Origin of the sequence: Blastomonas sp. AAP25 (assembly GCF_001295965.1) — a bacterium.
GTDB lineage: Bacteria > Pseudomonadota > Alphaproteobacteria > Sphingomonadales > Sphingomonadaceae > Blastomonas > Blastomonas fulva.
Map to the genome: position 1 here is coordinate 1 of NZ_LJHP01000001.1, position 112,967 is coordinate 112,967.

The window sequence follows — 112,967 nt, forward strand, 5'->3', positions numbered from 1 at the left end:
AAAATGGCCCGCCGGTCTGGGGGGACCGGCGGGCCTGTGATGTGCCTGGGGCTAAGGGGTTAACCCGGCATCACCACGGTGTCGATCACATGCACCACACCGTTGCTCTGCATGACATCGGTCTGGGTCACGATCGACTTACCGCCCTTGGCGTCGGTCAGGACGACATTCTTGCCCTGCAGCGAGGCGGTGAGCGTTCCGCCCTGCACGGTCTTGATCATGGCCTTGCCACCGCCCTGCTTGATGAGCGCGACGACATCTGCCGCGGTCACCTTGCCGGCGACGACATGATAGGTGAGGATCGTGGTCAGCAGACCCTTGTTCTCGGGCTTCACCAGCGTTTCCACGGTGCCGGCGGGCAGCTTGGCGAACGCATCATCAGTCGGGGCGAAGACGGTGAACGGGCCGGGCGAGGCCAGCGTGTCGACCAGGCCTGCCGCCTTGACGGCAGCGACCAGAGTGGTGAGGTTGGGGGCTGCACTGGCGTTCTCGACGATCGTCTTGGCCGGGTACATGGCCGCGCCACCAACCATCGCGTGATCGGCGCCCTTGTGGTGATTGGCGAGGGCGGGTCCGGCAAACGCAAGGGTCGCAGCAGCGGTTGCGGCAAGAAGGCTGGGGGCAAGAATTTTCAGCATAGGGGAAGTCTCCGTGGGTTGTCCGTATCCGCCGGGGAAGCGGGATACGGGGGCAGCTACGCAGCGAAGCGAAGGCCGGATGCGCACGGATTAACAATTGTGAAATGGGGCGGGTTTGCAGGACCCAAGGTGTCGCAAATCGCCCTGTCGCGGGCGTTATATCCCGGTCATTCCCGCGAAGGCGGGGATCCCGCTATGCGACGGTGGCGCAAAAGCGGGACCCCCGCGTGCGCGTGGATGACGATATGGCAGCCATTTTGCGGCGATATGAGGGCTGGATCAAATCCGCTGCAACCGGCCCTGGGCGACCGTGGGCGCGCTGGGCTTGTCGGGATCGGGAAGCACCTTGGGCTCCATCGTGAGAATCAGTTCGCTCACCGGGTCGATGAACTTGCGATGCCCTTCGGGGATAGCGATGCGGGTGACCCCTCCCCGCAGCAGACGGCCCAGACGGCGCGGCTGGCCATCGGCGGGGACGATCCACAATTCGGGCTCGGTCTCGGTGACCGGCATGCCTTCCACCCGCACCAGCATTTCGGACGTGCTGCTGTCATAGCGCGCGGTCAGCAGCAAGCCGTCGATCGGCCCGGTGAGCTGGGCAACGGCGACATCGGCCTTGTCCTGCGGCGCCGGACCCGGGGATTGCGGGCTGGGCCACACCAATGCCAGCGCAAGCATGGCTGCCACCGCCGATGCGGCGAAGGTCGCGATCTTCCACCCGCCCTGCGCACGGGGTGCGGGCATCAGGGTCGTCACCTGATCTGCGGCCGCTTCGGCATCGATCGCCTGATCGATCCGCGCCATCAGCCCGCTGGGTGGAGCGACATCGGCAAAGCCGTCATACAGCGGCGCCAGCCGCGCGCGCCAGCCATCGACCTCGGCAGCAAAGCCGGGGTCGGACAGCACCAGCCGAAGCGCGGAGGCGCGATCTGCGCCGTCCAACAGGCCCAGAGCCAATTCAGCCGCCAAGGCGGACCGTTCGGGCATGGCATCACTGCTCACGCGACAGGCACTCCTTCAACTGCATCAGACCGCGGCGGATCCAGCTTTTCACCGTACCCACCGGCTTGTCCATGGCCTCGGCGATCTCGGGATAGCTGAGGCCCTGATAGAAGCCCGCCTTGATCGCAGTGGCGCGCACCGGTTCCAGCTCTTCAAGACAGGAGAAGATTTGCGCGCGCTCGCCCGCCTGGGCGAGATCCGCCGCAGGGTCTGCGGTCTCGTCGACAAGGGTTTCGCCCAGATCGGCAGGCAGCGGGTCTTCATAACGCTGGCTTCTACGCCAATCGATCGCCGCGTTGCGTGCAATGGCGCACAGCCAGGCGATAGCACTCGCCTTGGCCGGATCGAACGATCCGGCACGCTGCCACACCTTGAGATACACGTTCTGCAATACGTCCTCCGCCGCGCCCCTGTCGGTGCAGATACGCAAGCAAACGCCGTGCAGTTTCGCGGACGTCATCGCATAGACAGTCCGCAGTGCTTCGCGGTCCTGCTGGGCGACGCGGATCAGTGCCGATTGCAGGTCTGCCCTGCGGCTTTCGCTGGCTGGTGTCACCGGTCGCTCACGAGGCAAGCGCCTTGGAAAACAGCGCCGGATCGACATTTCCGCCCGACAGAATGATCAACGTGCGATCATCGACCTCGACCTTGCCTTCGAGCACGGCGGCGAGTGCGGCTGCCCCGCCCGGCTCCAGCACCAGCCGCAACCGCTCATGCGCATGCCGCATCGCGCGGAACACCTGCGCATCCGAAACGCTGACAGCGTCGGCCTTGCGCTCCTTGAGGATTTCGAACGTCAGCGGCGAGACGCGCGGGGTCAGCAGCGCGTCGCACACCGTATCGGGCGCGTCGGGCGCCACCGGCACGATCTTCTTGGCGCGCAGCGAATTGCCCATGTCGTCCCAGCCATCGGGTTCGACAACGGTGATCCGGGCGCCGGGCATGGCAAGCGCAATGCCTGCGGCAAGCCCGCCCCCGCCGCAGCAGGTCACCACCCGGTGCGGATGGATCCCGGCCTGCGCGATGATCTGCACCATCGCCTCGAGCCCGGTGCTGCCCTGCCCTTCGATGATCCAGGGATCATCAAAGCTGGGCACCACAACCGCGCCGGTTTCCGCCGCGATCCTGCTGGCGATGGCAATGCGATCTTCGCTGCGACGATCGTACAGGATAATTTCCGCGCCATAGCCGCGGGTCGATTCGATTTTGCGCTTCGGCGCATCGGCGGGCATAACGATGGTCGCCTTGATCCCCAGCCTTTTCGCCGCCCAGGCGACGCCCTGTGCATGGTTGCCGCTTGAAAAGGCGACGACACCGCGCGCGCGCTCTTCCTCGGTCAGGTCGGACAATCGGTGCCATGCTCCGCGGATCTTGAACGCGCCGATCGGCTGCAGGCACTCTGCCTTGCACCACAGGGTCATGCCGTCATGCTTCAACGGCATCAGCGGCGTCGGGGGAAGAATCGCCGAGATTTTCTTCGCGGCGCGCTCGATGCCCTCACGGCTGGGTTTGCGGTCTGCGCGAAGGGGATCACTTGGTTCTGTCATGCAGAGCCTCTATATGCACCCGCTGACAGCAATTCCAGCAATAAGGAAGAGACGGCTTTGGGCAAGATTCTGGTGATCGGTGCAGGCGGCGTGGGTTCGGTCGCGGTGCACAAGATGGCAATGAACGCGAACATATTCACCGAGATCACGCTGGCAAGCCGCCGCGTGGCCAAGTGCGACGCGATCGCCGAATCGGTTCTGGCGCGTACCGGAGTGAAGATTGCCACCGCCCAGGTCGATGCCGACGATGTCGATGCAACCTCGGCGCTGATCGAGCGGGTGAAGCCCGACCTCGTGTGCAACCTGGCGCTGCCCTATCAGGATCTCAACATCATGGACGCGTGCCTGCGCACCGACGTGCATTACATGGATACCGCGAACTACGAGCCGCGCGATGAGGCCAAGTTCGAATATGGCTGGCAGTGGGACTATCACGACCGCTTTAGGGAAGCAGGCCTGATGGCGCTGCTCGGCTCGGGCTTCGACCCCGGCGTCACCAGCGTTTTTGCAAGCTATATCAAGAAGCACCTGCTCGACCGGATCGACACGCTCGATATCCTCGATTGCAACGGCGGCGACCACGGCCAGCATTTCGCCACCAATTTCAATCCTGAGATCAACATCCGCGAAGTGACCGCCCCCTCGCGGCACTGGCAGGATGGCGAGTGGGTCGAAGGCCCTGCGCTCAGCCACAAGCAGGTGTTCGACTTCGAGGCCGTCGGCGAGAAAAACATGTACCTCATGTACCATGAGGAGCTCGAATCGCTCGCCAAGCATTATCCCGAGATCAAGCGCATCCGCTTCTGGATGACCTTCGGAGATGCCTACCTCAAGCATCTGGAAGTCCTGCAGAATGTTGGCATGACCCGGATCGATCCGGTGATGTATGAAGGCCGCGAGATCATCCCGCTGCAGTTCCTCAAGGCCGTGCTGCCCGAGCCTGCCTCGCTGGGCGAGACCACCAAGGGGAAGACCAACATCGGCGACATCGCCACCGGTGTGAAGGATGGCCAGGACAAGACGGTCTATGTCTACAACATCTGCGATCACGAGGACGCCTATGCCGAGACCGGCAACCAGGCGGTGAGCTACACCACCGGCGTTCCGGCAATGATCGGCGCGGCAATGATCCTCACCGGCAAATGGACGGGTGCGGGGGTGTTCAACATGGAGCAGTTCGATCCCGATCCGTTCATGGACATGCTCAACCAGCACGGCCTGCCCTGGCAGGTGAAGGAACTCGACGCGCCGCTGGCGTTTTGAGTTAACTCGGTCCCCTGCGAAGGCAGGGGCCCATCTCCTTCTGGTGCATCTAGGCTCAAGCTTAGGTGATGGGTTCCCGCCTTCGCGGGAAACCGACTTAAAAGAGGTCAAGCTACCCGATGGAAACCAAGGCTGGCGATCCCGGCGCGTTCCGGCATTTCGATCTCAACCGCGTCCCCTCGCCCGCATTCGTGGTCGATGAGGCAGCGGTACGGCGCAATCTGGCGATCCTTGCCGATGTCCGCGACCGGGCGGGGATCAAAATGCTCGCTGCGCTCAAGGCGTTCTCGTTCTGGCAATTGGGCGATGTGGTGGGCGAGTACCTCGACGGCACCTGCTCGTCGGGCCTGTGGGAAGCGCGGCTGGCGACCGAACATTATACAGGCGAGGTCGCAACCTATTGCGCGGGCTACAAGGCCGAGGATCTGCGCGAAATCCTGACGCTGTCCGATCACGTCATCTTCAACAGCCCCGGCCAGATCGCGCGATTCGCACCGCTGGTGGCCGAGGCACGCGCCAAGGGTGAGCAGTTCGACATCGGGCTGCGGATCAACCCTGCGCTGCCATTGGGCGAGACCCCGAAGTACGATCCGTCGCAGCCGCACAGCCGCTTGGGTCACCCGATCGACCAGCTTCGCCCCGAGCATCTCGAGGGCGTGTCGGGCATCCACTTCCATTCGCTGTGCGAGCAGGACCTGCTGCCATTGCAGGAAATCTGGGCCAAGCTCGAACCCTTGCTCGAACCTTATTTCAACCAATTGAAATGGCTGAATTTTGGTGGCGGCCACCATATTACTCGGGCGGACTATCAGCGCGATGACCTGGTCGATTTCCTTATCGCGGTGAAGGCGCGCACCGGCTGCGAGATCTATCTCGAGCCCGGCGAGGCCGTGGCGCTCGACGCGGGCATTCTGGTCGGCGAACTGCTCGATGTGTTCGACAACGGCATGAAGGTGGGAATCACCGACATCTCGGCCACCTGCCATATGCCCGATGTCATCGAGGCACCCTATCGCCCCGCCATGCTCGGGGAGCGGCCCGACGCACAGGTGATACGGCTCGGCGGGCCCTCATGTCTGGCAGGCGATATCATCGGCGACTATGGCCTGCCCGGGCCGATGGAGCCAGGGCAACGCTTCGCGTTTCTCGACCAGGCGCACTACTCGATGGTAAAAACCAATACTTTCAATGGCGTACCACTGCCTGCTATCTGGCTGTGGAACAGCGGGGACGACAGCCTGAAGGAAATTCGGTCGTTCGGATACGAGGCGTTTCGCGACCGTCTGGGGTGATAAACTCCGCGCAATTTTCCACTTTACATGCAAACAGTCGCGCCCTATTTACGCGGTCCGCTGCCCCAGGGGGACTTCCAATAACCGCAAGGCAGCCTTGTTGTTTGTTCTGTTTTTTTGGGGGTCCCTTGAGTTGCACAATTTCCTTGATGCGCTGGAGCTGATTCAGGCTCTGACACCGGCACAGCCGGTTACGCTGGACCGACCGCAGGCGGCAACGCGCGCGGCCAGGTTCTTCGTTGATCGTTTCCCCGGCAAATCGCTTTATGCGGTCAAGGCGAATCCTTCGCCCGACCTGTTGCGCGTGCTGTGGAATGCGGGAATCACACATTTCGACGTCGCCTCGATCGCCGAGGTCCGTCTGGTGGCCGAAACGCTTCCGGAAGCGACCCTGTGCTTCATGCACCCGGTCAAGACCCCCGAAGCGATCGCCGAGGCCTATCATACGCACGGCGTGCGCGTGTTCTCGCTCGATTGCCGCGAAGAGCTCGACAAGATCGTGGCCGCTACCGGCGCGCCCGAGGATCTGACGCTGTGCGTCCGGCTGCGGGTTTCGTCCGAGCATTCCGAGCTTAGCCTTGCGTCCAAGTTCGGCACCGAGCTCACCGAAGCGCGTGACCTGCTGATGGCAACCCGTCAGGCCGCAGACAGCCTTGGCATCTGCTTCCACGTCGGCAGCCAGGCGATGAGCCCGCACGCCTATGTTCAGGCGCTTGACCGCGTCCGCGCGGCAATCGTCGATGCATCGGTCACCGTCGACGTCATCGATGTCGGTGGCGGCTTCCCGTCGGCCTATCCCGGCATGCAGCCCCCGCCTCTCGAGGATTATTTCGCGATCATCGAACGCACCTTCGAAAGCCTGCCGATCAGCTATTCGGCCGAACTGTGGTGCGAACCGGGCCGCGCGCTGTGCGCCGAGTACAACTCGATCATCGTTCGCGTCGACCGGCGCCGCGGCGAGGAACTGTATATCAACGACGGAGCTTATGGCGCTCTGTTCGATGCCGCGCATATCGGCTGGCGCTTTCCCGTCCGCTATCTGGGCGACACGCGCAGCAGCACGATGGCCGACTTCGCGTTCTTTGGCCCGACCTGTGACGATATCGATTACATGGCCGGCCCCTTCCCGCTGCCTGCGGACATCAAGGCTGGCGATTATATCGAGATCGGCATGATCGGTGCCTATGGCGCGGCGATGCGCACTGCGTTCAACGGCTTCGGCACCAGCGACCATTATACCGTCGGCGACGAGCCGATGCAGTCGATGTACACCGGCGAGGCCCGCCCGCACTGGCGCGCCGACAATGTGGTCAGCATCACCCGCTGAATCGCAATTAAGTTGCGATTGACAATCTATTAAGGCTGACGCAGTTTCCTTCCCTGTATCGCAGGGGAGGGAACTGCCGATGTCCGCCAACATACTCACGCCAGCCGCGGTGCTGGTGCTCTGGTCGCTTGTCATGCTGTTCTGGATGGCCGGAACGCGGCTACCGGCAGCCAGGAAAATGGGTGTCGACATTTCGCAGGCCACTGGTGGCCGGGGAAGCGATCTCGACCCCGCACTGCCCCCGCAGGTGGCCTGGAAATCCCACAACTACGCGCACCTCATGGAACAGCCGACGATCTTCTATGCGACCATTGCGATCATCGCGATCGCCGGTGCCGGCACCGATGGCCTGAACGTCGCTCTCGCCTGGGGCTATGCGCTGATCCGGATCGTGCACAGTATCTGGCAGGCCACGGTGAACAAGGTCCAGACCCGCTTCCTGCTGTTCCTCGCCTCGACACTGTGCCTCATCGTGCTGGCCGTTCGCGCCCTGCTCGCCACGCTCTGAAGGAAACGCACCCATGACCAGCGCCATTCTCCAACCCGTCGTCATCCTTCTCGCCTGGACCATGGTCATGTGGCTGTGGATGTACGTCACCCGCATACCGGCGATGCAGCGCGCCAAGATCGATGTCGCCAATCTCAAGGGTGGCACCGGAAAGGACCTCGATGCCGTGCTGCCTCCAGAGGTCCAGTGGAAAGCGCACAACTACAACCACCTGCTGGCTGAACCTACGGTGTTTTATGCGGTGTGTATCGTGCTTGCCATCATCGGCCATGGAGAAGGCATGAACCTTGCGGTCGCGTGGCTGTATGTTGCGCTGCGAGTGGCGCACAGCCTGCTGCAGGCGACCGTCAACCGCGTCGCGATCCGCTTCCTGCTGTTCGCCTCATCCAGCCTGTGCCTGATCGTGCTGGTCTTTCATGCGGCCATTCCGATCTTCGACCTGCATCTGCACGGCTGAAATCAGCCGGCGCGGACGAATTCGCTGGCCAATTCGACATGGGTTGACCAGCGGAACTGCCCGACCGGCCACACCGTCTTGAGCTCGAACCCGGCATCGCACAGGGTCCGCGCATCGCGGGCGAAGGTCGCCGGGTTGCAGCTCACATAGCACAACCGCTTGAGGCTGGACGCGGCGATGGCGGCGATCTGCGCCTCGGCCCCGGCGCGCGGCGGATCGAGCACCAGCCCGTCGAAGCGGCTAAGCATGTAGGCCTGCAGCGGATTGCGGAACAGATCGCGATGCTCGGCAAACACCGGCAACTGGCGCGCATTGGCCGCCTGGGTCAGCGCCAGCACCGGATCGCGCGCGGCCTCTGCGGCATAAAGCTTGCGCCCCGGCTCGCTCAGGTGGAAGGCAAAGCTGCCAAGGCCCGCAAACAGGTCCGCGACCATCCGTGCACCCGCCAGCGCCTCGCGCGCGGCTACCGCCAGGGCGGCTTCGCCATCGGTGGTGGCCTGCAGGAAGCTCGCATGCGGGAAGCGCACCGCGACATCGCCAAAGCTCACCGTCACCGGCACCGGTTCATATTGGGTCTCGGGGCCATAGCCCTGATCGATCGACAGCCGGGCAAGGCCCTGCGTCTCGGCAAAGGCAGACAGCATCTCATGCTCGGCGACGCTGCTTGGCGCCAGCCCGGTGATCAGCACGTCGATGCCCTGGTCGATCTCGGCAAGCTCGACCTGGCCTGACAGCTTGGGCTTGGGCCATTTCGCGACCAGCCCCCGCACCGCCGTCATGACGTCAAACAGTCTTGGCGCCACGATCTCGCAGCTGCGGATATTGACCAGATCGTGGCTGCCCTGCCCGGCAAAACCCAGGGTTGCCGCCGATTTCATGCGGGTATAGCGCAGGCTTGCGCGCCTGCGGCTGCGCGGGGGCGAGAGGTGGACAGGGCGCACTTCGCCTATGGTTATGCCTTTGGCGATCAACGGACCGGTGACGCGCTCGCGCACGAAATCAGCCAGCGCCTCATCATCGAGGTGCTGCAGGCTGCACCCGCCGCATGAGCCGAAATGCGGGCATGGCGGCGTCGCGTGATGCGGGCCGGGGATGACGGCGCCATCGGGTGCGATCGTGTCCCCCGGGGCAGCGCCCGCAACATGACGACCCGAAGCAGTGACACCATCTCCCCGCGCGGCGACCCGCACGATCAGCTCATCGTTCAAGACAGAACTCCACCGCCAGCGGCAGCGCTTCAGCGAGTTGCCAGGCCGTAAAGGCTGGTCCTGCGTTGCGCGCCGCGCGGTCGTGCAACCAGACCGCCTCGGCCAGCGCATGCATTGTCTCACCATGATTGGCAAGCCGTGCGGCAATGCATCCGGCAAGGACATCGCCGGTGCCCGCCACCGACAGCCAGGTGCAGCGGCGGTCGGCGATGATGGTGCCGCCATCAGGCGCTGCGATCACGCTGTCCGCGCCCTTGTAGAGCACACAGGCGCCAAGCGCCGCAGCCAGGCTTACGGCGCGAGCGGCCTTGTTGAGGGCCCCATCCTCCTCGCCTGCCAGCGCGATAAACTCGCCATCGTGCGGGGTGAGCGAGAGCGGCGCCTCGCGGTCCCGCACCGCGTCCCGCCGGCTGCCCAGCAGATGCAGCGCATCGGCATCGAGAACCAGCGGGTACGGACAGGCCAGAGCGGCATCGAGCAGCGCCTCTGCTGCACAATCGCGTCCCAGGCCAGGTCCCGCCAGCACCGCGCCAATGCGCGGATCGCAGAGTGCTTCGGCCACGGCAGCCGCGTCATCCGCACGTTGCCAGACGATATCGGCGGGGAGCATTGCAGGCGGCTCCCCTGCCCCCAGAATCTTGACATAGCCTGCCCCGGTGCCCTGTGCGGCGCGGGCCGCGAGCAACGCTGCCCCGGGCATCGCGCCTGCCAGCACCATAACCAGGCCGCGCCGGTATTTGTGGGAACGGGCATCCGGCGGCGCGATCAGCGGCCTGGTGATCCGGGTTGCGGCGTTGTCAGGTGATGTCACACCGATTTTGATGAGGCTGAGCGTGGCGCAGTCGCTGGCGACCGGCTCCAGCACATGCGCATATTTCAACGCACCCAGCGCCAGGACATGGTCGAATGGCAAGGGATCGTTGAGCCATACCGCGCGATCGGCATCGGCGCCGCTGGGCAGATCGACCGCAAAGCTGCGGCGCGCCCTCAGGACCAGTGCCTTGAACCGATCCCAGACCGGAGCATCGAGGGGCCGCGTCAGCCCGCTGCCGAACAGGCAATCCACGATCTGCGGCGCCGGTACAGCATCGGCCAGCGCGATGACCTCGCCGGCGAACCGCGCCCGCGCCTTGCGCGCGGCCTCGGTACGAGGTTCGGCCAGCGCTGCGACTGTTATCGGCACCCCCTTGTCGCGCAAAGACTGTGCGATAACATAGCCATCGCCGCCATTATTGCCGGGACCGCACAAGACGAGCGTCGGGACACAACCGCCGATCCGCCAGATCATTTCGCCGGCGGCGGTTCCCGCACGCAGCATCAGCGCATCGACCGACACGCCGGTATCGAACACCGCTTGTTCAGCCGCGACCATCTGCGCGACCGTCAGAACGGCTGTGCCGGTATCAGCCACCGCCCGCGCCAGGCTTGATCGTCGCGGGAATGCGATAACGGTCCTCGCCCACCGTCAGCTGGATCCGGCCATCGGCGAGCGGCGTGACCACCGCTTCCTCGGCGCCATCGGCCGCGACCAGTCCGCGGCCATCGCTGACGATCTCGAACCGGCGGAAACCACCATCCGGGTGACGCATTACCAGTTCGCGCCGATCGCCGTTCTGCACGCGCTCGGCGTCGCATTGCTCGGTGAACTCGGTCTCGTTGCCCAGCGCGCAGGCGATGCGGCTGTCATCGCCGCCGCTCGGCAATTCGGCGTCGGACTCCGTGTCGGCCGAGCACGCCGCTGCTGCGCCCGAGAGCAACAGCAGGACGAGCGCGTCAGATGTCCGCATAAACATGCTTTTCCGCCTTGGCGCCGGGATGTGTGAGCGCGCCCTTGCTCGCAGGGCCGACATTCTGCGCATAGCGCCAAAGGGCACCTGCCTGATAGTCATTCTCGCGCGGTTGCCATGCGGCACGACGCTCGGCCAGCATCGCGTCATCGACGAGCAGGTCGATCGTTCCGGCTTCGGCATCGATCACGATGAGATCGCCGTCCTCGACCAGTGCGATCGGACCGCAATCGGCAGCCTCCGGCCCAACATGGCCGATGCAGAAGCCGCGCGTCGCGCCCGAGAAGCGGCCATCAGTAATCAAAGCGACGCTCTCGCCCATGCCCTGGCCGTAAAGCGCGGCGGTGGTCGACAGCATCTCGCGCATGCCCGGACCGCCCTTGGGACCTTCGTAGCGGATCACGATGACCGAGCCTTCCGCGATCTGGCGCGCCTCGACTGCGGCAAAGCAATCCTCTTCGCAATCGAACACCTGTGCCGGGCCGGTGAACTGCAGCCGCGCCATCCCCGCCACCTTGACAATCGCGCCATCGGGCGCCAGCGAACCCTTGAGGCCGACGACACCGCCGGTAGGGCTGAGCGGCGTCTTGACGTCATAGATCACTTTCTGGTCAGGGTTCCAGGTGACCTCGTCGATGTTCTCTCCCAGCGTCTTGCCGCTCACCGTCATGCAGTTGCCGTGGAGCAGTCCATTGGCCAGCATCGTCTTCATCAGCATGTAGACGCCGCCAGCCTCGTACATGTCCTTTGCAACATAGCGCCCACCGGGTTTGAGATCGGCGATATAGGGTGTCGACTTGAACATCTCGGCGACGTCGAACAGATCGAAATCGATCCCGGCCTCGCTCGCCATGGCAGGCAGATGCAGCCCGGCGTTGGTCGATCCGCCAGTAGCCGCGACCACGCGTGCAGCATTTTCAAAGGCTTCGCGCGTACAGATATCACGCGGCCTCAGGTTTAGTGCCAGCAGCTCCATCACCTGCTTGCCAGCGGCAATCGCAATATCGGCGCGGCTTTCATAAGGTGCAGGCATCATGTTGCTGTTCGGCAGCGAGAGGCCGATCGCCTCTCCCACGCATGCCATGGTATTCGCGGTGAACTGACCCCCGCACGCGCCATGCCCGGGGCAGGCGACCTTTTCCAGCGCGGTCAGGTCCTTGAGCGGGCAGTTGCCCGCGGCATGCTGGCCCACGGCCTCGAACACGTCCACCACGGTCACATCCTTGCCGCCGAAATGGCCGGGCAAGATCGACCCGCCATAGACGAAGATCGACGGTACGTTGAGCCGCAGCATCGCCATCATCATGCCGGGCAGCGACTTGTCGCACCCTGCAAAGCCGACCAGCGCATCATAGCAATGCCCGCGCACTGACAGTTCGACCGAATCGGCGATCACCTCGCGGCTGACCAGCGAGCTCTTCATGCCCTGATGGCCCATGGCGATGCCATCGGTGACGGTGATGGTGTTGAACCGGCGCGGCATTCCGCCGCCTGCGTTCACGCCATCGCGGCACAGATCGGCCTGCGCATTAAGCGTGGTGTTGCACGGCGCGCTGTCGTTGCCCGCGCTGGCGATGCCGACAAAAGGCCGCCCGATCTCCTCCTCGGTCAGCCCCATGGCGTAATAATAGCTGCGATGCGGCGCGCGCTCGGGTCCGACCGAGACGTGGCGGCTGGGCAGTTTCGACTTATCGAACGAATGTGTCATGATGAGGCCTTTCTTTGGTGGCGCTCTTTCCAAAAAGCACGGCTTTACGCAAGTCTGTTGCTGCAGGTCAGCAAAACAGGCGCGAGCGCTTCTGCCATCCGCCGGACGCCCGTATCCGAGCCGACATGGTCCTGGCGCATCTCGACGCCCAGATAGGGACGGCCTTGATCCTCGGCATGCAGGTTCATCGTCGCGTTGAGCGCGGTGCCGGCATAGGGCAGTTGGTCACCGACATGCAGCCCCGCCTGTTCGAGCAGGGGAATGGCAATGCGCGCAGCGCGGTCGTCGCGGTTGTAGAGAATGCCGATGTCCCAGGGGCGAACCTCTTTGGGCCTGATGGCAAGGCTTGGTGTAAAACTGTGCAGCGACAGGATGAAGGGTCGCTCAATACTCTCGAGCGCGGCGGCGACCGCGGCATGATAGGGGCGATAGAAGGCCGCCAGCCGGGCCTCGACATCGGCCCCGGCGTTCCCCGGTATCGCGATACCGTCGCTGACTGCAGGGATCAGGCCGGGCGCGTCTTCTTCGCGGTTGAAATCGATCACCAGACGCGACACGCCCGCCAGCACCGCGCCGCAGCCCAGAACCTGGCAGAGCTTTCGCGATACGCCGGCCACGCCGATGTCGATCGCGACATGGCGCTGCAGCACGTCGTCGGCCACGCCCAGATCAATCCCTGCGGGGACATGGTTGCTGGCATGATCGGCCACTATCAGAATGTTGGCACCCGGCGCACCAGGGACGGGCGCAATCAGGTCATAGGGCTGGAAGCTGCTCATCGCAGAGTACCTCGCATGGCCCACCAGTCAGGATACGCGCGGCGGATCGCCTGATGCGCGGCATCTGTATCGGCACCGCTGCGAAACAATGCAAAGCAGGTCGCTCCGCTTCCCGACATCCGGCACAGCAGGACCCCGGGCTGCGCATCCAGCGTATCGAGCACAGCACCGATCTCTGGCACCAGCGCGCGCGCCGGCGCTTCCAGGTCGTTGCGTCCGGAATCGATGATCGCAGCAAGGCTGGAACTGTCGAGCGTGCCCCGATCGTGCTGGTCCCAGCCTTTGAACACCGGCGCAGTGCCCAGCGGAATGCCTGGATTGATCAGCAGGATCGGCGTGCCCGCAAGCCCGGGCAGATCAAGCGGCGCAAGCGCCTCGCCGCGCCCATCCACCCGCAATGTGTGGCTGATCACGCAGGCGGGAATATCCGACCCCAGCGTCTCTCCGATCGCGCATAGCGCCGCATCGTCAAGGCCGCACCGCCAAAGCCGGTTGAGCAGGCGCAGCGCCGCGGCCGCGTCCGCCGACCCGCCACCGATGCCCGAGGCGACCGGCAGGTTCTTGGTGAGGTAGAGGTTGGCGCCGAATTGTGCGCCCCCATCCGTGTTCGCGAGCGCAGGCGTGGGCCAAGCGGAGAGCTTGAGGCTGTTTGCGGCGCGGAGCACCAGATTTTCCGGCCCATCGTCCAGCCCGGCCGCAAACGGTCCATCAATGCTGAGCGCAAGCACGCCATCATCGCGCAGTTCAGCGCGCAGGACATCGCCGCTGTCGACAAAGACAAACAGGCTCTCGATGTCATGATAGCCATCGCCCCGCCGACGCCGCACGTGCAGGGCGAGGTTGACCTTGGCAAAGGCGGTTTCGATCAGCACCACGGCTCCCGCGGGTCGAACCCTTCCCAACATGGGAAGGGTTCAAGGACATCACATGTTCGGATAGTTCGGGCCGCCGCCGCCTTCGGGGACCACCCAGTTGATGTTCTGGCTCATTTCCTTGATGTCGCAGGTCTTGCAGTGGACGCAGTTCTGCGCGTTGATCTGGAAGCGCGGGTTGCCTTCTTCCTCGCCGACGATCTCGTACACCCCGGCCGGGCAGTAACGCTGCGCCGGCTCGTCGTACAAAGGCAGGTTGTAGGTTACCGGCAACGCCGGATCCTTGAGCTGGAGGTGGACCGGCTGGTCCTCCTCGTGGTTGGTGTTCGACAGGAACACCGAGGACAGCCGGTCGAAGGTGATCACGCCGTCGGGCTTTGGATAATCAGGCTTCCGGTACATGTCGGCCCGGCCCATGTGCTTGTAGTCGGGGTCGTGCTTCATCGTGATCGGCAAACCGATTTTCAACTGGCGCATCCACATGTCGATCCCTGCCAGCACCGTGCCCATGGTGCCGCCGAACTTGTCGACCAGCGGCTCGACATTCTGCACCTTCTTGAGCTCTTCGGCGATCCAGCTGGCGTTGAGCGTATCCTGATAATCCGCCAGTTCATCCGAGCTGCGATCCGCTTGGATCGCGCGGAAGGCGCTCTCGGCGGCGAGCATGCCCGATTTCATCGCGGTATGGCTGCCCTTGATGCGCGGCACGTTGACGAAGCCCGCGCTGCATCCGATCAGCGCGCCGCCCGGGAAGGCAAGCTTGGGCACCGACTGCCAGCCGCCCTCGTTGATTGCACGCGCTCCGTACGAAACGCGCTTCCCACCTTCCAGGATTGCGCGGATTTCGGGGTGCAGCTTCCAGCGCTGGAACTCCTGGAACGGCGACAGATGCGGGTTCTGGTACGACAGCGCCACCACGAAGCCCAGCGCGACCTGGCCATTGGCCTGGTGATACAGGAAGCCCCCGCCCCAGGCATCGTCGAGCGGCCAGCCCTGGGTGTGGATCACACGGCCCGGGACGTGCTTCTTGGGGTCGATGTCCCACAGCTCCTTGAGGCCGATGCCATAGGTCTGCGGCTCGCAATTGGCTTCCAGATCGAACTGGCGCTTGAGGATCTTGGTAAGATGGCCGCGCGCGCCTTCGGCAAAGAAGGTGTAGCGTGCGTGCAGCTCGAGACCGGGCGTGTAGTCGGCCTTGTGCTCGCCGTCCCGACCGATCCCCATGTCGCCGGTGGCGACACCCTTGATCGAGCCATCCTCGTTGTACAGGATCTCCGCGGCGGCAAAGCCCGGGAAAATCTGGACTTCGAGCTCTTCGGCCTTTTCAGCGAGCCAGCGGCACAGATTGCCCAGGCTGCCGGTATAGGTGCCCTTGTTGTGCATGAATCCGGGAGTCGCCAGATGCGGGATCGCGAACTTGCCGGTCTTGCTGAGCACCCAGTGATGGTTCTCGGTCACCGGGGTTTCCGCCATCGGGCAGCCCTGCTCACGCCAATCGGGGAGCAGCTCATCAAGCGCGCGCGGGTCGATCACCGCGCCCGAAAGAATGTGCGCGCCGACTTCCGAGCCCTTCTCGATGACGCAGACTTCGATTTCCGCGTTGTTTTCCGCAGCCAGCTGTTTGAGCCGGATCGCCGCAGCAAGGCCAGCAGGGCCTGCGCCGACAATCACGACGTCAAAAGGCATGGATTCGCGTTCACTCATCGTTCGTTCCCCGTTGCTCAGGACCGGCCCTATGCCATAAGGACAAATGCAATGGACCTTCCGTTCCTCTCCAATAGTGCCGCGTGGCGCAAGTCAACCCGCTTTGGCGTCGGGCGATCGTGCTTTGTGCGATGAGCGATGAGCTGAAGCTGGCCCAAAGCCTGGTCGATTGGTGGCAGCTGGCCGGGGTCGAATGGGACTATGCCGAGAGCCCCAACGACTGGTTGGCGGACGATCCGGCACCACAGACGCGCACCGTCGCGCCGCTGATATCCCAATCTCCGGTGTCGTCCCCTCCCCGCCCGGCAGCGGTCGCAGCGCAGCCCAAGCCCACGCCAGCGATCACGGTTGCGCTGCCCGATGATCTCGCAGCGTTCCAGCAGGCATGGAGCGAGGGAGCGCTTGGTCCCGATGGAGGCGATGGAGGCTGTCTTGCGCCGCATGGGGCGGTGGGCGCCAAGGTCATGGTGATCACCGCGGCGCCAGAGCGTGACGACGAAACCACGGTCCTTTCGGGCAAAGCGGGCAAGCTGATCGTCAATATCGCCGCGGCGGCGGGCTTTGCGCCCGAGACCCTGTACCGTGCATCCTATTTTCCGCGGGTCGTGCTCGACGGCAGGGCAGCGGCCGAGCATGTCGATGCTTGGCGCCGGATCGCCATGCATCATATCGCGCTTGTGCAGCCCGAATTGCTGGTGGTTGCAGGCGGAGACACCGCCAGAGCGCTGCTGGGACACGATCCATCGCAAAAGCCACCAGTTTTACATTTTCTTAACCATGGTGGCGGAACTGTCAAAACGGTTGTCATGCGCAAGCCCAGCCTGATGTTTCATCGCATCGCGCAGGAGAAGGCCATGGCGTGGCAAAGCTGGCAATTGCTGCTTGTGGAGTAGAATTTTGCGCAAGAAAGCATGGATGATCGCCGCGGGCGCGCTTGTGATGGCCAACCAGCCTGTGTGGGCCGAAACCTCGTCCTACAGCTATTTTTCCGATCGCGTGGCCAAGACGCAGGTGCCCGACCAGCTGTCGTCTTCGGACCGCCAGTTCTATGCCGAGGTCTTCGGCGCGATCCGCGGCCAGAACTGGTCGAGAGCAGCCGAGCTACTCGACAGCCGCGACAAGGGGCTGCTGCACGACATCGCGCGCGCCGAACTGTTTCTGGCGGCCAACTCCCCCCGGGTAGAGATGGGTCCGCTGCTGAGCCTGCTCAACGCAGCGCCTGAACTCCCGCACGCCGAACGTCTGGCCGGCCTTGCCACCAAGCGCGGCGCCACGATCCTGCCCGACCGACCGATGACGGTGAAGATGGCCAGCTTTGCCGGCGTGACCCGTCGCGGCAAGCCGCGCAGCGTCTCCGATGGCACGGTGCCATCCGCGCTTTCCGCCCTCATCCAGGAGCGGATCGTTGCAGACGACCCCGCCGGCGCCGCCGCCGCGCTTTCGGAATACCCCGATCCGCTCAGCCCGCATGCGCGCACCGAGCTGCAGCAGCGGGTGGCGTGGTCCTATTACATCGAGAACCGCGACGACGAAGCGCTCGACCTGGCCCGGGCTGCCGCCAATGGCGCTGGCGACTGGGTGGGTGAAGCGCACTGGACGGCCGGCCTTGCCGGATGGCGACTGGGCAACTGCACCGCCGCGCTGCAGGGCTTCGAAGGCGCCGCTGCCAATGCCTGGAACGAGGAGCTCCGCGCTGCGGGCTATTACTGGGCCTCGCGCGCCGCGACGCGCTGCCGTCGCCCCGATCTGGTCCAGGCCAATCTGCGCGCAGCGAGCCAGTATGGCGAAACGCTTTATGGCGTGCTGGCAACCGAACAGCTGGGCATGGCGGGCACCACCGTGCGTGCACCCGATTTCAACGACAGCGACTGGAAGCAGCTGAAGGACCGCGCCAATGTGCGGCGCGCCATCGCGCTGGGCCAGATCGGCGAATCGACGCTGGCCGATCAGGTGCTGCGCCACGAAGCGCAGATCGCAGGGGACAGCACGCACGATGCGCTGCTGCGGCTGGCACGTGACCTTTCGATGCCGCAGACCCAGATGTGGCTGGCGCACAACGGGCCGCAGGGCAGCCGCCCCGACAGCTTTGCCCGTTTCCCCTCGCCGCGCTGGGTGCCGCTGGATGGCTGGCGGGTCGACCCTGCTTTGGTCTATGCGCACACCTTGCAGGAATCGAACTTCCGCAGCGATGCGCGCAGCCCTGCAGATGCACGCGGGCTGATGCAGGTCCGCCCCGGCACTGCGCAGGACATGGCGCGCGCTCGCGGCCAGTCGCTCGATGCCAGCGCGCTCTACCAGCCGACGATCAACCTGGAATATGGCCAGCGCTATCTGGAATTCCTGCGCGACCGCCCCGAAACCCAGGGGCTGCTGCCCAAGATCATCGCGGCATACAACGCGGGGCCATTACCGGTCAGCCGCTGGAACACCGAGGTCAAGGACAATGGCGATCCGCTGCTGTTCATCGAATCGATCCCCTATTGGGAAACCCGCGCCTATGTCGGCATCATCCTGCGCAACTACTGGATGTACGAGAAGCAGGCAGGGGTGACCTCGAAAAGCGCACAGGGGCTCGCGCAGGGCATGTGGCCGCGTTTCCCGCACGCAGGCGGAATGGAGCTTGTGCGCGTCGGCACGACCTACAATAACTAAGCGATGGCCATCGACGAATCCCGGGTCTTCAAGCCCATCAACATCGCGCTGCTGACGATATCGGACACGCGCACCGCTGCCGACGACACGTCGGGGGATATCCTTGCCGGTCTGATCAAGGCCAAGGGCCATCGACTGATCACCCGCGCGATCGAGCGCGACGATGTCGGCGCACTGGTCAGCCGGCTCAACAACTGGATTGACGATCCGGAGATCGACGCGATCATCTCCACCGGCGGGACGGGCCTGACCGGGCGCGACATCACCCCAGAGGCGCTCGACCGGGTGAAGGAAAAGGACATTCCGGGCTTTGGCGAGCTGTTCCGCTGGCTGAGCTACAAGACCATCGGCACCAGCACGGTGCAATCAAGGGCGTGCGCGGTGCTCTCGCGCGGCACCTATATCTTCGCGCTGCCCGGATCGAACGGGGCGGTGAAGGATGGCTGGAACGGTATTCTCGACGAGCAGCTCGACAGCCGCAACCGCCCCTGCAATTTCATCGAACTGATGCCGAGGTTACGCGAGAAATAGGCGCAGCTCAGGGCGCCTTGATGGCAAGCAGCGCCGATCGCGGCTTGTCATTCGCGCCGATCCCCAGGCGCTTGGCCACCCATTTCATGCTCGGCCCCTGGATCACGCTCGACAACAGCACCACGAAGAACACGATGTTGAAGATCGTGAACGCGCCCGGCACGCCCGCCACCATCGGGAAGGTCGCGAGCACGATCGGCACCGCGCCGCGCAGCCCCGCCCAGGACACGAAGAGCTTGGCGCGCCAGTCGAGCGAACGGAACGGGGCAAGGCAGATGAACACGCTGACCGGACGCGCGACCAGCATCAATACGAAGGTGATGCCAAGCCCGGGCACGATCACATCGACCAGATTGGTGGGCGCCACCAGCAGCCCCAGCGTCAGGAACATCACCACCTGCCCCAGCCACGCGAGGCCATCCTGGAAGGTCGAGATGATCCGCCGCGCGGCATAGCTACGGTTGCCCGCGACCAGCCCGGCGATATAGGCCGCAAGGAACCCGTTGCCTCCGATCACTTCGGCCAGCCCATAGGCGATCAGCGCAGCGGCGATCGAGATCACGAACGCCAAGCCGCTGCTGCGATAATGCTTGCGCTTCAAAAGCTCAGGCAGCAGCCAGCCGATGCCAAGCCCGATCACCACGCCCATCGCCATCTGCCCGGCAAAATCGGGCAGCAGCCCCAGCGGCGACGCGCCCGGCTGGGCGATGAACAGCAAGGCAGCGCCGACCATGAAGATCGCCATCGGATCGTTGGTTCCCGATTCGAGCTCGATCAACGCAGGCACATCGCCTTCCAGATCGAGCCCGGTCGAGCGCAGAATGGCGAACACTGCCGCGGCATCGGTCGATGCGACCACAGACCCCAGCAGGAACCCCTGGAACCAGGTGAACTTGAGCAGCAGCACCGCAGCGCTTGCAGTGATCAGCGCGCTGATCAGCACACCGAAGGTCGCCAGCACCAATGCAGGCCGCACCATCCGCTTTACCGCCTGCCAGCTGGTGTCCATTCCTCCCGAAAAGAGAATGAAGATGAGGCAGGCCACGCCAACCCCTTGCGTCAGCACATAATCGTTGAACGCGATGCCACCGGGTCCGTCGACCCCGGCGAGCATCCCGAGCCCCAGAAATCCGATCAAGGCGGGAAGACCGAAGCGGCTGGTCAGCGTGCCCGCCATCACCGTGGTCAGCAACAGAGTGCCGATGACCAGCAGCGCGATGGGGAGGGGAACAGTCAACATCGAGCCTTCAGAGCATCCCCACCGGGCTATGGCAAGGCAAAGGCCCCGGCGACTGCCTTCAGACGCGATGAACAGTTGCCCGATCGTTGGAGATTGCAATTGTTCCCGCTTTGTTTCATGATGGGACCATGGCGAACCTACCGTCACCCAAAGGCCGCGGTGCCCCGCTCAATCTGGAATCCAGGCGCTTCCGATTGCCTGAGCGGCAGGTCGACGGCGACTGGCTCGATGCGCTAGTATCGGTCGACGACACCCCTCCCCCGCTGCGGACCACGGTCACCATCGAGCATCCGCGCTCGATCCTGTCACGCAACACCTCGCCCGATCTGCCGTTCGACCAGTCGGTGAATGCCTATCGCGGCTGCGAGCATGGCTGCATCTATTGCTATGCGCGGCCCACGCACGCCTGGCTCGACCTGTCGCCGGGGCTCGATTTCGAAAGCCGCCTGTTCGCCAAGCCCGATGCGGCAAAGCTGCTGCGCGCGACGCTGCGCAAGCCGGGCTATGTCCCCAAGGTCATCGCGCTGGGCACCAACACCGATCCCTATCAGCCGATCGAGGCCGAGTACCGCATCACCCGCTCGATCCTCGAAGTGTGCCTCGAGGCGCGCAATCCGGTGGCGATCACCACAAAGTCGGACCGGGTGCTGGCCGACATCGATCTGCTGGCAGAGATGGCGCGGCACGATCTGGTGGCGATCGCGCTGTCGGTGACGACGCTCGACGGGGCAATTGCGCGCACGCTGGAGCCGCGCGCCGCAAGCCCGCGCAAACGGCTGGCGGCGATCCGCGCGCTGGCAGATCGCGACATCCCGGTGCACATGAACGTCTCGCCGGTGATCCCCGCCATCACCGACCACGAGATAGAGGCGGTGGTCGCTGCCGGGGCCGGGGCGGGCGCGCTGTCGGCCTCGTTCATCCCGGTCCGCCTGCCGCACGAGGTCGCGCCTCTCTTTCGCGCCTGGCTCGACGCCCATTTCCCCGACCGCGCGAGCAAGGTGATGAGCATCATCCAGGACATGCGCGGCGGGCGCGACAATGACCCCGATTTCGGGACACGGATGCGCGGGCAAGGCCCGTGGGCCGAGCTGATCCGCACCCGCTTTCGCATCGCGCTCAAGCGCGCGGGACTGAACCGTCATGCATGGAAGCTGTCGGTCGGGGGGTTCCGCGCGCCTGCCGACGGGATGCAGGGGGAGTTGTTTTAACGGGGCCAATTGCCTGCATTTGAGCAGCGTGAAAGGACATGGATCGAACAAGACGCAACCTGCTGATCGGCGGCCTGGCTGTTGGTATGCTCGCGCTTGGCGGGCTGCTGCGTGAAGCCTTCGGCACGCGTCGGCACAACAGAAGGATCATGACGGAAATGACTGATATTCCCGAACGCCCCGCTGGCAACCCGAAGCCGATGCTTGAAGAGGACATCGCGCCGGTGCTTGCGCGGCTTGATGCCTGGTTCGCGGCCAACCTGCCGCTGCCCCAACATGGGTTCAATCCACCAGCGACCGAAGCTCAGATCGACGAGATCGAGCAATTGATGGGTCTGAAGCTGCCCCAGTCGTACCGCGATCTCTACCGCTGGCACGACGGGGAAAATGACGGAATTTCGGGCCACATCTACGGCCTCCCCTTATTGCCGCTGCACCAGGTCATGGCAGAGCACCAGTCGTGGCAGGATGCGCTCGAGGGAATCGACGGCGACGCTTACGCTATTCCCGGCGGATCCTGGCCCGAAGGCGCGGTGGACCCGGCCTATATCAATCTTCGGTGGCTGCCGTTGACCGGCGACGGCGGAGGTAACAGCATAGGCCTCGATTTTGATCCCTGGCCGGCAGGCAGGGTTGGCCAGGTCATCATCTTCGGGCGTGATGAAGAGGTGAAGGTCGTGCTCGCGCAATCGCTCGGGCAGTTCCTCGAATGGATCGCAGGACTTCTGGAGAGCGGAAATTTCGAACTCGTGCCAATCGAGGGCGAGGAACCGTTGCACAGCTTCCAGTTAAAGGAGCCGTCCATAGAGCACTTCCACGATGCGGCTCGTGCTCTCCTTGGTGCTCCGGATCCTTATGTGTGACATGAAGGTTGGCGCAAGGAACGGTACCTAAGCGTGTGCCGAAAGGAGGGCTTTGCAGCTGACTTATACCAATTTCGAGCGCCGCTCGGCTTAAGCCGAGCCGGAACGGGCAGCCATGTCCGCCCCAGCCCGATCTTCAATGCAGCTTCAGCTTCGGCCGGACGATCTGGTTCACATGGCCGATGACGATCAGCGATACGCCGCGCCACCAGCCATGGATCGCGATCAGGTGCATGCGGTAGAGCGATTGGTAGGCCCAGCGCGCCAGCCGGCCCTCTACCGCCATGCGTCCGCCGACAAGGTTGCCCATCAGGCTGCCCACGGTCGAGAAGCGGCTGAGCGAGACCAGCGAGCCATGGTCCTTGTAGACAAAGTCCTTAAGTGGCTTGCCCGTCTGCACCCGGCAGAGATTGTCGAAGATGTGGCTCGCCATCTGGTGCGCGGATTGCGCGCGCGGCGGGATGGGGCGTTCCTCGCCCGGCAATGTGCACGAGGCGCAGTCGCCCAGTGCGAAGATATGGTCGTCCAACGTCGTCTGCAGCGTCGGCTTGACCACGAACTGGCCAAGGCGGTTGAGCTCGAGATCGCTCATCTCGTCGACGCCATCGGCGCCCTTCACCCCGGCGGCCCAGACGATCAGATCGGCGGGGATGACCTCGCCCTGCTTGGTCTCCACCGAATGCTCGGCAACGCTGACGACCTGCGTGTTCTCGCGGACGCTGACGCCCAACTGCTCGAGTTCGTGCTTGGCCACCCCGGCCAGCTCGGCATCGATCTGCGGCAGGATGCGCGGCCCCGCCTCGACCAGTGTCACCTCGAGCTTGCTCTCGTCGAACACCTCGAGCCCGTAATTCCTGAGCGCCTTGGCCGCGTTATAGAGCTCGGCGGAAAGCTCCACCCCGGTCGCTCCGCCGCCGATAATGCAGATACGCACGCGCGCGTCGGCATTGCCGGTGTTGTGTTCGTGGTTGGCGCGCAGACACGCATTGAGCAGCCGCTGACGGAAGCTGTCAGCCTGCGCGCGATGCTCGAGGAACTGCGCGTGTTCGCGCACGCCCGGCGTACCGAAATCATTGGAGACACCGCCAAAGGCCAGCACCAGGTAATCGTAGCGGATCTTGTGGCGGCCGATCACCTCGCGGCCCTGATCGTCGATCAGCGGCGCGGTGGTGATGTGCTTGGTGTCGCGATCGATGCTCTCCAGCGTGCCGTTGAAGAACCGATAGCCCCAGCGTACGGCGTGCCCACCATAGCCGACTTCGTCGAGATTGGCATCGAGCGAGCCGGCGGCGACTTCGTGCAGCAGCGGCTTCCAGATATGGGTCTGATTGCGGTCGACCAGAATGATGTCGTGCCTGTCGCGTCCGTACTTGCTGCCCAGCCTGCGCACCAGCTCAAGCCCGCCTGCCCCGCCGCCGACAACCACGATCTGCGTCTTCTGATCGGTCACGTTACCCCCTTGAAAAGTGTCAAGCAGAGTTAACACATTTAGCCCAAAGGCAAAGTGCTTTGGGCGCTCCGCTGCAAATCAGGACGTGCTGGCTGTCCCGAACGGCCGGTTCAACTGGACGATCTTCGCGTTGAGGACCGAAGCGAAGCTGACCCAGACAAGGTACGGAACAATCAGCCAGCTTGCGAGAACCGAATAGGGCCGCAGCCAGATGCACATCGCAAACACCGACGACCAGAGGAACACCACCTCGATCTGCGCCCAGTCTGGCCTGTGCAGCTTGAAGAACAGCGGCGACCAGAGGAAGTGGAACACGAAATTGGCAGCATACAGCGCGATGATGATGCCGCGATCCGCGTCGGTCGCAGCGCCGTTCCATGCCAGCACCAGCGCCCAGGCGGCGAGCCCCAGGATGATCGTCCAGGCCGGGCCGAACAACCAGTCGGGTGGCTGCCAGCTCGGCTTTTTCAGGTTCTTGTACCAGCTACCGATCTCGGTCAGCAGGCCGCCCGCTCCGCCCAGAATGACGGCCCAGGCGATGGCGGCGATGACGATGGGGCTGAACATGCTTCGACAATGGGGTCGGAACCCTCCATGCGCAATGGCCGATGTCGCTCCGGCCCGGATAAAGGCTTGCCGCCCCGCAGCCAAGCTGCTGAAATGGCAGGCATAGCAGACCAAAATCAAAGGGTGCCCCTGACATGTCCACTTTTCGCAAAGCCATCGCCGCGTCCCTGTCGTTTGCGCTCGCGGGAACCGCGTTCGCCTCTCCTGCCCTGGCGCAGGGCCGCAGCGACGCGGTCGCGCCATCTCTTACGCTCAAGGCGGCCAAGTCCCAGCACCGCGCGGTGACCTTTGCCGCCGCGCCTGCGCAGATGGCAGGAACGCTGGTTCTGCCGCTGACCGGCGAGGCCGATCTGGCCACGCGTGCCAGCGCGCTGAGCGATGCCGAACGCGATGCAATCGCCCGCGCGCTCAAGGCCGCCGAGTTCGACTACAAGGGCCAGGGCTCGCTGTCGCTGCGCGGGATCGGCGGATGGGACCGGATCCATGTCGTCAGCACCGGAACCGACATGAGCCCTGCGGCGATCCAGAAGCTCGGCGTGATGGCCGGACGCGCGCTGATGAAGGACAAGGGGCCGCTCACCGTGATGGCAGGTGGACTGCCTGCCGAGGCCGTGGCCGAGCTCGCCACCGGCATGGGCATCGGCGAGTACCGCTCCGACCTGTATCAGGCCAAGGCACGCGATGCCGCAGCGATGGCGGGTACCGTCGTCGTGGGCGACACGGCGGGCGCGGCGCGTGCGCTGTATGAGGCCCGCGGCAAGGCGCTGGTGGAGGCCATGGCCTTTGCCCGCGACCTCTCCAACGAGCCTGCCAACGTCATCTATCCCGAAAGCTTCGTCGAACGCACCCGCGCGGCCTTTGCCGGAGTGCCGGGCGTCAGCATCGAGGCGCTCGATGTGCCCGCGATGGAGCGGCTGGGGATGGGCTCGATCCTCGGCTCGGGCCGGGGTTCGGCGCGGCCGCCGCGCATGCTGATCGTGCGCTACACCGGACGCGGCGCGTCATCTGCCGGGCCAGTGGTGCTCGCCGGCAAGGGCATCACCTTCGACAGCGGCGGCATCTCGATCAAGAACAGCGGCGGCATGGGCGACATGAAGTTCGATATGTCGGGCGCGGCCAGCGTGGTCGGCGCGGTTCTGGCGCTGTCGAAATCGCGCGCGCCGGTCGATGTCGTCGCCATCGCCGCGCTGTCCGAGAACATGCCCGATGGCAATGCGGTGCGCCCCGCCGATGTGCTGCAGGCGATGAACGGCAAGACGATAGAGATCATCTCGACCGATGCCGAGGGACGGCTCGTGCTGGCGGATGCGGTGGCCTATGCCGATGCCAAGCTGAACCCGGCTGCGATCGTCGACATGGCGACACTGACCGGATCGATCGTCACCGCGCTTGGCGATGATTATGCCGGAATGTTCAGCCGCCATGATCCGCTGGCGACGCAGCTGCTGCAGGCGGGCGAGGCGAGCGGCGATGATCTGTGGCGGATGCCGCTGCACGGCAGCTATGCCGAAGACACCAAATCGACCATCGCCGACATCAAGAACTCTGGGGCCAGCGGCGCTGGCGCGGGGGCGGGCGCGCATTTCATCGGCGCGTTTGTCAAACCCGAAACCCCCTGGGCGCATATCGACATCGCGGGCATGGCCTGGGGCGGCGCGAGCGACGTCAAGGCCGCCGGATCGACCGGCTATGGCGTACGCCTGCTCGAAGCGTTCGTGCGCAACTTCCAGCCGGTGCCCAAGATCGCTACGGCGGACTGATACCGCCGCGACGGCTGTCCCCGTCATGCCTGCGCGTGCGGGCGTGACGAAGACGGCTAGCGACGGACCGGATTGCCGGACTACACCCGCTCGATCAGCATCGCGATGCCCTGCCCCACGCCGATGCACATGGTGGCAAGGGCATAGCGACCGCCGGTGCGGGCGAGCTCTTCGGTCGCGGTCAGCGCCAGCCGCGCGCCCGACATGCCCAGCGGATGGCCGAGCGCGATCGCCCCGCCATTGGGATTCACATGGCCCGCATCGTCGGGCAGGCCAAGCTGGCGCAGCACGGCCAGCCCCTGCGCAGCAAAGGCCTCGTTGAGCTCGATCACATCGACATCGGCCAGCCTGACCCCGGTGCGCGCGAGCAGCTTCTGTACCGCGGGCGCGGGGCCTATACCCATGATCCGTGGCGGCACGCCGGCGACGGCGGTGCCGATGATGCGCGCACGCGGAGTAAGGCCATGGCGCGATGCCGCAGCTTCGGACGCAACGATCAGCGCCGCAGCGCCATCATTGACCCCGCTGGCATTGCCCGCAGTCACCGTGCCGCCGGACCGGACGATCGGCTTCAGGGCCGCCAGCGCCTCGATCGACGTCATGCGCGGATGCTCGTCGGTGTCGATGATCAGCGGATCGCCCTTGCGCTGGGGGATGGTCACCGCAACGATCTCGGCCGCAAGCCGACCCGAAGCCTGGGCGGCGGCAGCACGCTGCTGGCTGCGCAGCGCGAACGCATCCTGATCGGCGCGGTTGATGGCGAAATCGTCGGCCACATTCTCTGCGGTCTCGGGCATCGAATCGACGCCGTGCACCGCCTTCATCAGCGGGTTGACGAACCTCCAGCCGATGGTCGTGTCATACACCGCATTGTCGCGCGCAAAGGCGCTGCCAGCCTTGGGCATCACGAAGGGCGCGCGGGTCATGCTTTCGACGCCGCCTGCGATCATCATGTCGGCATCGCCTGCGCGGATCGCGCGTGCAGCAGAGCCAACCGCATCCAGCCCCGAACCGCACAGCCGGTTGATGGTACCCCCGCCAACGTTGTCGGGGAGGCCTGCCAGCAAAGCCGCCATCCTCGCGACGTTGCGATTGTCCTCGCCTGCCTGGTTGGCGCATCCCATCAGCACATCGTCGATGCCTTCGGGATCGAGCCTGGCATTGCGGCTGAGCAGCGCGCGCAGCACCACGGCGGCCAGATCGTCGGGCCGCACGGTCGCAAGCCCGCCGCCGTAGCGCCCGATGGGGGTGCGAACGGCATCGCAGATGAACGCTTGGGTCATTTCGGTACCTTTTGCAAAGAAAGGGGCGAGCGGATCAGCCCCTGAAACTGTCCTTGGCGGCGCGCCGTTCGGCGAGTTCGGCAGCACTGGCCGCGCGCATGAACGGGTTTGTGGCGCGCTCCAGTGCGATGGTGGTCGGCACGGTGGCCTCGCCGCGCAAGCGCATCGCATCGACCTTGGCCATGCGTGCGACGATGTCCGCATTGCCGGGCTCTGCCGCCAGCGCATAACGCCCGTTGGACTGGGTGTATTCGTGCGCGCAGTACACCATGGTATCGCCGGGCAGCGCCGCAAGCCGGGTCATGTTGTCGAACATCTGTTCGGGCGTGCCTTCGAACAATCGCCCGCAACCCATGGCAAACAGCGTGTCGCCGACGAAGATGCAGTGCTCTTCGGGCAGATGATAAGCGATATGCCCGCTGGTGTGCGCAGGCACATCGATGACATCCGCTCGCACCTTACCCATGCGAACCTCGTCACCACCCGAGACCAGCACGTCCAGAGTCGCGATGCGATCGCTCTCCGCTGCAGGGCCGGTAATGGTGCAGCCGGTCGCCGCCTTGATCGCGGCATTGCCGCCGACATGATCGGGGTGCCAGTGCGTGTTCCAGATCTGGGTGATCGCCCAGCCGCGCTCTGCAGCCGCCGCCAGCACGGGCTCGGCCTCGGCGGGATCGATGACGACAGTCTCGCCGCTCTCGGGATCGTGCGCCAGCCAGATGTAATTGTCGGAAAGGGCGGGAATGCGGATGATTTCTATCATGGCCGCGTTGTGCCCAATCCGGTCTTGATTGCCAAGGGCGCATCGGGACCGGCTTGAAATTGGCACCGGCCAAAAGGGGTGGTGGACAGGGCTGGATTCGAACCAGCGTACGCTCTCGCGGGCAGATTTACAGTCTGCTGCCATTAACCACTCGGCCACCTGTCCACACGTCGAAACCCTGTGTGCTGGCCCCTTGGAGGGAGCCGTTCTTGCCGAGAGGCGGTCCCTTGAACAATTCGCGCTTGCCTGTCAATGCCGACAGGACGAAAAGCGTTAGCATCATCATCCCCGGCGATCCGATCGCCCAAGAAAGACCGAAAATTATGGCAAAGCGCGGCGCGCGCAACCGGCAACGCAAGGCCGGTCTTGAAGGTGGCAAGTTTCCCCGATTCTGGGGCACCCATGCGGTGGAAGCAGCCTTCAACAACCCCGAACGGCAGATCCGATGGATTCGCGGCACCCGCGAATCGCTGTCCGACATGGAATTGCCGCAGGGTGTTCCGGTCGAATTCGCCGACGTCGCCGATCTTGCGCGGCTGGTCGCGCGAGATGCGCCGCACCAGGGTGTGGTGATCGAGGTCGAACCGCTCGACGACATGGTGCTTGCCGATGTGCTGTCGGGCGATCCGCTTCGCCCGATCGTCGTGCTCGATCAGGTCACAGATCCGCACAATGTCGGCGCGATCTTCCGCTCCGCCGCGGCATTCGACGCGGCGGCCATCGTGACACAGGACCGGCACGCTCCGCCCGAATCGGGCACCGTGGCCAAGGCGGCATCGGGCGCGCTCGAGATCGTCCCCTGGGTGCGCGTGGTGAACCTGTCGCGCGCGCTCGAGGAAATGGCCGATGCCGGCTATTGGCGCATTGGGCTCGATGGCGAGGCAGGCGATACTCTGGCGCAGACGCTGGGCACCGGCCCGATCGCGCTGGTGCTCGGCGCCGAAGGCGACGGGCTACGGCACAATGTCGCGGGCCATTGCGACGTGCTCGCCCGGCTGCCGATCAGCAGCGCGATGGAAAGCCTGAACGTCTCCAATGCGGCGGCGATCTCGCTCTACGCGATTCGGATGGACCGGGGAGAAGTCTGATGCGGCCTGGGGGGCAGATGGCAGCGCGGATATGGGTGGCTGCCGCAGCGGCCTTGATGCTGACCGGCTGCCTTTTGTCGCCCGGCAAGTTCACCGCCGACATGACGGTGATGCGCAGCGGCGGATTCACCTTTGCCTATCAGGGCGAGATCCATCTTATGGGGCTTGCCCAACTGGTGGCGATGGGCGCTGCGATGGACAGCAAGGGCACCGATTTCATCCCCAATCCCTGTTACGGTGACCCGGCGCAGATCGATGGCGCGGTGCTCAAGACTGCCTATCTGCAGGACGAGGAGGCCTGGACCGAAGAGGCCATCGAGCGCGAATGCACCGCAGCGGAGATCGAGCGGCAGAAGAGCGAATGGGAAGATCAGCGCGCGGCCAAGAAGGCAGAAGACGCGCGCATGATCGACATGTTCAAGGAGCTGATGGGCGGGATCGATCCCGGCTCGCCCGATGCGATCGACGAGTTCATCGTGCGCATCAAGAAGCAGAAGGGTTGGCGCGACATCGTCCACAAGGGCGATGGACTGTTCGTGGTCGACTATGCCGCCTCGGGCCGTATCGACCAGGATTATGTCTTTCCGGTGATCGAGAAGACCAGAGGCCTGCCGCCCTTCGTTATAGCCGCGGCGCGCGCCAATGGTGCGGTCCGGATCGATGCGCCCGGCTTTTCCGGATCGGGCGATGGCGGCTTTCTGGGCGGCGGCATGAGCGGACTGATCCCGATGCTGCAGGCGATCGGATCGATGGAAAACAAGGAGGAGGCCAAGCTGTTTGCCGGTCTGCCCAAGGCCGATGGCACCTTCACGATCCGGACGGATGGCGAGATCCTGACCAACAACACCGATGACGGGCCGGTCGCATCGGGCGCGATGAAGACTCTGCAATGGAGCATCAACACCCGCACCAAAAAGGCACCCGAAGCGCTGATCATGCTGGACCCGGCCTGACCGCCACCGCATAATCACGCTTATGTTCAAACCGGGTCGCACCGAAGGGGACACGGAAATGAAGATGATGTGCCTGATCGCGGCCCTGGCCATTCCGCTGCTGCTGGCCGGTTGCCTGCTCTCACCCGGCAAGTTCACCTCGACGCTCGATCTGCAGCGCGATGGCAGCTTCACCTTCACTTATGCAGGCGAGATCGTGGTGACCGACACGTCGTCTCCCCCGGCCGAGTTTGCCGCCAGCCCGTGCTATGACGAGACCACCTCCGACGAGCGCGAGTGCACGCCGGCCGAGCTATCGCAGCAGCGAAAGGACTTCGACGCAGCCCAGGCCGCGAACAAGGATGGCGAAGGAATGGGCCAGATGGGCGGAATGGGCGATTTCGGCAGTGATGAAAGCATCACCGAACTGGTAGACCAACTCAAGAAGCAGGAAGGCTGGAAATCGGTTCGCTATCGTGGCAACCGCATCATCGATGTCGAATATGCCGTTACCGGGACCGTCGGCCAGGGCTTTGCCTTTCCGCTGATTGATGGTGGCGGCGCGGTGATGCCGTTCGTGACGATCACCCGGCGCAAGGATGGCAACGTCAAGGTGGTGGCGCCCGCCTATTCGGGTGGCGGGGCCGGAGGCGACATGGCCGGACTTGGCGCGATGGCCGGGGCAGCCGCAAGCCCGGCCAAGGCCGCACAGCCAAAGCCCGAGGGTACCTTCACCATCACCGCCGATGGCGGCGTGCTCACCAACAACACCGAAGAAGGCCCGACCACGGTCGCAGGCAAAACTGTGCTGACCTGGAATGTCAACAACCGTCTCGAGAAAGGACCGGAGGCCCTGATCCGTCTTGCGGGTCAATGAGGGATCGCCTAGCGGTCCCCGCATGCATGAATTGAAGATCGCAGCGGGATCGCTGGCATGGCTGGGCGCGATGGCTCTGGGTGGCTGTATCGAACGGCCGAGCGAAGAGATGCTGACGCCGCCTCCCAGGGTGGCCCGCGCGCTTGCAGTGCTGGGCGAGCAATCCGTCCAGTCGTCCCGGCGGGTGGCAGCGCAGGCACAGCGCGAGTCCGGTCGTTTGGTGCAGCGGTCAGCGCGCGTTACCGCCCCGGTTCTCGCCCAGGCGATCCGTCATGCCGAGGCGCAATCCTCGCGCGCGGGTGCGCGCAGCATCCCTGCGCCGATGGCGGAAACCCTGGCACCCTATTTCGACCGGAAACTGATCGGCTCGGTCCGCTGGACAATCGGGACGGGCCGGGTCGATCTGGGCACCTTCCTGACCGAGCAGTACATGGACGAGGGCGCGGTCGCGCTCAACCGCCAGGTGGTGTTCTCCAGCGAGCGGCTGACGCAGAATGTGTGGATCTGGGCGCACGAACTGGCGCATGTCGAACAGTATCAGCGCAAGGGCATCAATGGCTTTGCTGCGGCCTATATCCGCGACTGGCAGGCGATCGAGCGCGAGGCTACCGCGCGCGCCAACGAGGTGACCGCGGCCATCCGCAAGGCGGGCTGATCGGCCCAACGCCCCGCGTCACCGTTAGCCGTTCCTCAACCGATGGCTGACGCAAAAAAGGCGGCACAGGGTTGCGCCGCCTTTTCAGCTGTCGGTATTCAACGGGGGGGTAATTGGCTTTGCGACCCCTGCCCGCTCAAAGTCTGCGTTCGTTGCGGGTGCTGTCAGCCAGCACCCGTCAGATCAGTTGACTGCATCCTTGAGGCCCTTGCCGGCCTTGAACTTGGGCTGGGTAGATGCCTTGATTTCCATCTTCTCGCCGGTGCGCGGGTTGCGTCCGGTCGATGCCTTGCGCTTGCTCACGGAAAACGTGCCGAAGCCGACCAGGCGGACTTCGCTGCCCTTGGCAAGCGCACCACTGATCGAATCAAACACTGCTTCCACCGCCTTGCTGGCGTCGGTCTTGCTGAGGCCGCTCTGATCAGCGACTGCAGAAATGAGATCATTCTTGTTCATGCCGTGGGAACCCCCTGATTATTGTTGAATATAGCTGAATCGCGGCTTTGAGGGTGCCGAGTTAGAACCAGTTAAATCCAAGTGTCAAAGGGAAAAGCGCGCATTTCCGGGCACTTTGTCGCAATGTTACGGTAATGTTTCCGCTGGAAGCGCAGGAGGCCGGGATGCTGCAATGCACCATCCCGGCCTCCGGTGTAAGGCTCAGTGTGTGACCGCGCCGCCGGCGATATCGCTACCGCCGACTCGCGGTTGCGCAGCCAGTTCGTCGGCCTCGGTCCATTCGATCGGAACCAGCGGATCGACCAGGGCGACACGCAGCACCTCGTCGACATGGCTCACGGGGATGATGGTCAGCCCCTGCTTGGCGTTTTCCGGAATCTCGGCGAGGTCCTTCTCGTTCTCCGCCGGGATGAGCACGGTCGTGATGCCCCCGCGCAGCGCCGCGAGCAGCTTTTCCTTGAGCCCGCCGATCGGCAGTACCCGGCCGCGGAGCGTAACCTCCCCAGTCATCGCCACCTCGCGGCGGACGGCATTGCCGGTGAGCGTCGAGATGATCGAGGTGACCATGCCGATACCCGCAGACGGACCATCCTTGGGTACCGCACCTTCGGGAAGGTGGATATGGATATCCTTGCGCGCGAAAAGGCTGGGCTTGATACCATAAGCAGGAGCCCGCGCCTTGACGAACGAGAACGCCGCCTGCACCGATTCCTGCATGACCTCGCCAAGCTTGCCGGTGGTCTTGATCATGCCCTTGCCAGGCACGGTCACTGCCTCGATGGTCAGCAGTTCGCCGCCCACTTCGGTCCAGGCAAGCCCCGTCACCGCACCGATGTCGTTCTCGGTCTCGCCGATGCCGTGGCGATATTTGCGCACCCCGGCGAAGTCGGACAGGTTTTCACCAGTGATGACGACACCCTTGTCCTTTCCTTCAAGGATCCGGCGCAGCGACTTGCGCGCCAGCCGGGCGATTTCGCGCTCGAGCGTACGCACGCCCGCCTCGCGGGTGTAATAGCGGATCAGGTCGCGCAAGCCCTCTTCGGTCAGCTCGAACTCACCCGCCTTCAGCCCATGCGCTTCGATCTGCTTGGCGATCAGGTGCCGCTTGGCGATCTCGACCTTCTCGTCCTCGGTATAGCCCTCGAGCCGGATGATCTCCATGCGGTCGAGCAAAGGCTGCGGCAGGTTCAGGCTGTTCGCGGTGGTAACGAACATGATGTCCGAAAGATCGATGTCGATCTCCAGATAATGGTCCTGGAACTTGCCGTTCTGTTCGGGGTCGAGGACCTCGAGCAGCGCCGATGCCGGGTCGCCGCGGAAATCCTGGCCAAGCTTGTCGATCTCGTCGAGCAGGAACAGCGGATTGCTGGTCCCGGCCTTCTTGAGGTTGTTGACGATCTTGCCCGGAAGCGAGCCAATATAGGTCCGGCGGTGGCCGCGGATTTCCGCTTCGTCACGCACGCCGCCGAGCGACTGGCGCACGAACTCGCGGCCCGTTGCCTTCGCGATCGACCGGCCGAGCGAGGTCTTGCCGACGCCCGGAGGGCCGACAAGGCACAGGATCGGTCCCTTGAGCTTGTTGGTTCGTGCCTGAACGGCGAGATATTCGATGATCCGGTCCTTGACCTTCTCCAGCCCGAAATGGTCATCGTCGAGCACCTTCTGCGCTTCGGTAATGTCCTTCTTGAGCTTCGACTTCTTGCCCCAGGGCAGGCCCAGCAACACGTCGAGATAGTTGCGCACCACGGTCGCTTCGGCCGACATCGGCGCCATGCCGCGCAGCTTCTTGAGCTCGGACGTAGCCTTGGCCTTGGCTTCGGGGGACAGCTTCAGCTTCTCGATCTTGGCGGCGAGTTCGGCAACACCGTTGCCATCGTCGCCATCGCCATTGCCCAGCTCGGACTGGATCGCCTTGAGCTGCTCATTGAGATAATATTCGCGCTGGGTCTTTTCCATTTGGCGCTTGACGCGGCCACGGATCTTCTTCTCGACCTGCAGCACGCCGAGCTCGCCTTCCATGAAGCCGAACACCATCTCCAGACGCTTGATCGGATCATCCTCGGTCAGCAGGCTCTGCTTGTCGGCAACCTTGACCGCGATGTTCGCAGCCACCGCATCGGCGAGCTTGGACGCATCATCGATCTCCGCCAGCTGCACCGCGGTTTCGGCGGGCATCTTCTTGTTGAGCTTGGCATAGTTTTCGAACTGATCGACCACCGAACGCATCAGCGCGTTGACATCGGTGCCGCTGACGGCGCGCGCGGGTAACGCCTCGACCTCGGCCAGGACATGGTCGCCTGTAACCTCGAGCCGGTTGAGACGCGCACGTTCGCCGCCCTCGACCAACACGCGGACGGTGCCATCGGGAAGCTTGAGCAACTGGAGCACGGTGGCGATCACGCCGATGTCGTAAAGATCGTCACGATCGGGATCGTCCCGCGCCGGGTCGAGCTGCGCGACGAGGAAGATTTCCTTGTCCTGCTCCATCGCCCGCTCGAGTGCGGCGACGGACTTGTCGCGGCCCACGAACAGCGGAACGATCATCTGCGGGAACACCACGATGTCGCGCAGGGGAAGCAGGGGATAGGTCTGGAACATGGTCAATTCGGTTCAATCCATCTTGGGCTGGGTGCGCCGGTCAATCGGCAGCAGTCAGCCCGTTATATGGTCACAGGTTGCGGCCGCGACAAGCGACCCTGCACCTGCCCGGGTTAACGGCGTCAGAACGGCAGCTTGAAGCCCGCGGGCAGCGGCAGCCCCTGCGCCATCTTGCTCATCTCTTCCTCGCTCGCGCGATCGGCCTTGGTGCGCGCGTCGTTGAACGCGGCCGCGATGAGGTCCTCGAGCATCTGCTTGTCGGCAGGCACGATCAGGCTGTCGTCGATCGACACGCCCAGGATGCGCCCCTTGGCGGTGGCACGAACCTTGACCAGCCCGCCGCCGGCGGCGCCTTCGACCTCGACAGATTCAAGCTTGGCCTGAGCCTCGTTCATCTGACGCTGGACGGTCTGCGCGGCTTCCTGCGCGGCAGCCATCATTTCTTCCATGCTTTTCATGCCTTGGCACTCCGTGTTGGCAGGTTATCGTCCTCATGTGGGGAGATTTCCGCCGCAGTCCAGTCAATTTCCGCATCGGGAAAGGCGGATTGTGTCGCCTTTACCAGCGGATGATTGAGAATTTCATCGCGCATCGCGTCCTGGCTATGCTTTTCCTGCTCGGCGAGACTGGGTAGCGCATCGCCAGCGCCGCGCTCGACCTGCCAGCGCCGCCCGGTGATCTCGGCCAGCGCCTCGCGCAGCAGCGGGACATAGTCGTCACGCCCTGTAGCGGACTGATAGGTCAGCGTGTCGGAACCGATCTCGACCGGGCGCATATCGGTCCGCACCTGCCCCGCGAGCAGCAAGCGCCCGGCATTGTCGAGCAGATCGACGATGTCGCCAATGGTGCGGATTTCGCCGGGAGTTCTGATCGGCTGGGGTTCGGGCCGAGCTACCGGCTCGCCATAGTCGGCCATGTCCCAGGGCGGCGCCCCATCGGGAGCCGGTGGTGCCTCGGCTTCCGGACGGGAAGGTTCGGGCGAAGGGGCCGTCGGCGCATCGGCCTGCGGCGCCTCTACCATCCTGCGCGCAAGCGTGCCCGGATCGGGCAGCGTCGCGGCATAGAGCGCGCGCAGCAATGCCATTTCGCATGCCTCGCGCGGCACTGGCGCCTGCTCGATCTCGTCGTGCCCCTTGAGCAGCAGTTGCCACAGCCGGTGCAGGCTCGCATGGCCAAGCTTGCCCGCCCAGTCGGCAAGTGCCGCGCGGTCTTCCTCGCCATGCACAGTGCGCACCCTGCCGGCAGACTTCTGCAGCGTGATCGCGTGCACCATCGCCAGCAACCCGCGCATTACCGCGACAGGATCGACACCCAACCCGTGCTGCGCGTCCAGATCGGCGAGCATCGCATCGGCATCGCCCGCAATCAGATGCGCGAAAAGCCGCCGCATCGACCCACGATCCGACAGGCCCAGCATCGAGCGCACCTGCTCGGCGCGCACCATCGCGGCGCCTGCATCATCGCTGTGCCCGCCAAGATCGGCATGCGCGATCGCCTGGTCGAGGATCGAGAGACCGTCGCGCACCGATCCCTCGGCGGCGTCGGCGATCATCGCCAGCGCTTCGGGCTCGGCGACCACCGCTTCCTTCACGCAGATTTCGGCGAAATGGCTGGCGAGCAGCTCGGACGGAATGCGCTTGAGGTCGAATCGCTGGCAGCGTGACAGCACCGTAATCGGCACCTTGTTCACCTCGGTGGTCGCAAACAGGAACTTCACGTGCGGCGGTGGCTCTTCCAGCGTCTTGAGCAAGCCGTTCCAAGCCTGTTTCGACAGCATGTGTGCTTCGTCGATGATGTACATCTTGTAGCGCGCCGACACGGCGGCATAACGCACCGCCTCGGTGATCTCGCGGACGTCGTCGATGCCGGTGTGGCTCGCAGCATCCATCTCGATGATGTCGATATGGCGCCCTTCGGCGATGGCAACGCACGGTTCGCACACGCCGCACGGCGCGATCGTCGGGCCGCCCTGCCCGTCCGGTCCGATGCAATTGAGCGCCTTGGCGATCAGTCGCGCGGTCGAGGTCTTGCCCACCCCGCGCACCCCGGTCATCAGGAAAGCATGCGCCAGCCGCTCGCGGCGAATGGCGTTGCCCAGGGTCTGGACCATGGCGTCCTGGCCGATCAATTCGGCAAAGGTCTGGGGGCGGTATTTGCGCGCCAGCACGCGATAGGCCTGGCCAGTGGCGGGCGCTGGAGCAGGCGCCGGAACGGGCGGCATGTCTAGCCCAAGGCCAGGCATCAGGGCTTCGTCGTCGGTGTCGCTGTCCGTATCTGGCTGCGGGGAATCATGCATGGCACGTGATTAGCCGCTGCTGCGCAGGGATGGAAACGAATCCGCGCGGCTGTTCAAAAACCGCAAGGCCGCTTGGCGCGCTAAGGATGAGAGAATGGTAGGAGCCGGACGACCCGCGGCGAAAATCGTTGTGGCTGCTTCCTTCCGGACCTGACCAGATTGGCGACGGCTACGTCCGCCCGACTCCCAGGCCGCATATGGCGACAAGTTGCGGGGAAAGCAAGAACCGCTGAACAGTCCGCGTTCAACGCAGCGCAGGCAGCACCGCACGGGTAGCATCGGCGATGATTGCGCTGGCAGCATCGCCTTTGACCGCGGGCCGGTCGAGATAGACCGCGAGCGTATAGCGCATGCCGGTCTCGGCAGTGAAGACCGCAACGTCGTTGAACGCATTGCCGCAGCTGCCGGTCTTGTCGCCCGCGCTCCAGCCCTGGGGCAATCCGCCGCGAATGCGCTTGAGCCCGGTCGATGTGTTCTCCATCCAGCGATACAGCAGCCGCTGCTGGCCGACCGGCATGGCGTTGCCGACCACCAGCGAGCGGGTGGTATCGGCCATCGCGGCGGGCGTGGTCGTGTCGCGCGGATCACCGAGCGCGTTTTCGTTGAGCTCGGGCTCGCGCCGATCCAGCCGGGTGACGCTGTCGCGCTTGCCGCGAAGCCATGCGGTAAAGCTCTGCGGCCCACCAAGCCGGTCGAGAAGCAGGTTGGCGGCGGTGTTGTCGCTGAGCGAGACGGCAGCCGAGGCAGCCCCTTCAACGGTCACCGCTTCGGGCGGGGTTTTGGCACGCTGCGCTTCGACATAGGGGGAATAGACCACCATGTCGGAGTCGTTCACCGGCAGCGGGTCCGCCATCGACAATCTGCCTTTGTGCGCGTTTTCCAGCACCATCGCGGCGAGCGGCAGCTTGAAGGTCGAGCACATCGCAAAGCGTTCGTCGGCGCGGTGCCCCGCGAGCTGACGACCGTCCGGGCCCACCAGCGCGACACCCAGCCTGCCGCCGCTGCGCGCCTCTATCGCGGCGAGTTCGCGCGCGATCGCGGGATCGGTTGTAGGCTCGGGCGCAGTGGTGGCGCAGCCACTCAGCAGCGCTGCAGTCCCAAGGATAAGCGCACGGCCGATCATCACATGCCCTGCATGTCATAGCTTTCCGCCGGAACGCGGCAGGTCAGGCTCTGCCACTCGTCGCGCAGGAAAATCTGGCACGACAGCCGCGAGGTGCGGGTGACGGCGACAGCAAGATCCAGCATGTCCTCTTCCATCTCGACCGGCTCGGGCAGCTTGGCGAAATCGGCGGCATCGATGATCAGATGGCAGGTCGAACAGGCCATCTGGCCTTCGCAGGTGCCTTCCAGCGGCAGGCCATGCGCCTGCGCGACATCGAGCAGCCGGTCGCCATCCTGGGCCTGCACCGTCTGACGGCTCTTGCCGTCGGCGCTGATGAACGTCACCTCGATCATGGATTACCCTGTATGGCTGCCAAGCTGGCTGGTGGTCGCAGAATTGATCAGATGCGCGGCGCGCTCGATTTCGTCAACCGTGGTATAGCGTCCAAAGCCAAGCCGGATCGACGAACGGACCTTTTCCGTCGGCAGGCCCAATGCGGTGAGCACATGGCTGGGTCGGCCCGAGCCGCTGGCACAGGCCGAACCTGCCGAAAAGGCTATGCCGCGCACGTCGGACAGCAACCGCGACACATCCAGCCCGTCGCGCCGCAGGTTGAGATTGCCGGCATAACGCTGGTCGAGCGAACCATTGACCTGCCAGCCGGCAAAATGGCGCAACGCCGCCTGCTGCAGGGCAGCGAGATGCTCTGCATCTTCCTGCTGGCGGGTCGCGGCGACCTTGGCGGCGGCGCCGAACCCGGCGCACAGTGCCGGCGACAGCGTGCCTGAACGCAGCCCCTGCTCCTGCCCGCCGCCATGGATCAGCGGCTCGATTGCGACGCCGTCGCGCAGCCACAGCGCCCCGATGCCCTTGGGGCCATGGATCTTGTGGGCGCTGATCGCGATCATGTCCGCAGATTGCGGCAACGCGACGCGGCCATAGCCCTGCACCGCATCGCACAGGAACAGCGCGCCTGCTGCGTGCGCGAGGTCAGCCAGCGCCGCGACCGGCTGGATCACCCCGATCTCGTTGTTCACCAGCATCGTTGCTACGATCGCGGTGTCGCCATCGATGGCCACACGCGCCTGGTCGAAATCGACCAGCCCATCCGTGCCCACCGGGAGGATGTGCAGACGAAAGCCCTGCGTCTCCAGCCAAAGGCAGGTGTCAATCACCGCAGCGTGTTCGGTGGCGATGGTGACGATCTTGCGACGCGGCGCCTGACCCGCCAGCACGCCGCGCAGGCCCATGTTGAGCGCTTCGGTCGCGCCGCCTGTAAACACCACCCGCCCGCCGGTCGGCATCAGCGCGGCGATATGCCCGCGCGCCACTTCGACCGCAGCGGCGGCCTTGCGTCCGGCGGCATGCGAACTGTGCGGATTGGCCCAGCCCGTGGGCCCGGAGAGGTCACCCAGCCAGGGCTGCATCGCCGCGAGAGCTTCGGGCGCGAGCGGCGTGGTCGCCTGATAATCGAGATAGATCGGCGCGTTTCCTGCCATGGCGCCCGCCATCACGATCGCACCCGCTCCGCCATCGCGCGCCACAGTTCGATGAAGCGATAGACGTGTGCGCGAGTGGTCGAAGGGCCAAAGCTCACCCGCACCACCTCCCCTGCTGCCTTTTCGTCCCAGCCCATCGCGGTCAGCACCGCGCTGGTCTTGAGCGTGCCCGAGGAACACGCGCTGCCTGCCGAGACCGCAACCCCGGCGAGATCGAACTGGATCAGTTGGGCATTCGCCTGCACGCCGGGCATGCGATAGCTGCCGATCGTGGGCAGCCGCTGCGCGCCCTCGGCAACCACCTCGCCGCCCGCACCGCGGATGGCGCTTTCGAGCTGGTGGCGCAGATCGGCCGCGCGGTCGATCCAGTTGCGCGACACCGAGAGCGCGGCGGCAAAGCCCAGCGCTGCTGGAACGTTTTCGGTGCCGCTGCGATAGCCCTTTTCCTGCCCGCCTGACGGGTTGAGCACGCCAGGATCACGCAACAGCAGCGCGCCAATCCCCGGTGGTCCGCCCAGCTTGTGCGCGGAAATGACGATCATGTCGGCATCGGGCAGCGGTATCTTGCCAGCGCTTTGCGAGCAATCGCACAGCACCGGTGCCCTGGCCTCGCGGGCCATGGCGGTCACCGCCTCGACGTCCTGCATCACCCCGGTTTCGCTGTTAACCGACTGCACGATCACCAGCGGTCGTTTCGCGCCGGCATCCAGCGCGCGTTGCAAGCTGGCCAGCACCAGCCGCCCATCCAGATCGACCGCCAACCGCAGCACCGTGCGCGTGTCCGGCGCACGATCGGCGATGCGCTGGACGGCGTCGTGCTCGGTCGGCGAGATGACCCAGCCATCGGTCTTGCTGGCCTGCATCGCGAGCGCGATGGCCTCGCTGGCGCCGCTGGTCAGGATGACCTCGCCATCCCAGCCCAGGGCCTCGGCGATGCGCGCGCGCGCGGCCTCCAGCGCAGCGCGGGCGGCGCGTCCATCGGCATGCGGCGACGACGGATTGGCCCAGCTTTCCAGCCCTGCCGCCATCGCGGCGCGCGCCTCAGCCAGCACCGGCGTGGTTGCCGCATGATCAAGATAGATGCGCGGGTCGGCCATGATGCGGGTCAGACTGAGCTTGGGTTGCGACGGTTCATCGCGTTCATCTAGCCGCACCCTGCCGCATTGCCACGCATTTTGTTGCTTTTTGGGGGCCCGATTGCGTATAGCCCCTGTTCCTTGGCGCGCCGCCAGCCACATCAGGCGGCACCCCGCCTGTCATCTGCAGAACTCCGAAAGTCCCACAAAATATGCCCGCTGTCATCTTTCCCGGTCCCGAAGGCCGCCTTGAGGGCCGCTTCAGCCCCGCTCCCCGCCCCCGTGCCCCCGTCGCGATGATTTTACATCCGCACCCGCAGGGCGGCGGCACGATGAACGACCGGATCACCCAGGCACTCTACAAGACCTTCGTTCGGCGCGGCTTTGCGACCTTGCGCTTCAACTTCCGCGGTGTCGGCCGCAGCCAGGGCACGTTCGACAACGGCATCGGCGAACTGTCCGATGCGGCCGCCGCGCTCGACTGGGTGCAGAGCTTCCATCCCGAGGCGCAGACCACCTGGGTTGCAGGCTTCAGCTTCGGCGCGCTGATCGGCATGCAATTGCTGATGCGCCGTCCGGAGATCCGCGGCTTCATCTCGGTCGCGCCGCCCGCCAACATGTATGACTTCAGCTTCCTCGCCCCCTGCCCCGCCTCTGGCATCATCGTGCAGGGCGCCGCCGATACGGTGGTCACCCCCGGCGCGGTGCAGAAGCTGGTCGACAAATTGCGCACCCAGAAGCACATCACCATTCATCACGACGAGATCGGCCGCGCCAACCACTTCTTCGAGCATGAGCTCGACGATCTGATGCACTCGGTCGACAATTATCTCGACATGCGGCTGGCCCCGGATTCGCCGATCCGCTGATCGCGAACCGGCGGCAATCTTAAGCTTTTTGGCGCGATCAGCCGACCTTCACAGTCTGCTCGATCGCGCCGAAGATGGTGTGCTCGCGGTCGTCGTGCACATCGATTCGCACGACATCGCCATGCTTGAGGAACGGCGTGGTCATTTCACCCGTGCGGATCTTCTCGACCATCCGCACTTCGGCAAGGCAGCTGTAACCCAGGCCGCCATCGGCCACGGGACGTCCCGGTCCGCCATCGGCATCGCGGTTGGAGACCGTGCCAGATCCGATGATCGATCCTGCGCGCACCCGCCGGGTCTTGGCGAGATGCGCGATCAGCACGCCGAAATCGAAGGTGCAGTCGTCCGAGGCGACAGCGCGGCCAAAGGGCTTGCCGTTGAGATCGACCATAAGCGTGCGGTGCAGCTTGCCGTCCTGCCAGTAATCGCCCAGCGCATCGGGGGTCACGAAAACCGGCGAGAACGCGCTGGCGGGCTTGGACTGGACGAACCCGAAGCCCTTGGCGAGCTCATCGGGGATCAGATTGCGCAGCGACACATCGTTGACCAGCCCGATCAGCCGGATGTGGCCGCGCGCTTCTTCAGGCGTGACGCCCTGCGGCACATCGCCGGTGACGACGACGATTTCGGCCTCAAGATCGCATCCCCAGGCTTCGTCCTTGAGCTGGATGTCGTCGCGCGCACCCAAGAAATCGTCCGATCCGCCCTGGTACATCAGCGGGTCGGTCCAGAAGCTTTCGGGCAGCTCCGCACCGCGCGCTTTGCGGACCAGTTCGACATGGTTCACATAGGCCGAGCCATCCGCCCATTGATAGGCGCGCGGCAGCGGCGCTGCGGCATCATGCTCGTGGAAGCGCTCGCGAGGGATCGCGGCGTGCTCAAGATCGCGCGCCAGCACCTCGAGATAAGGCGCCATGCGGTCCCAGTCGTCGAGCGCCGCCTGCAAGGTCGGGACCAGATGGCTGGCATCGGCGTACCAGGCGAGATCGTTCGAGACCACGACCAGACGGCCGTCGCGGCCGCTCTTGAGGGATGCGAGCTTCATGGGTTCGGCTTCCTTTCAGGAAAGTGGTTCTTTGCGGTCTGACGCGCCGGAATATTGCGCAGCATAGTATCATTTGAAACCGGAGTGCAAGATCATTCCGGGTCGCTCAATCATGCGCCAGCGAGTCCGCCTGGGTCAGCAGCTTTCCCAGCATTCTGGAAAACTGCGCCTGTTCCTGCGGGTCGAGCACCTGGATGACCTGGGTCTCCATCTGCAGCGCCAGCGGCATGATTTCGGCATACAGCGCCCGGCCGGTATCGGTCAGCGCGAGATGATGCGACCGGCCGTCGCTCATATTGGGGGCACGCTGGATCAGCGCGCGCTCGCCCAGCGCCTTGGTCGCGCGGTTGACCGCCACCTTGTCCATGCGGGTGGCTGCCACCAGCTCGCGCTGAGTGGCCTCGCCGACATCGCCGAGCACCGCCATCACGCGCCATTCTGCAATCTTCAGCCCGAAGCGGCTGCGATACTCGCGCGCGATCAGATCACTGATCGCATTCGAGGTGATCGAGATGCGATAGGGCATGAATTCGGCAAGGCGGGTCATGGTTTCGGTCATCGGGTCACCGACGCTATTCAATGTCCAGTTTCACGCCAAGCCAAATCGTGCGGGGCATGCCGCGTTCGATGATCCCGGGCCCGCTGATCGCCGCCTGGACCGTTGCATCGAACAGGTTTTCGCCGCGCAGTTCGACCAGCAGGTTGCGGCTGATCCGCAACGCCGCGCGCGCATCCAGCGTCAGCGCATCATCGAGCGCCAGCAGGCCGAGGTCATCCTCGAATTGCGAACCGATATAGCGCGCGGTCAGGTTGACGCCGCTGTCGTTGCCTTGCGGGAACCATCCGACCGAGCCGGTGGCGAAATGCCGGGGTACCTGTGCGGGACGCAGGCCGTCGATCGCCGCCTGGCCGGGCCCGGCGCGGACCTCGGCGTCGACATAGCTGTAGGCGGCGGCGAAGTTGAAATCGCCGACATCGGCGCGCGCCTCGACCTCGATGCCCCTCGCCTCGACCGCATCAAGATTCTGCCGCTGGTTGAAGCTGCCCGCCGCCGAGACGAAGCCGACGCCGGGAAAGGTGCCAGGTCCGCGCGCCAGCGTCACATTGGCGATGGCATTGTCCAGCCGGTTCCAGAAAACGGTAGCGCCCAATTGAAGCGTGAAAATCTCCCAGTCGAGCCCGAGTTCCACCCCCTGCAGCCGTTCGGGCGCCAGCGCGGCATTGGCCGCAGTGGCGTCAGCCCCGACACGGAAGGGCCGGTAAAGCTCGTTCAGCGTCGGCAGCCGCCAGCCGAGATAGCCAGCGCCGCGCAGCGTCAGCAGCGAGGCCGCATCCCAGGCAAATCCCAGCCGCCCGGTGCCTTCCCAGCCGCTGCGGTTGGCAAAATCGGTGGTGGTGAGCGGCGCGCCGGTGGCAAGCACGGTCTCGCGCAGCCGCCCGTCGGTGAGCGTCCAGCGGTCGACCCTGCCGCCACCGGTGAGCAGCAGATCGGGCGATGCCTGCCAGCTCGCCTCGGCGAACGCGCCGAAGGTGTCGCTCGCGCCGCCTGCGCGCCGGAGCCGTGTAGGGTTGCCTGCGACATAGGTGAACAGTTCGCGGGTCTCCCCGGTCGTGCGCCGCCATTCTCCGCCCAGCCGCAGCTCGGCGCCCTCGCCGATCGAAGGACGGATTTCGATTCGCGCGCCCAGCCCGGTGGAGGGCACGTTGAACTGGTCGAGCGTCTGGGTTGCGGCAGTCCGGTCCGCGCTGATCGCCGCGAAGCTGCTCGCAAAGCTCCGCATCTGGACATAGGCCAGCGCCGACCACGGCAGCGCACCCCGCCCGACAAGACGCACGCTGGCATCGGCGCCGTCATTGCTGTTGTCGCTGAAGGCGAAGCCGCGTTCGCGCTGATCGGTGAAGGCGCGCGCACTGGCCTGGATTTCGGTATCGGCATCGATCGGCGCGACGAAGCGCAGGTTGATCCCGGCCTGTTCATAGGGCGCTGCCCTGTCCACCAGGCCGCGTTGCCGCGCGATCGTCGGGACGAATCCATCGCCGCGGGCATATTGCGCCGAGATCGAAAGGCCGCCTGCGCCGAGCGATTGCGACGTTCCGACGCTGGCCTCGATCGAGTTGCGGCTGCCATAGGCAAGGTCACCATAAACGTTCGACTGGTCGGGCCTGATCCCGGCGCTGTCGAGTTCGATCGTTCCGGCCAGAGCGCCTGGGCCATCGCTTCCGGTCCCGCCACCGCGCCGCACCCGCACCGCTGCCAGATTGATCGCGTCATAGCCGGGAAAGCTGATCCAGCCGCCGAACGGATCGCTCTGCGGCACCCCGTCGAGCACCAGCAGCGCCCGGCTGGACGCGTTGCCGCCCAGGCCGCGCAGGGTAACCCCCTGGCTGGTCGGGTTGGCGCTGCGCGCATCGGACCGGCGAAATTGCTGCAGCCCCGGCACCAGCCGCAACGCGTTTTCCAGCCGCTGGCTGGGTTCGTTGGCGAGCATATCTGGCGTGATGCTGGTCACGCTGTAGGCGCGGTCGCCCAACGGCACATCGAGCGGCTTGCCGACCACCGTGATCAGCGCATCGGCCCAGATGATTTCGCTCGCCGGTTGGTCCTGGGCAAGCGCCGGTGTCGCGGCAAGCGAGGCTGCAAGTCCCAAGGAAACGATACAGGGCGCCGACCTTGAAATCCTCACGCCGGCTTCACCGCATCGGGATGCGCCGCGGCAAAGGCGGGGATCGCCTGCAATTCGGCATCGATCCGCACCAGCCGGGGAAAGGGAGCAAGATCAAGGTCGAAACGACGTGCGTTCGCCATCTGCGGGACTAGGCACACATCGGTGAGGTCCGGCTTGGCGCCGCCGAAAAGGCCATCGTCAGGGGCCAGCGCCTCCAGCGCGGCGAAGCCTTCTGCGACCCAGTGGCGATACCAGTTATCGATCGCGGCCTGATCCTGCCCCATCTCGGCCTTGAGATATTTGAGCATCCGCAGGTTGTTGACCGGGTGAATGTCGGCGATGATGATCATCGCGCGGGCAAACGTCGCCGCGCGCGCCGCGGGATCTTCGGGAAGAAGCCGGGGGTCGGGCCGCGTCGCATCCAGATAGTCGATGATCGCCAGCGACTGGGTGAGATCGAGCCCGTCGATGTGCAGCATCGGGACGAAACCCTGGGGGTTGCGCGCAACGTAATCGGGCGCTCTCTGCTGGCTCGTCAGCAGGTCGGTCGGCACCGCGCGATAGGCAATCCCCTTGAGGTTGAGCGCAATGCGCACCCGATAGCTGGCAGACGAACGCCAATAATCGAAAAGGACGGTTTCAGACATTGCACACTCCAAGGGCCGGGGCCGCGCACCATATGAAGCGAACGCAGCGATGCAAGGCTTGTTTCCGCCAACCCTCTCGTTAAGGCTTTGCGCGATGCCTGTGCCGCCAACTCTCGTGCTGTTCGCCAAGTTCCCGGTGCCGGGCTACGCCAAGACCCGGTTGATCCCCGCGCTGGGGGCCGAGGGGGCTGCCCGCGTCCATCGCCATCTGACCGAGCGGACGGTGGCCACGCTTCTGGCAGCAGGCGCGCCGGTGGAGATCCGCTTTGCAGGCGCCGGTGAGGGGGAGTTTAGGGCGTGGCTGGGCGATGGACCCGTGCTGGTCGAGCAGGTCGAAGGTGGCCTCACCGAGCGGCTCTGCGATGCATCCCGCCCGGCACCGCACATCTTCCTCGGCGCAGACACTCCCGATCTCACCGTGACGATCGTTCATTCGGCGATCGCTGCGCTGCAACGCCATGACGTGGTGATCGGCCCCGCGGATGACGGCGGCTATTATCTGATCGGGATGCAGCGCGCGCGGCCCGAACTGCTGTCGGACATGGCGTGGAGCACCGATGCGGTGTTTCCCGAAACGATGCGGCGGTGCGCGCAGCAGGGTCTGTCGGTGGCAACGCTTCCGGTGCTGGCAGATTGCGACCGACCTTCAGACCTTGCCCGCTGGCCCGATCTGGAAGCGCTCCCATGACGAGCGTCACGCTGATGATCCCTGCGCTCAACGAAGCCAGGGCCCTGCCCGCGACCATCGCCAATGTCGCCGCAATGACGCCGCAACCCGACGAAATCCTGCTGATCGACGGAGGCAGCGAGGACGAGACCATTGCGCTTGCAATGGCCGCCGGATGGCGGGTGCTGGCCTCGCCCACGCGCGGGCGCGGACCGCAGATCAATTTCGGGGTCGAGCAGGCGCAAGGCGATCTGGTGTGCATCCTGCACGCCGACAGCCTGCTGCCCCCCGACGCCATCGCCCATGTGCGCACGGTGCTTGCCGATAAAAGATTGTCGCTGGCGACGTTCCTGCCGATCATCCGCGGCAAGAAGACCCGCTGGTTCACCACCGCGCACAATTGGTGGAAGACATATTACCCGCTGTTCACCCATCCGCATCTGTTCGTGCGCGGGGTGCGGCTGCTGTTCGGTGACCATGCCATGTTCTTCCGCCGCGCCGATTATCTGCGCATCGGCGGCATCCCGGCAGACGCCACGATCATGGAAGAGGCCGACCTGTGCATCGGCTTTGCGCGAATCGGAAAGCTCAAGATGACTCGCAAGCCCGTGATCACTTCGGACCGCCGCATTGCAGCATGGGGACCGCTCAAAGCCAATTACATCTATCTGAAAGTCGGCCTCGCCTGGACCTTCGGAATGCGGCATCGGTTGAAGGATATGTACCCGGACGTCCGATGACGCGGGGCTTTCGGAAAAATTTCCAAGTCTTTCAATGCGAATGGCGAATTGCAAAAATCGCACGCGAAATAACGGAATAAGTCATTTCGCACTTGCAATATATTCAGACGCGTGGCATGTAGGCATCGAGAGTCAACCTCCTCATGGAGTTCCACTATGAAACTGTTCAAAGCTTCGATGGCCGCGATCGCCCTGACCACCATGGTCGGCGCTCCGGTTCTGGCACAGGCCGTCGCGCCTGCCGCCGCCCGTACTTCGGCTGTCTCGAGCGAATCGAGTGAAGCTGAAGGCAGCACCGGCATCATTATCGGTGTGGTCGCTGCAGCAGCCGTGATCGGCGGCATCATCATCATCGCTGATGATGATGAGCCCAACAGCCCCTGATTTCATCAGGCTGTAGAGATACAATCAGGGCGGCCTTCGGGTCGCCCTTTTTGTTTGTGCGCTCCAGACGGGGGCTGCAGCCTCTGAAAGGCCCCATCCGCAGTGTGGGCCATCACCATGCCCCCGGCCCCGCCCGCCGCGAGAGCCCCACCGGCTGGCCAATGTGGCTTGCTTACGGCTTTTTTAACTCCATAGGACTTAGGAAAGGGGCTGACTGGCCCCGGGCTCTCGCCGTGCGGGGTCGCCTATATCCGGGGATTGACCATGTTGTCCGACAAGAAGCCTGAAGTTTGTGTTGTGGGGCTGGGCTATATCGGCCTGCCTACCGCTGCCATCATCGCACGGTCGGGCTGCCGGGTGCTCGGCGTCGATGTCTCGGAACATGTCGTCAACACGATCGCCGAGGGCCGCATCCATATCGAGGAGGTCGATCTCGACGGGCTGGTGCAGGGCGTGGTTTCGCGTGGCATGCTGCGCACGTCGCTCACCGTCGAGCCCTCCGATGTATTCGTCATCGCGGTCCCCACCCCTTTCGACGACAACCATGCGCCTGATATCAGCTATGTGCTGCAGGCCGCGAGCAGCATTGCCGCGGTGATCAAGCCGGGCGACTGCATCATCCTGGAATCCACCTCGCCGGTCGGCACCACCGAGGAAATGCGCGACCTGATCGCCAAGCTGCGGCCTGACCTCAAGGTTCCCGGAATCAGCGCCGACATCCCCGACATCGCGATCGCCTATTGCCCCGAGCGCGTGCTCCCCGGGCGCATCCTCGAAGAGCTGACCAACAACGACCGATCGATCGGCGGCATAACTCCGCGCTGCGCGCGCAAGGCGCTGACGTTCTACCGCCGCTTCGTGCGCGGCGAGTGCATCACCACCGATGCGCGCTCGGCCGAAATGACCAAGCTGGTCGAGAACGCCTATCGCGACGTCAACATCGCCTTTGCCAACGAGCTGTCGATCGTCGCCGACCGCATGGGACTCGACGTGTGGGAGGTAATCCGCCTCGCCAACCGCCATCCGCGCGTCAATATCCTCCAGCCCGGCCCGGGCGTCGGCGGCCACTGCATCGCGGTCGATCCGTGGTTCATCATCCACGGCGCGCCCGACGACACCCCGCTGATCCGCACCGCACGCTGGGTCAACGATGGCAAGATCGGCCATGTGCTGAGCAAGGCCGGCGACATGATCGAAGCCAACCCCACCGCGCGCGTCGCCTGTCTGGGTTTGGCGTTCAAGGCCAATATCGACGATTTTCGCGAGAGCCCGGCCAACAAGGTAGCGCTGGCGCTGGCACAGAAATATGGCGAGCGCATCGCGATCGTCGAGCCCTATGCGCAGGCGTTGCCGCCCGCTTATGACGGCCTCGGCGCGAGCCTGATCGATGTCGACGATGCGATCGAGAGCTGCGACATGTTCATCGTGCTTGTCGATCACGACGTGTTCAAGTCGATCCCGCTTGCCGAACGCGTGAGCAAGATCGTGTACGACACCCGCGGCATCTGGTCCGACCAGCCCGCCCACCCCGAACGCCCGGCTGGCCATTTGCGCCTGGCCGGCTGATCGGGCAGGTACGACAGCATGAAAGTCCTTGTCACCGGAGCAGCCGGCTTCATCGGCCACGCCCTCACGCGCGCGCTGATGGCGCGCGGTGACGAGGTCATCGGTATCGACAATCTGAACCCCTATTACGATCCCGCGCTCAAGCACGCCCGCCTGGCCGATCTTGCCGGCATCACCACAGGCGCGTTCGACTTCCTACCGCTCGACTTTGCCGATTATCCTGCGCTCGTTGCCGCGCTGGAAGGCCGCGCGTTCGATGCGATCGTCCACCTGGGCGCGCAGGCCGGGGTGCGCTACAGCATCGACAACCCGCAGGCCTATGTGCAGTCCAACCTGGTCGGCCATCTCAACATTCTCGAACTCGCGCGCGCACGCGGCACCGGGCACTGCGTCTATGCCTCGTCATCGTCAGTCTATGGCAACTCGACCAAGAGCCCGTTCAGCGTCGACACCCGCGTCGACCATCCCGTCTCGCTCTATGCCGCCACCAAGAAGGCGGACGAGCTGATGAGCGAGACCTACGCGCATCTCTATCGGCTGCCGATGACGGGGCTCAGGTTCTTCACTGTCTATGGCCCCTGGGGCCGACCCGACATGGCGCTGTGGAAATTCACCAGGGCAATCCTGCAGGACCAGCCGATCGACGTGTACAACCATGGTGATATGCGCCGCGATTTCACCTATATCGACGACATCATCGCCGGCGTGATCGCGGTGCTCGACCATCCGCCTGCCGACGATGGCGCCGCCAAGCCTGGCGGGAGCATTTCACCTCATGCAGTTTACAATATCGGCAACAACAAGCCCGAGCCGCTGGGCCGGATGATCGACGTTGTCGAGGCCGCGTGTGGCAAGCCCGCCATCCGCAACCTGCTGCCGATGCAGCCGGGCGATGTGCATGAAACCTATGCCGACATCAGCGCGATCCAGACCAATCTGGGCTATGCGCCCACCACCTCGATCGATACCGGCATCCCGCGCTTCGTCGACTGGTATCGCACCTACCACCAGCTCTGACTTGCGTGCCGGATAGCGGCATCGTACCTGTGCCGCTCAGCGGACCGATCGCTCCGCACGGAGAAACACGACATGCTCATCATCGAAGGCTGGCTCCACTTTGCGCCGGGCGAAATCGACAAGTTCGCCGAAGCCGCGCGCATCATGGTCGAGGCGACGCACCAGGAAGAGGGCTGTCTGCATTACAGCTTCGCGCGCGACATGGCCAATCCCGACATCCTGCGCATTGCCGAACGCTGGACCGACGACGCAGCGCTCGATGCGCATCTGACATCGCCGCACATGGCAGCCTTTGGCGCCGGCCTCGCCCAGGTCGAGCGCATCGGCGCCGATATCCGGTTGTACAACGGTGATGAAGTCCGGCGGATCATGTAGGGCTTGCAGCGCTTTGCTGTTCCCACCATATCCCGCGCCATGAGCAGACAAGACAGCAGCATGCCGACATGGCATGGCACAACCATCGTCGGCATTCGCAGGAACGGCAAGGCGGTGATCGCGGGCGACGGCCAGGTTTCCATGGGCCAGACCATCATGAAACCCAATGCACGCAAGGTTCGCCGTCTCGGTGACGGTTCGGTGATCGGCGGGTTTGCCGGCGCAACCGCCGATGCCTTCACCCTGTTCGAGCGGCTCGAGGGCAAGCTCGAGCGGCACTCGGGCCAGCTGATGCGCGCGGCGGTTGAGCTCGCCAAGGACTGGCGCACCGACAAGTATCTGCGCAACCTTGAAGCGATGATGATCGTCGCCGACAAGGACGTGACCCTGATCCTCACCGGAAATGGCGACGTGCTCGAACCGGTCGATGGCGTCGCCGCAATCGGATCGGGCGGAAACTATGCGCTCGCCGCAGCGCGCGCGCTGCTCGAATATGAAGCCGATGCCGAAACCGTCGCGCGCAAGGCGATGAAGATCGCCGCCGATGTCTGCGTCTATACCAACGACCAGCTGACGATCGAAGTTCTCGACACCGAGAGCTGAGACCTTATGGTCGGCTCCATGGCATGGCAGGTGGATCGACGCGGACTGGTGTCCTCTGCCGGGGCTGCACTGGCGCTGAGCGGCTGCACGACGGTGCAATCGCGCTCGGTGGCGCGGCTCGGCGCAACGGCCCCGCGCTGCCTGGCGCGCGTCAATGTCGATCCTTCGCGCATTATCCGCACCGTGGCTGGGCTGCGCCCCTATCGCCCGTCCGGTTTCGTGGTCCGCGCCGAAAGACTGGGCGAATCTCTGCTGGTCCACAATTACGGCCATGGCGGCGGCGGAATTTCGCTGAGCTGGGGAAGCTCGCGGCTGGCAACGGCGCTGGGCCTGCCCGGCCATTCGGGACCTGTCGCGGTGATCGGATCGGGAATCATGGGGCTGACCACCGCGCGGCTGGTGCAGGAGGCGGGCTACTCCGTCACGATCTACACCGAAACGCTGCCGCCGGGCACCACATCCAACATCGCAGGCGGACAGATCTATCCCGCGGGCCATTTCGACAATGACATGGTCACCCCGCAATGGCGCGAACAGGCTGCTGCTGCTGCCGATTACAGCAGGCGCCGGTTCCAGATCATGGCAGGGGACGATTACGGCATCCGCTGGCTGCCGACCTATGACCAGACACGTTCGTCAGGGCCGCTTGCGCCCGATCCGATGTTTCCGGGACGCGTAAGGCTGTCGGCAGACCAGCACCCGTTCCCGGCCGAAAACGTGGTGCGCTACGACACCATGTATGTCGAGACAGGGCGGTTCATGGAACGGTTGCTGCGCGACATCCGCATTGCCGGCGGAGCGGTGCAGGTGCGCCGGTTCAACTCGGCCGCCGAGGTTGCCGCGCTGCCCGAACGGCTGGTGTTCAACTGCACCGGATTGGGCGCAGCCGCGCTGTTCGGCGATACCGAATTGGTCCCGGTGCGCGGCCAGCTTGCGGTGCTGATCCCGCAGCCGGAAATCGATTATGCCTATGCGCTGCGTGCCGGATACATGTTTCCGCGCGGCGATGGCATCCTGCTGGGCGGCACCTATGAGCGCGGCGAATATGTCGCCGAGCCCCAGCCGCAGGACATTGCCGATATCGTCGAATCGCACCGCAGCCTGATGGCCGGGTGGCGCTGTGCTTGAAGCAGCAAGCGGCACTCCCCAATTTGTGTTCCGACACGTTCCTCACATAGAAGATCCCGAATGACAGATACGCTTACCCCCAAGTCCATCGTCGCTGCGCTGGATGCACACATCATCGGTCAGCAGGACGCCAAGCGCGCGGTCGCCGTGGCGCTGCGCAACCGCTGGCGCCGCCAGCGCCTGCCCGCCGAACTGCGCGACGAGGTGACGCCCAAGAACATCCTGATGATCGGGCCCACGGGCTGCGGCAAGACCGAGATCTCGCGCCGTTTGGCGAAGCTCGCCGATGCACCGTTCATCAAGATCGAGGCGACCAAGTTTACCGAAGTCGGCTATGTCGGCCGCGATGTCGATCAGATCGCGCGCGATCTGGTGGAGGACGCCGTGCGGCTCGAAAAGGAACGCCGCCGCGAAAAGGTGCGTGAGGCTGCGTCCGACGCAGCGATGGAACGGCTGCTCAACGCGCTCGTCGGCGACAACGCCAGCGAAGCAACCCGCCAGAGCTTCCGCCAGCGGATCACCGACAACCACATGAACGACACCGAAGTCGAGATCGAGGTCGAAGACGCGCCCAACATGCCGATGGAAATTCCCGGGATGGCCGGTCAGGTCGGGATGATCAACCTGTCCGACATGATGGGCAAGGCTTTCGGCCAGAAGCGTACCAAGCCGCGCAAGATGCGGCTCGCCGATGCGTGGGACAAATTGATCGAGGAAGAAGCCGAGAAGCGGATGGACCAGGACGATGTCGCGCGCGTTGCGCTCGCCGATGCCGAAGCCAATGGCATCGTCTTCCTCGACGAGATCGACAAGATCGCAGTGTCCGATGTGCGCGGCGGTTCGGTGAGCCGTGAAGGCGTGCAGCGCGATCTGCTGCCGCTGATCGAGGGCACCACCGTGGCCACCAAGTACGGCCCGATGAAGACTGACCATGTGCTGTTCATCGCCTCGGGCGCGTTCCACATCGCCAAGCCCAGCGACATGCTGCCCGAACTGCAGGGTCGCCTGCCGATCCGGGTGGAGCTCAAGGCACTGACCGAGGAGGACTTCTTCCATATCCTCACCCAGACAAAGGCCAATCTGGCGCAGCAGTACACCGCGCTGCTGGGCACCGAGGAACTGACTCTCGAATTCACCGAGGATGCGCTGCGCGAGGTCGCGCGGATCGCCGCATCGGTCAACGAAACGGTCGAGAACATCGGCGCGCGGCGCCTGCAGACGGTGATGGAAAAGCTGCTCGAGGAGATCAGCTTCGGCGCGGAGGAGCATCGCGGCGAGACCATCAGGGTGGATGCAGCCTATGTGCAGAAGCAGCTCACCGGGATCGCGAAGAATACCGACCTCAGCAAATACGTGCTGTAGTCGCGGCCCATGCCGGTCACGCGGCTTCGGCCGTCTGACCGGCATCTGGGCGAACAGAATCGCCCAACAGGTCCGATTAGGCACAAATTAACCATGAGGCCCTAGCTTGGGTGCATGGTGAGGACCGGCAGAAGCAGTTTTGCGCATATCGCACGCAGATGCGTGGGCTCCGTGCGCCAGTCGCTTGCGAACATTGCCTATGGCGGAGAGATCCGCTCGGCCGACGCCGCCGGAATGGCAGCGCAACACATGCAGCGGGTATGTGCCGGGGTGACCGCGATGATCCCGAGCGTCAGCGTGGTGGCGGTGGTGCTGGGGCTTGCGACCTGGAACACCCCGGGGCTTATGCTCACGATGCTCGGCTTCCTGCTCACCCTTGGCACCATGGCCGCGATGATTCCCGTCAACATTCGGCTGAAAAAGCTGCTCGAGGCTGACAGCGGCGAGATACAGAACGATCTGAAGGCGCTCACCCATCATTTCACCGCCAACGCCGTGCTTTCGGGCATTGCATGGTCGATGATCATCGCCGGAATGCTGACGTCCGAGGTGCCACACCTCAGCGACCTCGGAATCACCATCGGCATTGCGGCCACCGCGATCGGATCGATGAACTATCTTTCGCTTCCGGGGACGAACCTGATCTGGCTGGTGTCGATCACCAGTGGAACCTGCATCGCGATCAATGCCACCGGGTTCACCGTGGACCCTTATTTTTATCCGCTGGTGATCTGCTTTGCGGTGATCGTGTGGCGCAGCACCATGGTCTTCTGCAGGCATTTTGCAGGGTACATCCGCCAGTCGCAGGAGCTGGTCGTGGTGCGCGAACGCGAGTTCGCTGCCGAACAGCGCAAGGTACAGGAGCGCGCCGAGCAGGACCGGTCGGCGCAGGCCATGCTTGCCCAGCAGCGCGACCGCCATCTGCAAGAGCGCAGCCGCGCGATGGCCGATCTGGCAGAAGCGTTTGATCGATCGGTCATGCACACCATCGACAGCCTCGGCACCGCCCTTACCCAGCTGGGCGTGTGCGCATCGGCGCTGCATGAGATCGGCGAGGAAACGGGCCAGAGCGCTGCGCAGGTGACCGCGCGCGCGGCCAATGTCGGCATGTCGGTGCAGAATGTCGCGGGAGCCGCAGCACAGCTCAGCCAGTCGGCGCATTCCATCGCCCAGCGAGTCGAGGACCAGCACCTCGCCGCCACCGCCGCGCGAAGTTCGTCGCTCGAGGGCAGCGAAGCGGTCGGCGCGCTTGCGCAACAGGCCGCCAAGGTATCGCAGATCGCAACGCTGATCGAGGAGATCGCCTCGCAGACCAATCTGCTGGCGCTCAACGCCACGATCGAGGCTGCGCGCGCGGGCGAAGCCGGTCGCGGGTTCGCTGTCGTCGCGCACGAGGTCAAGCAGCTTGCGGGCCAGACCCGGGGCGCGATAAATTCGGTCGGGCAGACGGTGAACGGCATCCGCACCCGGATGAGCCTTGCCGAGACCACCATCGATTCGATCGCAGGCCAGATCGATCTGGTGAGCGAAGGTGCGGCGCATATCGCCAGGGTTATTACCGAACAGAGCGAGGCGACGCTGGGGATCAACACCCACGCGCAACAGGTCGCCAGCGACGCGCGATCGATGGAAGATACCGCGCGCACGGTCAGCCATAACGCTCACCGCGTCAAATCCATGTCCGATGACATGCGCGAGGTGACCGCCCGGCTGGAAGACCAGGCCAGCGCGCTGCGGATCGCCAGCGCAGCGTTTCTCGCCGAGCTCAAGGCCGCCTGACACGCGGCTCGCCGCATTCATCGCACGCAGGCTGGTGATATGCTGTGCAAGCGGCAAAGCCCGCGCTACTATCATCTCATCATGTGCAGTTTCATGCCGTGTTCATCCTTGGCTGGCCACCACGCGGCCATGATAGGCATGCCCTTTTCCCCCGTGACGCAGGCGGCAATGCACCAGACGACCAGACGTTGCAGCTCGTTGATCTCCACCCTTGCGGCGCGGTTGCTCGCGATCTGCGCGGTGTGCGTGCTGGCGGTGCAGCCGGTGTCGGCGCAGTCGATCCTGCGCGATGCTGAGACGGAGGCGCTGCTGGCGGACATGTCGCACGATCTCATTCTCGCAGCCGGGCTGCTTCCCTCCAACGTCAATGTCGTGGTCATCAACGACCGCAGCATCAACGCCTTTGTCGCGGGCACGCAGGATGTCTACATCCATAGCGGGCTGATCGAGGCGGCAGGCAACGTCAACGAGGTTCAGGGCGTCATCGCCCACGAGATCGGGCATATCGCGCTGGGCCATTCGATCACCCGGTCGGAAAGCGCCTCCAAGGCGAGCAAGATCACCATATTGTCGCTGCTGCTGGGCATCGCCGCGGTCGCCGCGGGTGCTGGCGAGGCGGGCCTGGGCATCATGGGCGCGGGCCAGCAGGCAGCGCTGGGCAAGTTCCTGGCGCATACCCGCGGCGAGGAAGCAGGCGCAGACGTCGCCGGTGCCAAATATCTTTCCAGGGCCGGGCTTACCGGAAAGGGTTCGCTCAACTTCTTCAAGCGCCTGCAAAATCTGGAGTTCCGGCTCGCCATCCCGCAGGAGGACAGCTACAACCGCTCGCACCCGCTGTCGGGCGAGCGCATCACGCTGCTGCAGGAAATCTACGAGAACGACCCTGCTTACAATGCCCGGATTGACCCTGCGCTCGAGGCGCGGTTCCAGCGCGTGAAGGCCAAGCTGGTCGGCTATGTCGCCGATCCGCCCGAAACATTGCGCGACTATCCCGAGACCGACCAGAGCGTGCCCGCGCGCTATGCCCGCGCTTATGCCTGGCACAAGAGCGCCTATCCCGAAAAGGCGCTGGCAGAAGCCCGCTCGCTGCTCGCCGAGGCGCCGGACGACCCGTATTTCCTGGAAATCTACGGGCAGATCCTGCTCGAATCGGGCAGACCGCAGGAAGCGCTCGCGCCGTTACAGAAGGCGGTCGCCAGCACCAACGCGCAATCTCTGATCGCAGGCGTCTATGGCCATGCGCTGATCGCCAGCGAGGACCCCGCCAACCTGCCCGAGGCCGAGCGGGTGCTGAAGGCTGCGGTGGCGCGCGATGCGGAAAATCCGTTCGCCTGGTATCAGCTCGGCGTGGTCTATGCCAATCGCGGCGATACACCGCGTGCAGCGCTTGCCAGTGCAGAGCGCTATGTGCTGCAGGGCAACGCCCCGCTGGCGCTGCGCAGCGCCGAAGAGGCGATGCTGGGCCTGCCGCAGGGCAGCGCCGATTTCATTCGTGCGCAGGATATTGCGATATTGGCGCGCGACGCGGTTGAACGCCAGTCGCGCCGCCGTTAAGCCTCGATCCCGTCACCGACACTCTCATCAACCAAAGGCCCGCCATGACAACACCCACCCCCTCCTCTGGCGAGGCCTCATCAAGGAACTGGCTGTTCATGGCTGTTGCCGCATTTCTGACCATCGCCGCCGGGATCGGCACATTCATGTGGCAAAGCGGCGGGCTGGTCGCACCAGGCGGTGGCGAAGCGGCCAAGGATGCCGACAGCGCAGCAGCCGCAGCCGGGTTCGACACCAAGGACAAGGCCGCGATCGAGGCGATCGTGCGCGCCTATATCCTCGAAAACCCCGAGATCATTCCCGAAGCCGTGCAGAAGCTGCAGGGCAAGCAGGCCGCCAAGCGCATCGCATCGGTGCGCGGCGCCGTCGAGACGCCGTTTGCCGCGTCCTATGCCGGCAACCCCGATGGCGATGTCGTGCTGGTCGAATATTCCGATTTCGCCTGCGGTTTCTGCCGCCAGAGCGTCAGCGATGTTGCCCGGCTGGTGAGCGAGGACAAGAACCTCAAGGTCGTGTTCCACGAGCTTCCCATCCTCTCCGACGAAAGCCGGGTTGCAGCAGCCTGGGGCATGGCCGCCGCGCAGCAGGGCAAATATTACGCGTTCTACAAGGCAATGTTCGGCGCAGGCCGCCCCGCCCAGGCGACCATCGAGCAGGCTGCGAAGACCGCCGGGCTGGATATGGCCGCCGCGCGCACCTTCGTGGCCAGCAAACAGGCCGAAGAGGTGATCGACGCCAATATCCGCATCGCCCAGCAGCTGGAATTCAGCGGAACACCCAGCTGGGTGATCGGCAACAAGGTGCTCAACGGCGCGGTCGGCTATGACGAATTGAAGGCTGCGATCGACGAGGCACGCGCCGCGAAGAAATCCGTGAGCTGATCCGGCATGCGTGCCATCCGGCACATTGTCTGCTGTCTGGCGCTGGGAGGCGCGCTGCCGAGCGGCGCTGCGCCAGCGTTCGCCGAGGCCCCTGACAGCGCCATCGCGGCATTCGACGCGCTCAGGGCATCGGACACCCGCGTCCTGAGCGTTGGCACACGGCTCGCCCGCGCCAATGCGCCGTTCTGCCGTTCGCGCGAAAATGCGATCGGCATGACGCTGCACCATATCGGGCAATACCCAGATGCTGCTGCGGCAAGAGCCTCATTCGGCTTTGCCCGCGATTATGCCGTGCTCGCATTGGTCGCAGATGGCCCGGCAGCGCAGGCGGGAATCCGGCCCGACGACGCGATCGTCGCGCTCAACGGGGTGGCCTTTGCCCCTGCCCCGGCCGCGCTTGGCACCATCGATCAGCCCGCAGCCTATCGTCCGATCGCCTGGGCAGATGCGCAAATTCGCTCAGCGCTGGACACCGGCCCGATCACGCTGACCCTGATCCGCGATGGCCGGACCTTCGATGTCGCGGTCACCGGAACGCCTGCCTGCCGCAGCCGTTTCGAGCTCCGCCCCAGCGGCGAATATGGCGCGTCGGCCGATGGCGATATCGTCGGTATCACCGTTCCGATGCTGGACTTCATGCTCGATGATGACGAACTCGCCGCGATCCTTGCGCACGAGATGGCGCACAATCTGCTCGAGCACCGCCGCAGGCTCAACGCGGCGGGCGTCCAGCGCGGACTGTTGCAGCAGTTCGGCCGCAACGCCCGGCTGACGCTGGCGACCGAGATCGAAGCCGACCGCCTGTCGATCTGGCTGATGGCCAATGCGGGCTACGACCCAGCCGGCGCGGTCCGCTTCTGGACGCGCTATGGCCGGCAACGCGGCAAGGGCATCTTTTCCGCGCCGACGCACTATCGCTGGAAGAAGCGTGTCGGGCTGTTCGAGGAAGAGATGGCCAAGCTGACCGGGGCCGCCAGAGACCCGCGAGGCTGGCTTCCGCCGCTACTGGCCGAGCCGCTCGCTCCGCTCGACTGATACCCGCCGGCAACGCGCGCTTTCTCATCTCGCCGCGCCTGCCCTTTCGGCTCGCCGCACAATGGCAGCGAGGCGGGAACACTTCATCCGCTCAGCAGTCTCCGGGACACACGGACGAAATCCCCCCCATGTTGAAGGAGTAATTCCATGCGTTTCCTTGCCACCACTCCCGGCATAACGATGGCGCTGGCCCTGCTGGCCGCCACCGCCTCTACCACGAGCTTCGCGCAGCAGTCCGGACCCTTGCAGGCTGATGTCGCAGGCGAAGGCGAACAGCTGCCGGATCCCGCCACCATGACCGAGGGGCCCGACATCAAGGGCGTGCTCACCGCGCGCCAGGGTGACCGGATCCAGGTCGAGGCGGCAGACGGCACCCGCACCGTGCTGGTGGTCAACGAGACGACCCAGGTTCGCGCCTCTGGCGGCCTGTTCGGTGCGAGCCGCACCAAGCTCGACACTGGCGCATTGCTCAACGGCCTGCCGCTGACGATCAAGACGCTGCAATCGGGTGAAACGCTGCTTGCCAGCCAGATCACCTTCAAGAACACCGACTTCAAGACCGCATCGATGATCCGTACCGGCACGTCGCAGCAATTTGCCGAGCAGAGCGCAGCGACCGAAGCGCTGCGCGGACGCATGGGCGATATCGACCAGTACAACGTCAAGGCGACGACCAATGTCTATTTCGACACCGCGCAGGCCAAGCTGAGCGAACAGGCCAAGGCCGAGCTCTGCTCCGCTGCGGGTTCGGCAGAGCAGATGGACAACGCGCTGATGCTGGTGGTCGGCTATACCGATGCGGATGGTGATGAGGACTTCAACCAGCAGCTCAGCGAAAAGCGCGCGGCCAGCGTCATCAACTATCTCCAGCAGGTCTGCAAGTGGAAGCCCTATCGCATGCTCACGCCCGCGGGCATGGCCGAGGCCGATCCGGTTGCAGACAACATGACCGATGAAGGCAAGGCGCAGAACCGCCGCGTCGCCGTGAACATTCTGGTCAGCAAGGCCGTGGACGGCCTCTATGCGGACAACTCGCGTCGCTGAGACTGGCTTCGCGTTGAAGAACGATTCGGGGGTATCGCTTGGCCGTTGGCCGGCGATACTCCCGCATCTTGTCTTGGCCCCTTCGGTGGAGCGGGCGTTCTCTTGGTCAGGCTTGTTCGACAACCTTGGCGTACATCGAGTTGATCGGCCGGGCCATCACGCGGCGCAGCATCGGCTCGAAGAATTCGAGCGGCTCGCTGTCATAATCCGGATCGAATGCGGCCTGGTCGTATTTCTCACAGAAATGCGCGCAGGCATCGAAATACGGGGAAGACCGGAACATGTCGCGCGTGTTGCGGTCGCCGCCGATGTAATGGAAGTAATAATAGCCCTGGAAGGCGCCGTGATTGGCGCAGATCCAGTGGACTTCCTCCGACACGAATGGCTTGATGATAGCGGCGGCAACATCTGGGTGGTTATAGCTTCCCAACGTATCGCCGATGTCGTGCAGCAGCGCCATCACCACATAGGCTTCGTCGCGCCCGTCGCGATGGGCGCGGGTCGCGGTCTGCAGGCTGTGCTGGAGCCGGTCGATGGGAAATCCGCCGAAATCGCCGTCGAGCAACCGAAGATGCGCCAGCACGCGATCGGGCAGGCCATGCGCGAACTCGCGATACTGCCCTGCGATGATCGCCCAGTCATCCTGCGTACCATTGGTCATGGCGGTGAACTTGGCGCGGTGCTCAGGCGCCAGGGTGTCGATGGTGTCGCTCATGCGCGCGGATCCTCTCGTTATCGTTGACACAAAGCGTATCGCAGCGGGGCCGATGATCCAAAAAATTCTGTGGCAACGGCACAAATCGGGCTAAGCCTCGTTGCATGGCGATGCTGCCCTTCAAGCCGACACCGTTCTTTGCCAACAAGAACCGGGCCTTCTGGAACCTGCAGACCTTGGGTTGGGCAGGCGCATTGGCGCTGCGTGGCATATCGGGGCTCGCCAACGGCCAGCCTATCTCGTTCCTGGTGCCGATCATCATCGCCACCATCACCGGCTATTCGATATCGTTGGTGATGGGGGTGATCTACCAGACGCTGATCGACCGCAAGCCACTGGTCACCTGGGGCGTCACGCTGATCGTGCTGCTGGCGGGATCGGCGCTCTATGCCTTTGTCGATGCGTGGGTGGCGACCTTGTATCGCCCCGGCAGCGACAGCAATTTCACCGCGATCCTGCTGGGCGCGTTCTATCTAGACCTCACGCTGCTGGGGGCTTGGTCGGCGTTGTATTACGCGATCAACTTCTTCCTGCGGATCGAGGAGCAGCAGGACCAGATGCTGCGGCTGGAAAACCAGGCAACCAGCGCGCAGCTGGCGATGCTGCGCTATCAGCTCAACCCCCACTTCCTGTTCAATACGCTCAACAGCATTTCCACGCTGGTGCTGCTCAAACAGACCGAGCCCGCCAATGCGATGCTCTCGCGGCTCTCGTCGTTCCTGCGTTACACGCTGGCGAACGAGCCCACTGCGCGGGTGACGCTGGCGCAGGAGGTCGAGACGCTCAAGCTGTATCTCGACATCGAGAAGATGCGCTTTGAAGAGCGCCTCCGCGCGCATTTCGAGATCGAGCCCAACGCCGCGAATGCGCTGCTGCCGTCGCTGCTCTTGCAACCTTTGGTCGAGAACGCCATAAAATATGCGGTGACGCCAAAGGAAGACGGCGCCGATATCACAATCTCGGCGCAACTCATCGGACCCCTGCTGCGTATCACCGTAACCGACACAGGGCCCGGATTGAAGAAGCAAGGCACGACGGCCAATGCATCAACCGGGGTCGGGCTGGCGAATATCAGGGACAGACTGTCCCAGGCATATGAAGACAATCACCGGTTTGAGACACGATCATCACCCGGGGGCGGCTATAGCGTGATTATCGAAATTCCGTTTGAAACACGCGAACAAAGGCAATTACAGGCATGACCATCCGCACCATCCTGATCGATGACGAGAAACTCGCCATTCAGGGAATGCAGCTCCGGCTGGAAAAGTTTGAAGACATCGAAATCATCGACACCTGCCTCAACGGGCGCGAGGCGATCCGCAAGATCAAGACGTTGAAGCCCGATCTGGTGTTTCTGGACATCCAGATGCCCGGCTTTGACGGCTTCTCGGTGGTCAAGGGCATCATGGACATCGAGCCGCCTTTGGTGGTGTTCTGCACCGCCTATTCCGAACATGCGGTCAAGGCGTTCGAAGCTCAGGCTGTCGACTATCTGCTCAAGCCCGTCGACGATGTGCGGCTGGCCGATGCTATAGACCGCATCCGCGAGCGCATCCGCGACAAGAAGGGCCGTGAAGAAGCCGACAAGCTGATGAACGTGCTCAACGAGGTCGCGCCCGACGCTGTCGAAGCGCTCGACCTAGGCGAAGACGACGAGGCAGCTGCCTCGAACCGCTATGAGAAGCTGATCAACATCAAGGACCGCGGCCAGATCTTCCGCGTCGATGTCGACACCATCGAGCGGATCGATGCCGCAGGCGATTACATGTGCATCTACACCGGCGACAATTCGCTGATCTTGCGCGAGACGATGAAGGATCTGGAAAAGCGGCTTGACCCACGCAACTTCCAGCGCGTTCACCGTTCGACCATCGTCAATCTGGGGCTGGTCCGTCAGGTCAAGCCGCACACCAACGGCGAATGCTTCCTGGTGCTCGAATCGGGCGCTCAGGTGAAGGTGTCGCGCAGCTATCGTGATGTTGTCGCGCGGTTCGTGCACTGACATGCTTTGATCGCATGAAACTGGATGTCGGCTCCGGGTAACGGAGCTAATGTGCGGGCAAGGAGAAACACCATGCCCGCACAAGCTGCCAAGGCTTCACACTTTCACGATCTTCACAGGGGCGATACCCCGCTGGTGCTGGTAAACATCTGGGATCCGGGCAGCGCTGCGACCGTGATATCGCAAGGAGCACCAGCGCTGGCCACGGGCAGCGCGTCCGTTGCAAGTGCGATGGGCTTCGGTGATGGCGAAGCGGTGCCACTGCCGCTGGTGCTCGACAACGCTCGCAGGATCGCTTCCTCGACTGACCTTCCGGTGACGCTCGATTTCGAAGGGGGATATGCTACCGACACTGCAACGCTGGCCGAAAACATCCGCAACGTCATCGCAACCGGGGTTGTTGGCATCAACTTCGAAGATCAAGTGATCGGTGGCAGTGGACTTCATGCCATCGACGACCATGTAGCACGCATCGCCGCCATTCGCGAGATCGCGGAGGCGGAAGGGGTGGATCTGTTCATCAACGCTCGAACGGATGTGTGGCTGGACGCCGGCAAGGCGGTGATACTGCCCGCTGAGCGCCTTCGCGAAGCAATCACACGTGGACTGGCCTTTGCTGCAGCGGGTGCAAACGGATTTTTCGTTCCCGGACTGACCGACGCCGAACAGATTGCCGAATTGTGCGAGGCGGTGCCCCTGCCGATCAACGCGATGCACTTCGAAGGCATGCCTTCGATGGCCGATCTGGCACTGGCAGGTGTCCGCCGCATCAGCTTCGGACCCGGACCGTATTCGTGCGCGATGGCGGCTCTGGCCAGGCAGGCGCAGGCAGCCTACCACTGATCGGCAACGTTTCTTATCGGCGCTCGGCAAAAAACGCCTTGAGCAGCGCTGCCGCATCTTCTGCGCCAACCCCAGCATAGACCTCGGGCTTGTGCAGCACGGTAGGCTGCTGGAACAGCCGCGGGCCATGCTCCACCGCCCCGCCCTTGGGATCGCTCGCAGCATAATGCAGCCTTGCGATCCGGGCGTGGGCAATGGCCCCCGCGCACATCGCGCAGGGCTCAAGCGTCACCCACAGATCGCATCCCGTAAGCCGGTCGGTTCCGAGCGCAGCGCACGCGGCACGGATGGCCATGATCTCGGCATGCGCGGTGGGATCGTTGAGCGCGCGGGGCTGATTGTGGCCCTGGCCGACCACCCTGCCCTGATGAACGACGATGGCGCCGACGGGCACTTCGCCCAATGCCGACGCCTGACGGGCCAGTTCCAGCGCCTGCTCGGCAAATTTTCGGGCATTGTCCAGCGTCATATCGCGCCAACTACCGCCAACGCTGTTGCCCTGCCAGCGGTTTTCGCGCATAGCGATGGCTTCGACGGCTGGCAAAGGTTGACTTGGACTTCGTCTGACGCTAACCGCCCGTCCTTCATAAACACAACGTTTCATCAGGATTCTTACACCATGTCGCGGATTTGCGAACTGACCGGCAAGGGCCGGATGGTGGGTCACAATGTGTCCCACGCCAACAACAAGACCAAGCGCGTTTTTCTGCCCAATCTGCAGAACGTCACGCTGATGAGCGAAAAGCTGGATCGCAGCTTCAAGCTTCGCGTATCGACCGCAGGTCTGCGTTCGGTGGAGCATGTCGGCGGCCTCGACAACTGGCTGCTGAAGACCAGCGAAGAAAAGCTCTCGGCTCGCGCTGCCAAGATCAAGCGCGAACTGCACAAGGCAGCGGCCTGACCATGGCCCGCCAGCGCGCCTTGCTGATTGCAGGCGCGCTGGCCCTTTCGGTTGTGTCGCATCCCGCCCTCGCGGGGTCGCGCACGACCGCAGAAGTGCTTTATTCCGAAAATGCAGAAGAACGCGCCTTTCAGGAGAGCGCGGGTTTCAGCGATGCGGTCATCCTGCGAGATGGCACCATCTATCTGTCCGGCATCGTGGTTGGCCCCGATGCCGATGAGGCAGCCTTCAACGCTGCCTATCGCCGGATCAGCGGCATCCTGATCCGCGCAGGCTCAAGCTGGGAGGACGTCATCGATGTCACCAGCTATCACACCGATATCGACAAGCAGATCGGGCCGATGTCCGAGGTGCAGAAGCAGTATCTGGCACCGCCCTTCCCGGCATGGACCGCCATCCAGGTGAGCCGCCTCTATCTCCCCGAAGGCAAGACCGAGATCAAGATCGTGGCGAAACGCTCGCCTCGCTGAACTCGAATTTCAGCAGCAGGCTTCGCTGCACGCTCAGATAATTGTCATCCGCCACCAGCCAGACGATGGTCCGGCCGCGATCGCGATCCACCGCGATCCCTTCCATGTTGTCGACCGGAAACGGCGGCTGCAGGGTCGCGATGACCTTGGGCGTCACAAGCACTCCCGGCGCAATCGCGTCCGCCGCGATGATGCCGATCTTGGCGCTGACTCCGCTGATATAATTGAAGCGGCGATGCAGCGCGAGCAGCCGTCCATCGGGCAGCGCTGCGATATCGGTGATCCGGTATCCTTCCGGAGCGCGATAAGCGAACGCCCTCGCCTGCGCGCCGGGCTCTGCGGGATCGGTCGCGTAGATAAGTCCCACCGTCACCCCCGGGCGCACCGAGCGCGACTCGGAGAACACCAGGAAGCTGCCATCCGCGCGCCGCAGCAGCGCCTCCGCCCCGCCGTTCTTGGGCCAACCGATCATGGCCTTGGGCCTGCCGGTCACCTCTGCCCGCGCGAACGCTGGCGAATAGCGGCGGATGCGGTGGCGCTGTTCGAAGCCAATCCAGAACCGCCCGGACACCGGATCATGCGCCATGCTTTCGGAATCCTGGTCGACCTTGGTGCTTCGCTCGCCCTTGCGCACCGGCAACGGCGCGATGAAGCTGTCGTGGGTCACCGCGCTGTCGCGAATGGTGAAGCCTGCGAGGATGGCGGCATCGCTCAGCGCCAGCAGCCGGCCATCGCCCATTGCGTGCAGCGCCGAGAACCCGCCGAATTCGCTGTTCTCGCTTTCGAGCTCCCACCCGTCCACCAGAATCAGCGGGCCGTTGCCCAGCCTGTGGGGCAGCTTAGGCAAGTCCAGCGGCCGCTTCAGGGTGATCTGCTGGCTGGTGTTGGGCGGAACCGGGGAATCGGCGACGAACGCGCCAGTGCCCAGAAAGAACAGCAGCGACAGCACCGCAAGCGCGCGGCGCATCATGGCGCGTGCATCCGGAGCGAGCGACTGGACAACGGGACTGAAAGGTCGATCACGGCGATCACTCCGCCGCCAGTGGCCCTTCGGTGAACTGCAGGCTGGAAAGCCGCGCGTACAGCCCGCTGCGCGCCGACAGTTCGTCATGCGTGCCCTGCTCGACGATCGCCCCGTCGCTCATCACGATGATGCGGTCAGCCGAGCGGATCGTCGCCAGCCGGTGCGCGATCACCAATGTGGTACGGCCCTGCATCAGCCGTTCGAGCGCATTCTGGACCAATTTTTCGCTCTCGGCATCGAGCGCGGATGTCGCCTCGTCGAGCAGCAGGATCGGCGCGTTGCGCAGCAGCGCACGCGCGATCGAGATGCGCTGGCGCTGGCCGCCCGAAAGCCTCGCGCCGCCCTCGCCCAGATAGCTGTCGAGGCCCTCGGGCAGCTTGCGCAGGAATTCCTCGGCATTGGCGGCGCGGGCCGCGTCCCAGATCTGCTCGTCGGTCGCGGTCCAATTGCCATAGCGCAGATTGTCGCGCGCGCTGGCCGCGAAGAGCACGCTGTCCTGCGGGACGAACGCCATGCGCTGGCGGATCGCTTCGGGATCGGCCGAAGGCAAGGCAACGCCGTCTATCCGGACGGACCCCGCCTGCGGATCGTAGAAGCGCTGCGCGAGCTGGAACAAGGTGGACTTGCCCGCGCCCGAAGGCCCGACGATCGCCACGGTCTCGCCCGGCGACACCTGAAGCGAGAAATCCCTGAGCGCCAGCGTCTCGGGCCGGGTGGGGTAGGCAAAGCTGACGTTCTGGAAGCTGATCTGGCCGCGCGGCGGCACGGGCAGCACGATGGGGCTCGCAGGCGCGCGAATTTCGGGCTGTTCGTTGAGCAGCTCGTTCAATCGTCCGGCAGCCCCCCCTGCGCGCAGGAGATCGCCATAGACCTCGGTCAGCGCCCCGAAAGCGCCGGCGACCAGCCCGCCGGTCAGCACGAACGCTGCGATATCGCCGCCCGACAGGCGTCCCTCGATGACATCGACCGCGCCCTGCCACATGATCATGGTGATCGCACCGAAGATCAGCGTGATCACGACCGCGGTCAGGCTGGCGCGCAGCGTGATACGGCGGCGGGCGGTGGCAAAGGTGGTTTCCACCGCGTCGCCGAAGCGCGCGGCCTCGCGGTCTTCCTGCCCGAAGGCCTGGACGATCTTCATCGCCGCGAGCACCTCGGTGATCGTCGCGCCGACATTGGCCACGCGGTCCTGGCTCGAGCGGGCGACCTTCTCAAGCTTGCGGCCGATAAACACGATTGGCAGCACGATGACCGGAATGCCGAGCAGCAGCATGCCCGTGAGCTTGGGGGCCAGCGAAAACAGATAGGCGATCCCGCCGATTCCGACGACCAGGTTGCGCAGCGCCACCGAGACGGTCGTGCCGACGACCTGTTCGACGATCGCGGTGTCCGAGGTCATGCGCGAGGCGATTTCGGACGGGCGGTTGGTTTCGAAGAAGCTGGGCGCCAGCCTCAGCAGGTTGCGCTGCACCGCCAGCCGGATGTCGGCGACCACGCGTTCACCCAGCCATGACACGAAATAGAAGCGCAGTGCCGTCGACATGCCCAGCACAACGGTGATCATGAACAGATAGCGGAACCAGCGGCCGATATCCTCGGCGCTGCCGCCAGCATCGAATCCGCGGTCAATGACCATCTTGAACCCGGCCGGGATGGCGAGAGTCGCACCCGCTGCCACCGCCAGCGCCAGCATGGCACACGCGATCTGCCGGGGATAAGCCGATGCAAAGCGCATGATCATCGCCAGATTGCCCAGCTGGCGCGGATTTCCCCGCTTGCCCTTGGCGGGAGCGGCATCATCGGCAACAGCCGGAACAGATGCGCTTGCTTGATCGGGTACAGCCACTTGCGAGGCCGGTGAAATATGTGTTTCCGCCATGACAGAGCGCCTAGCAGGCCTGCCTTCCCCACTCAACGATTTTGGGTGACGCCTGGCATCGCCGCAGCCCTGGCTGAGGCGCCGAATTTACACGCGGCCAAGTCGCTGTAACCGATGCGTTAACCGGTCTGTGCAAGACTTCACCCAGGCAACCCGAAGGCCGGGTCACGCGTAAATGGCTTGTATTTTTATTGGTGCAGCGCAACATTGCTAGGCGAGAGGCCTCCGGACAGAGCCGCACCAAGCGGACACGGGGGTTTGCAGGGGAATTACATGCTTTACCACGCTTATGAACTTCAACGCTCGTTCCTATCGAGCGCGAGCGCGATCGCGACCATGGGCGCGAACATGCTCAACAGCCCGCTCAATCCGATGACCTTTTTCGGCGGACAGCCGATCATGGCCTCAGCGCTCGAAGTATTCGCGCACGCGTCTGCGCCTTACGGCAAGCCGGGTTTCGGTATCACCAGCATCGATATCGACGGTGCCCCAAGCGCGGTGCAGGAAGACGTCGTGCTCGAACGCCCGTTCGGCGATCTGCTGCGCTTCCGCCATGAAAAGCTGCCCAAGGATGCACCGCGGCTTCTGATCGTCGCGCCGATGTCGGGCCATTATGCCACGCTGCTGCGCGGCACCGTGGCGCGGATGATCCCCAAGCACGAGGTCTACATCACCGACTGGGCAGATGCGCGTGACGTACCGCTCAAGGAAGGCCGGTTCGATCTCGACGACTATATCGACTATCTGGTCGGATTCCTCGAGCATATCGGCCCCGGCGCGCATATGCTCGCTGTGTGCCAGCCTTCGGTGCCCAGCTTTGCCGCTGCCGCGCTGATGTCGGCCGACAAGCACCCGTGCCGCCCCAGGACGCTGACGATGATGGGCGGACCGATCGACACGCGCGAAGCGCCAACCGCGGTCAACACCATGGCGACCCAGCGCCCGCTGGCCTGGTTCGAGCACAATGTCATCGCCAAGGTGCCGTTCCAGTACAAAGGCGCAGGGCGCAAGGTCTATCCCGGCTTCATGCAGCTCACCGGCTTCATGTCGATGAACCTGGGCAACCACATGATGAGCCACTGGGAGATGTACAAGCATCTGGTGGCGGGCGATGGCGAGAGTGCCGATGCCGCCAAGGACTTCTATGACGAGTACCGTTCGGTCTGCGACATGACCGCCGAATTCTATCTGCAGACGGTGGAGAACGTGTTCCAGACGCACAGCCTGCCCAAGGGCGAGTTCATGCATCGGGGCAAGCGCATCGATCCCGGCGCGATCACCGACGTAGCCATGCTGGCAATCGAAGGCGAGCGCGACGACATCAGCGGGCTGGGTCAGACGCGTGCCGCGCTGACGCTCGCACCCAAGCTGCCCAAGGCCAAGAAGAAGTACCTGATGGCCGAAAGCGTCGGCCATTATGGCATCTTCAATGGCAGCAAATGGCGCGAGCGGATCGCGCCGGTGGTCGAGGACTGGATCGCCGCGCACAACTGATCGCAAGTCGGGGGCGGTGACAGGCGTTTGTGCCTTGCCGCCCCTGCCCTTGCCGCCTATCGGGCGCGCATGATCACTCTCAAGACCGTTCGCGTGGAGCATTTCGCCGTTGCCGGCAGCTTCATCATCAGCCGGGGCGCCAAGACCGCGGTCGATGTCGTCTACTGCGAGGTGACCGACGGCACCCATGTCGGCCGCGGCGAAGGTACCCCGATCTATTACGAGGGCGAGACTGCCGAGCTGTGTGCCGAAGCGATCGAGACGCGCGGCCGCCAGAACCGCCCGCTCACCCGCGAAGACCTGCTCAAGACCATGATGGAAGGCGCGGCGCGCAACGCGCTGGATGCTGCGTTGTGGGATCTGGAGGTGCGCGCGACGGGAACGCCGCTGTGGCTGCTGGCGGGCCTCCCCGAACCAAAGCCGCTGGTCACCGCCTACACCATTTCACTCAACGATCCCGAAACGATGAAGATCGATGCCGCCAAGGCCGCGGCGCAGGGATATCCGCTGCTCAAGCTCAAGCTCAACGGCGAGGATGATTTGTTGCGGGTTGCCGCCGTCCGCATCGGCGCGCCGGACGCGCGCCTGATCATCGATGCCAACGAGGCATGGGGCGATGTCAATCTCGAGCAAATGACCGCGGCGCTGAAGAAGCTCGGCGTGGAACTGATCGAGCAACCGGTCGAGGCCGGGCTGGAAGAGGTGCTTGATGGCAGGGTTTCGTCGCTGCCCTTCTGCGCCGACGAAAGCTGTCATGTCGCAGAAGACATCGAACGGGTTGCCGGCCTGTTTCAGGCGGTCAACATCAAGCTGGACAAGGCGGGCGGGCTCACCGAGGCGCTGCGGCTCAGCGAGACTGCCAAGGCCCGAGGGCTCAAGACGATGGTGGGCTGCATGCTGTCCACCAGCCTGGGGATCCATCCGGCGTTCCACCTCGCGCAGACCGCAGACTGGGTCGATCTCGACGGACCGGCGCTGCTGGCGCAAGACCGTGACGGCGGCTTTACCTTTGCCGGCGGCACGATTGGCCTGCCCAGCTGAACGCACAGCCGCCCGCCCGGTTATCCCGGACGAGCGGCTGCGAATGGGATCAGAACAAAACCGTCAGAGCGCGGTTTCGACATGCTTGCCCTGGACATCCTGCGACTTCATCGTCCCGCCGAACATCATCTTGAGCTTGCCCATCAGCGACAGATCGGCCTGCCAGATTTCGATATTGGCTGGGTCGAAACGCAGCATCACCAGATCGGGATCGGACTTGCCCTGCGCGTACCAGGCTTCGACGGTGTTCGACCAGAACTTGTCGATAATGGCCGGGTTGTTGTCGATCGTCAGCATGCCCGAGATGCACGCGAACAGCTTGTGGCCTTCGCCGACATACTGCGCCATCGCGTCGTTGGTCGAGGTCAGGCCTTCGACCAGGCGGCTGGAGCGCGAGCCGTAGAACCAGATCGGGCCGTGGCGGCCATCGAACTGCGCGGTCATCGGCATCGAGTGTGCCACCTGCGCGGGCAGGCCAAGCATCAGGAACGGGCTGCTTTCAAGCGCGCTCCAAAAGGCGTCGAGCGCTTCTGACGTATCGGACTGGGTTGCGGGATCGGACATGGGGAAAGCTCCTGTAGGTTGTACTGGGGGTTACGACTGGAGCTGAATCCCGTTCCAGCATGCGCGCCCAACCGACCCAACAAAAACCCCGCCCCGGCGTTGAGGCCGAGGCGGGGTCGAATTGTTGCGAACATCGCGTTGAGGTCAGAAGACCTCGAACAGACCGGCAGCGCCCATGCCGCCGCCCACGCACATCGTCACCACGACATACTTCGCACCGCGACGCTTGCCTTCGATCAGCGCGTGGCCGGTGCAGCGGGCGCCGGTCATGCCATACGGGTGGCCGATCGAGATCGAGCCGCCGTTGACGTTGAGCAACTCGTCGGGGATGCCCAGCACGTCCTGGCAGTACAGCACCTGTACCGCGAACGCCTCGTTCAGCTCCCAAAGGCCGATATCGTCCATCTTGAGGCCAAAGCGCTTGAGCAGCTGCGGCACCGCGAACACGGGGCCAATGCCCATCTCATCGGGCTCCGTACCGGCAGCAGCCATGCCGACATAGCGGCCCAAGGGCTGCAGGCCCTTCTGCTCGGCAATCTTGGATTCCATGATCACGCACGACGATGCGCCGTCCGACAGCTGGCTGGCATTGCCCGCGGTGATGTTCATGCCCGGACCCATGACCGGCTGCAGACCCTTCAAGCCCTCGAGCGTGGTGTCGGCGCGATTGCCTTCGTCCTTGGTCACTTCGACATCGGTCATCGTGACCTCGCCGGTTTCCTTGTTCTTGAACGCCATCTTCGCCTTTACGGGGATGATTTCGTCATCGAACTTGCCGGCAGCCTGCGCGGCAGCAGTGCGCATCTGCGAGCGATAGGCATATTCGTCCTGGCGATCGCGGCTGATGTTGTAGCGCTTGGCGACGGTCTCTGCGGTCTGCAGCATCGGCATGTACACGTCGTTGTGCATCGCCAGCAATTCCGGATCGGGCGCGACGCGCATTTCGGGGGTCTGCACCATCGAGATGGATTCGACGCCGCCAGCAACAACGATGTCCATGCGATCAACGATGATCTGCTTGGCCGCGGTAGCAATCGACATCACGCCCGACGAGCACTGACGGTCGATCGACATGCCGGCAACGGTGACGGGCAGGCCCGCACGCAGCGCGGCAGTGCGGCCGATGGTGTGCTGCACACCCTGCTGAAGCGCAGCGCCATAAACGACATCGTCGACTTCGCCGCCTTCGATGCCGGCGCGCTCGACGGCGGCGCGGATCGAATGCGCGGCCAGCGTCGGCGACGGGGTGGCGTTGAACCCGCCGCGATAGGCCTTGCCGATCGGCGTACGGGCGGTGGAAACGATAACTGCATCACGCATGGATATTCTCCCTTCTCTGGCGGTGGGCGATGGTCGCCTGCCGCCGATCAATCACACAAAAAACTGGCTGATCCACTCGGCCATCACGGCGGGCTTGTCCTCGCCTTCGATCTCGACGGTGAATTCGAGCGTCTGCTGCCACTGGCCGGGGCGCTTTTCCTCCAGCTCGAGCAGCTTGAAATGGCCGCGGACCTTCTTGCCCGAGCGCACCGGTGCCAGGAAGCGAACCTTGTTGCCGCCATAGTTGACGCCCATCTTAACGCCCTCGACGCGGGGGCAATCGGACTTGGCCATCAGCACCGGGAACAGCGACAGGGTGAGAAAACCGTGCGCGATCGTGCCGCCGAACGGCGTCATCTTGGCCATCTCCTCGTTCACGTGAATGAACTGGTGGTCGCCGGTGGCATCGGCAAACTTGTTGATCATCTCTTGGTCAACCAGCAGCCATTCGGATGTACCCAGGGTCTCTCCGACCTTGCCCTGCATTTCCTGCGCAGAAATTGCGTTCATATTTGCTCTCCTGTCGATGGTCCGGCGATTGCCCTGACGGCAAGCTGCCAGATGGAACTGGCGTCTTTTGGCGCTTTTCCGGGGCCGACACAAGGGCTGAGCGCACGCCGCTACGGCATCGGCATTGCGCACCGCGCTTTACGCGAACGGAAACGTCACAACAGCCAGCGACTCGGTCGCCGGCAAGCGCCCTAGCGGTGGTCTTCCGCCGCGAGCGAATAACCGCCCTCGGGATAGGGCAGCACGAATCGGCCATCGGGCGCAGCGGTGAAGCTGGTCTGGGTCGGATAGGCGAATTCGAGCCCTTCGGCGTTGAATCGCTCAAGAATCGAAAGCCCGATGCGATGGCGCGCTTCGAACACCACCTCGAAATCGCTGCTCATCACGTCGAAATCGAGCTCGAAATCGATCGAGCTCGCGCCGAAGCCGACAAAGCCGCAGCGGACAAACACGCCGCTGCCCTGCTCCACGATCTCGCGCAGCATGGCCGGGACCAGCCGGGCGCGGTCGGGCGGAGTCTGGTACACCAGCCCGATCATGTAGCGCGTGCGGCGGCGGTTGAGCCGGGTGTAGTTGATGATCTGCTTGGACAGCAGATTGGTGTTCGAGATAATGATCTCTTCCCCCGTCACCGAGCGTAGCCGCGCGCTCTTGAGGCCGATTTTCTCTACCGTAGCGGTGGTGGTGTCGAACCCGATCGTCTCCCCGCGCTTGAACGGCTTGTCGAAGATGATCGACAGCGCGGCGAACAGATCCGAAAAGATTCCCTGCGCGGCCAGACCGATGGCGATACCACCGATACCCAGACCGGCGATCAGGCCGGTGACGTTGACGCCCAGATTGTCGAGCACCATGATCGAGGCGATCGCAAACAGCACCACCGTCACCAGCAGGCGGATCAGCGACATGGCGTTAGCGAGCGTTTCGCTGCCGGCATCGTCGCTGACCGTCGCGCGGCGTTCGATCATTCCCAGGATGATCTCACGCGCCCAGATGGCGACCTGGAATACCGAGGCCACCGTGAACAGGAATCTGACCACCTGGACGATACCGGCAGGCGCTTCGGAAAAGCCGACGACCAGCCGCGCCGAGACCATGATCAGGAAATACTGCTTGGTCTTCGACAATGTCCGCGCGACGATGGCTGCGACCGATAATCTGTCGTCCTGACGCTCGGCATAGATCCGCGCGTGTCGCTGCAGAAAGGCCAGTGCCAGATAGATGGCGGTGCCGACACCTGCGGCGATCGCGATCTCGACGGAATGGGCGCTGATCCAGGCCCAAAGTCCATTGAGTTTCTGCTCGACTTCAGCAGCGGAAAGCGGTTCAGGCAGGACGGGCCCTGGCTCGGCGGTCGGTTTGGTCATCCGCGCCAGTTAGGCAGCCAAAGCTCTTCATGCAACCCATGCAGCGGCTTTGCTGTCGGCCAGGGGACGAAAGGCGGCTTCCTTGCGACGGCGCGCGGTATAGGTGTCCAGCCCGATCTGCAGCGCGATCAGCATGTAGATGAACGGCTGGAAAGCGATCCCCACGAACAGCGAGCCCACCATGTAGATGATCTGCCCGTTCTGTAGCGCCAAAGCGAGCGGGGCCACCCACGCCTCGTCGGGCCGGTTGCGCTTGCGGTGCAGGCGCTGCACGACCTCCATCCGCCAGATGCCCCCCAGATGGATGATCAGCCACATCGCAAGCCCGGGAAAGCCCTGCTCGCCCAGCATCTCGAAATAGCTCGAATGATAGGCGCGGCCGGAATCGGTGACCTCGTTCTTCTCGATCTGGGTGTTGGGGCCATCCCCCTTGGCAGCGATGGTGTCGAACTTGACTTTGTTCTGCAGATACGCCTCGAAACCACCGCCCATGGGGTTGGATTTCACGTAGTTCCACGTCCACGCCCACACCGCCACGCGCGTCGATGCGGACTGGTCGGCCTGATATTCGCCGATCGTCGCCATGCGGTTGCTGTAGCTTTGCGGCAGGAACGGAATGGCCATCACCGCCGCTGCCGCCAGTAGCCCCGCATAGAGGAAGCGATGCCGCACGAAGCGCAGCAGCAGGACTGCCAGCACGCCGATGCACACCAGGCCGGTGCGCGCCTGTGTCCCCACCGGGATCAGCAGGCAGGCGAAGATCAGCGCATAGGAAAACCCCTTGACCCGCCAGTCGGGCGGAAACACCGTTCCGTACCTGGCCAGCCACAGGATCAGCGGAATGATGCAGATCGCCACGGTCGAGATGATAGAGCCTTCATACAGCCCGCTGTTGTCGTCGATCAGCAGCCGCATCACGCCATAGCCGCCGCCCCCGGATGCCAGTGTCTTGATCCCGCCCGTGATGATGATCGAGCTGGCACACACCACCATCATCAGCGCCAGCGATTCGATCCGCAGCTTGGTGCGCAGCGTGAGCGGCAGGAACATCGCAAACACCAGAGCCTTCCACACCCAGCCCCATTTGCCTTCCGCCTCGATCGGGAAATCGGCGACGCTGGTGGTATAGGCGCAATAGGCGAACAGCAGCGCCATCACGCCTTGGCGGAACGAGACGCGCATGTCCTTCTTGTCGTCGGCGATCATCCAGCCAAGAAACGCGAGCCCGAACACGATCAGCGACACCGGCACCGCGTTGAGCATCCAGTAGCTCAGCCGCTGCGGCGCGACGATATCGACATAGGCATAGGCGAGCACGAAGATGAACGGGCGTTTGAACCCGAGTGCCAGAAACGCCACGAGAAATCCGACAAAGGCAAGATCACGCATCGGCATCGCCCTTGCGCGCGGTGGGCTGGCTGCGGCTGAAGAAGCCGCTGGACGATTCGTCCTTTGCCGGGGGGTCTTCCTTGTCGAGGTCCGCGCGCCACACAAGGCGCCACGCCGCGAGAGCGACAAGCAGGTGAGAGACCGCAATGGCAAAATTATCGACCATTCAAATCGGTCCCGTCGCCGCTGTTGCGCAGGCGACTATGCACCGGGCGCATCCAAGTCTAAAGCCATAACCGCAATGGGTTGACGCGGCGTTAAACCTTTTGCGCCATAGGTTTGGCGGCCATGACCCGGATACTCCACATCCTCGACCACAGCCTGCCGCTGCACAGCGGCTATGCTTTTCGCACCCGTGCCATCCTCAAGGCGCAGCAACGCCTGGGGCTGGAGGTGCGCGGCGTCACCAGTGTGCGCCACCAGGCCTCGCTGCCCAAGGATGCCGTGGTCGACGCGGTCGAGGTGCATGACGGGCTGACCTTCCACCGCACGATGGAGAGCATATCGGGACCGCCAGGGTTGCGCGAATGGCGCGATATCGCCGCGCTTGCCCGCGCGACCGAGGCGACCTGCGCGATCTGGAAGCCCGACATCCTGCACGCGCATTCGCCTGCACTCGACGGGCTCGCCGCTTTGCGGGTCGGGCGCAAGCTCGGTCTTCCTGTGCTGTACGAAATCCGCGCCTTCTGGGAGGATGCCGCCGTGGGCAACGGCACCGGCAGTCCGGGGTCTGCGAAATACTGGCTGACGCGGCAGATGGAGAACCGGGCGGTGGCCGGCGCGGATGCGGTGGCGGTGATCTGCGAGGGCCTGCACACCGACCTGATCGGCCGCGGCTTTCCCGCATCCAAGATCATGGTATCGCCCAACGGCGTCGACATGGAGATGTTCGGCAACCCCGTCCCTGCCGATCCGGAGCGCGCAAAGGCGCTGGGGCTGGCGGGCAAGACCGTGATCGGCTTTATCGGCAGCTACTATCCGTACGAGGGGCTGGATGATCTGATCGCGGCGATGCCGCTGCTGCTGGAACGCAATCCCGATATCCGGCTGCTGCTTGTGGGCGGCGGCCCGGCAGAAGCGGCGCTGCAGGCACAGGCAGCCGCGTCGCCCGCGGCGCATGCGATCTGCTTTGCCGGGCGCGTGCCGCATCACGATGTCGAGCAGTATTACAGCCTTATCGATATTCTGGTCTATCCACGCAAGGCCATGCGCCTCACCGAAACGGTCACCCCGCTCAAGCCGCTCGAAGCGATGGCGCAGGGGCGGCTGGTGGCAGCGTCCAATGTCGGGGGTCATCGCGAGCTGATCACCGATGGCGTAACCGGAACGCTGTTCGCTGCCGACGATCCGGCAGCCATCGCGCGGTCGCTCGCCGATCTGGTCGCAGCGCGCGACGGCTGGGATGCCCGGCGCGAGGCCGCGCGGGCCTTTGTCGCCGAGGAGCGCAACTGGGCACGCAACGTTGAGCGTTATCAACCCGTTTACCAACGCATGCTAGACCGCCAGGCGGGCGGACGCGTGTACAACGCCGCCTGACCAGGGCGCAGTGACAGGTTTAACGACGATGGCCGAAACGCGAGACGAAGAGACAGGAGAAGCGGAGGGAACGGCAGCTGCCGTGCCTGTGCGCTATCCTGCCGCGATCGCGGTCGGCGGCGGACTGGCAGCAGCCGTGGGCAGCAGCTTCATTCCGATGAATGCGATCGAGGGCTTTGTCAGCGCCTATGGCATTGCCGAACTTTTGCCCGCTGCTGCGCCGCCCCTGGGCAATACCGCCCGGCTGGCGCTGAGCACCGGAATAGGAACTTTGACCGCAGGAGCGCTGCTCGCGCTGCTGCCGCGCGGGGAGACCGACATTATGGGTTTTGAAACTGCCGTGAAGAGCGATCCGGCGCAGTCCGGGTCATCCGAAGATGCGGCTGCATCGGCCAGCCGCTCGGGCACATCCCGCCTCGCCGGATGGCTGCGGACCCTGCGCTTTGGCAAGAGCGAAGCGGCAGAGGACGAGGTTTCCGATTTCGCGGACTTGAAGCGCCTGCGGATCCGCAATGCCGACCAGCATCCCGATGCGCCAGTGCGCGCGCCGATCATGGCCAGCAGCGATCTCGACGCCGAGGTCGCGAGCGAACCCGACTTGGCGTCGCCAGCGGCCGCCAGCGCACAGTCGGCTGAGAGCAATCCCGAACCAATGCCGCTCGACCTCGACGCCAGCATGGCGTTTGCACCCCCGGCATCTGCCGAGCCCGCTCCGGCAGAACCAGCGCCTGCACCTTCTTTCCGTTTTGCGCCTGCTCTGGCAGAGCCGGAAGTGGAAGAAGACGGGCAGGACCCCTGGGAGGCTGTGGCCCCTGAGCCGGTGCAGCCAGAGGACCAGCAGGCCGAGATACACGCCGAACACGTTCACCAGCATGCCGCCGAACCGGCGACCGCTGACTATGAAAAACTCGGAATCGCCGAACTGCTCGACCGGCTCGAGCGGGGCCTGGGCAAGCGCCGCGACACCGCGATGGCATCGGTCGTGCCTGCAGGACGCGTCATTGCGCTCACCACGGCAGCGAACCCGATCAACGGCATCGAACCCGTAGTGGCGAGCGATGCAGACCCACGCTTCGGCATCCGCCGCGGTGCGGGGATCACCGAAGACGCTATCGAACCGCTAGCCAACGAAGCTTTTGCCGATGCCACAGCGGCTCCAAGCGACTGGAGCGATGCTGTTGCCGAGCCAGCCGCAGAGGCGCCTGGGGACATCGCATCCGAGATCGACGCCGACCATGGCGATCCGGAAACGGATGCTCAGGAAGCAGCGGTCGATGACGACATGGATGCAGCTTTGCGCGATGCGCTTGCAACGCTGCGCCAGCTTTCGGACCGGCAGCGCAACATCTGACAGCATCCCAGCGGGACACAAAAAGAGGGCGGCGTATCGCTACGCCGCCCTCTTTTTTGTAACCATCAAAGGCGTTGGCGAATTACTTGCCAGGTGCCTTCTGGAACGAACCGTACTGCTCGTTGCCGACGAAGCCGAGCTTCGTGACGCCGCTGCGCTTGATCACCACGAGAACCTCGTCGACGATCTGATAGCGTGCGCGTGCATCGGGCTGGAACTGCAGTTCAGGCTCAGGATCCATGTTGCGGGTCTGAGCAAGAATGCCAGCAAGCTGCGCCTGCGATACCGGCGTACCATTCCACGAAATGGTGTCGTTGGTATCGACGATCAGCTTGTTCTTGACCGGCTCGACAACCACGTCCTGCGGCGGGCTGTCCTGCGGCAGGTCGATCTTTACCGCATGGGTCTGAACCGGGATGGTGATGATGAACATGATGAGGAGAACGAGCATGACGTCGATCAACGGCGTCGTGTTCATTTCCATCATCGGCTCGCCATCATCGCTGCCGCCACTCATTGCCATATCAAGCTACTCCCAAATTTCTGTAGTGGAGGCCGTCATCGCGTGACGGCCTCTATCAAACTGCCGTCAGGTCGATCGGCGAAGAGATGAAGCCGACCTTGGCAAACCCGGCACGCTGCATCGTGAAGATCGCGCCGCCAATGCACCTGTAGGGAGCATTGATGTCGCCGCGGATGTGGACTTCGGGAAGATCTTCTTCCTCCAGGTTTTCGACGCCACCAGCAGCTTCGATGATCGATTCAAGCCGCTTGACCGCAATTTCCTGCAGTTCGACATTGTCGACCGGAGTGACGTTCACATAGACCCGGCATTCGCCGTTCGGGCTTGCACCTGCAAAGCCATCGTCGCCGGGGCTCAGGCCGCTGGCGTCGGTGGTCGTCACGGACAGAAGGATGTTTTCTGCCTTGGTTTCGGTCGGCTCGAATTCGATAACCGGAATGGTCAGGTCGTCCACGGTCTGGATAACCACCGGAATCGCGATCAGGAAGATGATGAGAAGCACCAGCATGACGTCCACAAGCGGCGTCGTGTTGATGTCAGACATCGGCTTTTCCTTGCCGCCGTCGCCTCCAACGCTCATTGCCATCGCAATAAATCCTATTCTCTACTTACCGAGCCATGTGGCCGCGGATTGGTTTTGCGCTATCGCGCAGCAGTCTTGAGCATGTCGGCATCGGAAAGCCCAGTGCAGCCATGAAGACCCGCCTTGGGTGCCGACACCATCAGCCGGCGGAAGCCCTGTTAAGGCCTGCCGCCGGCGTGATGAACGTCTCTTACTTCTTGATCGGTGCAGCAGCGACCGGAGCAGCAGGCTTGCCAGCAGGAACCTGCTTGCCAGGTGCTGCGGGGATCACTGCGCCATTCGATGCCATGTAGCCGAGCACGTCGGTCGAGAAGGCGCTGAGCTGCGCTGCGATCTGCTTGTTGCGAGCCTGCAGCCAGTTGTAGGCAAGCACGGCGGGAACCGCAACGCCCAGACCCAGTGCGGTCATGATCAGTGCTTCACCAACCGGACCTGCAACCTGGTCGATCGATGCCGAACCCGAGATGCCGATCTTGATCAGTGCGCGGTAGATACCGATAACGGTACCGAACAGACCGATGAACGGCGAGGTCGCACCCACGGTTGCCAGGAACGGCAGGCCGCCTGCGAGCTTGGCGTTGATCGCTGCTTCCGAGCGACCCAGCGACCCATGCAGCCAGTCATGGGCTTCGACGGGATCGGTCAGCTTGGCATGCTCTTCCTGAGCCTTGATGCCGTCGTCGACGATCTGGCGATACGCCGTGTTCTTCTCGAGCTTGGCGGCACCTTCCTTGATGCTGCCGGCACGCCAGAACGTGTCACGGACTTTCTGGCCCTGCGATAGGACCTTCTGCTGTTCGAACAGCTTGGTGAACAGGATGAAGAACGAACCGAACGACATGATACCCAGAATGCCGACGGTCGCATAAGCGATGACACCGCCCTGTTCGAGTGCTTCCATAAAACCGAAAGCGTTTTTCGGCGCCTCGGCTCCAGCCGCAGCAAGCATTTCAATCAACATCAAAACTTCCTCTCAGAAAATGTATAGAGCGCCGTTACAAAACCGGTGCGTCTAAAAACCAAAACCCAATCCGCCACAGCGGCATCCAGTCCAAAGATTACTTCGGGATTTCCCAGCGAACCGCGTTCGAATAGGTGTCCGAAATCGCATTGCCTGCCGCGTCGAGAGCGGGCTTGAAGCGCGCCCTGCGAGTGACATTCTTGCAGGTCGCCTCGTCAAGATCGGCATGGCCGCTTGAACCGGTGATCTGGCAATCCGTGACACGTCCATCGGGGCCGATCGAAACGCGGAACCGGGTGGTCCCTGCACGCTCTTCACGCAGTGCCCGTGCCGGATAGTCGTTCGGCGTAGCCCAGCTGCCCGGGTTACCACGAGGTGACGCACCCGAAGCCTTCGAAGGCGCCGGCGGCGGAGCCGGCGGTGCAGGCGGCGGAGCAACAATCGGCGTCGGATTGAAGATCGGCGGCGGTGTGTTGGTGGTGGTTATGGTCGGCGCCGAAGTCGGCGGAGTACGCACGATCGGCGGTGGGGTTACCACTGGCGGCGGCGTAATCGGCTGGTCCGGCGGCGGTGGTGGCGGCTCTTCAGGCTCGATCACCTCTTCTTCAACGTCGACGACGTTAAGCTTTTCCGCGACCGATTTGACCGCGCTATATGCAAGTCCCGTCACCAGGGCGTAGATCACAACGATGTGAATCAGCGCCACGACAACGAGGGAAACTATCTTGTTTCCGCTTGCCTGTTGATCAGCATAGGCCATTCAGAAACGACGCTCCTTACCCTTATTAAACCTGTCCCCCGGGTAGCGCCTATCATTCAATACGCGACGCCCGGACAAACCAGCCGATGACCGCGGCTGGTGCTTGAAACGCATGAATTGCGGATTGCAACCGATCTGGCCGCCCCGCTGTTCCACCGCTTTTCAGCCTCTGGTTTGTTTTTCTCTTGCCCGAAAGGGGATTTAACGCGCAACTTATCAGCAGGCAATCGCTTAAATGGATTCAGTTTGAATTAACCTTTGAGCCGCGAAAGCCGTCCCTTCCCCCATCCACGCCAGGAGATTGATCGATGCCCCGCGCCCTGACCTGCCTTGCGGTCGCAACAGCGCTTGCAACCGCGGTTTCCCCGGCAATTCCCTTGCATGCGCAAGGTTTTCAGGCGCCCCCCGCGCTGGACTATGTTGCGCTGGCTCGCCTCGCCGACACCGCGCCGGTCGTGCTGAAGGTGCAGGTCAAGAAGGCCACCTTGGTGGAAGCCGCAAGGGCGCCGGACGTTCCCGTCAGCATGGCAAGGCTGTTTGTGGAGGCGCAGGTAATGAATCTCATTCGCGGAAAAGCGGGCGTTTCCGAATCGATTCGCTACCTGGTGGATATTCCGCGTGACGCGCGCGGAAAGGTGCCCAAGCTCAAAAAGGCGCAGTTCCTGCTTTTCGCAAGGCCCGGCACCCGCCCGGGCGAGGTGCAGCTCGTCGCAAAGGACGCGCAGGTCCCCTGGACTCCCGCTGCCGATCAGCAGGTGCGCACGATCGTCACCGAACTGGTCGCGCCCGGCGCGCCACCGGCCATTCGTGGCATCCGCGAGGCTTTGCACGTGCGCGGCAATCTGCAGGGAGAAGGCGAAACCCAGATTTTCCTGGCGACGTCGACCGGTGACCCGGTGTCGATCACGGTGCTGCGCCGTCCCGGCCTTGCCGCGCGTTGGGCGGTATCGCTGACCGAAATCGTCGATGAGGCCGCCGCGCCGCCGCGCAAGGGCACGCTGCTGTGGTACCGTCTCGCCTGCTCGCTGCCCGCGCAGGTCCCTTCCCGCGCGCTGGTGTCCGATACGCCTGCCGACAATGATCTGGCGCGGCGCGACTACAACTTCGTGCTCGAACAGCTGGGGCCGTGCAGGGGATGATCCCCTGCACGGCCGGCCAGAGCGCTGCGCCGGTTACTTCCCCGCCATCCCCATCTGCCAGAGCAGGAAGGCGAATTCCTCGGCGGTTTCCTTGAGCGAATCGAACCGCCCGGACTTGCCGCCATGGCCAGCGCCCATGTTGGTCTTAAGCAGCAACACATTATCGTCTGTCTTGGTGACACGCAGCTTGGCGACCCATTTGGCCGGCTCCCAATAGGTCACGCGCGGATCGTTGAGACCTGCGGTCACCAGCATCGGCGGATAGGCATGCGCGCCGACATTGTCATAGGGGCTGTACGAGCGCAGCAGATCGAACGCGACCTTGTCGGTGATCGGGTTGCCCCATTCCGGCCATTCGCCCGGAGTCAGCGGCAAGGTCTCGTCGAGCATGGTGTTGAGCACGTCGACGAACGGCACATGCGCCACCACCGCGCCCCAGAGTTCAGGGTCCGAATTGACAATCGCCCCCATCAGTTCGCCCCCGGCGGAGCCACCGCTGGCGGTGACCTTGCCCTTTGCAGTATAGTCGCGCTCGATCAGGCCCTTGGCGACATCGACAAAGTCGTTGAACGTGTTGGTACGCTTGGTCAGCTTGCCGTCCAGATACCACTGGCGCCCCAGATCGTCGCCGCCGCGGATGTGCGCGATGGCGTAGGCAAATCCGCGATCCACCATGCTCAACCGGGTGACCGAGAAGCTCGGCGGGATCGCGTAGCCATAGGCGCCATAGGCATAGAGGTGCAGCGGCGCGGTGCCGTCCTGCTTGAAGTCCTTGCGGGTGATGATCGACACCGGGACCTGAGTGCCGTCGCGCGCGGCGATCATGACCCGTTCGGTCTTGTAGTCGGCGGCGTTGTAGCCCGAAGGCACTTCCTGCACCTTGAGCACCGTCAGCTTCCCGGTGGCGACATCATAGTCATACACCGTGTCGGGCGTGACCATCGATTCATAGGCGAGCCGCAGCACCTTCATGTCCCATTCGGGATTGTCGCCGAGCGAGGCGGCATAGCTCGCCTCGGGAAATGTGATCGGCGCAGTCTTCGACGGGTCGGCATAATCGCGGATCTCGATCTGATCGAGCCCGTTGCGCCGCCCTTCGATGACATAGAAGTCCTTGAAGGCGGTCATGTCGGTCATGTAGAATTCGTCCGATCCTTCGATCAGCGTGGTCCACGCGCCGGGCGCCTCGATCCGCGCGGTGGCGAGGCGGAAATTGATGTGGCCGTCATTGGTGTGGATGAACAGCGTGCCGTCACGCTCCTCCACCGCATATTCGACACCCTTCTGGCGCGGACGGATCAGGATCGGCTCTGCCTGCGGATCGGCCGCGGGCACCAGCCGCACCTCGCTGGTCTCGTTGTCGCCGGTGGCGATGACGATGTACTTCTCCGACGAGGTCATGCCGATATCGACGCGAAAGCCCTCATCGGCTTCCTTGTAGAGCTCTACATCGCTCTCGGTTGGGGTCCCCAGCAGGTGCAGCCGGGCATTGTCGGTCCGCCAGTTCTCGTTGGCGAGGCCATAGAGCAGCGCTCCCGAATCCGCCCGCCAGATCAGCGACGACAGCGTGCCGGGGATGATGTCGGGAAGGTCCTTGCCGGTTGTCAGATCCTTGATCCGCGCCTCGAACCGTTCGGAGCCGTCATCGTCGATCGCATAGGCCAGCAGCCGACCATCAGGGCTGACCGAGAACGCGCCGAGGCGAAAATACTCGGCATCCTTAGCCAGTTCGGTTTCGTCGAGCAGCAGCACCTTGTCGCCGCCCGCCACCGGCTTGCGATACCATTTCTTGTACTGCGCGCCCTTGTCGTATTCGACCCAGTACAGCCAGTCGCCGTCCTTCTGCGGAACCGAGGAGTCATCCTCCTTGATCCGGCCCTTCATCTCCTGGAACAGCGTTTCGACCAAAGGCTCGAGCGGCTTCATCTGCGCTTCGAACCAGCCGTTCTCAGCGTTCAGATAGGCAATCACATCGGCATCGTCGACCTTGGGATAGCCCTCGTCCTTTAGCCAGTGCCACGGGTCCTGGATGGTCACGCCATGGCGTTCGAAGCTGTAGGGCCGCTGCTCGGCGATCGGCGGCTGGGTGGGTTGAGACATGGATGCCCTTTCATTGGCATGAGCGGCAGAAGACAAGGGGATTGCAAACCCCTCGACCGCGCCGATGGCAGCGCAGAGCAAGACAGGTGAAATTCGCAGGCGAAGCGACATGGCAGACCACCTTCCTGTTGCACCTCGGTCCGGGACAGACTGGCGCTGGACGCAGTTCATCTCTATCTTGCTGGCCAACCGCTTTTGCAAGGAGTTGCTGCAAGCCAATGCTGATGTCCACCCATGAAGCCCGCCTGGCGGAGCTGCGCGAAGAACTGAAGCGTCAGGGATTGCACGGGTTTGTCGTGCCGATCTGCGACGAGCACATGAGCGAATATATCGGCGGCTATGCCCAGCGGCTGGAATGGCTGACCGGCTTCGGCGGATCGGCGGGGACAGTCGTGGTGCTGGCCGATCGCGCGGCAATCTTCGTCGACGGACGCTATACCATCCAGGTCCGCGATCAGGTCGACGGACGGTTGTACGACTATGTCGGCACCGCGCAGCAATCGGTCGCCGACTGGCTGGGTCAGAACGTCCCCGAAGGCGGCAGGATCGGCTATGATGCGTGGCTGCATACCCGCGACTGGGTGAAGCAGGTGCGCGCACAGATCGGCAAGCGCGGCGCCGAGCTCGTCGCGGTCGAGAACAATCCGGTGGACGCCGTCTGGCACGACCAGCCCGAACGCCCCACCGCGAGCATGAACCCGCACCCCATTGCCTATGCGGGCCGCGAATCCGCCGACAAGCGTGCGGACATCGCGCGCTGGCTGAGCGAACGGGGGCTGGATGCCGCGGTCATCACCGCGCTCGATTCGGTTGCCTGGGTGTTCAATGTGCGCGGCGGCGACATCAGCCACACGCCGGTCACATTGTCCTATGGCGTAGTCCATCAGGACGGCGCTGCCGATCTGTATGTTGCACCGGAAAAGGTCAGCGACGCGCTGCGCGCGCATCTGGGCAACCAGGTGGCGCTGCATTCTTATGACGCGTTCGAGGCCGGGCTCGATGCGCTGGGCGGCAAGACCGTGGCGGTCGATCCCGAGCGAGCGGTCGCGGCGATCTTCTCGCGCCTCGAAAGCGCCGGCGCCAAAATCGCCGCACGGCGCGACCCCAGCGTGCTGCCGCGCGCGATGAAGAACGACACCGAGATTGCCGGGCAGCGTGCCGCGCAGGCGCGCGATGGAGCCGCCGTGAGCAACTTCCTGCACTGGCTATCGATCGCAGGGCCCGCAGGCGGCGAAACCGAGCTTTCGGCGGCTGCAAAGCTGCTGTCGTTCCGCGAGCAAACCGGCAAGCTGGTCGACACCTCGTTCGACACGATCTCGGGGGCATCGTCCAACGGCGCGATCTGCCATTACCGGGTCAGCGAGGAAACCAACCTGCCGATCGTCATGGACAGCCTGTACCTCGTCGATTCTGGCGGCCAGTATCTCGACGGCACCACCGATATCACCCGCACCATCGCCATCGGCACCCCGACAGCAGAGATGAAGCGTCGCTTCACCCAGGTGCTCAAGGGCCATATCGCGCTTGCCACGATCCGCTTTCCGCACGGCACCAGCGGCGGCCAACTCGACGCCCTGGCGCGGCAGTATCTGTGGGCGGACGGGGTCGATTACGCGCATGGCACCGGCCATGGCGTGGGCAGCTTCCTTTCGGTGCACGAAGGACCGCAACGCATAGCGGCCTTTGGCGGCCAGGGCGAACCTTTGCGCCCCGGCATGATCTGCTCCAACGAGCCGGGTTATTACAAGGCGGGCGAATTCGGCATCCGCATCGAAAATCTGGTGCTGGTCGAGGAGGTGGATATCGACGGCGCAGAACAGCCCATGCTGGGCTTCGAGACGCTGACCTTCGCGCCGATCGACCGCAACGCGATCGAGCCTGGCCTGCTCAGCACCAACGAGCGCGCGTGGATCGACGATTACCATGCCCGCGTGCTGGAAATCGTCGGCCCGCAGCTTCAGGGCGACGCACTCGCCTGGCTCAAAACGGCCTGTGCCAGCCTGGACTGACTGGCCCCGAATTGACGCAATAAGCTTGACGTTAACGGAATGCTGCAGCGCACAATTGCCATAAGCGCAACTGCCGCTGCAGCATAGCCGCTTTTCGTTGCATTTTTATCACGCGACCGCTGGAATCGCGTTCATTTCCCACGCTTTTCGATTGTGGCTCGTGCGCACCAGTCATAAGGACGATCCAAAGCCGAACGGAGCCCGGACCAATCGGGCCGTTTTGTCAGTCACCTTAGGGGAGAACCACCCATGAAAATCACCCACACCCGTATCAAGTCGATTCTGCTTTCGGGCGCCGCCATCGGGACCCTGGCCATGCCGGGCGCCGCGCTTGCACAGGACGTGGCGCAGGAAGATGCGGAAGTCGACAGCAGCGTCATCATCGTGACAGCATCCAAGCGCGAACAGACGCTGCAGGAAGTGCCGATCTCGGTATCGGTGACCAGCGGCGAGACGATCGAGCGCGCTCAGATCCGCGACGTGCTTGACCTGCAGACCGTGGTGCCTTCGCTGCGCGTCAGCCAGCTCCAGACCTCGTCGGCCACCACCTTTATCATCCGCGGCTTCGGTAATGGCGACAACAATTTCGGTATCGAGCCTTCGGTCGGCGTGTTCATCGACGGCGTGTTCCGTTCGCGTTCGGCTTCGGCGATTTCCGACCTCAACCTCATCAGCCGCGTCGAAGTGCTGAGCGGCCCGCAATCGACGCTGTTCGGCAAGAACGCCAGCGCCGGCGTGATCTCGATCGTGACCAAGGAGCCGCAGTACGAATTCGGCGGACAGGTCGAAGCGAGCTACGGCAATTTCAACGCGATCAACCTTCGCGGTGAAGTGACCGGGCCGATTACCGAAAACATCGCTTTCTCGCTCGACGGCACATACCAGAAGCGCGACGGCTTCGGCCGGATCGTCAACCTCAACAACGCCGACATCAACAACCGCGACCGCTGGTCGGTCCGCGGCAACCTGCTGATCGAACCCACCTCCGACATCAAGATTCGCCTGATTGCGGACTATTCGAAGATCGATGAAAGCTGCTGCCAGACCAGCAACGTCATCGTCGGCCCGATCACGGCCGGTGCGGTCGGCGGAATCGGCGGCCGGTTCCCCACCGACTTCTTCAGCTTCGACAATTTCGTCAATGCTGTGCCGTTCAACCGCAACGAGAACTACGGCTTCTCCGGTCAGGTCGACTGGTCGCTTGGCGCGTTCAGCCTGACCTCGATCACCGCCTATCGTGAGTTGACCAACGCCTTCACGCAGGATGTCGACTTTACCAGCGCTGACATCACCGCCGAGACCCGTGATCAGGCCGTGTCCACATTCACGCAGGAACTGCGCATCGCGAGCGATTTCGACGGTCCGATCAACTTCCTGCTGGGCGGTTATTATTTCGACGAAAACATCACGCAGGACAGCAATCTGACGATTGGCCGCGACTTCCGCAACTTCGCCGCGTTCCAGGCCGCGCCCGCTGCGCTGGTTCCGCCCGGCGCGACCCCGGCCCAGCGCGTTGCTATCGGCAATGCTGTGCTGAACAACGTCGAGGCAGGTTTGGGTCTGCCGCGCAACAGCATCCTCGGTGGCAATTTCCTGACACAGGAACGTTTTGCGCTCGATAACAAGTCGTGGTCGATTTTCGGCACGGTCGATTTCGAGCCTGTCGATGGCCTCGTGTTCACCGCCGGTTTCAACTATACCGACGACAAGAAGAACTTCGGGATCAACTTTGATGCCCTGGATCCGCTGGCGAGCATCAACTTTGTCGATGCCTTCATCACCGGCGCGACCGGCGGGGCGGTGCGCACCCGTCAGCAGTTCCAGGCACTGCCGGCTGCCAACCAGCAGGCACTGCTCGCTGCGGCGACCAACCCTGCGATCAACACCCTGCTCCCGCTCGGTGTGCTGCAGTTCCAGACGCAGTCGCCCGATGTACCGAACGTGGTCGAAGATGGCCGTACCCGTGATGACAAATTCACGTACCTGTTGCGGGCCGCCTATCAGATCTCGGACGAGATCAACGTCTATGCCAGCTACGCCACCGGCTTCAAGGCGAGCTCGGTGAACCTGTCGCGCGATAGCCGTCCGCTGTCGACCGACTTCATTCCTGGCCCTGGCCCTGCAGGACGCGGGTCGTCCTTTGCTGCGCCATCATCGCCGCTCACCAATGCCGGTCTGAACACGCCGAACCTGTCGACCGGAACCCGCTTTGCCGGGCCGGAAGAAGCCGAGGTCTATGAAATCGGCATGAAGGCGCAGTGGGACGGGTTTGGTGTCAACCTCGCGCTGTTCGATCAGACGATCCAGGGCTTCCAGAGCTTCCTGTTCACTGGGCTTGGCTTCGGTCTGGCGAATGCAGGCCAGCAGTCGGTCAAGGGCTTCGAGCTCGACACCACGGTCCAGCCGTCTGAAGCGCTGGTGTTCACGTTTGCTGCGACCTATCTCGACGCCAAGTATGACGATTTCAGCACTGGTCCGCTGGGAGATCTGTCCGGTCGGCGTCCTGGCGGTATTCCGGAATGGAGCCTCCGGACTTCGGTCACGCACACCCACGAGTTCGGCGACAGCGGCACCAGGCTGATCAGCCGCCTGGATTACAGCCACGAAAGCAACGTCAATATTCTCGACGGGATCGCAGGCTTCAACGCCAACCAGTTCCGCCGCGAAGTCAATCTGGTCAATGGCTCGATGACCTTGCAGCTCAACAACGGTATCGAAGTCGGTGCTTTTGCCCGCAACCTGCTGGACCAGCAGTTCATTCTGACGGTCTTCCCGGGCGTTGCACAGGCCGGCACCGTGTCGGGCTATCCCAACGCACCGCGCACTTTCGGCGGCCTTGTTCGCTTCAAGTTCTGATACATCTTACAGTTGACCGGGCTTGGTCACAGCCCTTGCGGCGATAGAAACGCAAGCGGTTGAAAACAGGGATATTGGGGGGGCTTTACGCCCCCCTTTTTTTGCGCCAGTTCGCGGGGCGAAGCACAGATCACAGGGGATCGAATTTATGACTGACGCGCCCACCCGCGCCATATTCCGCTCCATTGCGTCCAAGCGCGTGCACTATCATGAGGTCGATCTGCAAAACATCGTCTTCAACGCCAACTATCTGATGTTCGCCGATGTCGGGATCACCGAATATTTCCGCACGCTGCGCATCGCCAGTGGCATGGATGGCGGCGGCGGGTTCAACCTGTTCGGCCCCGACCATGACATGATGGTCCGCCATGCCGCGGTCGATTTCCGCGCCAGCGCAGTTGCCGACGACATGATCGATCTGGCAGTGCGCATGGTCCGCATTGGCAACAGCAGCCTGACCAGCCAGTGCGCAATCTTCCGCGGCGAGGAGCTGCTCACGGTCGTGACGATCAGCTACGTGCATCTGGAGTTCGCGACCCGTACGCCGGTGCCGGTGCCGCAATTCTTCCGCGATATGGTCGCGGCGTTCGAGGTCGTGAAGCCCGAAGGCTGCTAATCCACGGCTGCACTGCTGCAGGATGCGGGAAACAAAAAAGGCCGGTGAATTCACCGGCCTTTTTGTTTGCGTATCAGTTGCCCGGCATTCCCGGAACGCCCTGCGGCGGTCCGCCTGCCCCCGGCGGCGGGCCACCGGGTCCGGCCTGGCCCTGAAGCTGCTGCTGCATCGCGCGAAGCTGGACCTCGGGGATGAACTCTACCAGCTCGACGTCGAAGATCAGCAGGCTGTTGGCCGGAATGACGACCTCACCCGTTTGCGGGTTGGCCTTTTCTTCGGCGCCATAGCCGAGTTCGGGCGGGATCCACAGGCGGTACTTGCCGCCACGCTGCATCCGCTTCAGAGCTTCGGAGAAACCGGGAATCGATCCTGCCACCGGCATCGGAACGCGCTGGTTGGCATCAAAGGCCTTGCCGTCCATCAGCGTGCCTTCGTAGTTGATCAGGGTCACATCGGCGTCGGTCGGCGAAGGACCGGTACCCTTGGTGATTTCCTTGATCTGAAGACCGCTTTCGGTGGTCACCACGCCAGGTTCGTCAGCGTTGCTGGCGAGGAACCCGGACGCCGACTGCGGAATGCCCTGCAGGCCTGCCCAGGCGGTTCCACCGGCGATCAGCACGGCAACTGCAACACCCAACCACAATTTGGTGAGCGAGCCTTTTTCAAGCGGCGGGATAGGAACGCGCGTTACGGACATGGCAGCCTCCGGTTATCGAACCACGAACCCCTGGTGATTTTCCAGTCCTTTCAAGGGCTTGGAAACACATCCAGGGGCTTATGCGGCGAATCGGTCCCCCCGCTCCGCCAATTTCGTGATGCTATAACGGTCTTACTTGGCGCCGTCACGTTCCATGCGCTTGCGCTCAAGCTTGCGGGCGCGACGCACAGCGGCGGCCTTTTCGCGAGCGCGCTTTTCCGAGGGCTTCTCGTAATGACGACGCAGCTTCATTTCGCGATACACGCCTTCGCGCTGCAGCTTCTTCTTGAGCGCCCGCAGCGCCTGGTCAACATTGTTATCGCGTACGAGAATCTGCATAAACTTACGTCAGCTCCATATTCTTTTTCGGCCAGCAAATCCGCTCGCGCCACGCCTTGGGGCGCGGAAAACGGATGCTCAAGCCATACGGTAAAGGCCAATAGTCAAGGGCACGCCAGCCACCGGGCTGTCGGTCACGAGCAGGCCGTTACCAGTGCATGACGGGGTTTTCAAGGGATTTCGCCGATTATCCGCCGAACAGCCCGGGTTGTGGCATGGCTGCATCGGGTGAAGCTTCCGGCGCGAGCTCGTGCATCAGCGCCTCGTCAAAGGGCTGCACAAGTCCGCGCGCGTCTTCCCAATCGGCGCGCAGCCAGATTTGCAGCGCGTCCCCCGTCAGCATCACCGGCATGGCCTTGGGATGCACCGCGCCCACCATCGGGTTGGGCTCGCAGGTCAGGAACGCATAGCGCGCGCCGTCCTCGGTCGGACGCCAGATGCCGGCAAAGGCGAACGGATCGCCAGATCGCAGCGCGAACCAGTGCTGCCGCTTGCGTTTCGTCTCTGGGTCGGGCTGCGCGCCATATTCGCAAAAGGCGGTAACGGGGACGAGGCAGCGGCGCCGCGAATTGCCAAGCGCGCTGCGCCACATCGGCGACTGCAGATTGCGCACGTTGGTAATCGGACGCTTGACCTCGCCGAACGGCGGCCAACCCCAGCGCATCATCCCCAGCGCCGCGCCTGCGGGTCGGGCAATGATCACCGGCGCCTCGTAATCGGGATAGATGGCATCGAATGCGGGCAGGTTGGTGGCTGTCAGCTCGATCGAGCCGACATGAGCGCCGAACAACTGCCGGATTGCATCGGCGTTGCTTGTCATGCGATACAGGTTGCACATAGCCACCAAAGATAGTGACAGGAGAGCGCGATGGCCACCGCCTTGAAGACCAGCCCCCAGATGTCCACCGAAGAGCACGAAGCCCGCAAGCTGCTCGCGTCGTGCTACCGCGTGTTCGACATGATGGGCTGGTCCGAGATGATCTACAACCACATCACGCTCAAGGTGCCGGGCGAGGAAGACGCGTTCCTGATCAACCCTTATGGCCTGCACTTCAGCGAGGTGTGTGCCTCCAACCTCGTCAAGATCAATTCGGAAGGCGAAAAGCTCGACGGATCGCCCTACCCCGTCAACAAGGCCGGCTTCACCCAGCACAGCGTGTTCCACAAGCGCATTCCCGAGATGCACTGCATCATCCACACGCATACCACCGCGACAATGGCGGTGTGTTCGACCGAAGGCGGATTGCAGCCGACCAATTTCTATGCCTGCAACTTCATCGGCAACATCGCCTATCATGATTTCGAGGGCGTCACCGTCCGCGCCGAAGAAGGCGACCGGCTGGTCGAGGCGGTCATCGGCAAGCGCATCCTAATGCTCAGGAACCATGGCCCGGTCGTGATGGGCCGCACCCTGCCCGAGGCATTCATCACCTATTGGGCGCTGCAGCGCGCCTGCGAGATCCAGCTGGCGACGATGTCGATGGGCAAGCCGATCCTGGTGTCGCAGGACGTGATCGATGTCCACCAGCGCGATCTCAGCCAGGTGCAATTGCCGATGGGCGCGGGCGTGCCCGATTTTGCCGCCATGGTGCGCAAGGTCGACAAGATCGATCCCAGCTGGCGCGATTGACACGCAGGCCGCGGCGGGACGGATGACACAGCCGTCCCGCCCGGTTATGCGCTGATACCATGACCAAGTTCACCGTCAACGACCGCCCGGTACAATACCGGCTCGATCCTGCAACGCCTCTGTTGTGGGCGCTGCGCGATGCGTCCAACCTTACCGGGACGAAATACGGCTGCGGCAATGGCGATTGCGGTGCGTGCATGGTGGTGGTCGATGGCGAGGCGATCCGCTCGTGCCTGGTCAGCATCGCAGAGGTCGAGGGGCGCTATGTCACCACGATCGAGGCGCTGAGCCGCGACCGCAGCCATCCGGTGCAACAGGCGTTCGTCGCCGAACAGGCGGTGCAATGCGGGTTCTGTACGCCGGGGATGATCATTGCGGCCAGCGTGCTGCTCCGCAAGAACAGCGATCCGACCGACGCCGAGATCGATGGCGCCATCCGCAACCTGTGCCGCTGCGGCACCTATCCGCGCGTGCGCGCCGCGATCAAGCGCGCCGGCCGGGTGATGCGGCGGCAGGAGACGATCGCCGCCGCCCCGCCGCCGGGAATTTCACCTGAGGATGCGGCCAGGAACGTGCCCGCGCTGACCCCGCCAGAATGAGGCCACCGGCGAGCGCTTACTCGCCGATACCGTCCCACATTTCCTTCAGCCGCGCGAAGAAGCCCGTGCTTTCCGGGCTTTCCTGGCCGGTTTCGGTTGCCTGGAATTCGCGCAGCAGTTCCTTCTGCCGCGCAGACAGCCGCGTAGGCGTCTCGACGTCGATCTGGATGACCATGTCGCCGGTGCCACGTCCCTGCAGCACGGGCATGCCCGCGCCGCGCTGACGCAGCTGCTTGCCCGACTGGATTCCAGCCGGGATGGGGATGCGATGGCGCTTGCCGTCGAGCCCGGGGATCTCGATCTCGCCGCCCAAAGCTGCGGTGGTGATGCTGATCGGGGCGCGGGTGACCAACGTGGTCCCGTCGCGTTCGAAGATGCGGTGGCGCGAGACATGGATGAAGATGTAGAGATCGCCCGGAGGCGAGCCCTTGGGTCCTGCCTCACCCTTGCCGGTCAGCCGAATGCGGGTGCCGTTGTCGACGCCCGGCGGGATATCCACCGACAGCGTCTGGGTCTTGTCCACCCTGCCCTCGCCGCGGCACGCGCGGCACGGGTTCTCGATCACCTGGCCTGTGCCATGGCAATTGGGGCAGGTGCGCTCGACCACGAAGAAACCCTGCTGCGCGCGCATCTTGCCGCTGCCGCCGCACAGGTTGCAGGTGCGCACCTTGGTGCCGGGCTCGGCGCCCGACCCTTCGCAGGTATCGCAGGTCGCCGCGACATCGATCGAGATTTCGCTTGTCTTGCCGTGATAGGCCTCCTCCAGCGAGATCTCCATGTCGTAGCGCAGATCGGCGCCGCGTGCAGGGCCACGCCTGCCACCCGCTCCGCCGAAGCCGCCGCCAAAGATGGTGTCGAAGATATCGCCCAGGTCGGAAAAGCCCTCGGGCCCTCCGCGGCCGCCGCCGCCAGACATGCCGTTTTCATAGGCCTCGTGGCCGTAACGGTCATAGGCGGCGCGCTTCTGCGGGTCCTTCAGGCAGTCATAGGCCTGGCTGATCGCCTTGAAGTGAGCTTCCGCCTTGGCATCGCCGGGGTTGCGGTCCGGGTGCCATTGCATCGCCAGCTTGCGATAGGCGGATTTGAGCGTGCCATCGTCTGCGGTGCGCGTGACGCCGAGCAGCTCATAATAATCGGTGGTAGTGGCCATAGTCATCGGTCGCGATTCTTCATGCAGCGACCGGGCGGGACAACCGTCACAGTGGCATCAGCCACCCTGCACGATCATCCCGCCCGGCCGGACTGTCGGTCATCAATCCGGCAATCAGTTTTTCGCGTCGCCGTCAACTTCCGAGAACTCGGCGTCGACGACATTGTCCTCAGCCGGAGCCGCGTCGGCCGCCGGAGAGGCTGCCGCAGCCTGTTCCTTCTCGTAGATCGCCTGGCCCAGCTTCATCGCTGCCTGGGCCAGCGCCTCGGTCTTGGTCTTCATGGCATCGGGCTCGTTGCCCTCGATCGCGGTCTTGAGCTCGGCGATCGCGGTTTCGATCTCGCCCTTGACCGTGGCATCGACCTTGTCGCCATGTTCCTCGAGCTGCTTTTCGGTGCTGTGCAGCAGGCTTTCGGCGTTGTTCTTCGCCTCGGCCGCCTCACGGCGCTTCTTGTCTTCCTCGGCGAAGCGTTCGGCATCCTTGACCATCTGGTCGATGTCCGCGTCGCTGAGGCCGCCCGATGCCTGGATGCGGATCACCTGCTCCTTGCCGGTGCCCTTGTCCTTGGCCGAGACGTTGACGATGCCGTTGGCGTCGATGTCGAAGGTGACCTCGATCTGCGGCACGCCGCGCGGTGCGGGCGGGATGCCGACCAGGTCGAACTGGCCCAGCAGCTTGTTGTCTGCCGCCATTTCACGCTCGCCCTGGAAGACGCGGATCGTCACGGCCTGCTGATTGTCGTCAGCGGTCGAATAGGTCTGCGACTTCTTGGTCGGGATCGTGGTGTTGCGGTCGATCATGCGGGTGAACACGCCGCCGAGCGTTTCGATACCCAGCGACAGCGGAGTCACGTCGAGCAGCAGCACATCCTTGACGTCGCCCTGCAGCACGCCTGCCTGAATGGCAGCACCCATGGCAACGACTTCATCGGGATTGACGCCGGTGTGCGGTTCCTTGCCGAAGAATTCCTTCACCACTTCGCGCACGCGCGGCATGCGGGTCATGCCGCCGACGAGAACGACGTCATCGATGTCCGAAGCCTTGAGGCCGGCATCTTCGAGCGCCTTCTTGCACGGGTCGAGCGTCCGCTTGATCAGATCGGCGACCAGCTTTTCGAGATCCGAGCGGCTGATCATCTTGACCAGGTGCTTGGGGCCGTTCTGGTCGGCGGTGATGAAAGGCAGGTTGATCTCGGTGGTCTGCGCCGAGGAAAGCTCGATCTTCGCCTTTTCCGAAGCTTCCTTCAGACGCTGCAGAGCAAGCTTGTCCTTGGTAAGATCGATGCCTTCGGCCTTCTTGAAGTCTTCGGCCAGGAACTCGACGAGCTTGGAGTCGAAATCTTCACCGCCCAGGAAGGTGTCGCCGTTGGTGGCCTTCACCTCGAACACGCCGTCGCCGATTTCGAGCACCGAAATGTCGAAGGTGCCGCCGCCAAGGTCATAAACCGCAATGGTCTTGCCGTCGTTCTTGTCGAGACCATAAGCCAGCGCCGCCGCAGTCGGCTCGTTGATGATGCGTAGCACTTCAAGGCCAGCGATGCGGCCTGCATCCTTGGTCGCCTGACGCTGGGCGTCGTTGAAGTATGCAGGAACCGTGATCACGGCCTGAGTGACGGTCTCGCCCAGATAACTCTCAGCGGTTTCCTTCATCTTCTGCAGCGTGAAGGCGCTGATTTCAGAAGGCGAATAGTCCTTGCCGCCCGCGCTCACCCAGGCGTCGCCATTGGCGCCCTTAGTGATCGAGTACGGCACCAGTTCCATGTCCTTCTTGGTCAGCGGATCGTCGAAACGACGGCCGATCAGACGCTTGACCGCGAACACGGTGTTTTCCGGGTTGGTCACCGCCTGGCGCTTGGCCGGCTGGCCGACCAGCCGCTCACCATCCTTGGTGAACGCGACGATCGACGGCGTGGTGCGCGCGCCTTCCGAATTTTCGATTACCTTGGGCTTGTCGCCGTCCATGACGGACACACAGCTGTTGGTGGTTCCAAGGTCGATACCAATTACTTTTGCCATAGTGCTTTTCCCACGTGACTTTCGATATGCAGATGAAAGATTACGTATCGGCGGCATGCCCCCAAGCATCCTCCGATTCCGTCCCCGTCGGCGGATATAGGGTTGCTTTCGCTTGGCACAAGGCGTGGCAGTATCTACATCACGCTCAAGGCCGTGCTGGCCGAATTCGGCACAATTGCTCTGGAGGACCGCCGCGATATGATCCGCACCCTCAATCTGGTCGTTGCAGGCCTGACCCTGGCGCTGCTGGCAGGTTGTCAGCCGCCCGCCCAATTGCTGGTCGAGAAAGCCTATGTCCAGCTCTCGCCGGTCAAGGACAGCCCCTCGGTGCTGTACTTCACGGTCCGCGGAGGGCCCAAGGACACGGTTCTGCGCTCTATCTCCTCGCCCTCGATCCTGCGGCTGGAGATGCACGAGACGGTCGAGGAGAACGGCATGTCGATGATGCGCCCGCTCGCATCGGCCCCGGTGCCGACCCGCGGCAAGGTGGAGTTCGAACCCGGCGGCAAGCACGTGATGGTGTGGGGCGTCGACCCCGGTGCGCAGAAGAAGGGCAGCGCCGAGTTCGTGTTTTCTTTTTCCACAGGTGAAAAGATCGTCGCCGATGCCGCGATCCGTGCGATCAAGCCGGGCGGCGAAGCTGCAGGCGGCATGGCCCACTAATGGGGCGTGAGCCCATCGACCGGCCACTGGAAGCTGCGGAGGTCGCGCTGGCCCGATCGGTGTTCGGCGACACCATCGCCTATGGCAAGGTGCGCATCCGGCTCAAGAAATGGATTTTCTTCCAACCGCGCAGGACAATCATGGCGCCGATGGGGCATATCCATTTCCACCCTGGCGGCAGCGCCTATTGCGATGATTTCAGCTGCGCCAGCCTCTCGCGCCAAGGGCTGTTCATCCACGAGATGGTGCATGTGTGGCAATATCAGCAGGGTATCTTCCTGCCGCTCAAGCGCCATCCGTTCTGCCGCTACGACTATGCGATCAAGCCGGGACAGCCCTTTGCCAAATATGGCCTGGAGCAGCAGGCGGAACTCGTCCGCCACGCCTTCCTGATCCGGCAGGGCAGCGGGGTACCGGGGGCACCGCCGCTGAACACCTATCGACAGATATTGCCGTTTCCGGTCTGAGAGTTAGCCAACATATGCTGTCACCCCCTCAGACCCGGGGGGGGGGCCGCTTATGCTCCAATCCAGCGCATGAGCGTGATTCCCGCATTCGCGGGAATGACGGAAGAACCTAGTCGGGCTTCTTGGCGACCGCGACCAGCGCCGGGCGCAGCAGGCGGTCCTTGATCATGTATCCGGCCTGCAGTTCCTGCACCACGGTGCCGGGCTCGGCATCCGCGTTCGGGATCTCGATCATTGCCTGATGCTGGTTGGGGTCGAGCGGAAGGCCGATAGCGGCGATGCGCGAAATGCTGTGCTTGGAGAACACGTTGTCGAGCTCGCGGCCGGTGGCTTCCAGACCCACGACCAGCCCCTTCCACTTCTCGTCCTCGCGCAGATCCTCGGGGATCAGTTGCAGCGCGCGCGCCAGATTGTCTGAGACGGAGAGGATATCGCGGGCAAAGCCGGTCGCAGCATAAGCGCGGGCATCCTGTGCATCCTTTTCGAGGCGGCGACGGACATTCTGGGTGTCGGCGCGCGCATACAGCACGTCCTGCCTGGCTTCGGCCAGCTGCGCTTCGAGCGCGGCGATGCGCTCTTCCAACGCGGCGTGATCGTCGCCCTGTTCCTTCAGGCTGTCGGGCACGCCTTCAAGCTCGGCAGCCGCTTCCTGATCGAGCGACCGGCTGGTGTCGGCGTTGTTGCTGGGGTCTTCCTGCGTCACTGTTTCGTCCTGAATCACGTCTGTCCCGTTCATTTCATCAATCTGGTTAGGCTCTGCGCGGTAAAGTCCACCATCGGGACAATACGCGCATAATTGAGGCGGGTGGGGCCGATGACACCGACCACGCCGACTACGCGCCCCTCGCCATCGCGGTAGGGCGCCGCTATCACGGATGATCCGGAAAGCGAAAACAATTTGTTTTCAGCGCCGATGAAGATGCGGGCCGATGCCGCCTCCCGCGCGCTGTCGAGAAGATGGGCAATGTCCTGCATCGCTTCAAGTTCATCGAGCAGCCGCCTCACCCGCTCCAGATCCGCCACCGCATCGTTGTCGAGCAGATTGGCCTGGCCGCGCACGATCAGCACCGGGCGGTCGGCGCCGTCACGCGACCACAACGCAAGCCCTCGGCGGACAAGGTCGGAACTCGCCTGATCGAGCGCGTCCCGCTCGCTGTTGATTTCCGCTTCGAGCGCGAGCAGCGCCTGCGACAGGCTGCGACCGGAAAGCCGGGCGGTAATGAAATTGCCCGCTTGCACCAGCATGCTCTCGGTGACGCGCCGGCTCATCTCCAGCACGCGGTTTTCGATGCTGCCATCGTTGCCCACCAGCACGGCCAGCACCTGAGTATCCGACAGCCGCACGAAGCTCATCTGGCGCAGCACAGGCTCGCGCCGCGGCACCATCACGATGCCGGCGCAAGCCGACAGCCCCGAAAGCGCCTGCGTCGTCGCCGCCAGCGCGGCCTCTATGGGCCCTGCATTGTCGAGCTGCTTTTCGATCGCGGCGCGCTCCTCGAACGACGGCTCTGCTACCTGCATCATGCCATCAACGAACAATCGCAGCCCCTGCTCGGTCGGCATCCGCCCCGCGCTGGTGTGCGGCGCGGCGAGCAGGCCCAGTTCCTCAAGATCCTGCATCACGTTGCGGATCGAGGCGGGAGAGAGGTTGACGGTGGAGGACTTGGAAATCGTGCGCGAGCCGACGGGTATCCCGGTATCGAGATAGCTTTCCACAACGATGCGGAAAACATCGCGCGCGCGGTCGTTCAGTTCGGTGAACTGGCTGGTCATGCCGCCAAATTAGGCGCAAGCGGCCCTACTAACAAGCCATTGCGCCACCGCGCCCCCAGGCGGGGGTCAACCGCCCAGCCCGCCGCGCGCATCCACCAGCGCAAACCACCCGCACAATTGGTCGAATGCCGCATCGGACAAGTCCACGAACATCCGCCGGGCATCGTCGGGATCGGCGCGGCGCTCGAGCAATTGCTGATCGGTCATCAGCCGGATCCAGCGCAGCGCGGTGGTCGGCGGGACGGCCGCTGCGATGCACAGGCTCGAGACGGACACGGAGCGGCGCTCAAGGCGCGATGCCGCCAGATCGAGCAGGATGTCCCAGGCGGGATCGGCAAACAGATCGGGGCGGAAGAACCGGTCGCGCAGGCGGCGAATGCTGATCAGGTGGCGAATCCGCTGCGGATCGGGCGGAATGGCGGGTGCGCGGTCGGTCGGTGCTTCGGCCTGATACGACAGGTTTCGCTCGGCGAGTCCGTCCGGCGCATCGTCATCGCCGGAGGTGATATGGCCGAGCTGTTCGGCCAGCCTCGCGAGTTCCATCGCCAACGCCTGCAGCCGCGCGCGTTCGTCGCGGTCGGGATCAAACGCGCCGTTTGCGTTCAGTATTCCGGTCAGATCGGACACAGCGATGGCGATCAGCGAGGGTGCATCGCCGAAGACGCAGGCCGCGGTGCGACCCTGCAGCAGGACATCGACCGCATCGATGGTCTCCAGACTGACTAGACACAGCAGCCCCGCATCCGATGCCACAAAAGCCAGGGCCTCAGTGCCGGGCACGGCCCGCCGCCAGTCGAAGGCATGGATGCGGGCGCTCGCCGCAAGGGGGCTGCCCGCAGGCGCGATCAGGGCAGCCGGGCGTCCTGCGGCCTGCAGCAGCCGGCCCGTCGCAGGACTGTCGACCGCGACAATCGGGTCTCCCGCAGCCGGAGCCGCGCCGTCACCAAAGGGCGAACGCCCGTCTTCGGACATGAAAACCCCCCATCAAGCGACCCGTCAGTCCGCGAAGGGATCGCGCACCAGGATCGTGTCTTCGCGCTCGGGCGAGGTCGATACCAGCGCTACGGGGCACTGGATCAGCTCTTCGACGCGCTTGATATACTTGATGGCCTGCGCGGGCAGGTCAACCCAGCTGCGCGCGCCCGCGGTCGATTCGTGCCACCCGTCCATCTCCTCGTAGATCGGCTGGACCGCAGCCTGATCGCCGGCATGCGCGGGGAAATAATCGAGCACCTTGCCGTTCAGCCGGTAGCCGGTGCAGATCTTGAGCTTGGCAAAGCCGTCGAGCACGTCGAGCTTGGTCAGCGCGATACCGGTGACGCCAGCGACCGCGCATGCCTGCCGCACCAGGGTCGCATCGAACCAGCCGCAGCGCCGCTGACGCCCGGTCACGGTGCCGAACTCATGCCCGCGCTCGCCCAGCCGCTGGCCAACCTCGTCCTGCAGTTCGGTCGGGAACGGCCCCGATCCGACGCGGGTGGTGTAGGCCTTGACGATTCCCAGCACGAAACCGCTGGCCTGTGGGCCCAGACCGCTGCCGCCCGATGCGGTGCCGGTGACGGTGTTCGACGAAGTGACAAACGGATAGGTGCCGTGGTCGACGTCGAGCAGCACGCCCTGCGCGCCCTCGAACAGCATGCGGGCACCGGCACGGCGAATTTCGCCGAGGCGCTTCCACACTGGCTGCGCGAATTCGAGCACGAACGGCGCGATCTCGGCGAGTTCGGCCAGCAAGGCTGCACGATCGATGGGCGGCTCGCCAAACCCGGCCCGCAGCGCATCATGGTGTGCGCACAGCCGGTCAAGCTGCGGATCGAGCGCATCGAGATGCGCCAGATCGCACACGCGAATGGCGCGCCTGCCGACCTTGTCCTCATAGGCCGGGCCGATGCCGCGGCGGGTGGTGCCGATCTTGCCCTGGCCGCTGGCATCCTCGCGCAGCGCGTCGAGATCGCGGTGGAAAGGCAGGATCAGCGGGCAATTGTCCGCCACAGCGAGGTTGTCCGGGGTGATTTCCACCCCCTGCCCGCGCAATTTGGCGACCTCGTCGCGAAGCGCCCAGGGATCGAGTACCACGCCGTTGCCGATAACGCTGAACGTCCCGCGCACGATGCCCGAAGGCAGCAGCGACAATTTGAACACCTTCTCGCCGATGACCAGGGTGTGTCCGGCATTGTGTCCGCCCTGAAAGCGGATCACCGCATCGGCGCGCTCCGCCAGCCAGTCGACAATCTTGCCCTTGCCCTCATCGCCCCATTGGGCGCCGATCACCGTAACATTGGCCACAAAACCATACCTTTTGCGAGATGGACGCGCCGTCAGCGACGCGCAAAGCGGGCTCGTCCTAGTGACGGCAGCCGCTTGCGTCCAGTGTGTTAGGGCAAAACATGATACAATTTAATGCACTTCGAGAATGGACGCAGGCAAGCAGCGTGCGGCAGACTTGCGCTCGCCCCAAGGGATTGCTGCGGAGACAGGCGATGCGCTGGAAGACTTTTGCACTGATGGTGACCGCCGGACTGATCGCTCCCGCGCTGATCGTCCCGACCCTGGCACAGCAGCGCGGCGGGCGCGAGCGGCTGCTCGACCGCGAATGCCGACGCGAGATCGTGAAGCTGTGCGGGCTGAACCGCTCGGAGATGCGCAGCTGCCTGCGCGAGCGCGGCGACGAGCTGTCGGAACGCTGCAAGACGCAATTCGTGGAGGGGATCGCCAAGCGCAGGCCGACCGCGCGGACCTCGCAGCCAAGCGATATCCCGTTGCGCGCGATTGCCTATGGCACCGCCGCCCAGCAGACGCTCGATCTGTATCTGCCTCAGGCGGAGCGGCCCGCAAGCGGATATCCGCTGGTGGTCTATCTGCATGGCGGCGGCTGGCGCAACGGCGACCGCTCGATGGTGCAGCAAAAGCCAGACTTTTTCGTCGGCAAGGGCTGGGCATTTGCGTCGGTCGGATACCGGCTGCTCCCCGAGGCTCCGGTGGAGCAGCAGGCCGAGGACGTCGCCTCGGCGCTGCGCAAGCTGCTCGCCCAATCGCAGGCGCTGGGTATCGATCCGGCCCGGGTCATTGTTATGGGGCACAGCGCGGGCGCACATCTGGCGGCCCTGGTGTCGACCGACCCGGCCTATCTCAAATCGGACATGGACAGGATTGCAGGCGTCATCCTGCTCGACGGTGCGGGCTATGACGTCGCACGCCAGATGCGCGACACGCCGATGATCGCCAAGAGCCTCTATGTCCCAGCCTTTGGCACCGACCCTGCGCGCCAGGCACGGCTGTCGCCGATCACTCACGCAGCCGCGCCCAATGTCAGCCGCTGGCTGATCCTGCATGTCGCCAGCCGTCAGGACGCAACCGAGCAGTCCAACGCGCTCGCCGCCGCGCTCAGGGCTGCGGGCTCGAAAGTCGTGGTCCAGTCGATCGCAGGCGAAAACCACATGACCATCAACCGCGAACTGGGCGCAGGAGACAATGCGCACACCCGCGCGGTGGCAGCGTTTCTCGAAGAATTCTGAACGCCGCAGCCTTTAAAGCGCGACAGTCTCGCTGCCCTGCAAGCGGTGCGAACAGCCCAGCGCGACCGCATCATCGGCATCGGTGATCGCTGCCAGCGTCCGCCAGCCGATCGCGCGCAGCCTTGCGGCGACCGCCTGATCGTGCCCCAGCGGCAGGAACAGCTTGCCCGCAGCGCCCTGTTCGCCGGTCAGGGTCATGTCGAGCAGCGCATCGGGGTAGAGCGAAAAGCCGGTGGCGACCTCTTCCCCGCCCTTGCCATCGGGGATGGCATAGGTTCCGCCGCGCCCCAGCACGCCTGCACAGCCATCGGCGTAGAGCGAAAAGCCGAACCAGCTCTGGTATTCGAAGCCGTGACGCTCGGTGGGGTCGAGCGTGACGGTCACATCGTCCGGCAGTGCCGCCACGATCTGGCGCAGCGCGGTGATCCGGCTGGCGAGCACGCCGCCGGCATCGATCGCGGCCAGCGAGTCGATCGCGGCCTCGAACGGTCCCATTGCATAGAGCAGCGGCAGATAAGCGTCGGCGCCCAATGCGGTGAGCCCGCCTGCATCCTTCATGTCGAGTTCGCGCCGGACCGAGGAAATCTGCCCCTGCGGCAGCGGGAACGCGGTGCCGGCAAGAGTGTCCACGAGGTCGGGCAAGGTCAGATCGACCGTGATGCCGGTGACGCCTGCCTCGGCCAGCGCCTCGATCGCGATCCGCACCACTTCCTGCGCGGCGGCGATGTTGTCGTGGCCGATCAGCTCGGCGCCGATCTGCAGCCGCTCGCGCTCGGGATTGAGCTGGTCGGATGCGATGCGCAGCACCTGGCCTGCATAGCTCAGCCGCAACGGGCGCGGCGCCGACGCCATCAGGGTCGTGGCCACCCGGCCCACCTGCACGGTGATATCCGAACGAATGGCAAGCGTGCGCATCGATGACGGATCGACCATGCGGAACAGATGCTGGCGCCCGGTGCCCTGCATGCGCGCTGCCAGCGAACGCTCGTATTCCACAAGCGGCGGCGAGACCCGGTCATAGCCATGCCCGGCAAGCACATCCATCGCGCTGCGGGTGAGCCGCGCAGCCTGTTCGGCGCGCGGAGGAAGCAGATCGGCAAGACCTGCGGGCAGGATATCGGGATTCGTCTCTGACATGGCGCTGCGCTTAGACGATTAGCGCGGCAGAGAAAACCTTCTCGCGCACGGGGTTGCAGCAGCAGCCCGGTTGCGGCCTAGGCCGGCAGGGTGCACGCCCCCTTGGTGATCGCGTCCTTGATCGCAAAAGCCTCACGCGTCCAGTTGGTGGTGGGAGCGACGTTGGTCTTCATGTCGATCGCCGCATTGGTAGCGAGCGGGTAGAGCTCGACCTCTTCCAGATCGATCCGCGCGAACATCGCCAGCGTCATCCGGCGCGATTCGACGCGAAACCGGCTCCACTCCGAAGCGATGCGATCCGGGGTCCAATATTGGGCGTGCTGGGCATATTCGGCGAACAAAGTGGCCAGTTCGGCCTGGAACTGCTGTCCCTTTTCGCGGACATGCGGACGCTCGTCCTGCAGCAGCTTGGCGTAAAGATGGCGATCCTCGAAGGCGAGATGCTGCATGATGTGGCTGCCGACCCGCCAGCGGGTCTCGGCAAGCAATGCGCGCGAGGGCATGGTTTCGTGATCAAGCAGCTGCAAAAGCGCCTGCGCTTTTTCGCGGATCAGCCTGTGATCGCGAAGCAATCTGTCCAGCATATCGCGGCCCTTCACTTGTTGAGACCATGCTAGAACCGATACGTTAAACGCTCGTAAATCTTTGGGTCGTTCTGAGGGCAACGACCAGACCCGAATGAGGCTGCGGAGCGGCGCAAACCGCCACCCCGCACCCTAGCACCTGAAAATCAGGCAGCAGCCGAAAGACGGACAGCCGCCATCTTGCCGCGGCGATCCTGTTCCAGTTCAAAGTTCACGCGCTGGTCGCGATCGAGCGTGCGCATGCCCGATGCTTCAACGGCGCTGATGTGAACGAACGCGTCGTTGCCGCCATCGTCGGGCTGAATGAAACCATAGCCCTTGTCGGCATTGAAGAACTTTACGGTGCCAATAGGCATAGTCATTTCCTTAAGTGTCGATTGCATGGGGCCGCACACGTTTGCGGACAGTTCCCCCTGCATAGTCCGGGACCGGAAGTTCGATTTCGACCTGTGCAACGCCCGGTCCCGGCCATTGCACGCGAAGATGCGGGCAACAGGTCATCGCCTTGCGGCAAGACCCTTCGCCCGGATGGCATCAGCCAGGCATGAAGCTGCCCGGCTGGGGATAGGCGATCGCATGCACCCGCAGGTCTTCGACGCGCGCCAGACTGGCCTGCGTGTCGCGCTCATCCGCGCAAGGCGAATGCAGCGCGCGCATGTGCGCAACGTGGAGATTGTCGAAAAGCTGATTGATATCTGGCATGCATTGGCTCGTGTTGCTGAGCAAGCAAGAGCGTGGAGCAAGGATGCCGCGAGTCTCTCAGTCGCGCGCTGGCTTGGATCATGGATCGCGCGATGGCCATCGTATAGCAGCAAATGGCGACAAAGTCTCACACTAAACGCAAGACGGACGGGTCAGCCCCCGGCAGCCTTCATTCGGCGCCTGGCGGCTTGCCGAAGATGTTGACATCCGATGGTCCAATCCAGCCGTTGACATAGTTGGCATAGAACAGCCCGAACACCACCGCGGACAGCGCGGTGGTGATCAGGACGACGCGAAGCGGCTTGAAATTGGCGGGCGCGCTGTCTGCCTGGCCGCGGACCGTCTCGATCCCCAGCTCTTCCGCGGTGCGCACGCCGAAGGGCATCACCACGAACGCGGTGATCACCCAGAACAGCAGATAGATTGCAGCAATGCTCGTCCAGCTCATGCGCTCATGTCCTGTTGCCTTGCGCCCAAGTGGGTCGTCAGCCCGCGATCATCAAGACCGTGACGACAGGCTTTTTGCCGGTCCAGCGCGTCGCGGCACGGCGCACGGCAAGGCGGATCGCCTCCTGCACGTCGTTGCCTCCGCCCGACGACCGGCCTTCCGACCTGCCGCCCCTGCCCTTCGGCTTGGCCTTGCCTGGCTTGTTGATCGCCTCGCGCACATCCTCGATCGTCTCGGCGATGAATGCATCGAGATCGTCCTCGACCGGAAGCCCCAGCGCGCGCACCACCGGATCGCCGATCAGTCCGCCGCGCCCGTCGAGCGCGACCGCGACGCTGACCTGTCCATTGACCGCGAGCTTGCGCCGCTCGGCCATGGTCATGCCATCGGCGGGCAGGATGACATCGCCATCCAGCACCAACCGGCCGGCGCGCTCGCGGCTGATCACTCCGGGCTTGCCGGGGGCAAGCCGCACCATATCGCCGTTCTTCTGCACCACCACCGAAGGGATGCCCTGCTCGGTCCCGAACCGGGCCTGCTCGGTCATGTGGCGCATTTCGCCATGCACCGGCACCAGGATCTGCGGCCTGATCCAGCGGTACATCTCGGCAAGCTCTGGGCGTCCCGGATGGCCCGACACATGAATATCGGCCTGGCGGTCGGTGATCATCTGGATGCCGTCTTCGGCCAGCTTGTTCTGGATGCGGCCAATCGCGATCTCGTTGCCGGGGATGACCTTGGACGAGAACAGCACGGTGTCGCCCGCCTCCAGCTTGATCTGGTGGTTGCCCTCGGCCACGCGCGCGAGCGCAGCGCGCGGTTCACCCTGGCCGCCGGTGGCGACTACCAGCACCTGGCGGCGCGGCATGCCCATGGCGGTGTCGAAGTCGACCAGTTCGGGAAGGTCCTTCAGATAGCCATTGGCCTTGGCGACCGCGATGATACGATCGAGCGAGCGCCCGGCGACGCAGAAGGCGCGATTGGTCGCCTTGGCAACCTCGCCCAGCGTGTGCAGGCGCGCGACATTGGAGGCGAAGGTGGTGATCAGCGCCCGACCCTTGAGCGGCTTTACCGCCTTGATCAGCGCATCACGCACCGCGCCTTCGGAGCCCGAGCTTTCGGGATTGAAGACGTTGGTGGAATCGCAGACCATCGCGAGCACGCCCTCGTCGCCGAGCGCGGTGAGCGTCTCGGGCGTTGAAGGCACCCCGACGATCGGCTCGTCGTCGAGCTTCCAGTCGCCGGTGTGGAAAATGCGGCCATAGGGCGTGTCGATCAGCAGCGCGTTGCCTTCTGCGATCGAGTGCGCCAGCGGCAGATAGCGGAAGCCGAACGGGCCGAGCTGAAGGCTGCCCTCGTTCTCGATGACGTTGAGCTCGACATCCTTGACCAGCCCCTGTTCTTCGAGCTTGCGGCGGATCAGGTCGGCGGTGAACGGCGTTGCGAACAGCGGGACATTGAGGTCCGCCGCCAGATACGGCAGCGCGCCGATATGGTCTTCATGGCCGTGCGTCAGCACGATGCCGAGCAGGTCGTCGGCGCGTTCCTCGATGAACTCGAGATCGGGAAACACCAGCTCGACACCGGGATAGGCCGGATCGCTGAAGGTCATGCCCAGATCGACCATGACCCATTTGCCGTCGCAGCCGTAGAGGTTGGCATTCATGCCAATTTCGCCCGACCCGCCAAGGGCCAGGAACAACAATTCTTTTCCAGGTTTCATGTAATCAAAATGCCCTTTCGGCAATCATGGCGAGACCCTGCAGGGTCAGGTCGGGTTCGACCGCATCAAATATCGTCGTGTGCTCATCAAACAGCACCGCAAGTCCGCCGGTTGCGATAACCTTGGCCGGGCGGCCGATTTCGGCGCGCATCCGTGCGACCAGTCCTTCCATCATCGCGACATAGCCCCAGAACACGCCGATCTGCATCTGGTCCTCGGTGTTGCGGCCGATGACAGAGCGGTTGTTGCGCGGGGTTTCTATCGCGATGCGCGGCAGCTTTGCGGCGGCTTGAACCAGGGCATCGAGCGAGAGGTTGATCCCCGGCGCAATGATGCCCCCCTTGTAGGCACCCGTATAATCCACGACGTCATAGGTGGTTGCAGTGCCAAAGTCGATGATGATGATATCACCGGGATGCAGCGCGTGCGCCGCGATCGAATTGACCGCGCGGTCGGCGCCCAGCGACTTGGGCTCGTCGACATCGATCTGCATCTGCCAATCCGCAGGTTCAACCCCGGCGATCAGTGGCTCGACACTGAAATACTTGCGCGAAAGCACCTGCAGATTGTGCAGCGCGCGCGGCACCACAGTGGAGATGATCACCTGGCTGATATCCTGCCGGATGAAGCCTTCCAGCGCGAGCAGCTGGTTCAGCCACACGGCATATTCGTCCGCAGTGCGGCGCGCATCGGTGGATATCCGCCAGCGCGCCTTGATCGTGCGTTCGTTGAACAGCGCAAACACGGCGTTGGTGTTGCCGACATCAATGGCAAGCAGCATGCGTCACGTCCTTCATTTCGACTAAACGGCTTCAAGCGAGGAGATGGACATCGCCTGCGCTGACGGATTCGATCCGCCCATCGGCACACCGCAGCAGCAGCGCGCCATCCGTGGACAGACCTTCGAACACACCCTCAATTCGATCCTCGGGGCCCCGCTGGACCGCCATCGCTTCCCCGGGCTTATGCGCGGCGGCGCACCAGACTTCAAGCAGCGTTGCAGGGTCGGTCGTTCGCCATTGCAACAGGCGCGACCGGAAGCGCGGTTCGAGCAGCTCGATCACCGCTGCTGCATCCACCTGCGCCATCGCGCCCTGATCGTGCAGCGACGTGACGCTGCGCCCTGTAACCTCGGGCGTAATCGCGACATTCATGCCTATGCCGACCACCACTGCATCGCGCCGGCGCTCAAGCAATATTCCAGCAAGCTTTGCGCCATCGACATGCACGTCGTTGGGCCATTTTAGCCGGGCATGACTGTCGGGGAGAATCGCACGGACGGTATCGAGCACCGCAAGCCCCGCGACGAACGCCAGCAGATGCGCGGCGGGATCCTGGGAGCCGATCCGCACGAGGGTGCTGCAATACAGATTGCCCAAAGGGCTCAGCCATTGCCGGCCAAGTCGTCCGCGGCCCCCGCTCTGCTGCTCGGCCCGGATCCACAATCCTTCGGGCGCACCCGCCTCGGCACGCTCGAGCATGTCCGCATTGGTGGATGCGGTCAGCGCGACCGTTTCGATCAGGCCGACCAGAACAGTGCCTTGGCGGCCCCTGCCGTCACCGGGCTCAGCGCCAATGTCGCGAAATAGCCCAGCGGCGACACGAACAGCGCGGTGATCGCAACCAGCACCATGCGCGCGGGCGAATCGCTCGGTGCAATGACATCGGCGGGCTCATCGAAGTACATGACCTTGATGACCTTGAGGTAGTAGAACGCACCGATTACCGAGGCGGCGATGCCGATCGCGGCGAGCGGGATCAGGCCTGCCGCCACTGCGGCATCGAACACCACGAACTTGCCCCAGAAGCCGAACAGCGGCGGGATGCCGGCAAGGCTGAACATGAACACAGCGAGCGCTGCGGCCAGACCCGGGCGCGTCCGCGAAAGCCCCGCAAGCTTGCCGATATCCTCGACAGGCGCGCCGGTGCGATCGTTGAGATCGAGCACGCACACGAAGCTCCCCAGCGTCATCGCGACATAGATCACCAGATAGGTCATCATTGCCGATGCGCCTTCTGGCGTTCCGCAGGCAAGTCCGATCAGCATGAAACCGACATTGTTGATCGACGAATAGGCCAGCAGCCGCTTGATGTTCGTCTGCCCGATGGCGCCAGCAGCGCCCAGGATGATCGAGGCCAGCGCCACGAAGATCACGATCTGCTGCCAGATGCTCTGCTGACCGCCGAACGCCTCGATCGCGACGCGCATGGTCAACGCGAGGGCAGCGACCTTGGGCGCGGTGGCGAAGAAGGTGGTCACCGGGGTCGGCGCGCCCTCATAGACGTCGGGGGTCCACATGTGGAACGGAACCGCGCTGATCTTGAACGCCAGGCCCGAAAGCACGAAGACGATCCCGAACAGCGCGCCGGTCGACACGCCATCGGCAAACGCGGTCTGGATACCGATGAAGCTGGTGGTGCCGGTAAAGCCATAGAGCAAAGACATGCCGAACAGCAGGATGCCGCTAGCCAGCGCGCCGAGGACGAAATACTTGAGACCGGCCTCTGCCGAACGATCATCGCTTCGCAGGAAGCTTGCGAGCACGTACGCGGCAAGGCTGTTGAGCTCGAGACCAATGTACAGCGTCAGCAGATCGACCGCCGAGACCATCAACCCCATGCCGATCGAAGCGAACAGGATGAGGATCGGGTATTCCGCGCGCATCATGTCGCCGCGCGCGAAGAACTTGGGCGCGACAATGACGCAGCCGATCGCCGACAGGAAGATCAGCGCCTTTGACAGCGAGGCAAAGCGGTCCATGCGATACTGGCCGTAGAACGCATCCGCGCCATCGGCAAAAGCCGGGTCGAACAGGAAGTTGAGCGACAGCGCCAGCGCGCCGAACAGCGCGACGACCGCGAGCACGCTGACCATGCGCGACGCCTTGTTGCCACCCCAGGCGGCGATCAGCAGCAGCACGAGGCCGGAGATGCTGAGGACGATTTCCGGCGAGGCCAGCTGGAACCAGAGCGCGTAATTCATCAGTGATGGCCTTCTTCAGCATGGGCTGCGGGCGTGAGAGCGGTACCTGAGCCCAGCTTGACCTGAGCATCGCCCAAGGGCTTGGCGGCAGCGAGCCGCGCCTCGAGCGCGCCGACATCCTTGCGCATCGGTGCCATGAAGCTTTCGGGGTAGACCCCCATCCACAACACGACGAGTGCGATCGGCAGCAGCAGCGCGATCTCGCGCTTGTTGAGATCGGGCATGGCGGCGACGTCATCCGACTTGATCACGCCATAGGCCACGCGCCGGTAGAGATAGAGCATATATGCCGCGCCCAGGATGATGCCCGTGGTCGAGACGATCGCAACCCAGCTCGACACCTCGTAGACGCCCACCAGCGAGAGGAACTCGCCGACAAAGCCGCTGGTGCCCGGCAGGCCGATCGAGGCCATCGTGAACAGCAGGAACAGCAGTGCATAACGCGGCATGTTGATCGAGAGACCGCCGTAACGATCGATCTCGCGGGTGTGCAGCCGGTCGTAGATCACGCCGACGCACAGGAACAACGCGCCCGAGACCAGACCGTGGCTGAGCATGACGATCAGCGCACCTTCCAGGCCCTGACGGTTGAACGCGAAGAGCCCGACGGTAACGATCGCCATATGCGCGACCGACGAATAAGCGATCAGCTTCTTCATGTCGCTCTGCACCAGTGCGATGAGCGAGGTGTAGACCACCGCGACCATGGACAGCGCGAACACCAGCCAGATGTAGTCCACCGACGCATCGGGGAACATCGGCAGCGAGAACCGGATGAAGCCATAGCCGCCCATCTTGAGCAGCACGCCCGCCAGGATCACCGAGCCTGCGGTGGGTGCCTGCACGTGCGCATCGGGCAGCCAGGTGTGCACCGGCCACATCGGCATCTTGACCGCGAAGCTCGCGAAGAACGCCAGCCACAGCCAGGATTGTGCCTCGAGCGGGAAGTCATAGGCCATCAGCGTCGGGATGTCCGACGTGCCCGCCTCGTTCACCATCCAGAACATCGCGATCAGCATCAGCACCGATCCGAGCAGGGTGTAGAGGAAGAACTTATAGGACGCGTAGATCCGGTTCGCACCGCCCCAGATGCCGATGATCAGATACATCGGGATCAGGCCGGCCTCGAAGAAGATGTAGAACAGGAAGATGTCCTGCGCGGCGAACACGCCGATCATCAGCACTTCCATCAGCAGGAACGCGGCCATGTACTCGCCGACGCGGGTCTGGATCGCTTCCCAGCTTGCGCCGATGCAGATCGGCATCAGGAACACCGAGAGCATGATCAGCATCAGCGCGATGCCGTCGATGCCCAGCGCCCAGCTGAACCGGTCGAACAGCGCCGCCTTCTCGACGAACTGCCACTGCGCTCCACCGATGTCGAAGTTCATCCACAGCACGATGCCGAGCGCCAGATCGATCAGCGTGGCGGTGAGTGCCAGCCAGCGCGCGGTGTTGGCGCTGACGAACAGACACGCGATCGCCGCCGCCATTGGCACGGCGAGCATCATCGACAGCACAGGAAATCCCAGATCGTTCATGTCAGCGCACCATCAGCCAGGTGAGCGCCGCCACAAGGCCGAGCAGCATCACCAGAGCGTAACTGTAAAGGAAACCGGATTGGAGCTTCACCGCCATGCGGCTGCCCGAGGCGACCAGGACTGCGGCGCCATCGGGGCCGAAGCGATTGATCGTCCCTTCGTCGCCGACCTTCCAGAAGAAGCGGCCCAGCGCCATGGATGGCTTGACGAAGATGTGGTTGTACAGCTCGTCGAAATACCACTTGTTGAGCAGGAATTGGTAGACCGGCGCCAGCGCCCCGGCGAGCTTGGCGGGCAGGCTCTTGTTGACGACATACATCAGGATCGCGGTGGCAAGACCCACCAGCATGGCGACGGTAGAGGCCAGCTTCACCCACAACGGCACTTCATGCATCTCGTGCATCAGGTGCTCGTTGAAGAACAGGCTGCCGTTCCAGAAAGCTTTGCCATGCTCGGCATCGATGAACGCGTGGTGGAAGACGAACCCTGCGGCCACCGCGCCGATGGTCAGCACGATCAGCGGGATCAGCATCGGCAACGGGCTTTCGTGCGGGTGATAGCCGCCCGTGGTGTCCGCGCCTGCCTGCACCGGCGTCTTGTGGACGCTGTGCTGAATATGCTCGGATTCGATCCAGCGCGGCTTGCCGAAGAAGGTCAGGAACATCAGGCGCCAGCTGTAGAAGCTGGTCAG

Annotated in this window: 111 protein-coding genes, 1 tRNA gene and 1 other RNA gene (1 of these 113 running past the window's edge); 48 read left to right on the forward strand and 65 right to left on the reverse strand. The window is 63.9% G+C overall.

The genetic code is table 11. From position 1 onward, the window contains the following. Positions 1–59 precede the first annotated feature (59 nt). From IP68_RS00005 to IP68_RS00020, 4 genes are all read right to left on the reverse strand, one after another. The gene (locus IP68_RS00005; RefSeq protein ID WP_054132919.1) at positions 60–638 is read right to left on the reverse strand and encodes a fasciclin domain-containing protein; all 579 of its coding nucleotides are present in this window, start codon (positions 636–638) and stop codon (positions 60–62) included. Between the two features lie 279 nt (positions 639–917). Then, complete coding sequence (locus IP68_RS00010; RefSeq protein WP_156317874.1) at positions 918–1,640, reverse strand: anti-sigma factor domain-containing protein; 723 nt, start codon at positions 1,638–1,640, stop codon at positions 918–920. Next, complete coding sequence (locus IP68_RS00015; RefSeq protein ID WP_054132921.1) at positions 1,630–2,196, reverse strand: sigma-70 family RNA polymerase sigma factor; 567 nt, start codon at positions 2,194–2,196, stop codon at positions 1,630–1,632. The genes IP68_RS00010 and IP68_RS00015 overlap by 11 nt, the downstream gene beginning before the upstream one ends. Positions 2,197–2,203: 7 nt before the next feature. Continuing rightward, entirely contained in the window at positions 2,204–3,187 is a 984-nt protein-coding gene (locus IP68_RS00020; protein WP_197275676.1) for a threonine/serine dehydratase, read from the reverse strand. 57 nt (positions 3,188–3,244) lie between these two features. On the opposite strand from IP68_RS00020, the gene IP68_RS00025 reads away from it, so the two are divergent. From IP68_RS00025 to IP68_RS00045, 5 genes are all read left to right on the forward strand, one after another. Next, positions 3,245–4,450 carry a saccharopine dehydrogenase family protein gene (locus IP68_RS00025; protein ID WP_054132922.1) on the forward strand — a complete coding sequence of 402 codons (1,206 nt, stop codon included), beginning with the start codon at positions 3,245–3,247 and terminating at the stop codon, positions 4,448–4,450. Between the two features lie 119 nt (positions 4,451–4,569). Then, positions 4,570–5,742, forward strand: a complete 1,173-nt coding sequence (locus tag IP68_RS00030) for a carboxynorspermidine decarboxylase (RefSeq protein WP_054132923.1) — start codon at positions 4,570–4,572, stop codon at positions 5,740–5,742. 133 nt (positions 5,743–5,875) lie between these two features. Next, the gene (locus IP68_RS00035) at positions 5,876–7,069 is read left to right on the forward strand and encodes a type III PLP-dependent enzyme (protein WP_069049954.1); all 1,194 of its coding nucleotides are present in this window, start codon (positions 5,876–5,878) and stop codon (positions 7,067–7,069) included. 79 nt (positions 7,070–7,148) lie between these two features. Continuing rightward, positions 7,149–7,577: an MAPEG family protein gene (locus tag IP68_RS00040; protein WP_054132924.1), complete on the forward strand. Its 429-nt coding sequence runs from the start codon at positions 7,149–7,151 to the stop codon at positions 7,575–7,577. Positions 7,578–7,590: 13 nt separating this feature from the next. Continuing rightward, complete coding sequence (locus tag IP68_RS00045) at positions 7,591–8,034, forward strand: MAPEG family protein (RefSeq protein WP_054132925.1); 444 nt, start codon at positions 7,591–7,593, stop codon at positions 8,032–8,034. 2 nt (positions 8,035–8,036) lie between these two features. On the opposite strand, the gene IP68_RS00050 is transcribed toward IP68_RS00045, so the two are convergent. Genes IP68_RS00050 through IP68_RS00080 form a run of 7 tightly spaced genes read right to left on the reverse strand, consistent with a single transcriptional unit; the run spans position 8,037 to position 16,092 of the window. Beyond that, on the reverse strand, positions 8,037–9,242 hold the full coding sequence (locus IP68_RS00050; protein ID WP_197275677.1) for a class I SAM-dependent RNA methyltransferase: 1,206 nt from the start codon (positions 9,240–9,242) through the stop codon (positions 8,037–8,039). Then, positions 9,232–10,653: an NAD(P)H-hydrate dehydratase gene (locus IP68_RS00055; protein WP_231683572.1), complete on the reverse strand. Its 1,422-nt coding sequence runs from the start codon at positions 10,651–10,653 to the stop codon at positions 9,232–9,234. The genes IP68_RS00050 and IP68_RS00055 overlap by 11 nt, the downstream gene beginning before the upstream one ends. Beyond that, on the reverse strand, positions 10,646–11,035 hold the full coding sequence (locus tag IP68_RS00060; RefSeq protein WP_231683573.1) for a hypothetical protein: 390 nt from the start codon (positions 11,033–11,035) through the stop codon (positions 10,646–10,648). Before IP68_RS00060 ends, IP68_RS00055 begins: the two co-directional genes overlap by 8 nt. Further along, positions 11,016–12,737 (reverse strand): dihydroxy-acid dehydratase, encoded by a 1,722-nt coding sequence (ilvD, locus tag IP68_RS00065; RefSeq protein WP_054132927.1) that lies wholly within the window; start codon positions 12,735–12,737, stop codon positions 11,016–11,018. The genes IP68_RS00060 and ilvD overlap by 20 nt, the downstream gene beginning before the upstream one ends. Positions 12,738–12,781: 44 nt before the next feature. After that, complete coding sequence (locus IP68_RS00070; protein ID WP_054132928.1) at positions 12,782–13,516, reverse strand: N-formylglutamate amidohydrolase; 735 nt, start codon at positions 13,514–13,516, stop codon at positions 12,782–12,784. Then, positions 13,513–14,421, reverse strand: coding sequence for a 4-(cytidine 5'-diphospho)-2-C-methyl-D-erythritol kinase (locus tag IP68_RS00075; protein ID WP_054132929.1), 909 nt, complete (start codon positions 14,419–14,421; stop codon positions 13,513–13,515). Before IP68_RS00075 ends, IP68_RS00070 begins: the two co-directional genes overlap by 4 nt. A gap of 18 nt (positions 14,422–14,439) precedes the next feature. Next, positions 14,440–16,092 carry an electron transfer flavoprotein-ubiquinone oxidoreductase gene (locus IP68_RS00080; RefSeq protein WP_054132930.1) on the reverse strand — a complete coding sequence of 551 codons (1,653 nt, stop codon included), beginning with the start codon at positions 16,090–16,092 and terminating at the stop codon, positions 14,440–14,442. 131 nt (positions 16,093–16,223) lie between these two features. Here IP68_RS00080 and IP68_RS00085 point away from each other — a divergent pair, with 131 nt between their 5' ends. Genes IP68_RS00085 through moaB form a run of 3 tightly spaced genes read left to right on the forward strand, consistent with a single transcriptional unit; the run spans position 16,224 to position 19,275 of the window. After that, positions 16,224–16,985 carry a uracil-DNA glycosylase family protein gene (locus IP68_RS00085; RefSeq protein ID WP_054132931.1) on the forward strand — a complete coding sequence of 254 codons (762 nt, stop codon included), beginning with the start codon at positions 16,224–16,226 and terminating at the stop codon, positions 16,983–16,985. Between the two features lie 4 nt (positions 16,986–16,989). Beyond that, complete coding sequence (locus tag IP68_RS00090) at positions 16,990–18,744, forward strand: lytic transglycosylase domain-containing protein (protein WP_197275678.1); 1,755 nt, start codon at positions 16,990–16,992, stop codon at positions 18,742–18,744. 3 nt (positions 18,745–18,747) lie between these two features. Then, on the forward strand, positions 18,748–19,275 hold the full coding sequence (gene moaB / locus IP68_RS00095; protein WP_054132933.1) for a molybdenum cofactor biosynthesis protein B: 528 nt from the start codon (positions 18,748–18,750) through the stop codon (positions 19,273–19,275). Between the two features lie 7 nt (positions 19,276–19,282). Here the strand turns inward: moaB and IP68_RS00100 are convergent, their stop codons facing one another. Further along, positions 19,283–20,515 (reverse strand): potassium/proton antiporter, encoded by a 1,233-nt coding sequence (locus tag IP68_RS00100; protein ID WP_054132934.1) that lies wholly within the window; start codon positions 20,513–20,515, stop codon positions 19,283–19,285. Positions 20,516–20,643: 128 nt separating this feature from the next. Here IP68_RS00100 and IP68_RS00105 point away from each other — a divergent pair, with 128 nt between their 5' ends. Beyond that, a complete protein-coding gene (locus IP68_RS00105; RefSeq protein ID WP_054132935.1) occupies positions 20,644–21,723 on the forward strand; it encodes a PA0069 family radical SAM protein in 1,080 nt (359 codons plus the stop codon). A 38-nt stretch (positions 21,724–21,761) separates the two neighbouring features. Further along, the gene (locus IP68_RS00110) at positions 21,762–22,586 is read left to right on the forward strand and encodes an SMI1/KNR4 family protein (RefSeq protein WP_054132936.1); all 825 of its coding nucleotides are present in this window, start codon (positions 21,762–21,764) and stop codon (positions 22,584–22,586) included. A gap of 136 nt (positions 22,587–22,722) precedes the next feature. Here the strand turns inward: IP68_RS00110 and IP68_RS00115 are convergent, their stop codons facing one another. Both IP68_RS00115 and IP68_RS00120 read right to left on the reverse strand, forming a co-directional pair. Next, positions 22,723–24,036, reverse strand: a complete 1,314-nt coding sequence (locus IP68_RS00115; RefSeq protein ID WP_054132937.1) for an NAD(P)/FAD-dependent oxidoreductase — start codon at positions 24,034–24,036, stop codon at positions 22,723–22,725. Positions 24,037–24,114: 78 nt separating this feature from the next. Further along, positions 24,115–24,603 (reverse strand): TspO/MBR family protein, encoded by a 489-nt coding sequence (locus tag IP68_RS00120; protein WP_054132938.1) that lies wholly within the window; start codon positions 24,601–24,603, stop codon positions 24,115–24,117. A 134-nt stretch (positions 24,604–24,737) separates the two neighbouring features. Between IP68_RS00120 and IP68_RS00125 the strand changes: the two genes are divergently transcribed. Next, entirely contained in the window at positions 24,738–26,363 is a 1,626-nt protein-coding gene (locus IP68_RS00125; protein WP_054132939.1) for a M17 family metallopeptidase, read from the forward strand. Between the two features lie 80 nt (positions 26,364–26,443). On the opposite strand, the gene pcaF is transcribed toward IP68_RS00125, so the two are convergent. The 3 genes from pcaF to IP68_RS00140 all read right to left on the reverse strand — a co-directional run bounded on the left by pcaF (position 26,444) and on the right by IP68_RS00140 (position 28,574). Continuing rightward, positions 26,444–27,646, reverse strand: a complete 1,203-nt coding sequence (pcaF, locus tag IP68_RS00130) for a 3-oxoadipyl-CoA thiolase (protein ID WP_054132940.1) — start codon at positions 27,644–27,646, stop codon at positions 26,444–26,446. Between the two features lie 34 nt (positions 27,647–27,680). Next, entirely contained in the window at positions 27,681–28,409 is a 729-nt protein-coding gene (gene gloB / locus IP68_RS00135) for a hydroxyacylglutathione hydrolase (protein ID WP_054132941.1), read from the reverse strand. A 79-nt stretch (positions 28,410–28,488) separates the two neighbouring features. Next, positions 28,489–28,574 (reverse strand) — tRNA-Tyr (locus IP68_RS00140). Positions 28,575–28,732: 158 nt separating this feature from the next. Here IP68_RS00140 and rlmB point away from each other — a divergent pair. The 4 genes from rlmB to IP68_RS00160 are packed head-to-tail and all read left to right on the forward strand — an operon-like array spanning position 28,733 to position 31,961. Further along, a complete protein-coding gene (gene rlmB / locus IP68_RS00145; RefSeq protein ID WP_054133220.1) occupies positions 28,733–29,497 on the forward strand; it encodes a 23S rRNA (guanosine(2251)-2'-O)-methyltransferase RlmB in 765 nt (254 codons plus the stop codon). Positions 29,498–29,514: 17 nt separating this feature from the next. Then, entirely contained in the window at positions 29,515–30,450 is a 936-nt protein-coding gene (locus IP68_RS00150) for a hypothetical protein (protein ID WP_054132942.1), read from the forward strand. Positions 30,451–30,508: 58 nt separating this feature from the next. Further along, complete coding sequence (locus tag IP68_RS00155; RefSeq protein WP_156317875.1) at positions 30,509–31,306, forward strand: hypothetical protein; 798 nt, start codon at positions 30,509–30,511, stop codon at positions 31,304–31,306. Between the two features lie 22 nt (positions 31,307–31,328). Next, positions 31,329–31,961, forward strand: coding sequence for a DUF4157 domain-containing protein (locus IP68_RS00160; RefSeq protein ID WP_054132944.1), 633 nt, complete (start codon positions 31,329–31,331; stop codon positions 31,959–31,961). A gap of 183 nt (positions 31,962–32,144) precedes the next feature. Here the strand turns inward: IP68_RS00160 and IP68_RS00165 are convergent, their stop codons facing one another. From IP68_RS00165 to IP68_RS00200, 9 genes are all read right to left on the reverse strand, one after another. After that, complete coding sequence (locus IP68_RS00165; protein ID WP_054132945.1) at positions 32,145–32,417, reverse strand: HU family DNA-binding protein; 273 nt, start codon at positions 32,415–32,417, stop codon at positions 32,145–32,147. 201 nt (positions 32,418–32,618) lie between these two features. Then, positions 32,619–35,015, reverse strand: coding sequence for an endopeptidase La (lon, locus tag IP68_RS00170; RefSeq protein ID WP_054132946.1), 2,397 nt, complete (start codon positions 35,013–35,015; stop codon positions 32,619–32,621). Positions 35,016–35,137: 122 nt separating this feature from the next. Further along, on the reverse strand, positions 35,138–35,473 hold the full coding sequence (locus tag IP68_RS00175; protein ID WP_054132947.1) for a YbaB/EbfC family nucleoid-associated protein: 336 nt from the start codon (positions 35,471–35,473) through the stop codon (positions 35,138–35,140). Next, positions 35,470–37,311 carry a DNA polymerase III subunit gamma/tau gene (locus IP68_RS00180; protein ID WP_054132948.1) on the reverse strand — a complete coding sequence of 614 codons (1,842 nt, stop codon included), beginning with the start codon at positions 37,309–37,311 and terminating at the stop codon, positions 35,470–35,472. The genes IP68_RS00175 and IP68_RS00180 overlap by 4 nt, the downstream gene beginning before the upstream one ends. A 94-nt stretch (positions 37,312–37,405) precedes the next feature. After that, positions 37,406–37,501, reverse strand: an RNA gene (gene ffs / locus IP68_RS19605) — signal recognition particle sRNA small type. Positions 37,502–37,555: 54 nt separating this feature from the next. After that, complete coding sequence (bla, locus tag IP68_RS00185; RefSeq protein WP_054132949.1) at positions 37,556–38,434, reverse strand: class A beta-lactamase; 879 nt, start codon at positions 38,432–38,434, stop codon at positions 37,556–37,558. Next, complete coding sequence (locus IP68_RS00190; RefSeq protein ID WP_054132950.1) at positions 38,434–38,769, reverse strand: 2Fe-2S iron-sulfur cluster-binding protein; 336 nt, start codon at positions 38,767–38,769, stop codon at positions 38,434–38,436. Before IP68_RS00190 ends, bla begins: the two co-directional genes overlap by 1 nt. A gap of 3 nt (positions 38,770–38,772) precedes the next feature. Next, positions 38,773–39,915, reverse strand: coding sequence for a cysteine desulfurase family protein (locus tag IP68_RS00195; protein WP_231683575.1), 1,143 nt, complete (start codon positions 39,913–39,915; stop codon positions 38,773–38,775). 11 nt (positions 39,916–39,926) lie between these two features. Further along, positions 39,927–41,012: a cysteine desulfurase family protein gene (locus IP68_RS00200; protein WP_054132951.1), complete on the reverse strand. Its 1,086-nt coding sequence runs from the start codon at positions 41,010–41,012 to the stop codon at positions 39,927–39,929. A gap of 191 nt (positions 41,013–41,203) precedes the next feature. Here IP68_RS00200 and IP68_RS00205 point away from each other — a divergent pair, with 191 nt between their 5' ends. After that, on the forward strand, positions 41,204–41,860 hold the full coding sequence (locus IP68_RS00205; protein WP_054132952.1) for an alpha/beta hydrolase: 657 nt from the start codon (positions 41,204–41,206) through the stop codon (positions 41,858–41,860). Between the two features lie 37 nt (positions 41,861–41,897). On the opposite strand, the gene IP68_RS00210 is transcribed toward IP68_RS00205, so the two are convergent. From IP68_RS00210 to maiA, 4 genes are all read right to left on the reverse strand, one after another. Further along, positions 41,898–42,905 (reverse strand): fumarylacetoacetate hydrolase family protein, encoded by a 1,008-nt coding sequence (locus tag IP68_RS00210; protein ID WP_054132953.1) that lies wholly within the window; start codon positions 42,903–42,905, stop codon positions 41,898–41,900. A 106-nt stretch (positions 42,906–43,011) separates the two neighbouring features. Next, positions 43,012–43,464, reverse strand: a complete 453-nt coding sequence (locus tag IP68_RS00215; RefSeq protein WP_054132954.1) for a MarR family winged helix-turn-helix transcriptional regulator — start codon at positions 43,462–43,464, stop codon at positions 43,012–43,014. Between the two features lie 13 nt (positions 43,465–43,477). Next, a complete protein-coding gene (locus IP68_RS00220; protein ID WP_231683577.1) occupies positions 43,478–45,553 on the reverse strand; it encodes a TonB-dependent receptor in 2,076 nt (691 codons plus the stop codon). Between the two features lie 32 nt (positions 45,554–45,585). Further along, positions 45,586–46,218, reverse strand: coding sequence for a maleylacetoacetate isomerase (maiA, locus tag IP68_RS00225; RefSeq protein WP_054132955.1), 633 nt, complete (start codon positions 46,216–46,218; stop codon positions 45,586–45,588). 94 nt (positions 46,219–46,312) lie between these two features. Between maiA and IP68_RS00230 the strand changes: the two genes are divergently transcribed. The 14 genes from IP68_RS00230 (at position 46,313) to IP68_RS00295 (ending at position 60,353) form a co-directional block, all read left to right on the forward strand. Then, positions 46,313–46,906 (forward strand): TIGR04282 family arsenosugar biosynthesis glycosyltransferase, encoded by a 594-nt coding sequence (locus IP68_RS00230; protein WP_054132956.1) that lies wholly within the window; start codon positions 46,313–46,315, stop codon positions 46,904–46,906. Next, positions 46,903–47,625: a glycosyltransferase gene (locus IP68_RS00235; RefSeq protein ID WP_054132957.1), complete on the forward strand. Its 723-nt coding sequence runs from the start codon at positions 46,903–46,905 to the stop codon at positions 47,623–47,625. The genes IP68_RS00230 and IP68_RS00235 overlap by 4 nt, the downstream gene beginning before the upstream one ends. Positions 47,626–47,781: 156 nt before the next feature. Further along, positions 47,782–48,009 (forward strand): hypothetical protein, encoded by a 228-nt coding sequence (locus IP68_RS00240; protein ID WP_054132958.1) that lies wholly within the window; start codon positions 47,782–47,784, stop codon positions 48,007–48,009. 264 nt (positions 48,010–48,273) lie between these two features. Beyond that, positions 48,274–49,575 carry a UDP-N-acetyl-D-mannosamine dehydrogenase gene (wecC, locus tag IP68_RS00245; protein WP_054132959.1) on the forward strand — a complete coding sequence of 434 codons (1,302 nt, stop codon included), beginning with the start codon at positions 48,274–48,276 and terminating at the stop codon, positions 49,573–49,575. A gap of 18 nt (positions 49,576–49,593) precedes the next feature. Next, entirely contained in the window at positions 49,594–50,592 is a 999-nt protein-coding gene (locus tag IP68_RS00250; protein WP_054132960.1) for an NAD-dependent epimerase/dehydratase family protein, read from the forward strand. A gap of 72 nt (positions 50,593–50,664) precedes the next feature. Beyond that, positions 50,665–50,967: a putative quinol monooxygenase gene (locus IP68_RS00255; RefSeq protein ID WP_054132961.1), complete on the forward strand. Its 303-nt coding sequence runs from the start codon at positions 50,665–50,667 to the stop codon at positions 50,965–50,967. A gap of 60 nt (positions 50,968–51,027) precedes the next feature. Further along, positions 51,028–51,570, forward strand: a complete 543-nt coding sequence (hslV, locus tag IP68_RS00260; RefSeq protein ID WP_054133223.1) for an ATP-dependent protease subunit HslV — start codon at positions 51,028–51,030, stop codon at positions 51,568–51,570. 18 nt (positions 51,571–51,588) lie between these two features. Beyond that, positions 51,589–52,698 carry an FAD-dependent oxidoreductase gene (locus IP68_RS00265; RefSeq protein WP_156317877.1) on the forward strand — a complete coding sequence of 370 codons (1,110 nt, stop codon included), beginning with the start codon at positions 51,589–51,591 and terminating at the stop codon, positions 52,696–52,698. 60 nt (positions 52,699–52,758) lie between these two features. Continuing rightward, on the forward strand, positions 52,759–54,060 hold the full coding sequence (hslU, locus tag IP68_RS00270) for an ATP-dependent protease ATPase subunit HslU (RefSeq protein ID WP_054132962.1): 1,302 nt from the start codon (positions 52,759–52,761) through the stop codon (positions 54,058–54,060). A gap of 171 nt (positions 54,061–54,231) precedes the next feature. After that, a complete protein-coding gene (locus IP68_RS00275) occupies positions 54,232–55,839 on the forward strand; it encodes a methyl-accepting chemotaxis protein (RefSeq protein ID WP_197275679.1) in 1,608 nt (535 codons plus the stop codon). Positions 55,840–56,007: 168 nt separating this feature from the next. After that, complete coding sequence (locus IP68_RS00280) at positions 56,008–57,393, forward strand: M48 family metalloprotease (protein WP_054132964.1); 1,386 nt, start codon at positions 56,008–56,010, stop codon at positions 57,391–57,393. Positions 57,394–57,491: 98 nt separating this feature from the next. Then, positions 57,492–58,274 (forward strand): DsbA family protein, encoded by a 783-nt coding sequence (locus IP68_RS00285; RefSeq protein ID WP_082382018.1) that lies wholly within the window; start codon positions 57,492–57,494, stop codon positions 58,272–58,274. A gap of 6 nt (positions 58,275–58,280) precedes the next feature. After that, positions 58,281–59,309 carry a M48 family metallopeptidase gene (locus IP68_RS00290; RefSeq protein WP_054132965.1) on the forward strand — a complete coding sequence of 343 codons (1,029 nt, stop codon included), beginning with the start codon at positions 58,281–58,283 and terminating at the stop codon, positions 59,307–59,309. A gap of 147 nt (positions 59,310–59,456) precedes the next feature. After that, on the forward strand, positions 59,457–60,353 hold the full coding sequence (locus IP68_RS00295; RefSeq protein ID WP_054132966.1) for an OmpA family protein: 897 nt from the start codon (positions 59,457–59,459) through the stop codon (positions 60,351–60,353). 106 nt (positions 60,354–60,459) lie between these two features. On the opposite strand, the gene IP68_RS00300 is transcribed toward IP68_RS00295, so the two are convergent. Further along, positions 60,460–61,068 carry an HD domain-containing protein gene (locus IP68_RS00300; RefSeq protein WP_054132967.1) on the reverse strand — a complete coding sequence of 203 codons (609 nt, stop codon included), beginning with the start codon at positions 61,066–61,068 and terminating at the stop codon, positions 60,460–60,462. A gap of 104 nt (positions 61,069–61,172) precedes the next feature. On the opposite strand from IP68_RS00300, the gene IP68_RS00305 reads away from it, so the two are divergent. Genes IP68_RS00305 through IP68_RS00315 form a run of 3 tightly spaced genes read left to right on the forward strand, consistent with a single transcriptional unit; the run spans position 61,173 to position 63,916 of the window. Next, entirely contained in the window at positions 61,173–62,270 is a 1,098-nt protein-coding gene (locus tag IP68_RS00305) for a sensor histidine kinase (protein WP_054132968.1), read from the forward strand. Then, a complete protein-coding gene (locus IP68_RS00310; protein WP_054132969.1) occupies positions 62,267–63,073 on the forward strand; it encodes a LytTR family DNA-binding domain-containing protein in 807 nt (268 codons plus the stop codon). The genes IP68_RS00305 and IP68_RS00310 overlap by 4 nt, the downstream gene beginning before the upstream one ends. 24 nt (positions 63,074–63,097) lie before the next feature. Beyond that, the gene (locus IP68_RS00315) at positions 63,098–63,916 is read left to right on the forward strand and encodes an isocitrate lyase/phosphoenolpyruvate mutase family protein (RefSeq protein WP_231683581.1); all 819 of its coding nucleotides are present in this window, start codon (positions 63,098–63,100) and stop codon (positions 63,914–63,916) included. A 13-nt stretch (positions 63,917–63,929) separates the two neighbouring features. Here the strand turns inward: IP68_RS00315 and IP68_RS00320 are convergent, their stop codons facing one another. Next, a complete protein-coding gene (locus IP68_RS00320) occupies positions 63,930–64,385 on the reverse strand; it encodes a nucleoside deaminase (RefSeq protein ID WP_054133226.1) in 456 nt (151 codons plus the stop codon). A gap of 150 nt (positions 64,386–64,535) precedes the next feature. On the opposite strand from IP68_RS00320, the gene rpmB reads away from it, so the two are divergent. After that, complete coding sequence (gene rpmB, locus IP68_RS00325; protein WP_054132971.1) at positions 64,536–64,817, forward strand: 50S ribosomal protein L28; 282 nt, start codon at positions 64,536–64,538, stop codon at positions 64,815–64,817. A gap of 2 nt (positions 64,818–64,819) precedes the next feature. Beyond that, entirely contained in the window at positions 64,820–65,287 is a 468-nt protein-coding gene (locus tag IP68_RS00330; protein WP_054132972.1) for a Rid family hydrolase, read from the forward strand. Here IP68_RS00330 and IP68_RS00335 read toward each other — a convergent pair. Beyond that, positions 65,256–66,257, reverse strand: a complete 1,002-nt coding sequence (locus tag IP68_RS00335) for an esterase-like activity of phytase family protein (RefSeq protein WP_054132973.1) — start codon at positions 66,255–66,257, stop codon at positions 65,256–65,258. The genes IP68_RS00330 and IP68_RS00335 overlap by 32 nt on opposite strands. Positions 66,258–66,315: 58 nt before the next feature. Beyond that, the gene (locus tag IP68_RS00340; protein WP_255352512.1) at positions 66,316–68,190 is read right to left on the reverse strand and encodes an ABC transporter transmembrane domain-containing protein; all 1,875 of its coding nucleotides are present in this window, start codon (positions 68,188–68,190) and stop codon (positions 66,316–66,318) included. A 273-nt stretch (positions 68,191–68,463) separates the two neighbouring features. On the opposite strand from IP68_RS00340, the gene IP68_RS00345 reads away from it, so the two are divergent. After that, positions 68,464–69,684, forward strand: a complete 1,221-nt coding sequence (locus IP68_RS00345; protein WP_054132974.1) for a polyhydroxyalkanoate depolymerase — start codon at positions 68,464–68,466, stop codon at positions 69,682–69,684. A 69-nt stretch (positions 69,685–69,753) separates the two neighbouring features. Then, positions 69,754–70,725 carry a dipeptide epimerase gene (locus IP68_RS00350; protein WP_054132975.1) on the forward strand — a complete coding sequence of 324 codons (972 nt, stop codon included), beginning with the start codon at positions 69,754–69,756 and terminating at the stop codon, positions 70,723–70,725. Between the two features lie 63 nt (positions 70,726–70,788). Here the strand turns inward: IP68_RS00350 and IP68_RS00355 are convergent, their stop codons facing one another. From IP68_RS00355 to IP68_RS20010, 6 genes are all read right to left on the reverse strand, one after another. After that, complete coding sequence (locus IP68_RS00355) at positions 70,789–71,289, reverse strand: pyridoxamine 5'-phosphate oxidase family protein (protein ID WP_054132976.1); 501 nt, start codon at positions 71,287–71,289, stop codon at positions 70,789–70,791. A 144-nt stretch (positions 71,290–71,433) separates the two neighbouring features. Then, a complete protein-coding gene (locus tag IP68_RS00360; RefSeq protein ID WP_054132977.1) occupies positions 71,434–72,609 on the reverse strand; it encodes an acetyl-CoA C-acyltransferase in 1,176 nt (391 codons plus the stop codon). A gap of 51 nt (positions 72,610–72,660) precedes the next feature. After that, positions 72,661–73,119, reverse strand: a complete 459-nt coding sequence (locus tag IP68_RS00365) for a MaoC family dehydratase (RefSeq protein WP_054132978.1) — start codon at positions 73,117–73,119, stop codon at positions 72,661–72,663. Between the two features lie 191 nt (positions 73,120–73,310). Continuing rightward, the gene (locus IP68_RS00370; protein ID WP_054132979.1) at positions 73,311–74,486 is read right to left on the reverse strand and encodes a mechanosensitive ion channel family protein; all 1,176 of its coding nucleotides are present in this window, start codon (positions 74,484–74,486) and stop codon (positions 73,311–73,313) included. 27 nt (positions 74,487–74,513) lie between these two features. Then, complete coding sequence (locus IP68_RS00375) at positions 74,514–75,875, reverse strand: putative O-glycosylation ligase, exosortase A system-associated (protein WP_054132980.1); 1,362 nt, start codon at positions 75,873–75,875, stop codon at positions 74,514–74,516. After that, entirely contained in the window at positions 75,868–76,041 is a 174-nt protein-coding gene (locus IP68_RS20010; RefSeq protein ID WP_156317878.1) for a hypothetical protein, read from the reverse strand. Before IP68_RS20010 ends, IP68_RS00375 begins: the two co-directional genes overlap by 8 nt. A gap of 122 nt (positions 76,042–76,163) precedes the next feature. Between IP68_RS20010 and IP68_RS00380 the strand changes: the two genes are divergently transcribed. Together IP68_RS00380 and IP68_RS00385 are read left to right on the forward strand one after the other, a co-directional pair. Continuing rightward, a complete protein-coding gene (locus IP68_RS00380; protein ID WP_054132981.1) occupies positions 76,164–77,411 on the forward strand; it encodes a TIGR04063 family PEP-CTERM/XrtA system glycosyltransferase in 1,248 nt (415 codons plus the stop codon). A gap of 28 nt (positions 77,412–77,439) precedes the next feature. Continuing rightward, positions 77,440–78,762 carry a hypothetical protein gene (locus IP68_RS00385; RefSeq protein WP_054132982.1) on the forward strand — a complete coding sequence of 441 codons (1,323 nt, stop codon included), beginning with the start codon at positions 77,440–77,442 and terminating at the stop codon, positions 78,760–78,762. Between the two features lie 82 nt (positions 78,763–78,844). Here IP68_RS00385 and IP68_RS00390 read toward each other — a convergent pair whose 3' ends face one another. The 4 genes from IP68_RS00390 to IP68_RS00405 form a co-directional block, all read right to left on the reverse strand. Further along, on the reverse strand, positions 78,845–79,285 hold the full coding sequence (locus tag IP68_RS00390) for a biopolymer transporter ExbD (protein ID WP_054132983.1): 441 nt from the start codon (positions 79,283–79,285) through the stop codon (positions 78,845–78,847). Between the two features lie 55 nt (positions 79,286–79,340). Then, on the reverse strand, positions 79,341–79,871 hold the full coding sequence (locus tag IP68_RS00395; protein WP_054132984.1) for a biopolymer transporter ExbD: 531 nt from the start codon (positions 79,869–79,871) through the stop codon (positions 79,341–79,343). Between the two features lie 187 nt (positions 79,872–80,058). Further along, positions 80,059–80,829: a MotA/TolQ/ExbB proton channel family protein gene (locus IP68_RS00400; RefSeq protein WP_054132985.1), complete on the reverse strand. Its 771-nt coding sequence runs from the start codon at positions 80,827–80,829 to the stop codon at positions 80,059–80,061. Between the two features lie 97 nt (positions 80,830–80,926). Further along, entirely contained in the window at positions 80,927–81,589 is a 663-nt protein-coding gene (locus IP68_RS00405; protein ID WP_054132986.1) for an energy transducer TonB, read from the reverse strand. A 308-nt stretch (positions 81,590–81,897) separates the two neighbouring features. On the opposite strand from IP68_RS00405, the gene IP68_RS00410 reads away from it, so the two are divergent. Next, positions 81,898–82,728 (forward strand): hypothetical protein, encoded by an 831-nt coding sequence (locus IP68_RS00410; RefSeq protein ID WP_231683584.1) that lies wholly within the window; start codon positions 81,898–81,900, stop codon positions 82,726–82,728. Positions 82,729–82,761: 33 nt separating this feature from the next. On the opposite strand, the gene IP68_RS00415 is transcribed toward IP68_RS00410, so the two are convergent. Continuing rightward, complete coding sequence (locus IP68_RS00415; RefSeq protein ID WP_054132987.1) at positions 82,762–84,828, reverse strand: S9 family peptidase; 2,067 nt, start codon at positions 84,826–84,828, stop codon at positions 82,762–82,764. A gap of 224 nt (positions 84,829–85,052) precedes the next feature. On the opposite strand from IP68_RS00415, the gene IP68_RS00420 reads away from it, so the two are divergent. The 3 genes from IP68_RS00420 to IP68_RS00430 all read left to right on the forward strand — a co-directional run bounded on the left by IP68_RS00420 (position 85,053) and on the right by IP68_RS00430 (position 90,309). Then, the gene (locus IP68_RS00420) at positions 85,053–86,837 is read left to right on the forward strand and encodes an aminopeptidase P family protein (protein WP_054133229.1); all 1,785 of its coding nucleotides are present in this window, start codon (positions 85,053–85,055) and stop codon (positions 86,835–86,837) included. A 249-nt stretch (positions 86,838–87,086) separates the two neighbouring features. Beyond that, positions 87,087–89,693: a TonB-dependent receptor gene (locus IP68_RS00425; RefSeq protein ID WP_054132988.1), complete on the forward strand. Its 2,607-nt coding sequence runs from the start codon at positions 87,087–87,089 to the stop codon at positions 89,691–89,693. 148 nt (positions 89,694–89,841) lie between these two features. Continuing rightward, a complete protein-coding gene (locus IP68_RS00430) occupies positions 89,842–90,309 on the forward strand; it encodes a thioesterase family protein (protein WP_054132989.1) in 468 nt (155 codons plus the stop codon). A gap of 73 nt (positions 90,310–90,382) precedes the next feature. Here the strand turns inward: IP68_RS00430 and IP68_RS00435 are convergent, their stop codons facing one another. From IP68_RS00435 to IP68_RS00445, 3 genes are all read right to left on the reverse strand, one after another. Then, the gene (locus tag IP68_RS00435) at positions 90,383–91,006 is read right to left on the reverse strand and encodes an FKBP-type peptidyl-prolyl cis-trans isomerase (protein ID WP_054132990.1); all 624 of its coding nucleotides are present in this window, start codon (positions 91,004–91,006) and stop codon (positions 90,383–90,385) included. Between the two features lie 132 nt (positions 91,007–91,138). Continuing rightward, positions 91,139–91,345 (reverse strand): 30S ribosomal protein S21, encoded by a 207-nt coding sequence (gene rpsU / locus IP68_RS00440; protein ID WP_007688176.1) that lies wholly within the window; start codon positions 91,343–91,345, stop codon positions 91,139–91,141. A 187-nt stretch (positions 91,346–91,532) separates the two neighbouring features. Beyond that, entirely contained in the window at positions 91,533–92,183 is a 651-nt protein-coding gene (locus IP68_RS00445) for an SOS response-associated peptidase (protein WP_054132991.1), read from the reverse strand. A gap of 30 nt (positions 92,184–92,213) precedes the next feature. On the opposite strand from IP68_RS00445, the gene IP68_RS00450 reads away from it, so the two are divergent. Both IP68_RS00450 and IP68_RS00455 read left to right on the forward strand, forming a co-directional pair. Next, positions 92,214–92,975, forward strand: a complete 762-nt coding sequence (locus IP68_RS00450) for a class II aldolase/adducin family protein (protein WP_054132992.1) — start codon at positions 92,214–92,216, stop codon at positions 92,973–92,975. A 59-nt stretch (positions 92,976–93,034) separates the two neighbouring features. Further along, on the forward strand, positions 93,035–93,574 hold the full coding sequence (locus tag IP68_RS00455; protein ID WP_054132993.1) for a (2Fe-2S)-binding protein: 540 nt from the start codon (positions 93,035–93,037) through the stop codon (positions 93,572–93,574). Positions 93,575–93,590: 16 nt separating this feature from the next. Here the strand turns inward: IP68_RS00455 and dnaJ are convergent, their stop codons facing one another. Both dnaJ and dnaK read right to left on the reverse strand, forming a co-directional pair. After that, positions 93,591–94,724 (reverse strand): molecular chaperone DnaJ, encoded by a 1,134-nt coding sequence (dnaJ, locus tag IP68_RS00460; RefSeq protein ID WP_054132994.1) that lies wholly within the window; start codon positions 94,722–94,724, stop codon positions 93,591–93,593. Between the two features lie 114 nt (positions 94,725–94,838). After that, complete coding sequence (dnaK, locus tag IP68_RS00465; protein WP_054132995.1) at positions 94,839–96,740, reverse strand: molecular chaperone DnaK; 1,902 nt, start codon at positions 96,738–96,740, stop codon at positions 94,839–94,841. A gap of 198 nt (positions 96,741–96,938) precedes the next feature. On the opposite strand from dnaK, the gene IP68_RS00470 reads away from it, so the two are divergent. Together IP68_RS00470 and IP68_RS00475 are read left to right on the forward strand one after the other, a co-directional pair. Beyond that, a complete protein-coding gene (locus IP68_RS00470) occupies positions 96,939–97,403 on the forward strand; it encodes a copper chaperone PCu(A)C (protein WP_197275680.1) in 465 nt (154 codons plus the stop codon). Then, positions 97,403–97,870, forward strand: a complete 468-nt coding sequence (locus tag IP68_RS00475; RefSeq protein WP_054132997.1) for a hypothetical protein — start codon at positions 97,403–97,405, stop codon at positions 97,868–97,870. The genes IP68_RS00470 and IP68_RS00475 overlap by 1 nt, the downstream gene beginning before the upstream one ends. A 109-nt stretch (positions 97,871–97,979) precedes the next feature. On the opposite strand, the gene grpE is transcribed toward IP68_RS00475, so the two are convergent. The 4 genes from grpE to IP68_RS00495 all read right to left on the reverse strand — a co-directional run bounded on the left by grpE (position 97,980) and on the right by IP68_RS00495 (position 101,929). Then, positions 97,980–98,606: a nucleotide exchange factor GrpE gene (gene grpE, locus IP68_RS00480; RefSeq protein ID WP_082382026.1), complete on the reverse strand. Its 627-nt coding sequence runs from the start codon at positions 98,604–98,606 to the stop codon at positions 97,980–97,982. After that, on the reverse strand, positions 98,603–99,643 hold the full coding sequence (hrcA, locus tag IP68_RS00485) for a heat-inducible transcriptional repressor HrcA (protein WP_054132998.1): 1,041 nt from the start codon (positions 99,641–99,643) through the stop codon (positions 98,603–98,605). The genes grpE and hrcA overlap by 4 nt, the downstream gene beginning before the upstream one ends. Positions 99,644–99,709: 66 nt before the next feature. Further along, positions 99,710–100,615 (reverse strand): MarR family winged helix-turn-helix transcriptional regulator, encoded by a 906-nt coding sequence (locus tag IP68_RS00490; RefSeq protein WP_054132999.1) that lies wholly within the window; start codon positions 100,613–100,615, stop codon positions 99,710–99,712. A 24-nt stretch (positions 100,616–100,639) separates the two neighbouring features. Continuing rightward, positions 100,640–101,929: an adenylosuccinate synthase gene (locus tag IP68_RS00495; protein ID WP_054133000.1), complete on the reverse strand. Its 1,290-nt coding sequence runs from the start codon at positions 101,927–101,929 to the stop codon at positions 100,640–100,642. Positions 101,930–102,123: 194 nt separating this feature from the next. Here IP68_RS00495 and IP68_RS00500 point away from each other — a divergent pair, with 194 nt between their 5' ends. Beyond that, a complete protein-coding gene (locus tag IP68_RS00500; protein WP_054133001.1) occupies positions 102,124–103,158 on the forward strand; it encodes an alpha/beta hydrolase in 1,035 nt (344 codons plus the stop codon). A gap of 12 nt (positions 103,159–103,170) precedes the next feature. On the opposite strand, the gene IP68_RS00505 is transcribed toward IP68_RS00500, so the two are convergent. From IP68_RS00505 to nuoL, 11 genes are all read right to left on the reverse strand, one after another. Beyond that, positions 103,171–104,295: an ATP phosphoribosyltransferase regulatory subunit gene (locus IP68_RS00505; protein WP_054133002.1), complete on the reverse strand. Its 1,125-nt coding sequence runs from the start codon at positions 104,293–104,295 to the stop codon at positions 103,171–103,173. A 77-nt stretch (positions 104,296–104,372) separates the two neighbouring features. Next, complete coding sequence (locus IP68_RS00510) at positions 104,373–104,879, reverse strand: hypothetical protein (RefSeq protein WP_156317881.1); 507 nt, start codon at positions 104,877–104,879, stop codon at positions 104,373–104,375. Positions 104,880–105,025: 146 nt separating this feature from the next. Next, positions 105,026–105,235 carry a cold-shock protein gene (locus IP68_RS00515; RefSeq protein WP_017671033.1) on the reverse strand — a complete coding sequence of 70 codons (210 nt, stop codon included), beginning with the start codon at positions 105,233–105,235 and terminating at the stop codon, positions 105,026–105,028. Positions 105,236–105,413: 178 nt separating this feature from the next. Further along, complete coding sequence (locus tag IP68_RS20020; protein ID WP_156317882.1) at positions 105,414–105,581, reverse strand: hypothetical protein; 168 nt, start codon at positions 105,579–105,581, stop codon at positions 105,414–105,416. A gap of 169 nt (positions 105,582–105,750) precedes the next feature. Further along, a complete protein-coding gene (locus IP68_RS00520; protein WP_054133004.1) occupies positions 105,751–106,029 on the reverse strand; it encodes a DUF1467 family protein in 279 nt (92 codons plus the stop codon). A gap of 37 nt (positions 106,030–106,066) precedes the next feature. After that, positions 106,067–107,752 carry a ribonuclease J gene (locus tag IP68_RS00525; protein WP_054133005.1) on the reverse strand — a complete coding sequence of 562 codons (1,686 nt, stop codon included), beginning with the start codon at positions 107,750–107,752 and terminating at the stop codon, positions 106,067–106,069. A 4-nt stretch (positions 107,753–107,756) separates the two neighbouring features. Continuing rightward, on the reverse strand, positions 107,757–108,533 hold the full coding sequence (locus tag IP68_RS00530) for a type III pantothenate kinase (protein WP_054133006.1): 777 nt from the start codon (positions 108,531–108,533) through the stop codon (positions 107,757–107,759). Positions 108,534–108,564: 31 nt separating this feature from the next. Then, positions 108,565–109,329: a biotin--[acetyl-CoA-carboxylase] ligase gene (locus tag IP68_RS00535; protein WP_369814811.1), complete on the reverse strand. Its 765-nt coding sequence runs from the start codon at positions 109,327–109,329 to the stop codon at positions 108,565–108,567. Then, positions 109,272–110,735: an NADH-quinone oxidoreductase subunit NuoN gene (nuoN, locus tag IP68_RS00540; protein ID WP_054133008.1), complete on the reverse strand. Its 1,464-nt coding sequence runs from the start codon at positions 110,733–110,735 to the stop codon at positions 109,272–109,274. Before nuoN ends, IP68_RS00535 begins: the two co-directional genes overlap by 58 nt. Continuing rightward, positions 110,735–112,276 (reverse strand): NADH-quinone oxidoreductase subunit M, encoded by a 1,542-nt coding sequence (locus IP68_RS00545; protein ID WP_054133009.1) that lies wholly within the window; start codon positions 112,274–112,276, stop codon positions 110,735–110,737. The genes nuoN and IP68_RS00545 overlap by 1 nt, the downstream gene beginning before the upstream one ends. A gap of 1 nt (position 112,277) precedes the next feature. Then, a protein-coding gene (gene nuoL / locus IP68_RS00550) for an NADH-quinone oxidoreductase subunit L (RefSeq protein WP_054133010.1) crosses the window boundary here: on the reverse strand, positions 112,278–112,967 show its 3' end. It continues 1,308 nt past the right edge of the window; 690 of the gene's 1,998 nt are visible here — the last part of the coding sequence; its start codon lies off the right edge, out of view — the gene reads right to left on this strand; the stop codon is at positions 112,278–112,280.

Excerpts from the sequence above, each read along its gene's own strand:
- IP68_RS00235 (WP_054132957.1), top strand. The coding sequence starts at position 46,903 with ATGACGAGCGTCACGCTGATGATCCCTGCGCTCAACGAAGCCAGGGCC.
- IP68_RS00330 (WP_054132972.1), top strand. The coding sequence starts at position 64,820 with ATGGCCCGCCAGCGCGCCTTGCTGATTGCAGGCGCGCTGGCCCTTTCG.
- IP68_RS00255 (WP_054132961.1), top strand. The coding sequence starts at position 50,665 with ATGCTCATCATCGAAGGCTGGCTCCACTTTGCGCCGGGCGAAATCGAC.
- IP68_RS00040 (WP_054132924.1), top strand. The coding sequence starts at position 7,149 with ATGTCCGCCAACATACTCACGCCAGCCGCGGTGCTGGTGCTCTGGTCG.
- IP68_RS00060 (WP_231683573.1), bottom strand. The coding sequence starts at position 11,035 with ATGTTTATGCGGACATCTGACGCGCTCGTCCTGCTGTTGCTCTCGGGC.
- IP68_RS00200 (WP_054132951.1), bottom strand. The coding sequence starts at position 41,012 with ATGGCCGACCCGCGCATCTATCTTGATCATGCGGCAACCACGCCGGTG.
- IP68_RS00445 (WP_054132991.1), bottom strand. The coding sequence starts at position 92,183 with ATGTGCAACCTGTATCGCATGACAAGCAACGCCGATGCAATCCGGCAG.
- IP68_RS00070 (WP_054132928.1), bottom strand. The coding sequence starts at position 13,516 with ATGAGCAGCTTCCAGCCCTATGACCTGATTGCGCCCGTCCCTGGTGCG.
- IP68_RS00335 (WP_054132973.1), bottom strand. The coding sequence starts at position 66,257 with ATGATGCGCCGCGCGCTTGCGGTGCTGTCGCTGCTGTTCTTTCTGGGC.
- IP68_RS00290 (WP_054132965.1), top strand. The coding sequence starts at position 58,281 with ATGCGTGCCATCCGGCACATTGTCTGCTGTCTGGCGCTGGGAGGCGCG.
- IP68_RS00390 (WP_054132983.1), bottom strand. The coding sequence starts at position 79,285 with ATGGCAATGAGTGGCGGCAGCGATGATGGCGAGCCGATGATGGAAATG.
- IP68_RS00100 (WP_054132934.1), bottom strand. The coding sequence starts at position 20,515 with ATGTTGACTGTTCCCCTCCCCATCGCGCTGCTGGTCATCGGCACTCTG.
- IP68_RS00195 (WP_231683575.1), bottom strand. The coding sequence starts at position 39,915 with ATGGCAGGAAACGCGCCGATCTATCTCGATTATCAGGCGACCACGCCG.
- IP68_RS00105 (WP_054132935.1), top strand. The coding sequence starts at position 20,644 with ATGGCGAACCTACCGTCACCCAAAGGCCGCGGTGCCCCGCTCAATCTG.
- IP68_RS00080 (WP_054132930.1), bottom strand. The coding sequence starts at position 16,092 with ATGAGTGAACGCGAATCCATGCCTTTTGACGTCGTGATTGTCGGCGCA.
- IP68_RS00120 (WP_054132938.1), bottom strand. The coding sequence starts at position 24,603 with ATGTTCAGCCCCATCGTCATCGCCGCCATCGCCTGGGCCGTCATTCTG.
- IP68_RS00345 (WP_054132974.1), top strand. The coding sequence starts at position 68,464 with ATGCTTTACCACGCTTATGAACTTCAACGCTCGTTCCTATCGAGCGCG.
- IP68_RS00190 (WP_054132950.1), bottom strand. The coding sequence starts at position 38,769 with ATGATCGAGGTGACGTTCATCAGCGCCGACGGCAAGAGCCGTCAGACG.
- IP68_RS00350 (WP_054132975.1), top strand. The coding sequence starts at position 69,754 with ATGATCACTCTCAAGACCGTTCGCGTGGAGCATTTCGCCGTTGCCGGC.
- IP68_RS00530 (WP_054133006.1), bottom strand. The coding sequence starts at position 108,533 with ATGCTGCTTGCCATTGATGTCGGCAACACCAACGCCGTGTTTGCGCTG.
- IP68_RS00510 (WP_156317881.1), bottom strand. The coding sequence starts at position 104,879 with ATGCTGGACAGATTGCTTCGCGATCACAGGCTGATCCGCGAAAAAGCG.
- IP68_RS00450 (WP_054132992.1), top strand. The coding sequence starts at position 92,214 with ATGGCCACCGCCTTGAAGACCAGCCCCCAGATGTCCACCGAAGAGCAC.
- IP68_RS00240 (WP_054132958.1), top strand. The coding sequence starts at position 47,782 with ATGAAACTGTTCAAAGCTTCGATGGCCGCGATCGCCCTGACCACCATG.
- nuoN (WP_054133008.1), bottom strand. The coding sequence starts at position 110,735 with ATGAATTACGCGCTCTGGTTCCAGCTGGCCTCGCCGGAAATCGTCCTC.
- rpmB (WP_054132971.1), top strand. The coding sequence starts at position 64,536 with ATGTCGCGGATTTGCGAACTGACCGGCAAGGGCCGGATGGTGGGTCAC.
- IP68_RS00490 (WP_054132999.1), bottom strand. The coding sequence starts at position 100,615 with ATGTCCGAAGACGGGCGTTCGCCCTTTGGTGACGGCGCGGCTCCGGCT.
- IP68_RS00400 (WP_054132985.1), bottom strand. The coding sequence starts at position 80,829 with ATGTTGATTGAAATGCTTGCTGCGGCTGGAGCCGAGGCGCCGAAAAAC.
- IP68_RS00110 (WP_054132936.1), top strand. The coding sequence starts at position 21,762 with ATGGATCGAACAAGACGCAACCTGCTGATCGGCGGCCTGGCTGTTGGT.
- IP68_RS00500 (WP_054133001.1), top strand. The coding sequence starts at position 102,124 with ATGCGCTGGAAGACTTTTGCACTGATGGTGACCGCCGGACTGATCGCT.
- IP68_RS00515 (WP_017671033.1), bottom strand. The coding sequence starts at position 105,235 with ATGCCTATTGGCACCGTAAAGTTCTTCAATGCCGACAAGGGCTATGGT.
- IP68_RS00310 (WP_054132969.1), top strand. The coding sequence starts at position 62,267 with ATGACCATCCGCACCATCCTGATCGATGACGAGAAACTCGCCATTCAG.
- ilvD (WP_054132927.1), bottom strand. The coding sequence starts at position 12,737 with ATGACACATTCGTTCGATAAGTCGAAACTGCCCAGCCGCCACGTCTCG.
- bla (WP_054132949.1), bottom strand. The coding sequence starts at position 38,434 with ATGATCGGCCGTGCGCTTATCCTTGGGACTGCAGCGCTGCTGAGTGGC.
- dnaK (WP_054132995.1), bottom strand. The coding sequence starts at position 96,740 with ATGGCAAAAGTAATTGGTATCGACCTTGGAACCACCAACAGCTGTGTG.
- IP68_RS00250 (WP_054132960.1), top strand. The coding sequence starts at position 49,594 with ATGAAAGTCCTTGTCACCGGAGCAGCCGGCTTCATCGGCCACGCCCTC.
- IP68_RS00470 (WP_197275680.1), top strand. The coding sequence starts at position 96,939 with ATGATCCGCACCCTCAATCTGGTCGTTGCAGGCCTGACCCTGGCGCTG.
- grpE (WP_082382026.1), bottom strand. The coding sequence starts at position 98,606 with ATGAACGGGACAGACGTGATTCAGGACGAAACAGTGACGCAGGAAGAC.
- IP68_RS00380 (WP_054132981.1), top strand. The coding sequence starts at position 76,164 with ATGACCCGGATACTCCACATCCTCGACCACAGCCTGCCGCTGCACAGC.
- IP68_RS00475 (WP_054132997.1), top strand. The coding sequence starts at position 97,403 with ATGGGGCGTGAGCCCATCGACCGGCCACTGGAAGCTGCGGAGGTCGCG.
- IP68_RS00125 (WP_054132939.1), top strand. The coding sequence starts at position 24,738 with ATGTCCACTTTTCGCAAAGCCATCGCCGCGTCCCTGTCGTTTGCGCTC.
- hslU (WP_054132962.1), top strand. The coding sequence starts at position 52,759 with ATGACAGATACGCTTACCCCCAAGTCCATCGTCGCTGCGCTGGATGCA.
- IP68_RS20020 (WP_156317882.1), bottom strand. The coding sequence starts at position 105,581 with ATGCCAGATATCAATCAGCTTTTCGACAATCTCCACGTTGCGCACATG.
- IP68_RS00165 (WP_054132945.1), bottom strand. The coding sequence starts at position 32,417 with ATGAACAAGAATGATCTCATTTCTGCAGTCGCTGATCAGAGCGGCCTC.
- rlmB (WP_054133220.1), top strand. The coding sequence starts at position 28,733 with ATGGCAAAGCGCGGCGCGCGCAACCGGCAACGCAAGGCCGGTCTTGAA.
- lon (WP_054132946.1), bottom strand. The coding sequence starts at position 35,015 with ATGTTCCAGACCTATCCCCTGCTTCCCCTGCGCGACATCGTGGTGTTC.
- wecC (WP_054132959.1), top strand. The coding sequence starts at position 48,274 with ATGTTGTCCGACAAGAAGCCTGAAGTTTGTGTTGTGGGGCTGGGCTAT.
- IP68_RS00320 (WP_054133226.1), bottom strand. The coding sequence starts at position 64,385 with ATGACGCTGGACAATGCCCGAAAATTTGCCGAGCAGGCGCTGGAACTG.
- moaB (WP_054132933.1), top strand. The coding sequence starts at position 18,748 with ATGGCCATCGACGAATCCCGGGTCTTCAAGCCCATCAACATCGCGCTG.
- IP68_RS00375 (WP_054132980.1), bottom strand. The coding sequence starts at position 75,875 with ATGCGTGATCTTGCCTTTGTCGGATTTCTCGTGGCGTTTCTGGCACTC.
- IP68_RS00305 (WP_054132968.1), top strand. The coding sequence starts at position 61,173 with ATGGCGATGCTGCCCTTCAAGCCGACACCGTTCTTTGCCAACAAGAAC.
- pcaF (WP_054132940.1), bottom strand. The coding sequence starts at position 27,646 with ATGACCCAAGCGTTCATCTGCGATGCCGTTCGCACCCCCATCGGGCGC.
- IP68_RS00160 (WP_054132944.1), top strand. The coding sequence starts at position 31,329 with ATGCATGAATTGAAGATCGCAGCGGGATCGCTGGCATGGCTGGGCGCG.
- IP68_RS00205 (WP_054132952.1), top strand. The coding sequence starts at position 41,204 with ATGCCCGCTGTCATCTTTCCCGGTCCCGAAGGCCGCCTTGAGGGCCGC.
- IP68_RS00395 (WP_054132984.1), bottom strand. The coding sequence starts at position 79,871 with ATGGCAATGAGCGTTGGAGGCGACGGCGGCAAGGAAAAGCCGATGTCT.
- IP68_RS00370 (WP_054132979.1), bottom strand. The coding sequence starts at position 74,486 with ATGACCAAACCGACCGCCGAGCCAGGGCCCGTCCTGCCTGAACCGCTT.
- IP68_RS00175 (WP_054132947.1), bottom strand. The coding sequence starts at position 35,473 with ATGAAAAGCATGGAAGAAATGATGGCTGCCGCGCAGGAAGCCGCGCAG.
- hslV (WP_054133223.1), top strand. The coding sequence starts at position 51,028 with ATGCCGACATGGCATGGCACAACCATCGTCGGCATTCGCAGGAACGGC.
- IP68_RS00075 (WP_054132929.1), bottom strand. The coding sequence starts at position 14,421 with ATGTTGGGAAGGGTTCGACCCGCGGGAGCCGTGGTGCTGATCGAAACC.
- IP68_RS00150 (WP_054132942.1), top strand. The coding sequence starts at position 29,515 with ATGGCAGCGCGGATATGGGTGGCTGCCGCAGCGGCCTTGATGCTGACC.
- IP68_RS00300 (WP_054132967.1), bottom strand. The coding sequence starts at position 61,068 with ATGAGCGACACCATCGACACCCTGGCGCCTGAGCACCGCGCCAAGTTC.
- IP68_RS00295 (WP_054132966.1), top strand. The coding sequence starts at position 59,457 with ATGCGTTTCCTTGCCACCACTCCCGGCATAACGATGGCGCTGGCCCTG.
- IP68_RS00425 (WP_054132988.1), top strand. The coding sequence starts at position 87,087 with ATGAAAATCACCCACACCCGTATCAAGTCGATTCTGCTTTCGGGCGCC.
- IP68_RS00360 (WP_054132977.1), bottom strand. The coding sequence starts at position 72,609 with ATGCGTGATGCAGTTATCGTTTCCACCGCCCGTACGCCGATCGGCAAG.
- IP68_RS00455 (WP_054132993.1), top strand. The coding sequence starts at position 93,035 with ATGACCAAGTTCACCGTCAACGACCGCCCGGTACAATACCGGCTCGAT.
- IP68_RS00365 (WP_054132978.1), bottom strand. The coding sequence starts at position 73,119 with ATGAACGCAATTTCTGCGCAGGAAATGCAGGGCAAGGTCGGAGAGACC.
- IP68_RS00230 (WP_054132956.1), top strand. The coding sequence starts at position 46,313 with ATGCCTGTGCCGCCAACTCTCGTGCTGTTCGCCAAGTTCCCGGTGCCG.
- IP68_RS00030 (WP_054132923.1), top strand. The coding sequence starts at position 4,570 with ATGGAAACCAAGGCTGGCGATCCCGGCGCGTTCCGGCATTTCGATCTC.
- IP68_RS00180 (WP_054132948.1), bottom strand. The coding sequence starts at position 37,311 with ATGCATGATTCCCCGCAGCCAGATACGGACAGCGACACCGACGACGAA.
- IP68_RS00405 (WP_054132986.1), bottom strand. The coding sequence starts at position 81,589 with ATGGCCTATGCTGATCAACAGGCAAGCGGAAACAAGATAGTTTCCCTC.
- IP68_RS00520 (WP_054133004.1), bottom strand. The coding sequence starts at position 106,029 with ATGAGCTGGACGAGCATTGCTGCAATCTATCTGCTGTTCTGGGTGATC.
- maiA (WP_054132955.1), bottom strand. The coding sequence starts at position 46,218 with ATGTCTGAAACCGTCCTTTTCGATTATTGGCGTTCGTCTGCCAGCTAT.
- IP68_RS00280 (WP_054132964.1), top strand. The coding sequence starts at position 56,008 with ATGCACCAGACGACCAGACGTTGCAGCTCGTTGATCTCCACCCTTGCG.
- IP68_RS00155 (WP_156317875.1), top strand. The coding sequence starts at position 30,509 with ATGAAGATGATGTGCCTGATCGCGGCCCTGGCCATTCCGCTGCTGCTG.
- IP68_RS00525 (WP_054133005.1), bottom strand. The coding sequence starts at position 107,752 with ATGAAACCTGGAAAAGAATTGTTGTTCCTGGCCCTTGGCGGGTCGGGC.
- IP68_RS00410 (WP_231683584.1), top strand. The coding sequence starts at position 81,898 with ATGCCCCGCGCCCTGACCTGCCTTGCGGTCGCAACAGCGCTTGCAACC.
- IP68_RS00315 (WP_231683581.1), top strand. The coding sequence starts at position 63,098 with ATGTCGGCTCCGGGTAACGGAGCTAATGTGCGGGCAAGGAGAAACACC.
- hrcA (WP_054132998.1), bottom strand. The coding sequence starts at position 99,643 with ATGACCAGCCAGTTCACCGAACTGAACGACCGCGCGCGCGATGTTTTC.
- IP68_RS00285 (WP_082382018.1), top strand. The coding sequence starts at position 57,492 with ATGGCTGTTGCCGCATTTCTGACCATCGCCGCCGGGATCGGCACATTC.
- IP68_RS00430 (WP_054132989.1), top strand. The coding sequence starts at position 89,842 with ATGACTGACGCGCCCACCCGCGCCATATTCCGCTCCATTGCGTCCAAG.
- IP68_RS00420 (WP_054133229.1), top strand. The coding sequence starts at position 85,053 with ATGTCCACCCATGAAGCCCGCCTGGCGGAGCTGCGCGAAGAACTGAAG.
- gloB (WP_054132941.1), bottom strand. The coding sequence starts at position 28,409 with ATGATAGAAATCATCCGCATTCCCGCCCTTTCCGACAATTACATCTGG.
- IP68_RS00505 (WP_054133002.1), bottom strand. The coding sequence starts at position 104,295 with ATGTCAGAGACGAATCCCGATATCCTGCCCGCAGGTCTTGCCGATCTG.
- IP68_RS00415 (WP_054132987.1), bottom strand. The coding sequence starts at position 84,828 with ATGTCTCAACCCACCCAGCCGCCGATCGCCGAGCAGCGGCCCTACAGC.
- IP68_RS00215 (WP_054132954.1), bottom strand. The coding sequence starts at position 43,464 with ATGACCGAAACCATGACCCGCCTTGCCGAATTCATGCCCTATCGCATC.
- IP68_RS20010 (WP_156317878.1), bottom strand. The coding sequence starts at position 76,041 with ATGGTCGATAATTTTGCCATTGCGGTCTCTCACCTGCTTGTCGCTCTC.
- IP68_RS00545 (WP_054133009.1), bottom strand. The coding sequence starts at position 112,276 with ATGAACGATCTGGGATTTCCTGTGCTGTCGATGATGCTCGCCGTGCCA.
- IP68_RS00355 (WP_054132976.1), bottom strand. The coding sequence starts at position 71,289 with ATGTCCGATCCCGCAACCCAGTCCGATACGTCAGAAGCGCTCGACGCC.
- IP68_RS00020 (WP_197275676.1), bottom strand. The coding sequence starts at position 3,187 with ATGACAGAACCAAGTGATCCCCTTCGCGCAGACCGCAAACCCAGCCGT.
- IP68_RS00385 (WP_054132982.1), top strand. The coding sequence starts at position 77,440 with ATGGCCGAAACGCGAGACGAAGAGACAGGAGAAGCGGAGGGAACGGCA.
- IP68_RS00005 (WP_054132919.1), bottom strand. The coding sequence starts at position 638 with ATGCTGAAAATTCTTGCCCCCAGCCTTCTTGCCGCAACCGCTGCTGCG.
- IP68_RS00210 (WP_054132953.1), bottom strand. The coding sequence starts at position 42,905 with ATGAAGCTCGCATCCCTCAAGAGCGGCCGCGACGGCCGTCTGGTCGTG.
- IP68_RS00265 (WP_156317877.1), top strand. The coding sequence starts at position 51,589 with ATGGCATGGCAGGTGGATCGACGCGGACTGGTGTCCTCTGCCGGGGCT.
- IP68_RS00340 (WP_255352512.1), bottom strand. The coding sequence starts at position 68,190 with ATGGCGGAAACACATATTTCACCGGCCTCGCAAGTGGCTGTACCCGAT.
- rpsU (WP_007688176.1), bottom strand. The coding sequence starts at position 91,345 with ATGCAGATTCTCGTACGCGATAACAATGTTGACCAGGCGCTGCGGGCG.
- IP68_RS00045 (WP_054132925.1), top strand. The coding sequence starts at position 7,591 with ATGACCAGCGCCATTCTCCAACCCGTCGTCATCCTTCTCGCCTGGACC.
- dnaJ (WP_054132994.1), bottom strand. The coding sequence starts at position 94,724 with ATGGCCACTACCACCGATTATTATGAGCTGCTCGGCGTCACGCGCACC.
- IP68_RS00085 (WP_054132931.1), top strand. The coding sequence starts at position 16,224 with ATGAGCGATGAGCTGAAGCTGGCCCAAAGCCTGGTCGATTGGTGGCAG.
- IP68_RS00435 (WP_054132990.1), bottom strand. The coding sequence starts at position 91,006 with ATGTCCGTAACGCGCGTTCCTATCCCGCCGCTTGAAAAAGGCTCGCTC.